Annotated in this window: 112 protein-coding genes and 8 pseudogenes; 79 read left to right on the top strand and 41 right to left on the bottom strand. The window is 59.9% G+C overall.

From position 1 onward, the window contains the following. Nucleotides 1-61 precede the first annotated feature (61 nt). Complete coding sequence (locus ASG57_RS15625; RefSeq protein WP_057196767.1) at nt 62-241, bottom strand: hypothetical protein; 180 nt, start codon at nt 239-241, stop codon at nt 62-64. A 441-nt stretch (nt 242-682) separates the two neighbouring features. Beyond that, nucleotides 683-2,150, bottom strand: a pseudogene (locus ASG57_RS15620) (replicative DNA helicase). Between the two features lie 429 nt (nt 2,151-2,579). On the opposite strand from ASG57_RS15620, the gene ASG57_RS15615 reads away from it, so the two are divergent. Then, on the top strand, nt 2,580-2,837 hold the full coding sequence (locus tag ASG57_RS15615) for a WGR domain-containing protein (RefSeq protein WP_057196766.1): 258 nt from the start codon (nt 2,580-2,582) through the stop codon (nt 2,835-2,837). Between the two features lie 78 nt (nt 2,838-2,915). Here ASG57_RS15615 and ASG57_RS15610 read toward each other — a convergent pair whose 3' ends face one another. After that, a complete protein-coding gene (locus tag ASG57_RS15610; RefSeq protein WP_057196765.1) occupies nt 2,916-3,647 on the bottom strand; it encodes an autoinducer binding domain-containing protein in 732 nt (243 codons plus the stop codon). A 204-nt stretch (nt 3,648-3,851) separates the two neighbouring features. Here ASG57_RS15610 and ASG57_RS15605 point away from each other — a divergent pair, with 204 nt between their 5' ends. The 15 genes from ASG57_RS15605 (at nt 3,852) to ASG57_RS15535 (ending at nt 18,274) form a co-directional block, all read left to right on the top strand. Then, nucleotides 3,852-4,487: an acyl-homoserine-lactone synthase gene (locus ASG57_RS15605; protein ID WP_057196764.1), complete on the top strand. Its 636-nt coding sequence runs from the start codon at nt 3,852-3,854 to the stop codon at nt 4,485-4,487. Between the two features lie 39 nt (nt 4,488-4,526). Then, the gene (locus ASG57_RS36765) at nt 4,527-5,096 is read left to right on the top strand and encodes a lysozyme family protein (protein ID WP_061028178.1); all 570 of its coding nucleotides are present in this window, start codon (nt 4,527-4,529) and stop codon (nt 5,094-5,096) included. 75 nt (nt 5,097-5,171) lie between these two features. After that, the gene (locus tag ASG57_RS15595; protein ID WP_036029551.1) at nt 5,172-5,468 is read left to right on the top strand and encodes a TrbC/VirB2 family protein; all 297 of its coding nucleotides are present in this window, start codon (nt 5,172-5,174) and stop codon (nt 5,466-5,468) included. After that, nucleotides 5,468-5,809, top strand: a complete 342-nt coding sequence (locus ASG57_RS15590) for a VirB3 family type IV secretion system protein (RefSeq protein ID WP_057196762.1) — start codon at nt 5,468-5,470, stop codon at nt 5,807-5,809. Before ASG57_RS15595 ends, ASG57_RS15590 begins: the two co-directional genes overlap by 1 nt. Continuing rightward, nucleotides 5,799-8,165: a VirB4 family type IV secretion/conjugal transfer ATPase gene (locus ASG57_RS15585; RefSeq protein WP_057196761.1), complete on the top strand. Its 2,367-nt coding sequence runs from the start codon at nt 5,799-5,801 to the stop codon at nt 8,163-8,165. The genes ASG57_RS15590 and ASG57_RS15585 overlap by 11 nt, the downstream gene beginning before the upstream one ends. After that, entirely contained in the window at nt 8,162-8,884 is a 723-nt protein-coding gene (virB5, locus tag ASG57_RS15580; protein WP_057196760.1) for a P-type DNA transfer protein VirB5, read from the top strand. The genes ASG57_RS15585 and virB5 overlap by 4 nt, the downstream gene beginning before the upstream one ends. Continuing rightward, the gene (locus ASG57_RS15575) at nt 8,881-9,126 is read left to right on the top strand and encodes an EexN family lipoprotein (protein WP_057196759.1); all 246 of its coding nucleotides are present in this window, start codon (nt 8,881-8,883) and stop codon (nt 9,124-9,126) included. Before virB5 ends, ASG57_RS15575 begins: the two co-directional genes overlap by 4 nt. Nucleotides 9,127-9,137: 11 nt before the next feature. Next, a complete protein-coding gene (locus ASG57_RS15570; RefSeq protein WP_057196758.1) occupies nt 9,138-10,124 on the top strand; it encodes a TrbL/VirB6 family protein in 987 nt (328 codons plus the stop codon). A gap of 346 nt (nt 10,125-10,470) precedes the next feature. Continuing rightward, a complete protein-coding gene (locus tag ASG57_RS15565; RefSeq protein WP_057196757.1) occupies nt 10,471-11,142 on the top strand; it encodes a VirB8 family type IV secretion system protein in 672 nt (223 codons plus the stop codon). After that, nucleotides 11,139-11,990 carry a P-type conjugative transfer protein VirB9 gene (virB9, locus tag ASG57_RS15560; RefSeq protein WP_057196756.1) on the top strand — a complete coding sequence of 284 codons (852 nt, stop codon included), beginning with the start codon at nt 11,139-11,141 and terminating at the stop codon, nt 11,988-11,990. Before ASG57_RS15565 ends, virB9 begins: the two co-directional genes overlap by 4 nt. Nucleotides 11,991-12,002: 12 nt before the next feature. Beyond that, a complete protein-coding gene (gene virB10 / locus ASG57_RS15555) occupies nt 12,003-13,148 on the top strand; it encodes a type IV secretion system protein VirB10 (protein WP_057196755.1) in 1,146 nt (381 codons plus the stop codon). Further along, complete coding sequence (gene virB11 / locus ASG57_RS15550) at nt 13,145-14,176, top strand: P-type DNA transfer ATPase VirB11 (protein ID WP_057196754.1); 1,032 nt, start codon at nt 13,145-13,147, stop codon at nt 14,174-14,176. The genes virB10 and virB11 overlap by 4 nt, the downstream gene beginning before the upstream one ends. Further along, nucleotides 14,142-16,088 (top strand): type IV secretory system conjugative DNA transfer family protein, encoded by a 1,947-nt coding sequence (locus tag ASG57_RS15545; RefSeq protein WP_057196753.1) that lies wholly within the window; start codon nt 14,142-14,144, stop codon nt 16,086-16,088. Before virB11 ends, ASG57_RS15545 begins: the two co-directional genes overlap by 35 nt. Continuing rightward, on the top strand, nt 16,072-17,232 hold the full coding sequence (locus tag ASG57_RS15540) for an LPD7 domain-containing protein (protein WP_057196752.1): 1,161 nt from the start codon (nt 16,072-16,074) through the stop codon (nt 17,230-17,232). Before ASG57_RS15545 ends, ASG57_RS15540 begins: the two co-directional genes overlap by 17 nt. A gap of 478 nt (nt 17,233-17,710) precedes the next feature. Beyond that, on the top strand, nt 17,711-18,274 hold the full coding sequence (locus tag ASG57_RS15535) for a LemA family protein (RefSeq protein ID WP_057196785.1): 564 nt from the start codon (nt 17,711-17,713) through the stop codon (nt 18,272-18,274). Between the two features lie 51 nt (nt 18,275-18,325). On the opposite strand, the gene ASG57_RS15530 is transcribed toward ASG57_RS15535, so the two are convergent. Both ASG57_RS15530 and ASG57_RS38710 read right to left on the bottom strand, forming a co-directional pair. Then, nucleotides 18,326-18,931, bottom strand: coding sequence for a class I SAM-dependent methyltransferase (locus ASG57_RS15530; RefSeq protein ID WP_057196751.1), 606 nt, complete (start codon nt 18,929-18,931; stop codon nt 18,326-18,328). A gap of 175 nt (nt 18,932-19,106) precedes the next feature. After that, complete coding sequence (locus tag ASG57_RS38710) at nt 19,107-19,325, bottom strand: hypothetical protein (RefSeq protein WP_200948563.1); 219 nt, start codon at nt 19,323-19,325, stop codon at nt 19,107-19,109. 390 nt (nt 19,326-19,715) lie between these two features. On the opposite strand from ASG57_RS38710, the gene ASG57_RS15520 reads away from it, so the two are divergent. Then, the gene (locus ASG57_RS15520; RefSeq protein WP_057196750.1) at nt 19,716-21,596 is read left to right on the top strand and encodes a cytochrome c/FTR1 family iron permease; all 1,881 of its coding nucleotides are present in this window, start codon (nt 19,716-19,718) and stop codon (nt 21,594-21,596) included. Nucleotides 21,597-21,775: 179 nt separating this feature from the next. On the opposite strand, the gene ASG57_RS15515 is transcribed toward ASG57_RS15520, so the two are convergent. From ASG57_RS15515 to ASG57_RS15500, 4 genes and pseudogenes are all read right to left on the bottom strand, one after another. Then, nucleotides 21,776-22,132: an SPW repeat protein gene (locus ASG57_RS15515; protein ID WP_230646668.1), complete on the bottom strand. Its 357-nt coding sequence runs from the start codon at nt 22,130-22,132 to the stop codon at nt 21,776-21,778. Between the two features lie 373 nt (nt 22,133-22,505). Continuing rightward, nucleotides 22,506-23,150 (bottom strand): NrsF family protein, encoded by a 645-nt coding sequence (locus ASG57_RS15510; RefSeq protein ID WP_057196749.1) that lies wholly within the window; start codon nt 23,148-23,150, stop codon nt 22,506-22,508. A 99-nt stretch (nt 23,151-23,249) separates the two neighbouring features. Then, a pseudogene (locus ASG57_RS15505) lies at nt 23,250-23,564 on the bottom strand (DUF1109 domain-containing protein); the annotation flags it as partial. Beyond that, entirely contained in the window at nt 23,518-24,330 is an 813-nt protein-coding gene (locus ASG57_RS15500) for an NAD-dependent epimerase/dehydratase family protein (protein ID WP_230646673.1), read from the bottom strand. The gene ASG57_RS15500 and the pseudogene ASG57_RS15505, both read right to left, overlap by 47 nt. A gap of 328 nt (nt 24,331-24,658) precedes the next feature. Between ASG57_RS15500 and ASG57_RS39155 the strand changes: the two genes are divergently transcribed. The 4 genes from ASG57_RS39155 to ASG57_RS15480 all read left to right on the top strand — a co-directional run bounded on the left by ASG57_RS39155 (nt 24,659) and on the right by ASG57_RS15480 (nt 28,502). Further along, nucleotides 24,659-24,922 carry a heavy-metal-associated domain-containing protein gene (locus tag ASG57_RS39155; RefSeq protein WP_057196747.1) on the top strand — a complete coding sequence of 88 codons (264 nt, stop codon included), beginning with the start codon at nt 24,659-24,661 and terminating at the stop codon, nt 24,920-24,922. Further along, nucleotides 24,919-27,114 carry a heavy metal translocating P-type ATPase gene (locus tag ASG57_RS15490; protein WP_230646667.1) on the top strand — a complete coding sequence of 732 codons (2,196 nt, stop codon included), beginning with the start codon at nt 24,919-24,921 and terminating at the stop codon, nt 27,112-27,114. The genes ASG57_RS39155 and ASG57_RS15490 overlap by 4 nt, the downstream gene beginning before the upstream one ends. A gap of 10 nt (nt 27,115-27,124) precedes the next feature. Further along, the gene (cueR, locus tag ASG57_RS15485; protein ID WP_082528977.1) at nt 27,125-27,598 is read left to right on the top strand and encodes a Cu(I)-responsive transcriptional regulator; all 474 of its coding nucleotides are present in this window, start codon (nt 27,125-27,127) and stop codon (nt 27,596-27,598) included. A 250-nt stretch (nt 27,599-27,848) separates the two neighbouring features. Then, a complete protein-coding gene (locus ASG57_RS15480) occupies nt 27,849-28,502 on the top strand; it encodes a methyltransferase family protein (protein ID WP_230646666.1) in 654 nt (217 codons plus the stop codon). Here the strand turns inward: ASG57_RS15480 and ASG57_RS37830 are convergent. Next, nucleotides 28,482-29,138: a hypothetical protein gene (locus ASG57_RS37830; protein WP_156402704.1), complete on the bottom strand. Its 657-nt coding sequence runs from the start codon at nt 29,136-29,138 to the stop codon at nt 28,482-28,484. The genes ASG57_RS15480 and ASG57_RS37830 overlap by 21 nt on opposite strands. Before the next feature lie 394 nt (nt 29,139-29,532). On the opposite strand from ASG57_RS37830, the pseudogene petA reads away from it, so the two are divergent. The 17 genes and pseudogenes from petA (at nt 29,533) to ASG57_RS15395 (ending at nt 42,136) form a co-directional block, all read left to right on the top strand. Continuing rightward, a pseudogene (petA, locus tag ASG57_RS15475) lies at nt 29,533-30,059 on the top strand (ubiquinol-cytochrome c reductase iron-sulfur subunit). A 597-nt stretch (nt 30,060-30,656) separates the two neighbouring features. Further along, nucleotides 30,657-32,069 carry a multicopper oxidase family protein gene (locus ASG57_RS15465; RefSeq protein ID WP_057196745.1) on the top strand — a complete coding sequence of 471 codons (1,413 nt, stop codon included), beginning with the start codon at nt 30,657-30,659 and terminating at the stop codon, nt 32,067-32,069. A 15-nt stretch (nt 32,070-32,084) separates the two neighbouring features. Beyond that, the gene (locus ASG57_RS15460; RefSeq protein WP_057196744.1) at nt 32,085-32,789 is read left to right on the top strand and encodes a c-type cytochrome; all 705 of its coding nucleotides are present in this window, start codon (nt 32,085-32,087) and stop codon (nt 32,787-32,789) included. 43 nt (nt 32,790-32,832) lie between these two features. After that, nucleotides 32,833-33,354, top strand: coding sequence for a DUF411 domain-containing protein (locus ASG57_RS15455; RefSeq protein WP_082528970.1), 522 nt, complete (start codon nt 32,833-32,835; stop codon nt 33,352-33,354). A gap of 41 nt (nt 33,355-33,395) precedes the next feature. Continuing rightward, the gene (locus tag ASG57_RS15450; protein WP_057196742.1) at nt 33,396-33,992 is read left to right on the top strand and encodes a DsbE family thiol:disulfide interchange protein; all 597 of its coding nucleotides are present in this window, start codon (nt 33,396-33,398) and stop codon (nt 33,990-33,992) included. Beyond that, nucleotides 33,989-34,594 carry a TlpA family protein disulfide reductase gene (locus ASG57_RS15445; protein WP_063817287.1) on the top strand — a complete coding sequence of 202 codons (606 nt, stop codon included), beginning with the start codon at nt 33,989-33,991 and terminating at the stop codon, nt 34,592-34,594. The genes ASG57_RS15450 and ASG57_RS15445 overlap by 4 nt, the downstream gene beginning before the upstream one ends. Nucleotides 34,595-34,652: 58 nt before the next feature. Continuing rightward, nucleotides 34,653-35,081, top strand: a complete 429-nt coding sequence (locus ASG57_RS15440) for a DUF3329 domain-containing protein (RefSeq protein ID WP_057196741.1) — start codon at nt 34,653-34,655, stop codon at nt 35,079-35,081. Further along, entirely contained in the window at nt 35,074-35,343 is a 270-nt protein-coding gene (locus ASG57_RS37825; RefSeq protein ID WP_061026833.1) for a hypothetical protein, read from the top strand. Before ASG57_RS15440 ends, ASG57_RS37825 begins: the two co-directional genes overlap by 8 nt. A gap of 13 nt (nt 35,344-35,356) precedes the next feature. Further along, complete coding sequence (locus tag ASG57_RS15435; RefSeq protein ID WP_156402703.1) at nt 35,357-36,265, top strand: WD40/YVTN/BNR-like repeat-containing protein; 909 nt, start codon at nt 35,357-35,359, stop codon at nt 36,263-36,265. A gap of 16 nt (nt 36,266-36,281) precedes the next feature. Next, nucleotides 36,282-36,683, top strand: a complete 402-nt coding sequence (locus tag ASG57_RS15430) for a c-type cytochrome (RefSeq protein ID WP_200948562.1) — start codon at nt 36,282-36,284, stop codon at nt 36,681-36,683. A 30-nt stretch (nt 36,684-36,713) separates the two neighbouring features. Beyond that, complete coding sequence (locus ASG57_RS15425) at nt 36,714-37,379, top strand: SCO family protein (RefSeq protein ID WP_057196738.1); 666 nt, start codon at nt 36,714-36,716, stop codon at nt 37,377-37,379. Then, on the top strand, nt 37,376-37,879 hold the full coding sequence (locus tag ASG57_RS15420) for a copper chaperone PCu(A)C (RefSeq protein ID WP_057196737.1): 504 nt from the start codon (nt 37,376-37,378) through the stop codon (nt 37,877-37,879). Before ASG57_RS15425 ends, ASG57_RS15420 begins: the two co-directional genes overlap by 4 nt. Nucleotides 37,880-37,887: 8 nt before the next feature. Next, nucleotides 37,888-38,844, top strand: a complete 957-nt coding sequence (locus ASG57_RS15415) for a cytochrome c oxidase assembly protein (RefSeq protein ID WP_057196736.1) — start codon at nt 37,888-37,890, stop codon at nt 38,842-38,844. Between the two features lie 17 nt (nt 38,845-38,861). Then, nucleotides 38,862-39,662 (top strand): DsbA family protein, encoded by an 801-nt coding sequence (locus ASG57_RS15410; RefSeq protein ID WP_230646665.1) that lies wholly within the window; start codon nt 38,862-38,864, stop codon nt 39,660-39,662. Nucleotides 39,663-39,686: 24 nt separating this feature from the next. Continuing rightward, complete coding sequence (locus tag ASG57_RS15405) at nt 39,687-40,424, top strand: cytochrome c biogenesis CcdA family protein (RefSeq protein WP_057196734.1); 738 nt, start codon at nt 39,687-39,689, stop codon at nt 40,422-40,424. A gap of 143 nt (nt 40,425-40,567) precedes the next feature. Beyond that, nucleotides 40,568-41,437 carry a sulfurtransferase gene (locus ASG57_RS15400; protein ID WP_057196733.1) on the top strand — a complete coding sequence of 290 codons (870 nt, stop codon included), beginning with the start codon at nt 40,568-40,570 and terminating at the stop codon, nt 41,435-41,437. A gap of 171 nt (nt 41,438-41,608) precedes the next feature. After that, nucleotides 41,609-42,136: a hypothetical protein gene (locus ASG57_RS15395; protein WP_057196732.1), complete on the top strand. Its 528-nt coding sequence runs from the start codon at nt 41,609-41,611 to the stop codon at nt 42,134-42,136. A gap of 169 nt (nt 42,137-42,305) precedes the next feature. Here ASG57_RS15395 and ASG57_RS37820 read toward each other — a convergent pair whose 3' ends face one another. The 12 genes and pseudogenes from ASG57_RS37820 to ASG57_RS15330 form a co-directional block, all read right to left on the bottom strand. Continuing rightward, entirely contained in the window at nt 42,306-42,683 is a 378-nt protein-coding gene (locus tag ASG57_RS37820; protein WP_156402702.1) for an anti-sigma factor family protein, read from the bottom strand. 1,057 nt (nt 42,684-43,740) lie between these two features. After that, nucleotides 43,741-44,697, bottom strand: coding sequence for a Vgb family protein (locus ASG57_RS15380; protein ID WP_502690793.1), 957 nt, complete (start codon nt 44,695-44,697; stop codon nt 43,741-43,743). A gap of 115 nt (nt 44,698-44,812) precedes the next feature. Further along, nucleotides 44,813-45,370, bottom strand: coding sequence for a peroxiredoxin-like family protein (locus ASG57_RS15375; protein WP_349510057.1), 558 nt, complete (start codon nt 45,368-45,370; stop codon nt 44,813-44,815). A gap of 131 nt (nt 45,371-45,501) precedes the next feature. Next, entirely contained in the window at nt 45,502-46,173 is a 672-nt protein-coding gene (locus tag ASG57_RS15370) for an NrsF family protein (RefSeq protein WP_057196729.1), read from the bottom strand. Then, entirely contained in the window at nt 46,170-46,796 is a 627-nt protein-coding gene (locus ASG57_RS15365; RefSeq protein WP_057196781.1) for a sigma-70 family RNA polymerase sigma factor, read from the bottom strand. The genes ASG57_RS15370 and ASG57_RS15365 overlap by 4 nt, the downstream gene beginning before the upstream one ends. Before the next feature lie 58 nt (nt 46,797-46,854). Next, nucleotides 46,855-47,356: pseudogene (locus ASG57_RS15360) on the bottom strand (DoxX family protein). Beyond that, nucleotides 47,353-48,138 carry an HvfC/BufC N-terminal domain-containing protein gene (locus ASG57_RS15355; protein WP_057196728.1) on the bottom strand — a complete coding sequence of 262 codons (786 nt, stop codon included), beginning with the start codon at nt 48,136-48,138 and terminating at the stop codon, nt 47,353-47,355. Before ASG57_RS15355 ends, ASG57_RS15360 begins: the two are co-directional and overlap by 4 nt. Beyond that, nucleotides 48,122-49,009 (bottom strand): MNIO family bufferin maturase, encoded by an 888-nt coding sequence (gene bufB, locus ASG57_RS15350; protein WP_057196727.1) that lies wholly within the window; start codon nt 49,007-49,009, stop codon nt 48,122-48,124. Before bufB ends, ASG57_RS15355 begins: the two co-directional genes overlap by 17 nt. 65 nt (nt 49,010-49,074) lie before the next feature. Beyond that, nucleotides 49,075-49,401: a BufA1 family periplasmic bufferin-type metallophore gene (gene bufA1 / locus ASG57_RS15345; protein ID WP_057196726.1), complete on the bottom strand. Its 327-nt coding sequence runs from the start codon at nt 49,399-49,401 to the stop codon at nt 49,075-49,077. 230 nt (nt 49,402-49,631) lie between these two features. After that, the gene (merBA, locus tag ASG57_RS15340) at nt 49,632-51,950 is read right to left on the bottom strand and encodes a bifunctional organomercurial lyase/mercury(II) reductase MerBA (protein WP_057196725.1); all 2,319 of its coding nucleotides are present in this window, start codon (nt 51,948-51,950) and stop codon (nt 49,632-49,634) included. 37 nt (nt 51,951-51,987) lie between these two features. Further along, nucleotides 51,988-52,251, bottom strand: a complete 264-nt coding sequence (locus ASG57_RS15335) for a heavy-metal-associated domain-containing protein (RefSeq protein WP_502690792.1) — start codon at nt 52,249-52,251, stop codon at nt 51,988-51,990. Between the two features lie 48 nt (nt 52,252-52,299). Further along, nucleotides 52,300-52,716: a mercuric transporter MerT family protein gene (locus ASG57_RS15330; RefSeq protein ID WP_057196723.1), complete on the bottom strand. Its 417-nt coding sequence runs from the start codon at nt 52,714-52,716 to the stop codon at nt 52,300-52,302. Between the two features lie 83 nt (nt 52,717-52,799). Here ASG57_RS15330 and ASG57_RS15325 point away from each other — a divergent pair, with 83 nt between their 5' ends. The 4 genes from ASG57_RS15325 (at nt 52,800) to ASG57_RS15315 (ending at nt 54,999) form a co-directional block, all read left to right on the top strand. Further along, nucleotides 52,800-53,228: a MerR family transcriptional regulator gene (locus tag ASG57_RS15325; protein WP_057196722.1), complete on the top strand. Its 429-nt coding sequence runs from the start codon at nt 52,800-52,802 to the stop codon at nt 53,226-53,228. A gap of 251 nt (nt 53,229-53,479) precedes the next feature. After that, nucleotides 53,480-54,211 (top strand): DUF3179 domain-containing protein, encoded by a 732-nt coding sequence (locus ASG57_RS15320; RefSeq protein ID WP_197433661.1) that lies wholly within the window; start codon nt 53,480-53,482, stop codon nt 54,209-54,211. Then, the gene (locus tag ASG57_RS39660) at nt 54,145-54,450 is read left to right on the top strand and encodes a DUF3179 domain-containing (seleno)protein (protein WP_197433662.1); all 306 of its coding nucleotides are present in this window, start codon (nt 54,145-54,147) and stop codon (nt 54,448-54,450) included. Before ASG57_RS15320 ends, ASG57_RS39660 begins: the two co-directional genes overlap by 67 nt. 315 nt (nt 54,451-54,765) lie before the next feature. Further along, the gene (locus tag ASG57_RS15315; protein WP_057196721.1) at nt 54,766-54,999 is read left to right on the top strand and encodes a hypothetical protein; all 234 of its coding nucleotides are present in this window, start codon (nt 54,766-54,768) and stop codon (nt 54,997-54,999) included. A 231-nt stretch (nt 55,000-55,230) separates the two neighbouring features. Here the strand turns inward: ASG57_RS15315 and ASG57_RS15310 are convergent, their stop codons facing one another. The 5 genes from ASG57_RS15310 to ASG57_RS15290 form a co-directional block, all read right to left on the bottom strand. Further along, complete coding sequence (locus ASG57_RS15310) at nt 55,231-55,926, bottom strand: cytochrome c biogenesis CcdA family protein (RefSeq protein WP_230646664.1); 696 nt, start codon at nt 55,924-55,926, stop codon at nt 55,231-55,233. Next, nucleotides 55,926-56,174, bottom strand: a complete 249-nt coding sequence (locus ASG57_RS15305) for a thioredoxin family protein (RefSeq protein ID WP_230646663.1) — start codon at nt 56,172-56,174, stop codon at nt 55,926-55,928. The genes ASG57_RS15310 and ASG57_RS15305 overlap by 1 nt, the downstream gene beginning before the upstream one ends. Before the next feature lie 15 nt (nt 56,175-56,189). Next, on the bottom strand, nt 56,190-56,609 hold the full coding sequence (locus ASG57_RS15300) for a heavy metal-responsive transcriptional regulator (protein WP_057196718.1): 420 nt from the start codon (nt 56,607-56,609) through the stop codon (nt 56,190-56,192). A gap of 70 nt (nt 56,610-56,679) precedes the next feature. After that, nucleotides 56,680-59,136 carry a heavy metal translocating P-type ATPase gene (locus tag ASG57_RS15295; RefSeq protein ID WP_057196717.1) on the bottom strand — a complete coding sequence of 819 codons (2,457 nt, stop codon included), beginning with the start codon at nt 59,134-59,136 and terminating at the stop codon, nt 56,680-56,682. 43 nt (nt 59,137-59,179) lie between these two features. After that, nucleotides 59,180-59,407 carry a heavy-metal-associated domain-containing protein gene (locus ASG57_RS15290; protein WP_057196716.1) on the bottom strand — a complete coding sequence of 76 codons (228 nt, stop codon included), beginning with the start codon at nt 59,405-59,407 and terminating at the stop codon, nt 59,180-59,182. A gap of 196 nt (nt 59,408-59,603) precedes the next feature. Here ASG57_RS15290 and ASG57_RS36755 point away from each other — a divergent pair. From ASG57_RS36755 to ASG57_RS15270, 5 genes and pseudogenes are all read left to right on the top strand, one after another. Further along, nucleotides 59,604-59,777, top strand: a pseudogene (locus ASG57_RS36755) (NrsF family protein); the annotation flags it as partial. A gap of 113 nt (nt 59,778-59,890) precedes the next feature. Further along, nucleotides 59,891-60,139: a hypothetical protein gene (locus tag ASG57_RS15285; protein WP_057196715.1), complete on the top strand. Its 249-nt coding sequence runs from the start codon at nt 59,891-59,893 to the stop codon at nt 60,137-60,139. Nucleotides 60,140-60,243: 104 nt separating this feature from the next. Continuing rightward, complete coding sequence (locus ASG57_RS15280; RefSeq protein ID WP_061026838.1) at nt 60,244-60,525, top strand: hypothetical protein; 282 nt, start codon at nt 60,244-60,246, stop codon at nt 60,523-60,525. A 252-nt stretch (nt 60,526-60,777) separates the two neighbouring features. Continuing rightward, nucleotides 60,778-61,302 carry a class I SAM-dependent methyltransferase gene (locus tag ASG57_RS15275; protein WP_057196713.1) on the top strand — a complete coding sequence of 175 codons (525 nt, stop codon included), beginning with the start codon at nt 60,778-60,780 and terminating at the stop codon, nt 61,300-61,302. A 68-nt stretch (nt 61,303-61,370) separates the two neighbouring features. Next, nucleotides 61,371-62,069 carry a c-type cytochrome gene (locus ASG57_RS15270; RefSeq protein WP_057196712.1) on the top strand — a complete coding sequence of 233 codons (699 nt, stop codon included), beginning with the start codon at nt 61,371-61,373 and terminating at the stop codon, nt 62,067-62,069. A gap of 486 nt (nt 62,070-62,555) precedes the next feature. Here the strand turns inward: ASG57_RS15270 and tnpC are convergent, their stop codons facing one another. Continuing rightward, on the bottom strand, nt 62,556-64,145 hold the full coding sequence (gene tnpC, locus ASG57_RS15265) for an IS66 family transposase (protein ID WP_057196711.1): 1,590 nt from the start codon (nt 64,143-64,145) through the stop codon (nt 62,556-62,558). A 542-nt stretch (nt 64,146-64,687) separates the two neighbouring features. Between tnpC and ASG57_RS15260 the strand changes: the two genes are divergently transcribed. Further along, entirely contained in the window at nt 64,688-66,208 is a 1,521-nt protein-coding gene (locus tag ASG57_RS15260; protein WP_230646662.1) for a recombinase family protein, read from the top strand. Between the two features lie 267 nt (nt 66,209-66,475). On the opposite strand, the gene tnpB (ASG57_RS15255) is transcribed toward ASG57_RS15260, so the two are convergent. From tnpB (ASG57_RS15255) to ASG57_RS37815, 3 genes are all read right to left on the bottom strand, one after another. Beyond that, nucleotides 66,476-66,781, bottom strand: a complete 306-nt coding sequence (gene tnpB, locus ASG57_RS15255) for an IS66 family insertion sequence element accessory protein TnpB (RefSeq protein WP_057196710.1) — start codon at nt 66,779-66,781, stop codon at nt 66,476-66,478. A 221-nt stretch (nt 66,782-67,002) separates the two neighbouring features. After that, nucleotides 67,003-67,200, bottom strand: coding sequence for a transposase (locus ASG57_RS39150; RefSeq protein WP_230646661.1), 198 nt, complete (start codon nt 67,198-67,200; stop codon nt 67,003-67,005). 75 nt (nt 67,201-67,275) lie between these two features. Then, on the bottom strand, nt 67,276-67,506 hold the full coding sequence (locus ASG57_RS37815) for a hypothetical protein (protein WP_057196708.1): 231 nt from the start codon (nt 67,504-67,506) through the stop codon (nt 67,276-67,278). Nucleotides 67,507-67,667: 161 nt separating this feature from the next. Here ASG57_RS37815 and ASG57_RS15240 point away from each other — a divergent pair, with 161 nt between their 5' ends. The 5 genes from ASG57_RS15240 to ASG57_RS15220 all read left to right on the top strand — a co-directional run bounded on the left by ASG57_RS15240 (nt 67,668) and on the right by ASG57_RS15220 (nt 75,129). Then, nucleotides 67,668-67,958 carry a hypothetical protein gene (locus ASG57_RS15240; RefSeq protein WP_057196707.1) on the top strand — a complete coding sequence of 97 codons (291 nt, stop codon included), beginning with the start codon at nt 67,668-67,670 and terminating at the stop codon, nt 67,956-67,958. A gap of 43 nt (nt 67,959-68,001) precedes the next feature. Next, nucleotides 68,002-70,656, top strand: coding sequence for an NAD-dependent epimerase/dehydratase family protein (locus ASG57_RS15235; protein WP_057196706.1), 2,655 nt, complete (start codon nt 68,002-68,004; stop codon nt 70,654-70,656). 967 nt (nt 70,657-71,623) lie between these two features. Beyond that, on the top strand, nt 71,624-71,827 hold the full coding sequence (locus tag ASG57_RS15230) for a hypothetical protein (RefSeq protein ID WP_057196705.1): 204 nt from the start codon (nt 71,624-71,626) through the stop codon (nt 71,825-71,827). Nucleotides 71,828-71,886: 59 nt separating this feature from the next. Next, nucleotides 71,887-72,264, top strand: a complete 378-nt coding sequence (locus ASG57_RS39985) for a DUF1236 domain-containing protein (RefSeq protein WP_057196704.1) — start codon at nt 71,887-71,889, stop codon at nt 72,262-72,264. A gap of 318 nt (nt 72,265-72,582) precedes the next feature. Further along, the gene (locus tag ASG57_RS15220; protein WP_057196703.1) at nt 72,583-75,129 is read left to right on the top strand and encodes a TonB-dependent receptor; all 2,547 of its coding nucleotides are present in this window, start codon (nt 72,583-72,585) and stop codon (nt 75,127-75,129) included. 781 nt (nt 75,130-75,910) lie between these two features. Here ASG57_RS15220 and ASG57_RS38925 read toward each other — a convergent pair. After that, nucleotides 75,911-76,255, bottom strand: a complete 345-nt coding sequence (locus tag ASG57_RS38925; protein WP_156456825.1) for a hypothetical protein — start codon at nt 76,253-76,255, stop codon at nt 75,911-75,913. Between the two features lie 706 nt (nt 76,256-76,961). Next, nucleotides 76,962-77,225, bottom strand: coding sequence for a flagellar biosynthetic protein FliQ (locus ASG57_RS15205; RefSeq protein WP_057196700.1), 264 nt, complete (start codon nt 77,223-77,225; stop codon nt 76,962-76,964). Nucleotides 77,226-77,456: 231 nt separating this feature from the next. On the opposite strand from ASG57_RS15205, the gene flgF reads away from it, so the two are divergent. Beyond that, entirely contained in the window at nt 77,457-78,197 is a 741-nt protein-coding gene (flgF, locus tag ASG57_RS15200; RefSeq protein WP_057196780.1) for a flagellar basal-body rod protein FlgF, read from the top strand. 99 nt (nt 78,198-78,296) lie between these two features. Here the strand turns inward: flgF and ASG57_RS37805 are convergent, their stop codons facing one another. Continuing rightward, complete coding sequence (locus ASG57_RS37805; protein ID WP_197433560.1) at nt 78,297-78,680, bottom strand: hypothetical protein; 384 nt, start codon at nt 78,678-78,680, stop codon at nt 78,297-78,299. A gap of 179 nt (nt 78,681-78,859) precedes the next feature. Here ASG57_RS37805 and ASG57_RS15195 point away from each other — a divergent pair, with 179 nt between their 5' ends. Further along, nucleotides 78,860-79,114, top strand: coding sequence for a PilZ domain-containing protein (locus ASG57_RS15195; RefSeq protein ID WP_057196699.1), 255 nt, complete (start codon nt 78,860-78,862; stop codon nt 79,112-79,114). Between the two features lie 45 nt (nt 79,115-79,159). Here the strand turns inward: ASG57_RS15195 and ASG57_RS39655 are convergent, their stop codons facing one another. Together ASG57_RS39655 and ASG57_RS15190 are read right to left on the bottom strand one after the other, a co-directional pair. Next, the gene (locus ASG57_RS39655) at nt 79,160-79,444 is read right to left on the bottom strand and encodes an NAD(P)/FAD-dependent oxidoreductase (RefSeq protein WP_283806190.1); all 285 of its coding nucleotides are present in this window, start codon (nt 79,442-79,444) and stop codon (nt 79,160-79,162) included. After that, nucleotides 79,441-80,061, bottom strand: coding sequence for an NAD(P)/FAD-dependent oxidoreductase (locus tag ASG57_RS15190; protein ID WP_283806189.1), 621 nt, complete (start codon nt 80,059-80,061; stop codon nt 79,441-79,443). The genes ASG57_RS39655 and ASG57_RS15190 overlap by 4 nt, the downstream gene beginning before the upstream one ends. A gap of 782 nt (nt 80,062-80,843) precedes the next feature. Here ASG57_RS15190 and ASG57_RS37800 point away from each other — a divergent pair. The 13 genes and pseudogenes from ASG57_RS37800 (at nt 80,844) to ASG57_RS15130 (ending at nt 92,654) form a co-directional block, all read left to right on the top strand. After that, nucleotides 80,844-81,317, top strand: coding sequence for a hypothetical protein (locus ASG57_RS37800; RefSeq protein ID WP_156402700.1), 474 nt, complete (start codon nt 80,844-80,846; stop codon nt 81,315-81,317). 77 nt (nt 81,318-81,394) lie between these two features. Beyond that, complete coding sequence (locus tag ASG57_RS37795; protein ID WP_156402699.1) at nt 81,395-81,682, top strand: hypothetical protein; 288 nt, start codon at nt 81,395-81,397, stop codon at nt 81,680-81,682. A 301-nt stretch (nt 81,683-81,983) separates the two neighbouring features. Next, entirely contained in the window at nt 81,984-83,408 is a 1,425-nt protein-coding gene (locus tag ASG57_RS15180) for a TolC family protein (protein ID WP_230646672.1), read from the top strand. A 14-nt stretch (nt 83,409-83,422) separates the two neighbouring features. Then, a complete protein-coding gene (locus ASG57_RS15175; RefSeq protein WP_057196696.1) occupies nt 83,423-84,796 on the top strand; it encodes a multicopper oxidase family protein in 1,374 nt (457 codons plus the stop codon). A 48-nt stretch (nt 84,797-84,844) separates the two neighbouring features. Beyond that, the gene (locus ASG57_RS15170) at nt 84,845-85,330 is read left to right on the top strand and encodes a cupredoxin domain-containing protein (protein WP_057196695.1); all 486 of its coding nucleotides are present in this window, start codon (nt 84,845-84,847) and stop codon (nt 85,328-85,330) included. Continuing rightward, nucleotides 85,330-85,644 carry a copper-binding protein gene (locus ASG57_RS15165; RefSeq protein WP_502690791.1) on the top strand — a complete coding sequence of 105 codons (315 nt, stop codon included), beginning with the start codon at nt 85,330-85,332 and terminating at the stop codon, nt 85,642-85,644. Before ASG57_RS15170 ends, ASG57_RS15165 begins: the two co-directional genes overlap by 1 nt. Nucleotides 85,645-85,725: 81 nt before the next feature. After that, complete coding sequence (locus ASG57_RS15160) at nt 85,726-86,031, top strand: copper-binding protein (RefSeq protein ID WP_057196694.1); 306 nt, start codon at nt 85,726-85,728, stop codon at nt 86,029-86,031. Nucleotides 86,032-86,118: 87 nt separating this feature from the next. Beyond that, entirely contained in the window at nt 86,119-87,108 is a 990-nt protein-coding gene (locus tag ASG57_RS15155; protein WP_057196693.1) for an FkbM family methyltransferase, read from the top strand. Beyond that, a complete protein-coding gene (locus ASG57_RS15150) occupies nt 87,105-87,791 on the top strand; it encodes a GNAT family N-acetyltransferase (RefSeq protein WP_057196692.1) in 687 nt (228 codons plus the stop codon). Before ASG57_RS15155 ends, ASG57_RS15150 begins: the two co-directional genes overlap by 4 nt. Beyond that, a pseudogene (locus tag ASG57_RS15145) lies at nt 87,788-89,652 on the top strand (multicopper oxidase domain-containing protein). The gene ASG57_RS15150 and the pseudogene ASG57_RS15145 overlap by 4 nt, the downstream one beginning before the upstream one ends. A gap of 464 nt (nt 89,653-90,116) precedes the next feature. Next, the gene (locus ASG57_RS15140; protein WP_082528976.1) at nt 90,117-91,304 is read left to right on the top strand and encodes an OpgC family protein; all 1,188 of its coding nucleotides are present in this window, start codon (nt 90,117-90,119) and stop codon (nt 91,302-91,304) included. After that, nucleotides 91,301-92,053 carry a class I SAM-dependent methyltransferase gene (locus ASG57_RS36735; RefSeq protein WP_162250058.1) on the top strand — a complete coding sequence of 251 codons (753 nt, stop codon included), beginning with the start codon at nt 91,301-91,303 and terminating at the stop codon, nt 92,051-92,053. The genes ASG57_RS15140 and ASG57_RS36735 overlap by 4 nt, the downstream gene beginning before the upstream one ends. Before the next feature lie 4 nt (nt 92,054-92,057). Further along, nucleotides 92,058-92,654, top strand: coding sequence for a c-type cytochrome (locus ASG57_RS15130; protein WP_063817233.1), 597 nt, complete (start codon nt 92,058-92,060; stop codon nt 92,652-92,654). Nucleotides 92,655-92,756: 102 nt separating this feature from the next. On the opposite strand, the gene ASG57_RS15125 is transcribed toward ASG57_RS15130, so the two are convergent. Further along, nucleotides 92,757-93,161, bottom strand: a complete 405-nt coding sequence (locus tag ASG57_RS15125; protein WP_057196690.1) for a DUF305 domain-containing protein — start codon at nt 93,159-93,161, stop codon at nt 92,757-92,759. 554 nt (nt 93,162-93,715) lie between these two features. On the opposite strand from ASG57_RS15125, the gene ASG57_RS15120 reads away from it, so the two are divergent. The 10 genes and pseudogenes from ASG57_RS15120 (at nt 93,716) to ASG57_RS15085 (ending at nt 105,855) form a co-directional block, all read left to right on the top strand. Beyond that, nucleotides 93,716-95,161: a calcium-binding protein gene (locus ASG57_RS15120; RefSeq protein ID WP_057196689.1), complete on the top strand. Its 1,446-nt coding sequence runs from the start codon at nt 93,716-93,718 to the stop codon at nt 95,159-95,161. 42 nt (nt 95,162-95,203) lie between these two features. Further along, nucleotides 95,204-97,036 carry a type I secretion system permease/ATPase gene (locus ASG57_RS15115; protein WP_063817232.1) on the top strand — a complete coding sequence of 611 codons (1,833 nt, stop codon included), beginning with the start codon at nt 95,204-95,206 and terminating at the stop codon, nt 97,034-97,036. Further along, nucleotides 97,033-98,340, top strand: a complete 1,308-nt coding sequence (locus ASG57_RS15110) for an HlyD family type I secretion periplasmic adaptor subunit (RefSeq protein WP_502686905.1) — start codon at nt 97,033-97,035, stop codon at nt 98,338-98,340. Before ASG57_RS15115 ends, ASG57_RS15110 begins: the two co-directional genes overlap by 4 nt. Before the next feature lie 1,062 nt (nt 98,341-99,402). Further along, nucleotides 99,403-101,319 carry a copper resistance system multicopper oxidase gene (locus ASG57_RS15105; protein WP_057196688.1) on the top strand — a complete coding sequence of 639 codons (1,917 nt, stop codon included), beginning with the start codon at nt 99,403-99,405 and terminating at the stop codon, nt 101,317-101,319. Nucleotides 101,320-101,405: 86 nt separating this feature from the next. Next, a complete protein-coding gene (locus ASG57_RS15100) occupies nt 101,406-102,326 on the top strand; it encodes a copper resistance protein B (protein WP_200948560.1) in 921 nt (306 codons plus the stop codon). A 192-nt stretch (nt 102,327-102,518) separates the two neighbouring features. Then, nucleotides 102,519-102,782, top strand: a pseudogene (locus ASG57_RS15095) (transposase); the annotation flags it as partial. 199 nt (nt 102,783-102,981) lie between these two features. Further along, complete coding sequence (gene tnpA, locus ASG57_RS39980; RefSeq protein ID WP_057196686.1) at nt 102,982-103,377, top strand: IS66-like element accessory protein TnpA; 396 nt, start codon at nt 102,982-102,984, stop codon at nt 103,375-103,377. After that, nucleotides 103,374-103,721 (top strand): IS66 family insertion sequence element accessory protein TnpB, encoded by a 348-nt coding sequence (gene tnpB / locus ASG57_RS36730; protein ID WP_082528963.1) that lies wholly within the window; start codon nt 103,374-103,376, stop codon nt 103,719-103,721. Before tnpA ends, tnpB (ASG57_RS36730) begins: the two co-directional genes overlap by 4 nt. A 45-nt stretch (nt 103,722-103,766) precedes the next feature. Further along, nucleotides 103,767-104,125, top strand: a pseudogene (locus ASG57_RS36725) (IS66 family transposase); the annotation flags it as partial. Between the two features lie 254 nt (nt 104,126-104,379). Further along, on the top strand, nt 104,380-105,855 hold the full coding sequence (locus tag ASG57_RS15085) for an IS4 family transposase (protein WP_082528962.1): 1,476 nt from the start codon (nt 104,380-104,382) through the stop codon (nt 105,853-105,855). A gap of 414 nt (nt 105,856-106,269) precedes the next feature. Here the strand turns inward: ASG57_RS15085 and qatD are convergent, their stop codons facing one another. Genes qatD through ASG57_RS15070 form a run of 4 tightly spaced genes read right to left on the bottom strand, consistent with a single transcriptional unit; the run spans nt 106,270 to nt 110,873 of the window. Further along, nucleotides 106,270-107,037: a Qat anti-phage system TatD family nuclease QatD gene (gene qatD / locus ASG57_RS36720; protein WP_082528961.1), complete on the bottom strand. Its 768-nt coding sequence runs from the start codon at nt 107,035-107,037 to the stop codon at nt 106,270-106,272. Continuing rightward, the gene (gene qatC / locus ASG57_RS15080) at nt 107,034-108,344 is read right to left on the bottom strand and encodes a Qat anti-phage system QueC-like protein QatC (RefSeq protein WP_057196685.1); all 1,311 of its coding nucleotides are present in this window, start codon (nt 108,342-108,344) and stop codon (nt 107,034-107,036) included. Before qatC ends, qatD begins: the two co-directional genes overlap by 4 nt. Further along, nucleotides 108,341-109,105, bottom strand: coding sequence for a Qat anti-phage system associated protein QatB (locus tag ASG57_RS39975; protein ID WP_082528960.1), 765 nt, complete (start codon nt 109,103-109,105; stop codon nt 108,341-108,343). Before ASG57_RS39975 ends, qatC begins: the two co-directional genes overlap by 4 nt. A 1-nt stretch (nt 109,106) precedes the next feature. Then, nucleotides 109,107-110,873: a KAP family P-loop NTPase fold protein gene (locus ASG57_RS15070; protein ID WP_057196683.1), complete on the bottom strand. Its 1,767-nt coding sequence runs from the start codon at nt 110,871-110,873 to the stop codon at nt 109,107-109,109. 257 nt (nt 110,874-111,130) lie between these two features. On the opposite strand from ASG57_RS15070, the gene ASG57_RS36710 reads away from it, so the two are divergent. Further along, nucleotides 111,131-111,934, top strand: coding sequence for a helix-turn-helix domain-containing protein (locus ASG57_RS36710; RefSeq protein ID WP_082528959.1), 804 nt, complete (start codon nt 111,131-111,133; stop codon nt 111,932-111,934). Nucleotides 111,935-112,000: the final 66 nt, after the last annotated feature.

Here is a 112,000-nt window from a genome sequence, read left to right as displayed (position 1 = left end):
CAATCGAAGATGCGCCGAACGATAGGCTCGGCACATCAAGGATTTGTCTCGGGCGACAGCCTTAGCTGTCCATAATCTCCCATGGATCATAATCATGGACGATGGCGTCCTGGTCGCCCTCGTATTCGCTGGAGACCATCACACCGAATTCGTTCTCAGCCTGGAAAAGGATGACCGGCACCATCAGCGTGCGGGCCAGATCGAAGGCGTGGTTCTGAGCGAGGGCGAGATTGTGCGACATCGAAAGGCTCCCGTCTTGCGGCGGGGACCATCCCCGCTCGACAGGCGCCGACGTGTTCGGGGGCGGTCGCGGTCACCTCGTAGGCGAAGCCGAAGAGGTCGCACGCTTGCGTAGCGAACCCCTTGCGGGTTGATCGTGGAAGGCCGCACCAGAACCAAGGAAAGCCCATTCGAGAGCGGGGCTGGTCCTTCTCCGAAAGCATCGTGTGCCGCACTGCACATCTTTCATCCGCGGGCCCTTGCCGACCAGATCGCGACGCGAGAACAAGTGTGATCCTTGTTGTTGAAGCAGCGAGGCGCGTTCGATGCCTACGAACGAGCGTGGGTCAGCTTGACAGGCGTGGGTTCGGAGTTAGCGCGGCGAGAATAGCGCTCGTTTGGTTTGCCCTACCGGATCGCTGCACCGGGCAGAGCGTGAATGAAGAGCCAGTATCGGCAAGACTTAGTCTGATCGGCGTGGCAAGCGATTGTGTTCGGCAAGATCGAAGAAGCGGGTGAACTCACCTTGAAAGGTCATAGCCACGGTCCCGGTGGGACCATGCCGCTGCTTAGCTATGATGATCTCTGCTTTGCCGCGCGCATCGCTCATTTCTGTTTCCCAAGCGAGGTACTCGTCGGTGCCGGGCTTCGGCTCCTTGTTTTTGAGATAATATTCTTCACGAAACTCTTGTTCAATCGAGCCAGACTCGCGGAGATCTGAGAGTTGCGGGCGTTTTTCATCGCGGTTCTCGACCAAGCGTGAAAGCTGGGATAGCGCAATGACTGGCACATTAAGTCCTTTGGCGAGCGCTTTTAGGCCGGTCGTAATCTCAGTGATCTCCTGCACGCGGTTCTGCGCCGCACGCGGTGACTTGCCCTGCATGAGCTGGATATAGGACAATAATGAGGTGCAGTCCTCGTTGTCGTTTCAAACGGCGCGCGCGGGCCGCGAGTTGAGCGATGGAGACGGCGCCAGTTTGATCGATGAGGAGCGGCAGACGCCGCATCCTTTGACGGCAATCGAGCAGCTTACCGAAAGCTGCCTCGTCGATGTCGCCACGCCTGATATTGGAGGACGGGATCTCCGTCTGCTCCGAGATTACGCGAGTGGCGAGTTGCTCCGACGACATCTCCAGAGAAAAGAAAGCAACGACGCCACCAGCCGCGGGTTTAGTCGAGACACCGACTTGCTGTGCCGCATCGTAGGCGCTGGCAACATTGAAAGCTATATTGGTGGCTAGAGACGTCTTTCCCATGCCGGGCCTACCAGCAATGATGATGAGGTCCGTTGGCTGAAGGCCTCCCATTTTTGCATCGAGGTCCTTGAGGCCGGTTGCGAGGCCAGAAAGCCTGCCATCGGACTGGTACGCTTGCACGGCCCGATCAATGGCGCTGTCGAGTGCGGTCTCGAACGTCTCGAAGCCTCCGCCATAGCGCCCCGTTTCGGCGATTTCGTATAGTAGCTGCTCGGCATGCTGAATCTGATCTGCTGGAGCGCAATCGATGGGTGCTTCAAATGCGCCATTGAGCATGTCCTCGGCGATCCTGATCAACTCACGTCGCACGGCTAGATCGTAGACCGTCCGGCCGTAATCGACCGCATTGATGATCGTCGTCGCCTCCGCGGCCAAGCGCGCGAGATACTGCGCCATCGATATTCCAGCCACATCAAGAGTGGCGGGAAAGAAGGTCTTCAGCGTGATCGGATTGGCCACCTTGTTCGAGCGGATCAGCTCGCTGATCACCTCAAAGATGCTCCCGTGCAGCGGCTCAAAGAAATGATTCGCCTTCAGGAAATCCGCAACACGATGAAAGGCGTCGTTGTTGATCAGCATAGCACCGAGCAGCGCTTGCTCGGCTTCGATATTGTGCGGCGGCTGGCGGTACGGAGGAGCCTCTGACGGCGTCAGTTTGAAAGCGGCTTCTGCCATGTTGGTCCCCCATCCACCCGATGTTGAAATGCAGGACCTACGACGAACAAGGGATCATGCAGGGGATAGGTAACGAATCGCCCCCCAGCGAGGAAGTGTACCGCCAATAGGGGTAAAACCAATCGATTCGCCCCTTCCAGATCGGGGCAGAGTTTGTTGGTTGGGCCGCTCGCCCGTTCGCGTCAGGGATGGCAGCCCGTAAGGGGGAAGACCCGCTCGCGGGGCTTCAGCGCAGCCTCCAGCCCGGCCCGCAGGGCGACGCCCGCTTTCTTCGCAGTCAGAGGCGCACAACAGCCGATATATTATCCGAGACCGGTCGTTGCGCACCCTCCATGCCTTTCATCACCGGTATTAAAATTCTGAATCGATAGGCCTGATCGATTCGATAACTTAATTGGACGGCGGTTTCGACAGTTGCGATTCTTGCGCATGTCCGAACTCACGGTGCCATACCTCGTGCTCCAACGGTGCGATCCGGCCCGCAATATGGCCAGATTCTATGTCCTCACGATCGAACCGACTCTGTTCGGTGATACGGCGTTGGTGCGCGAATGGGGGCGTCTCGGCAAACGCGGCCGCCGGCGGATGGATCTTTTTGCCGGGAAGGTCCAGGCCGTCGAAGCGCTCGAGGCTTGGCTGGTCCGCAAAAGACGCCGTGGTTATGTTCCAAAGAATCCCGCGCCTTGAATGCAACCACCCAACCTACCATCCTGATTGAACCGTCGATCTTGGAACTTCTTACAAGCGGGACAGCTATTTTGCGCATTACGGGAGCAATCCCTGCCGAAACGCGAGCGCCACAGCGTGGGGAAGGGTTGATGCAGCAAGATTTCCCCTTGCGTTGTCCAGATGGAACTTTACGCCGCGTGAAGAAACACCAAGAAGATCCGCGATGTCCTGCATCGTCTTGCCATCTGAGATCAAGGCGAGGCACTGCCGCTCGCGCTGAGTCAAGGGGCTTACCTGCTTCCCGTTTGGGGACGTGCGTTCAACTCTGGAGGCGCTCACATGCGCATGGTAGGTGAGACCCAGCCTTTCCAACATGTCCTGCGAGCTCTCGATGAAACGATCGAGTCCCAGGCTGCGCTCGTCAACCGCCAGCGTAAACGCCGCGAACTGGTTCTGACTCGAGGGAATGCGAACCGTCAGGCCAGTCCTGATCTTGAAGCTGAGCGCATCGTCAAACAGACGGCGCTCTTTCGCTGATTTTGCACTTCGCGCTTCACGTCCATCCCACAGGAACACCCGGCTCGTGTTTCGCGGTTCCTGAAGAACGGGGTCGATGTTGTGATACCCTTCCCGAAAATAGTGGCTGGTCCAGCTCTTCGGATAGGAAGAGATCAGATTGGGGCCATTGGCGCGCTGACCAAAATAAGCGAACCACCGGAATCCCAGGGCATGCGCAGCTCGTTCCGCGACACGCCGAAAATCATCTTCCGTATGGGCAGCGTGCAGACAATCGACAAATTCATCGCATGCTCTTTTGACATCTTTCATTGCGCCACTTCAGTCGCTTCTTAGTTCCCACAACGCGAACAATCTGACGATTCGCGTTTCACGTGCAGGCGTGTATTGCGACGTTGCGGCAGCTTTGCGGCAAGAACGATTCCAAACACCCCCTGTCAGAACTGACAGCGCAACGCCGTGACCGTGGCTGCTTTCTTGATCTCGAAGCTGTGATTCGTAAGTTTGAGGTTAAGAATGAAGGTCATTGTGCGTAGCCGTCCGGCACTCCTGCACGACTCCGAACTAACGCTGGGAATGCATCGCCTGCGAGGGCGCGTGTTCAAGGATCGGCTCGACTGGGACGTCTCTGTTTCCAACGGACTGGAGATCGATCAGTACGACACCTTCAAGCCGACATATCTGCTGGCACTCGAGCGGACCGAGGTCGTGGGTTGTGTTCGCCTGCTGCCGACCACTGGGCGCAACATGCTCGCCGATACGTTCCCGGTGTTGCTGGATGGCAACCCGGCGCCGAAGGCGACGACGGTTTGGGAGAGCTCGCGCTTTTGCGTTGACACAAAGACTGTTGCGGCAACAGCAGAGAATGGTCTGCGCAAAGCGACGTTCCTGCTGTTTGCAGCCATGATCGAATGGGGGCAGCAACGCGACCTTCAGGCCATCGCAACCGTCACTGATCTGCGCATGGAACGCATCCTGCGCCGGGCCGGATGGCATCTCGATCGCCTCGGCACGCCTCGTCAAATCGGGCCGACCAAAGCCGTCGCTGGATTGCTGCCCGTCACCGATAAGGCTCTCGACGCGATCCGAGCGGCCGGGCAGATCTCAGGGCACGCAATTGACGCGCCATCAAGCTTGGCGATCGCGGCCTAACATCGAACGTCCTCAGCTCCTGACAAAAAGGCTCTCGCCATGGATCCAGCAGCATTCGCGGCTCTGGTCGAACAATGCGCCCCGACGGCAATGGTCCGGCCGCTGACGGCCATCGTGCGGCAGGCGAGCTCGTTCGAGCCGCTGCTCATCACGAGCGAAGGGCGCAAACCAATTCCGATTCAAGCCACCGATCGTGACGAAGCCATCCAGCTCGCGACCGAGGCCATCGCCGCCGGCCAGCAGGTCCGAACCGGGCTCGCTCAACTTGATGCTGAGGAAACAAAGAAGGCCGGGCTGACGGCTACCACGACCTTCGATGCGTGCCAGCACATTGCTGGCCTTGGCAGATTGTTCGACGCGCGACTGCAAGCGGCGGGCATAAAAAGCGCAAACCGCGACGAGGCGATAGCGCACGTTGTCGCAAGTTTCTCGGCCAAGGCTCCCAGCCAAGCGCCCGAGCCTCGCACCCAACCGATGCCATCTGCCGATGGTGATCGCCCCACCGGCGATACGACAATCAATCGACCCGCAGCCTCTACCAGCGAGCGCCCACGTTGGGACGTCTATCGCTCCGGACTAGGCACGTCAGCCTTTGTTTACGAACGATGAGAACGCCGTCTTTTCCTCTCAACACCACAGGCGGTCCGGACCGGGGCCGGCTGCATTGCCAATCGGAGCGCTGCCATGACTTCTCCTCTTAAACACTCCGCTGCCCTGCTTTGCATGGGGGCCGTTCTCAGCATCGCGTTGGTTGAGCCGGCGCTGGCGCAGACCGCGAACATCGAAGGCGTGCTGCAGAACATCGTCAACATGCTGACCGGCAACGTCGCTCGGCTGCTGGCGACGCTGGCGGTCATCATCGTCGGTATCGCCTGGATGTTCGGCTATCTCGATCTGCGCAAGGCCGCCTATGTCGTGCTGGGCGTCGCCATCACGTTCGGCGCCTCCGAGGTGGTCTCGACCTTGACTGGGGGTCATTGATGGTCGAGGCCGCGCGTCTCACGGAGGACACCTTGTTCCTCGCCTGTACGCGTCCCGCCATGGTTGCCGGCGTCACGATGGAGGCCATGGCTCTCAACGTGATGTTCTCCTGCATCCTCTTCCTAGTGGCCGGGAGCATCGTCTACGGCTTCGTTGCGATTCCGATCCATGGTCTCTGTCGCATCATCTGCCGACACGACCCTAACATGTTCCGGATTCTAATCGCCTGGATCGAAACCCGTGGGCGCGCGCGCAACGCCGCCTTCTGGGGCGGCTCGTCCTGCACGCCACTCAAGCTCGTTCGGCGATATCGAACAAGGGACGTCGGTTATGCGCAATAGGGCGCTTAAAACCCGGGAGATCGAGCCCAACGTCTACCTGCCGTTCGGCCGGCATGTCACCGACACAGCGATCGGTCTTACAACCCGAGCCCTGCTGACTGTGATCCGGATTGACGGCACCTCGTTCGAGACTGCCGAGACGTCGGATCTGAACGATCTGCATGCTAAGCTGAATCTGACCCTGCGCAACGTTGCAGATCCGCAACTCGCCCTCTGGAGCCACCTGGTGCGCCGCCGGACATCGGTCTATCCCGACGGCGCCTTCCGGTCGACCTTTGCGACGGCACTTGACGCACAATATCGCCAACGACTTTGCAAGGAAGCGCTATTTCGCAACGATCTGTATCTGACCCTGGTTTGTCACCCCGGCCGCACGGCGACGGATACGGCGGCCGCGTTCTTTCGGCGGGTTGGCCGAAGCGTAGGGAACTCCGCCGAGGTCGACAGCGCGGCCCTGAAGCGGCTTGACGATGCTACGCGAGATATCGTTGCGGCACTCGATCGTTACGGAGCCCGCGCGGTCGGCTTGTTTGAGCGCGACGGCATCACCTTCTCAGAACCGATGGAGCTGCTCCACGCGCTCGCCTCCGGGGAATGGATGTCGATGCCATTGCCGCAAGGGCCGATCGGTCCTGCGCTCTATTCGAATCGCGTCATCTTCGGCCGCGAAGCCCTCGAGATCCGCGGGGCCGGTGGATCGCGATTCGCTGGCATGTTCGGCCTCAAGGAGTATCCGGCATCCACCCGGCCCGGCCTATTGAACGCGCTGCTGTCGGCGCCGTTTGAGCTCATCGTCACGCAATCATTCGCGTTTTTGGCGAAGGCGGACGCCAAGACGGTGCTGACGCGCAAGCAGAACCAGCTGGTCTCGGCCCAGGATCCGGCCGCCTCACAGATCGACGAGCTCTCTGACGCGCTCGACGATCTCGAATCCAACCGGTTCGTGCTTGGAGACCATCACCTCTCGCTCTTGGTCTACGCAGATACGCCGTTGCAGCTGCAGGATCATATGAGCGTGGCACGTCGCGCACTGGCCGATGCGGGTGCTGTGATCGCACGAGAAGATCTTGGACTTGAAGCCGCCTATTGGGCGCAGCTTCCTGGCCTATTCAAATACCGGGCACGCACTGGCGCGATCAACTCGCGGAATTTCGCGGCGTTCTCGCCGTTCCACACCTATCCGACCGGGCAGCCAGCGGGGAACCATTGGGGACCGGCGGTAGCGATGCTCAAGACCGCATCCGGCTCACCCTTTTACTTCTCCTTTCATTACGGCGACCTCGGCAACACCTTCATCTGCGGTCCCTCAGGATCCGGCAAAACCGTCGTGCAGAATTTTCTGCTGTCTCAGGCGGAGCGGTTAGGTGCGTCCTACGTTTTCTTCGACAAGGACCGTGGCGCCGAGATTTTCGTGCGCGCCGCCGGTGGCACCTATCTGACACTCCACAATGGTACCCCGACCGGTTGCGCGCCACTCAAGGCGCTGGAGCTGACGCCAGCGAATCTTTCCTTCCTGGGCGAACTGATCCGAAAACTCGTCACCCCGGACGATCGCCCGCTGACGGTGATCGAGGAGGAAAGGATCGATTCCGGACTGCGCGCGCTCGGTCAATTGCGCCAGTCGGAGCGATCGTTCGGGACACTGCGGGCTTTTCTCGGACAGCAGGACCGCGAGGGCATTGGTGCGCGGCTCGAGCGATGGTGCCGCGGCGCTCCCTTCGGCTGGGTGCTCGATGGCGATCACGACGCCATCGGCCTCGACGCCCGGTTCATTGGTTTCGACATGACCGATCTCCTGGATCATCCCACGGTGCGCACGCCGCTGATGATGTATCTGTTCCATCGCGTGGAGCGGCTGATCGACGGCCGGCGCCTGATCATCGACATCGACGAGTTCTGGAAGGCCCTTGGAGACGAGGCATTTCGTGATCTCGCCAACAACAAGCTGAAAACCATCCGCAAGCAGAACGGCGTCATGGTGTTCGGCACGCAGTCGCCACGCGACGCGCTCGCCTCGCCGATCGCGCATACCATTGTCGAACAATGCCCGACCCAGATCTTCCTGCCGAATGCGCGGGGAACACGCGCGGACTATGTCGACGGCTTCCATCTGACCGACACGGAATTCCGCCTGATCAAGGAGGAGCTCGCACCCGAAAGCCGGCGCTTTCTGGTCAAACAGGGGCACAACTCAGTGGTGGCGGAACTCGACCTCGGCGGCTTCGACGACGCGCTTGCCGTCTTGTCGGGGCGTACCGAAACGGTCGAGCTGCTTGATCGCATTCGCAAGCAGGTCGGCGACGACCCCGCGCGATGGCTGCCGGTATTTCACGGTGAGCGAAGGAAAACGCAATGATGGTCCAACGTAGGCCGACGGCTCTCGCCTGCCTGTCCGTTGTCACCCTGCTGACGGCCTCACCGGCCGGGGCGGAGATCGTGTTCGACCCAAGCGTCTATGCCCGGCAGTTTGAGCAACTGACGGAGCTGAAAAAGCAGGTCGATACCCTGACATCACAGCTCAAGGTCGCACAGGATCAATTGAGCCAAGCCAAGCAGCTTTATGACAGCTTCAACAAGCGAACCAACGCCAACGACATCGGCGCGCTCTTGAACACACCACAGTTTCGGAAGGTTCTGCCCCAGCAGTTCTCGGACATCGAACGGCTCGTCACGGGGCAGGGCGGCGGAAATTTTGCCGACGCCATCGACCACTATCTTTCGCAGAACCGCGCGTATGCCGGCAACAGCGGAAACTCGTACTACCAAAGCGAGCTCGACCGGATCGCCCGGCAGGCGGGCGCGAAGCACTCCATGGGCCAGGCGGTGTACGACACGGCCTCGCAGCGCATCGATGCGCTTGAGGAACTCAGGGCTCGCATCAGCTCGGCGAGCGACGCCAAGGAGATCCTCGATTTATCCGCGCGGCTGCAGGCCGAACAGGCGCTGCTGCAGAACGACGTGCTCCGAATGCAGGGTCTGGCGATGATCCAACAGGCCCGCATGGACATGGATGCTCAACGAGAGCGGGAGAGACGGCGACAACTGGTCGATGAAATGAGGGCGGCCCTGCAATGAAGACGAGCCTTGCCATTGTTCTCCTCACCGTCGCCGCGACCCTTGCGGGCTGCAACGACGTCAACAAAGGTCAAGAAGCAAAAACTGTCGGCTGGTTCTTGGATCATCGGGATGAGCTTGCGATAGCTCTCAAGGCGTGCCGCGATAATCCGGGCGAGCGCAGGAACACTCCCGACTGCATCAACGCCAATGAAGCCCGCAAGAAGGCCTTCGTCAAAGAGATGAAGGACGCCCTGAAGTAAGGACCGCCACGATGGCTGTAAACGTCTTCGACAGTTTCCTGAAGGAGTTTGAGCAACCGATCACGGCATTCGTGTCGACCTCGGTCTCGAACCTCGCCACCTACATCGACGGACCACTTCGCACCGCCGTAATGCTCTATGTTGTTCTCTATGGTTTTGCCGTGATGCGCGGCGCGATCTCCGAACCAATTATGGAATTCGCCTGGCGGGCGATGCGGATCGTGGTCGTCGTGCTGCTGGCAACGAATTCGAGCGCTTTTCAGCAATACGTCACCACCCTGTTCTTCGATTCCTTGCCAAAGGAGATCGGCAATGCGCTGGCGGGCTCCGGGCTGAATACCAGTTCCGGGGCTCCCTTCGATCAACTTCTCTCCAAAGGGATCGACGTCGCTAATAAGATCTACGATCAAGCAGGAATAACCGACGTGGCGCCGGCACTGATTGCGGGCATTCTTCTCGTTTTTGTAGCAGTCGGTTCTTTCTTGCAGTTTGCTATCCTGCTCTACGCCAAAGTAGGTCTTGGCGTCGTCATCGCGCTCGGCCCGCTCTTCATCGCACTGGGCCTATTTGAGGCAACCCGCCCGTTTACAGAAGCCTGGCTTCGGCAGCTCGCGAACTTCGTGATCCTGCTGGTCCTGGTGGTCGCTCTGGTCGGCTTGATGCTGACTACTGTCAGCGGCTTCATCGACAGGTTCGCGGCCAACGCCGGGACGGCGGGTGAGATGGTGGTGGCCGCGGTCGCCATCAGCGCAGTGCTGGGTCTGTCAGGATACATCTCACTTCAATTGCCGACCATCGCGGGCGGTCTTGCCGGGGGAGGGGCGTCTCTGGCAAGCCGACTGGTCACGAGCCCAATGATCGCCAATGCCACGGCCGCCGCCGGAGGTGCCTATGCCGGCGCCCGGTGGTCGGCCGGCCGCGGCCTCGCTGCACTCAGAGCCAGCCGTCAAGGCGGCAGCATGCGGCGCGCTCAATCGCGCGGCGCGACGGCGGCCTAAGCAAAAAAGGTCGCCAGAAGAGGCGACAGATAAAACAGGGGCATCAGAACGATGTGGCGTCGACTATTCATCATTTGCGTCATTGCATGGCAGCTTGGGGGCTGCGCGAACTGGTCAAAGGGGCCGCCCTCTTGTGATGGCCTGGCTCGGCGGCCGCTCAATCGCTCGCTGTGGGATTGGGAGGCCGGCGCACCACCGGCGACGCCGGAACCGCAAGCTTCGCCGTCCGCACCTATCATCCGGAAGGGCGAAGGCAGTCCGTCAGCACCTTCGACCCATCTCGCCGCGTCCAGCCATTCAGCCGATATTGCGGCCTCTTACCGCGCCTGTGGCAAGGAGGCGTGAGATGGTCGGGCATGATGACCTGAAAAGCTATTTCGACAATGCGCGGCGATGGGAACAGGACCTGTTACTCTCGGCCCATCGCTCGCGGCGAACAGCGTGGGTGGTTGCCGCTGGCGCCTGCGCCTTGGCGGTGGCCTCAGTGGGTGCGGTCGCAGCGCTAGCGCCGCTGAAAACGGTCGAGCCGTTCGTCATCCGGGTCGACAATGCGACCGGCATTGTCGACACCGTCTCCGCCCTTAACTCGAACCCGGCGCGCTACGACGAGGCCGTCACCAAATATTTCCTTGGGCGCTACGTTCGCGCTCGGGAAGGCTACAGCTATCCGGAGGCGGAAGCCAATTTTAGGACGATTTCGTTGCTTTCGGGGCAGGGCGAACAAGCCCGCTTCGCAGCCTGGTACCGCGGCTCCAATCCCGAAAGTCCGCAGGTCGTTCAGGGCCGCTTTGGCGTTGCCACGGTCCGGATCAAAGCGATCTCTCTCCTAGCCGACAATGTGGCGTCTGTTCGGTTCATGAAAGAGACCCGCAAGGGCGAGGAAACCCACATTACTCACTGGGTCTCGACCCTGACCTTCTCTTACGCCAACGCACCGATGTCGTCCGCCGACCGTCTGATCAATCCGCTCGGCTTTCTGGTTTCGGAGTATCGCGCCGATCCGGAGGTCGTGCCATGAAACGTTTCGCGATTTTGATGACTTTAGCTCTCGGACTTGCCGGACCCGTGCTGGCCCTGCAACAGCCGACGCCGGGCCAACACGATGCGCGCGTACGCACCGTGACCTATGATCCAGCCAATGTGGTCCGCCTCAACGGCGTCATTCGCGCCTCTACCCAGGTGGTCTTTGCCGATGACGAGGAGATTGCGCATGTTGCCATCGGCGACGCCATCGCATGGGAGGTCGCGCCCGCGGGTTCGATTCTCTTCCTCAAGCCGCGCGAAAAACATCCATCGACCAATCTGCAGGTCGTCACCACCCGGGCCGACGGGCGAAAGCGTTCCTATCAGTTCGAGTTGTCGATCGCCGAGACGACGCTCGCGGACAGCTACTTCGTCGTCCGCTTTGCCTATCCCGGCGACGAGATCGAGCGCCGGCGCGTCGAAGCGGCTGCCCGGGGCGCCGAGCGGGAAGGCGCACTGATCGATCAGACGTTTGACCTGCATCATGCCTATGGTGCGCGCAATTGGCGATTTTCGGCCCAGGGCTCGATCGACCTCGAACCCGAAGCCGTCTTCGACGACGGCAAAGAGACGACCTTCCGCTTCGCTGGCAATCGCGAGATCCCGGCGATCTACCTGATTAACTCGGACGGCTCTGAAAGTCTGGTGCCTAAGGATGTTCGCGGCGAGCTCGTGGTGGTCCACGCCACGGCTCGCGAGTTTCGGCTGCGCAAGGGCGAGACCGTGCTCTGCATCTTCAACGAAGCCTTCGATGCTGTCGGCGTCAATCCCGGCACCAACACCACGAGCCCCTCAGTCGAGCGGCGGGCGAAGAGGTCATCTCCAACCCTTAAGGCGCGATGAGGCGGGTGCAACATGACCGAGCTTGAACATGAGACGCTTGCCGGCGAACGCGGAATTACTCCGGTGGGAGGAGGGGACAATGGTCGAACGGCGATGCTCAAGCGCGGCTTCGGCGCGCTCGCGCTCACCGCATTCGCCTTCCTGATTATCTGGGGAACCTGGAAAAGCGATAAGCCGGTCAGCGAGTCCGCCCGCAAGCTCATGATCCGCCAGGCGGCGGCGTTCGAGCCGGCCGCGGAAGCGCCTGCCGCGCCCATCACCACGGCATCCATTCCGGTCGCACCTATCTCAGCCACGCCGGCGGCCCCGGCGCCGGCTCCCGACCAGATGCTCGAAAGCGCGCGGCGCGCGCCGGTGCTGGCCTACAATCGGCCGGTCGCATCGGGACGTTCGGCCCGTGACGTCCCGAGTGCAGGTGTCCCCGTTGATCCCTATGATTTTGGACGGGCCGAGCCACGCAATGAGCTTGCAGACAAGCTGAAACCTACTCCGATCGAAGGCGTCCGTGCAGCGCGGCTTCCCAATCGCAATCTTCTGGTCACCCAGGGCACGTCGATCCCTTGCGTGCTGGAGACCGCGATGTCGTCGGATGTGGCCGGCTTCGTCTCCTGTGTCGTGCTGCGCGACGTGATGTCCGATTCGGGCAACGTTGTGCTCATGGAAAAGGGCACACAAGTGGTCGGCGAATATCGGGGCAATGTCCGGCGCGGCTCCAAGCGGATGTTCGTGCTATGGGCTCGCGCCAAGACGCCGACGGGTGTCATCGTGGCGCTGGCCTCACCCGCCACAGATGCGCTCGGCCGCGCGGGGTTCGACGGCGACATCGACACGCACTTCTGGGAGCGCTTCGGCTCGGCGCTGTTGTTGTCAATCGTCGGCGATGCCTCTTCGATCGGACGCCAGCAGCTGCAAGACGGCTCGATCCAGATCAACAACACGGCTGGCGCGACCAACACGGCCGCCGGCATCGCCGTCGAGCAGTCCATCAACATCCCGCCAACGCTGAGTAAGAATCAGGGCGAGCTGGTCAATATCTTTGTCGCGCGCGACCTCGATTTCTCGTCGGTCTACCAACTCAAGCGGATCGAAAGCCGCACCCAGATTCTCGACCGCACCCTCCCCGGAGGCATCGTCGGGCCGGCTACGGTGACAAAATGAGTCAGGTCGCATCCATCGGACATGATGGCGGGCGTCTGGTGCTGGCGCGCTATCTCGAGCCGCTGGCTCCTTACCTCACGGACGACACCCTGACCGAAATTGTCGTCAACCGTCCCGGCGAGATCTTCGTGGAAGGGCCTGACGGTTGGACCCGGCATCAATCGGAAGCCCTTACGCAAACTTACCTCTCTCATCTTGCAACCGCAGCCGCAAGTCACACCCGCCAGGACATCGGGCCGGAATATCCGGTGCTCTCGACCAGCCTAATCGGCGAGGAGCGCTGTCAGATCGTTGTGCCACCCGCCGTCCCTGGTGGCATGATCAGCCTCACGATCCGCAAACCGTCAACGCTGACGATGAACCTGGACGCTCTGGAGCGGGTAAGACTGTTCGATGAGGTCCGCTCCGCCAGTGACGAGCTGGACGCTGACGAGCATCGACTGCTCGCCCTGAAAGAGGCCGGCCAATGGCGGGAGTTCCTTGAGCTTGCGGTTCGCACCCGCCGCAATATCCTGATCTCGGGGGCGACGGGTTCCGGCAAGACCACTCTGTCCAAGGCACTGATTGCCGCGATCCCGGCGCATGAGCGGCTGATCACCATCGAAGACACCGCCGAGTTGGTTATCCCGCATCAGAATTGCGTCCGGCTGCTCTATGCTAAGGATGGGCAGGGAGTAGCCAAGATCGGCCCGCGCGAACTGCTGGAATCGTCCTTGCGGATGCGGCCCGACCGCATCTTGCTGCAAGAGCTGCGCGACGGCACCGCCTTCTTCTATCTCAGGAACGTGAATTCGGGGCACCCGGGATCGATCACGACCGTTCACGCGGACAGCGCCCGCCTTGCCTTCGAACAGATGACACTGCTGGTCAAAGAGAGCGCGGAGGGACGGGACCTCCACCGCGACGATATCCGCTCCCTCTTGCTGCACCTGGTCGATGTCGTCGTCCAGATGCAGAAGCGGAACGGACGTTATCGTATATCGGAAATCTACTATGACCCCGTTCGCAAACGCGACCACGCCCGTTAAGGCGGCCCAGGGCACGGCGCTCGCGCTCGGGGCCGCCGCAGTCTTTCTGTTGGTCGCCTCGAACGTTCTGCTGCTTGGGCTTAGACTTCACGATGGCGGCTTTCACTGGTCGGAGATCGCCACAGGCTGGCCCCGTTACGGGGAGGACCCGCGCTTCGACCGTTGGCTGACGCTGTCGACCCTCGCCGGCCTGATCGTGGTCTTTGGCCTGCTCGGCGCCGTCCTCCGGCACCGGCCGCCTCCACTTCACGGCAAGGCCCGTTTCGCCTCCGAGCGCGAGATCGGGGCCGCCGGCCTGCGATCCAAAGAAGGCCTACTGCTCGGCCGAAAAGATGGAAAAATGCTTTGTTTCGGCGGATCGGAACACGTCCTCCTTTATGCCCCGACGCGCGCCGGGAAGGGTGTCGGCTATGTTATTCCAAACCTGCTCAATTGGCCGGATTCGGTTGTTGCCCTCGACGTCAAGAAAGAGAACTGGGATCGTTCGGCAGGCTTTCGCGCCGCCCACGGGCAGGAAGTCCATCTGTTCGACCCACTCGACGAGACCGGTCGCACCGCACGTTACAATCCCCTGGGCTATGTGCGCAGCGACCCCGCCGATCTCTACGACGATCTGCAGCGCATTGCAGTGATGCTGTTTCCAGCTGAAAGCCGCGGTGATCCCTTCTGGTTCGAGGCAGCTCGTTCATCCTTTGTGGCGATCGGCGGCTACGTCGCGGAAACGCCGGGCTTACCATTGACGATCGGCGAGATCCTGCGCCAGCTCTCGGCAACCCAGAATCTCAAAGCCCACTTCGACAAGATCATCGCCGACCGCAAGGCCGGTCCTTCCCCGCTGTCCCGGCACTGCATCACGGCGCTGAACGACTTCCTCGCAGCCTCCGAGAACACGTTGAACTCGGTCCGCAAGACCGTAACGGCACGGCTCGGCCTCTGGCTCAATCCTCGCATCGATGCCGCAACCTCGAGCAATGATTTCGATCTGCGGCAGCTGAGGCAGCAGCCCATGTCGATCTATCTCGGGGTCACGCCTGATAATCTTGACCGCATGGCGCCGCTATTGAACCTGTTTTTCCAGCAGGTGGTCGATCTCAACACCCGGGAGTTACCCGAACAAAACCCCAAACTGGCTCGCAAACTCCTGCTCTTGCTCGACGAATTTCCGGCGTTGGGCAATGTGAATGTATTGGCAAAATCGGTTGCCTTCGTCGCCGGGTACGGCATCCGTCTTCTCACGGTGGTCCAGAGCCCGGCGCAGCTCCGCGCGATCTACGGGGTCGATGCTGCGCGCAACTTCATGACCAACCACGCCGTGGAGGTCGTGTTTGCCCCGAAGGAGCAGGACGTAGCGAATGAGCTCTCGGAGCGCATCGGCTACGAGACTGTGAACGCCCGCAGCCGCAGCGGACCAAAAGGGCTGGCGATGCGCGCGATCAGCGAGACCGTTTCCGAGCATCGTCGCGCCCTGATGCTGCCGCAAGAGCTCAAGCTTCTTCCGAAATCCAAGGCCTTCATTCTCGGCACCGGCATTCCGCCAATCATCGCCGACAAGATCATCTATTACGAAGACAAGTCTTTTCTGGAGCGATTGCTGCCGGCGCCCGTCCCAGAACTGCCCAAGGGGCGTTCAAATGCGCTGCTGGACGCTGAACTCAAGGAGCTGCGCTCTGAGATTGCCGAGCTACGAGCAGTATTCCGAAAACGGCCAATGACCGACGAGGAGGTGGCTGATCCCTCCACGATTCCTGCCGAGGCTAGTTTCGATTTCGGGGACGTGGATGTCGATCTCGAAGGCCTATCCGAAGACGACCTCAAAGCCTGGACCCTGAAATACATCGACGCTCAGGTCATTCCGCCGGCGCGGCGGACAGGCCGCAAGCAGACGAGTGAGCAGCATGAACGACAGGCATGACGCGAGCGAGGAATTCAGCCTGGAGCGGCAACGTCGCGCGGGGCGCGTTTCCGCCCGAGAAAAGGGGGAAGACGAGATAGCAACAGCCCCCAAGAAGCCTTCATCCCCGGAGGTAACAGATAGTGCATTTCCGGACCGTATCCGGCGGAAATATTACGTAGTGGCCAGTGAATCCGAAAAGGATGGTTCTGATGCGCGGCTCTATGCCGATGAGCGGAAAGAGTACCTCGCGTTCAAGGCCACTGATGATCGCTTGGTTACCCGCATAGCAGCCGCGGAAGTGATCCGGGACATGGTCAGCGTGGCACAGCATCGCCAGTGGGAGGCAGTTCACGTCCGTGGCTCAGTAGAGTTCCGGCGGGAGGCGTGGCTCGAGGCTAGCGCGCGCGGAATAGAGGTGCAGGGCTATCAGCCAAACGAGCTTGATCGTCAGGCGCTTGCTGACCGACGAACGGCATGGGATCGAGCCCACGCCCGGACCAACGACGTAAAGACTCGCTCGGACTCCGGCAAGTCATCTCTAGGGGATAGGCTCGATTACGACAAGGGCGTTTCCGGGCGTCTGATGGAGGTCGGTTTTGGCCCGTATCGCAACCGCGCCGACGCGGAGCCGTCCACCTATGTAGCCATCGAACTGGATGATGGTCGGCGACATCAGGTGTGGGGCGTCGGCGTTGTAACTGATGTCGCAGACAGTGGCGCCAGGCCTGGCGACCGCATCTCTCTGCGAAGGGATGGCGTCGCACCCATCATCAGGTCGATCAAGTCCATAGACGCCGCCACAGGAGCCGCTGGCATTGAACGGCGCCAGATGTGGCGCAACATGTGGAAGGTGACGGTGGAGGAACGCCGTGCAGACCGAACGGCGGCCGCGCATGATTCTGACCTGCTCGCGGCCCAATCCCAGATTGTCGTCATCAACAAGCTTGTCGAACGCGCTCTGCCGAACGACGAGAATGCTCGCCAGAGCATTATGGCCTTCGCCAAGGAGCGCATCGCTCAGCACCTCGAGAAGGGGCATTCGTTTGCGCGGGCGACAGTCATGGAGCCTGTTCGAGAGCGTCATCAAGCAGGCCGCGGCGGGGAAATGGTCGCTGAAAGTCAGAGTGGCGAACGCATGAGAATGCAAGAGCGTGAGCGTTGAATGCGCGGGCTCACACATTCGATCATCTTCTACTCGGCATCAAGTCATAGCGCCGCGAGCGGTCAATCCGTCATTTAGGCAGAATCATCGGCTCGCGCTTTCTCAGCAACTATAGGCCCGCAGAGCTCATACGGCCGTCGCGACGAATCGCTCGAAGCACTGGAATCAAACTCCTAAGGTGGGGGTTCGAGCCCCCCGCTACGCCGCGCCACGATTTCCCCCGCCAAACTACGACTTTCTACGATTTCGTACTCCTGATGGTTAGGCGGTTTACGCCCGCGGGCGCAAACTGAGCTAGTTGCCGAGCGGTGATCAGGCAATCACGTTGAACGCCCTGATCGTCGCTATCCTCGTCCTGTGCATCGCAGGGTGGGGAGCTATACACGCTTTCTATGTCACCAAGAACTCAGCAGTGAGGATAGACTCCCGCCGCGTCCGCGCTACGCTACGGAACGACACCAGCTCGGGAGCCGTACGCATGTCCATTTCCGCATGGATTATTCTCGCCGTCGTCGTGGTCATCGTGCTGTTCGGGTTTGTGAGCTACAATCGGCTCGTTGCGATGCGACAGCAGTGCAATCAGGCTTTCGCCGACATCGATGTGCAGCTCAGGCAACGCCACGACCTTATCCCGAATCTCGTTGAGACCGTGAAGGGCTATGCCAGCCATGAGCGTGACACGCTCGACGCGGTGGTGCAGGCGAGGAACGCCGCGGTGGCGGCACAGGACTCAGCGACAGGGGCAGAGGCCGAATCCATGTTGGGCGGTGCGTTGCGCCAATTGTTCGCGTTGGCGGAGGCTTATCCGAGCCTCAAGGCGAACAGCAATTTCCAGCAACTCCAGAGCGACCTGACCAAAATAGAAAACAGGCTTGCCGCAGCGCGCCGCTCATTCAATGCCATGGTGCAGAGATATAACAGTATGATCCAGCAATTTCCGGTCGTGCTGTTCGCGCGCGCTCTCGGCTTTGCACCGCACGAGTTCTTTGGCCTTGGCGATCAACGCCGAGCGGTCGACGAGGCGGCACAAGTGAAGCCTTGACTGACAAGCAGACAACCCCATCTGGTCAACTCGCGGTGACGAACTCGCGGACTAATCCTTTACAGCCTCGATGCTTCTCACGATGTCGGGGTAAATGTTTTCAACGCGACGCAGTCGGAAGCCTGCCCTTTGCACATTCGCGACGGTATCCCGATTGAGCTCCGGCCCGAACCGTCGCGTCAGTTGCGACATGAGGTCCATCATGATGCCGAGCGGGCCAATGGCCGTGCTGCGGACGTGTTCGAGCATCAAAATTCGCCCGCCCGATTTCAGAACGCGGTAAAGCTCCCGCAAACCCGTGATCGGCTGAGGTACTGAACAGAACGTAAAAACTGTGGCGACGGTGTCGAAAGTCGAGTCCGGATAATCGAGGCTGTGAACGTCAGCTTCACGAAGCTCGATTGTCCCGTTGTAGGTCGCAGCTTTGATTTTGGCCCGCGCTAGCATCTTGGGGCTGATGTCGATCGAGACGATGTGCATGCCAGGCGGAAAGAACTTGAAATCGTTGCCGGTTCCGGCCGCGACATGCAGCGTCTTGCCCTGCGCCTTGGCAAGCAGCCTTTGCTTTTCCAACCCGAGACGCTTGTTGTCGACCGCGCCAAAGAAGTCGTAGGTCCGGCTGGCGCGATCCCATTTCTCCTGCGTTTGAACATCCATGGCAGGTTCCGTCAGTCCCTGGCCTCCATCACTGTTCCTCGCAACGCATAACTATAGAGCTTTATGGCGGCGGTCACTACAATTCCAAAAAATGCTCCGACGACGATTGCGGCGCTTGTCGTGCGCGAGCCAGCGGCCATCGAGTCGCGCATTGCGAATAACATGCCACCATACATCACATCCCTGTCAGTGATCCCGGCACCATAGTCTCAACAATACCAAGCATCGGCGCGAGCAAGTAGCTCAGGAGCAGCGAGACGATCGTGCCAAGGCCCATCCCGAGCAGCATTGCGACCACCATGTCCGTTCCAGGCCAGATCACAAGGCGAACGAGCAGCGCGGTTGCCATGCCGATCACCGCGCCCGCCACATAGTCACCTATTTGGAACAGCATTGTTCTCTCCTTAAGGACAGAGCACAAAGCATGTCCACTCTGCACGCGAACCATGTGCGTGCGTCGCTGACGGACGTCATCATCGCGCAGATCGACCGCCTAATCGGGAGGGAAGATAGTCGAACAAAGCGACCATCCCAAGTATAGTTATAGTGGTGTGAGACTGGCTGTCGTCGCCGCCACGGCTCGCGCCTGGTGCCGTTGGCGGCGAGCGCGTTACCGCTTGAGAAAGCGGGCGGACTAGCCTCAAAAGAAGTTGACCTAGAGCGGAATTAGAACGCCTCAAATTGCGCCGACCCGAAACAGGCGGTAGACCATCGTCGGATCCAACCTTCAACTTGGCATTCCGTGAGTCTGCTATCTTTACTGTCGCGTCTCGCAGTGATTGCCATGCTGGTCGCTCTGGTGTTCTGCGGCGCAGCGAGGGCCACGACGAGCGATGTCGAAACCACGTGGCGACTGTTGGATTACATCGCGGTGGATTACGCCGGCGCCGTGTCGCATGGGTCGGTCTCAAGTCCTTCCGAATATGCCGAGCAGAACGAGTTCGCGGCGACGATTGCCGCAAAGGTCCGTGCGCTCCCGCCGAAGCCGGAACGGCAAGCGCTTGCGACGGAGGCCGCCCGCCTGCAGCGCGCCATCGCAGACAAGGCTGATGCCGAGCAAGTCGCAGGTATAGCGCGCGGCCTGGCGGCGGCGTTGCTGGCGGCCTACCCAGTGCCGCTGGCGCCGAACAAGGTTCCGGACTTCACACGCGGTGCGACGTTATTCGGCCAGAACTGCGCCGCCTGCCATGGCGAGGCCGGGGACGGCCATGGACCAGATGCCGTCAAGCTTGATACGCCGCCCATCGCGTTCACGGACGCCGAGCGCGCTCGCCAGCGCAGCGTGTTCGCGCTCTACCAGGTGATTACCCAAGGTCTCGACGGAGCCGCGATGCCGAGCTTCGAGGGTCTTCCGACCGATGATCGTTGGGCTTTGGCGTTCTACGCCGGTCATTTCGCCTTCCCCGATCCCGCTGTGGCCGAAGGCGAGCGGCTGTGGAAGCAGGACGCCTCGCTTCGCCGGCTCGTTCCCGATCTGAAGACGCTTGTCGGCACGACGCCCGCAGCGCTCGCGAGCAAGATCGGACAGGACAAGGCCGACGCTCTCATGGTTTATTTGCGTCGTCATCCCGAGGCGATCACGCAGCAGCAGGCCGGATCGCTGTCCCTGGTGCGCAGCCGCCTGACCGAGAGCCTTGCCGCCTATCGTGCGGGAGACCGCCAGCATGCGGGCGAACTGGCCTTGTCTGCCTATCTCGATGGATTCGAGACGGTCGAACCGACGCTGGGCGCGCGTGATCGTACGCTTATGGAGCGGATCGAGGGCGCGATGGGCGACTACCGCGCCGCTATCCAGAGCGGAGAAAATGCCGATGCGCTCGCCGATCGCGTGCAGGTCCTCGACGAACTTTTTGACGATGCGGAGGCATCGCTTTCCCCGGACGCCGCGAGCGGCCTGTCAACGTTTCTCGGGGCGGCGACGATCCTGCTGCGCGAGGGACTGGAAGCGCTGCTGATCGTGGTTGCGATGATCGCCTTCCTCCGCAAGGCCGAACGGACGGAGGTCATGCCCTACGTCCATGCGGGTTGGGTGGGTGCGCTCGTCGCCGGCTTCGTGACCTGGGTCGTCGCGACCTGGGTGATCGGGATCAGCGGCGCGAGCCGGGAGCTGACGGAGGGGTTCGGGTCGGTCTTCGCCGCTGTCGTCCTGCTCTCGGTTGGCATCTGGATGCACGGCAAGGCACAAGCCGACCAATGGCAGCGCTACATTCGCGAAAAGATGGCGAAGGCGTTGTCCGGCAGTTCGGCCTGGTTGCTGTTTGGGCTTGCTTTCATCGTCGTCTATCGAGAAGTGTTCGAGACGATCCTCTTCTACGCGGCGCTGTGGAGCCAGGGAAACGGCGCTACGGTACTCGCCGGAGCACTGAGCGCGTGCGCGGCGCTGGCGGTCATCGCGTGGGCCATGCTGCGCTATAGCCGCCGGCTGCCAGTCGGCAAGTTCTTCAGTTACAGTTCGTGGCTCATGGCGGTTCTGACGGTCGTGCTGGCCGGCAAGGGTATCGCCGCCCTGCAGGAGGCCGGCATCGTCAGCATCGCGCCGCTACGCTCGGTGCCACGCATCTCGTTGGTTGGTCTATTCCCAACCATGCAAACGATCGCGGCGCAGGTACTCATGACGGCGGCTGTAGCTATTGGCTTCGCCCTCAATCGGCGAAGGGCCGCATAGGATGGAGCCTTGGGAGTGGCAGTGGGCAGGATGACAAAGCTGCCTGAATTGTGGACCGGCCGGCCCGTTGACACGTCAGGCCGCGCGGTGCCTTCAGGCTAAAGATAACAGACAGATGCAGCACCCGCCGCTTTAAGCCATGCATATGAGGTGGCCGAGCCGGTCGAACCGTTGGAGGTTCACACCTTTGAATGCGGGGTGTGGCGCAGCGACCATAGCTCCACAGCCGCGAGGCCAGCAATGATTAGCCCAATGGCAAAGTGCACATTACTCGCGCTGACGTCCCCATGGAAGCCGAGGATCCACGGGCAGATCGCGATCCACAGGCCAATAGTCAGGATGATCCATTCTTCCTCTTCAAAGATTTCGGGCATGGGAACGGCTTCGAAGAGATCGGCGATTGAAAACATCGCTAGAATAGTTATCGCGGCACCCGCCATCCAGGACGTGTGCCAGCCGAAAGCCGAGCTGAACCCAAATAGCCACGGTGACGTGAAGAGCAAAACACCCATCGTGAGGTTGATCAAATCAACCACAGCTTCGGTAAACTAGCTCGGTTGCCGCACGCGGGCCATCTTGGCACGCCACAATCTGTTATTTGATGCCACAATACTCCTGCGACCCACTAAGTAAATACATTCTGACTGCACCGCCTCGACCTGATCTAGGTTCCAATGCTGGAACCGCCGGAGCTGAAGGGATGACGACCGCAATCGGAATTAACCCGGCAGTACCACGATCGGTCGCCGTGCCTGTTTTCCAGCAGGGAAGCAGTGATCGGCGCTCCAAGACAGACTGCGATGGTGACCGCTTAGAAGCCGGGCGTGAGCGGACTGGACTTGCCGCAAAGGACTCGTGAGGACTACGCAGGCTGCCGAAGCGAACAACCAAACCGAGACAGGAAGCAGTTTACCATCGCAGCATCTTCGGCCCGAGGACTGCGCCGGCGAGGGCGCATAGCGCCAGCGTTCCACTGTACCAAAGCGCAATGTAAGGAAACTGGTCGCCGGTGCCATGAAGCGCATACGCGGTAGCACCCATCCCCCCGGCAACCAGGCCCGCCACAGCGCCGGACCGCTTCAAATCGGTAGGAGCTCCTCTGCGCAGAGCCCAGACAAGCGCCGCGAATGGCGCCGTCGCGAGGATTGGGATGGAGAAAAGGCACTTCCGCCACTCGTGCCCCATCAGCATTGCTTCCCAATCGGCCGGGGGAACGAGAAGGAGATTGATAACTGCGAGCGTGCAGAGAGTGGCAAAAGGCAAGGTCGCGAGCGCGAGGTATTTCGATCCGTGCTCAGCACCGGGGCGGGCTAACCGCAACAGCCAAGCCAATCCGACCAGCACGACCGTTGACGCGAAGGCGAGTTTAAACAGCAAGAAAAGAACCGATCTTGTGCGATCAAGATCGGTGCGGAAGCCATACAGCAGGGCTGTCGCGATGATCGCTGCAGCAAAACCGAAGCCCACCGAAAGAGCAACGCTGCGCGTCAATTGGCGCCTGTCAACCGGCTGCAAGCGAGCACTAAGCAGTTCAATAAGCTCGGCAGTACGCATGACACGTCACCGATCTGCTTTCGTATGTGCCAGTTATTTCGTCGCAGATCGCCTCGCGGTTACACACTCACACCGTTTTGATCGCTTCCGAAGCATTGCCTACCAACGCAATATCCGAGGTCCAAGCGCGCCGCCGGCCAGGGTGCAGAGTATGATTGTTCGCCCGTACCAGAGGGCAACAAAGGGAAAACTGTCGTCGGTGCAGTGCAGCGCGTACGCGACGGCACTGATGCTACCCGCCACCAGACCGGCCAAAGCGCCGGTCCTCGTCAGATTGGTCGGCGCGGCCATTCGAACCGCCCACATTACAATCGCGAAGGGCACGACCGCGATGATCGGAATGGATACGAGGCATTCGAGCCAGCCGTTACCCATCATCATTTCGTCCCAATGGGAGGGGGGCGCCGACATCAGGGTGACGCCAGCGGAGGAGGCGCCCAACGAGGCGCTGCACTTCGTCGTAGCTCAGCGTCTCTGGCTCGCCGACCAGCAGGGTCGATTCCTTTGGCAGTTCGCCTCGCTTGGCGATCAATGCAGCAAGCGCGTCCGTGACGTCATCCAAATGGACGGAAGCTTGACCACGGCGGATGTCACCTGGAAACAGGTGGCTGAGCCATTGCCGCTCGTAGATGCGCGCAATCTGTTGCGACAGGAACGCCGAGTGGCAGCGGTCGTCGTAGACCCCAGCGAGCCGCAGCAGGACAACAGGAATGTTGCCGTGCTGCTCTCGGATGAGAGCCTCGGTTTCGACCTTCGACTGCGGATATGGCCAGCGCGGATCGATCGGGGATTCCTCGCTGATCCGCTGGCCAGGATCGGTCGGCGCGTGCACGAGCATCGTGCTCGAAAAGACGAACTGTTCGACCTGAAAATTCTTGAGCTGCTCCAGAAGTCGTTCAGTGCCCCGTACGGTGATCTGCTCATATAACGGACTGTGCTCGCCGGAGAGGTCGTAGTACGCGGCCAGATGGATCACGGAGCAGATTCGATCGCCGTAGGCGATGCGCACGCGCTCGAATGCGGCCTCAATTGCATCCTTATTCGTCAGATCGATGCAGACACACTCGGCAGCAGGCGGTGGTGTTCGACTTGCGATCTTGTCGAATCCGACGAGTCTGAAACGCCCCGCAAGCTTGTTTACGAGGGCTGACCCGATGAAGCCGCTGCTTCCCGTGATCATCACCGTGTCCAGGGGCGGCATGCCAATCTCCTTTGGAGCCGATGCGTAGTGGTGTGCTCAGCCTCCAATCCGTCGCCCTGATCAGGTGGATCAAAGCGAGCGCTCTCCGAAAACCCCGCCAAGCAGTGCCGGGGCTTGCTCGGAGCAGTCACAATCGCGTGACGGGTTGGGCGATGAACAAGCAATCTGCCGGGTCGTTCCGTTGAGCCTAGCGTTTGAGCCCGTGAGGTGAGCTCCGGCCGATATGACCATTCTGCCGGCCCTGCCAAATTGTCGTCGGGTTTGTGCGCCTCGGTCACAGAGGCGAGCGCAACGAATGGGCAAACCAATGAGCATCGCTGAAGCGGCTGCTGCTGATCGCACGCACGTCACTCTTCCGATCGAGGGAATGAGCTGTGCAACCTGCGTGGGGCGCGTCGAAAAGGCCCTTTCGGCGCTCCCGGGTGTGCAGGCCACCGTCAATATTTCGACCGAGCGTGCCGACATTGAGTTCGATCGCAGGCAATTGACGCCGGTTGCCCTTGCCCAAGCGGTCGAGCAGGCGGGCTACGAGTTCCCCGCGAGACGCGCGAACTCGCCATTTCCGGGATGACCTGCGCCACCTGCGCCGGCCGAGTCGAAGCGGCGCTAAAGCGCGTATCCGGAATCACCCGGGCCGAGGTCAACCTGGCGAGCGAGAAAGCGTCGGTCGAGGGGATCGCCGGGCTGTCGCGGCCCTCCGATCTGGTCGCCGCGGTCCGGCAGGCCGGATACGACGCCGAGCTTCTGACAGGCAACCGAGGACGCGACCGGGCGATCGTTGCCGCCCACGAGTGGCGGCTGCGGCGCGAGACGCGGCGGATCGTCGCCGCAGTTGTGTTGAGCGCGCCGTTGCTGCTGCCGATGCTCGGGATCATGCTGCCGGGCTGGCTGCAACTTCTGCTCGCAACGCCAGTTCAGTTCGTTATCGGCTGGCGCTTCTATGTGGGCGCTTGGAAGGCGTTGCGCGCCCGCACCGGCAACATGGATCTGCTGGTCTCGCTCGGCACGTCGGCCGCCTACTTCGACAGCCTTTACCTGATGCTCGCCGGGCCTGCCGGCACACACCTCTACTTCGAAGCCGCAGCGGCGGTTATCGCCCTGATCATGGTGGGACGCTGGCTGGAAGCGCGCGCCAAGCGCTCCACAACCGCCGCCATCCAGGCGCTGATGTCGCTGCGGCCCGAGCGGGCGCGCATCGAACGCGAGGGCGGCGACATCGAAATGCCGGTTGCGGACGTGGCAGTCGGCGACGTCATCATCGTGCGTCCCGGCGAACGCATCCCGGTCGATGCGGTTGTGCTGTCCGGGCGGAGCGAAGTCGACGAGAGCTTGTTGGCTGGAGAAAGCCTGCCGGTGGCGAAGCAGACTGACGACAAGATCACCGGCGGCTCGATCAACGGCAGCGGGTTGTTGCGGGCGGAGACGAAGGCCGTCGGTGAACAATCGATGCTGTCGCGTATCATCGCCCTGGTCGAGCATGCCCAGGCGAAGAAGCCGCCAATCCAACGTCTGGTCGACCGCGTCTCCGCGGTGTTCGTTCCGATCGTGCTTGCCGTCGCGCTTACGTCCTTCCTCGGCTGGTGGCTGATAGCCGGCGACGTGACCGCTGGGGTCGTCGCGGCGGTATCGGTCATGGTGATCGCCTGTCCATGCTCGCTTGGCCTTGCCACTCCGACGGCGCTGATGGTCGGCACTGGCGCAGCCGCCAGAGCTGGCATCCTGATTCGGGATGCCGAGGCGCTCGAACGAGCGTACAGGCTCGAAACCATTATTCTCGACAAGACGGGAACGGTGACCGAAGGCAGGCCTGCCGTGACCGAGATGGTCGCCTGCGACGGAGACGAGGACCAGTTGCTCGGGCTCGCCGCCGCCGCGCAGACCGGCAGCGAGCACCCGCTGGCCAAGGCGGTGCTGACGAAGGCAAAAGATCGCGAGCTGCCGAAGCTGATCGATTTCCAGAGCCACGCCGGCCTGGGGCTGACGGCCAACGTTGATGGTCGGGTGATTGTCATCGGCAATCGCCGGCTCATGGCCAATCACCATGTGAGCCTTGAGCCGCTCGCAACGCGGGCTGTCGAGCTCGAGGAGCGCGGTCGCACCGTGATGTGGGTTGCCGAGCTTGCGCCGGCAGTGCGGCTGCGCGGAATCATCGCCGTTGCCGACCCCGTGAAGCCGACCGCGCGCGAGGCGGTGCGCCATCTGCGCGAAATCGGCGTCGACACCCTGCTGCTGACCGGCGACAACGAACGGACGGCTGCGGCGGTAGCCGCTCAGCTTGGGATCGACCGCGTGCTCGCCGGCGTGCTGCCGTCAGAAAAGGCCGCCGAAGTGCAGCGCCAGCAAGCGCAAGGCAAGCGCGTCGGCATGGCCGGCGACGGCGTCAACGATGCGCCGGCGCTCGCCGCCGCCGATGTCGGGATCGCAATGGGCACCGGCGCCGATGTCGCGATGGAGACCGCGGGCATCACGCTGATGCGCGGCGATCCGCTGCTGATCGGTGATGCCATCGCGGTAAGCCGCGCCACCTATAACAAAATCCGGCAAGGCCTGTTTTGGGCGTTCATCTACAATGTCATCGGCCTGCCGCTTGCTGCCTTCGGGCTCCTGAGCCCGGTCGTTGCCGGCGCGGCGATGGCGCTCTCGTCGGTTAGCGTGGTCACAGATGCCTTGTTGCTAAGACGCTGGCGACCGGCTGCGACCGGTCGACATGCAATGCGCTCGGATCAATCGCTCGCACCAGCCCCGCAAATTGGAGGATCGTGAGATGGAGCCGATGACGATCGGGCAGGCCGCCCAGCGTTCCGGGGTGCCGCCAAAGACCATCCGCTATTATGAGAGCGTCGGCTTGGTCGGCCCGGCGGCTCGGGGAGAGAACAAGTACCGCGCATACAGCGACAAGGAAGTCGAGGTCCTGCGCTTCATCAACCGGGCGCGAGGCCTGGGTTTTTCCCTTAGCGAGATCGAGCAGCTGCTTGCTCTCTATCGCGATCGCAATCGACCGAGCCGCGAGGTAAAGCGCCTCGCGCTGCTCCACATCGACGATCTCGACCGCAAGATTGTCGAGCTCGAGACCATCAAGCAGGCGTTGCAGCACCTGGCGGAGAAATGCCGCGGCGATGACAGGCCTGACTGTCCGATTCTTGATGATCTTGGGTCAGGAACTTCGGCACCAGTCACGGCATCGGCACGAGACCGCCTTCTATCTTCGCACAGTGCAACCATCAGACGCCCAGGGAAGAGACCATAGGAGGTCGACAAGAAATGGCGGCCATGCACTGCAGGTCATTGCTTTGCAGCCGCGCTCGCAGCGATGCCATCCTCAACTGTTTGATTCGAAATCAACCTTCCCGCGCGGGAACGGCGATATGCCGCACAGGCAAAAGATTGAATGCTTGGTTGTTCTTTATGTTGCGGGCGAGGTGTTGGCGAACGACCAGCTAGGAAGCACATGACAGACCGGGATGTGCGGCGCGCCGGGAAGACGGAGTCCGGCAACTGTGAGCGACGAGGTTATGAGTCAATATCGCGACTTTGTGCAATACTGGCCGTATGCAGTGCTCATGATCTTGTTGGTGTCGTGGGCTCTCTACCATTTCGTTGCCCCGGCCGATCGACGCGAATGGGTGGGTGCAGGTCTGCTGCAGGCCTTCATTATTGCACTCTACGGCGAAATGTACGGCTTTCCTCTGACAATCTACCTGCTTACGGGTTTTTTCGGTTTGGACATTCCGCTGGCCCACGTTAGCGGGCATCTCTGGGCAACGCTACTCGGCTACGGGAGCGTTGGCGCACTGGTGGAAATGGCGCTTGGCGTCAGTGTGATGCTGGTGGGCGCGCTTTTGATTGTGAAGGGATGGGTGAAGATCTACTTCGCCGCTGGTCGCCTTGTCACCGATGGCGTTTACGGGCTGATGCGGCATCCGCAGTACACGGGCATCTTCCTGGTCATCCTTGGGCAGCTCATTCACTGGCCAACCATTGTGACGCTGCTGCTCTCGCCGGCCATCCTCGCCGTTTATGTACGTTTGGCGCACCGGGAAGAAGAACAGCTCGTTGAACGGCTCGGCAATGCATACCGGCAGTATCGCCAAAGCGTGCCAATGTTCGTACCGAGAGGTGTTGCGCTCAAGTCAATGTTCACCGCCGGCTAAGATGCCGCGCGGCGTTTGCAATGAACTGATGCGGCACGAAAGCCGACTGTTCGGTGGACAATGGCCGACATGTATGCGGAGAAAACCGAGCCAGCCGTTGCGACTTCCACGTGTCGATGGCTGCCGTTGGCACCGAGAAGCGGCCCGCACTGCTTCACCGTTGCCCAACAAGCGAGTCTGATCCCTTCCAACATCGCCGTTGATCGGCGAAATCAATTTTGGGTGGAGTGATCGCCTTTTCACATTCGTTAATTGCTTGCTCCAGGATGCCGACGACATCGGAAAAACGATGCAACCTTCTTCGAACGAATCGCCCCACATCGCGAATTCGATGTCGATCTGAAAGCCTCCTTGTCCCGTGGCGCAGAAAAGTGTCGGGAAAGGACCAATGATGAATCCGATGTGCGTATCGCGGCGACCGGCGCGCCTGAGGCCTGCGCGCAGCTGCTGAATCAGCCGTGCGACCGCTTTCGGCTGACAATTCTGATCCAATCTTCGGTACATCAACATCAGCCGCCCTCCCACCCAGCCCGACTTAACCGGAAATGCGCTGTTTTTCGACCGGTAGAGCGTTTGCGTCAGTCCACAATCCGTGGTCTCAAACAGGGCGTTTGGCCTGTTGACGTGGCGCAGCAAGGCAAAAACCTTTGCACCCCTGCCTCGCCAGAGTGGGGAGCGAAGTCCTCGAGAACGGTTGCAATCAGATCGGGTTGCAGCTTGAAATCATAATATCGGCCTGGAGCGCCATCACCGACGCCGGCATACGGATGCGTTCGTGGCGGGCGCCGCAGCAGGAGACTCGTCCGATCTTGAATGACGACCGGCATCGATTTGCTCGCAACTAACCGGTCCCAACAGCCCGGCTTTGCCTGAGCATGATGCTGGTTCCATCGCGCTCATCGTAGTGATCGACAGACGGCCGGTCGAATCTTTGCGAGGCGATTCCAGCGCTGGAACGACAAGTTGCCGCACGGGCCCAATGCTGCAACGGCATTACACTTATAAAGGCGCGTGGATGAGAGACTGACACATGAGCGCGATTTCGCCAGCCGAGCCCTCTCGACGCGATTTTCTCTACGTCGCGACAGCGGCGGCAGGAAGCGTCGGCGCGGCTGTCACGCTGGTTCCGCTGATCTCGCAAATGAACCCGGACGCCTCGACGGTCGCGGCCGGCGCACCGATCGAGGTTGACCTGTCGCCCATCGCGGAGGGCCAGATCATCAAGGTGTTCTGGCGCAGCAAGCCGATCTTCATCTTTCATCGCGGCCAGAAAGACATAGACGGGGCTCGTCGCGTCGACTGGCATAACCTGATCGATCCTGCGCCGGATACGGAGCGCGTGAAGCCGGGGCATGATGCCTAGGTCGTTGTCATCGGCATTTGCACCCATCTCGGCTGCATCCCGCTGCCCAATCAGGGCGATTACGATGGTTGGTTCTGCCCCTGCCACGGCTCGCAGTACGATGCCGCCGGGCGAGTCCGCCGTGGACCGGCGCCCAAGAATCTCTATCTGCCTCCCTACGAATTCTGTCAGATACCCAAATCCGGATTGGCTGAACCAAGGTTCCCCCTCGGATCGAGGTGCCTCAACCCGAATTGACCATCAGGCTCTGAGAGGCACGATGCGAGACTGGCAATTCGCCAAGCGAGCTGTTATCTATCTATCCATGCTCGACATGGGCCGTCGAATTGCTGCGATCCTGTTGACCTTGGCCCTCACGCTGGGACCGGGCACCGGCCGTATGTTCGCTTCGCCTGACCAGGGCAAAGCGGCGGTCGTGATGTCGAGCGATATGCATTCCTCCGGCAAATGCGGCGACTGCGAGGGCAGCAAGGCGGGGATGCCGGCTGCCACGTGTTCGATCAGTTGCAGTGGCATAGTGGCCGTTTTGCCCGGAACCGTGGCTGCTGATCGGTCGCCCGAAACGGTGCAGGGATCTATCGCCGTGTCCCATAGGGTGGGGCGGACCATTCCTCCCGATCCTTATCCTCCTAGACCTACCATCCTGAGCTGAGGCGCGTCGCCAGCGAGCGACGTAGCCCACGAGCATGCGTGCGGTGCAATGACACATCGTGTGCGTGCTCGCACCGGAGATGCATGCCGCTCCTCAAGAGCTGCACGCAGTCACGCTCCAATGCACAGGATGGCGACAGATGTCCTTCCTTCGTGACCTGAAAATTGACCGCCGGACGTTTCTTGTTGGCAGCTCGGCTCTTGCCGCCGTCGCATTTTCGGGCGGCAGCCGAGGCGCTGCCATGCCCGGTCGGGAACTCGCGCTTGCGGCCAGGCCGAAACGACTGCAGCTCGTTGGCGCTCCTTACAATGACACCGATGTTTGGTCTTACAACGCCAGCGTTCCGGGCCCCGAGATTCGCATTCGGCAGGGCGAGCGCTTGCGCGTCGTTCTCGATAATCAGCTGCCCCAGGCGACGACGATCCATTGGCATGGAGTGCGGGTCCCCAACGGCATGGATGGGGTTCCATTCTTGACCCAGAAGCCGATCGGGCCTGGTGAAACATTCGCCTACGAATTCGAATGTCCAGATGCGGGGACCTATTGGTACCACCCGCATCACCATAGCGCAGAGCAGGTCGGCCGAGGGCTTGCGGGCGTGTTGATCATTGAGGAAGCCGAACCGGTAGAGGTCGACCGTGATGTGGTCTGGGTCCTCGGTGACTGGCGACTGAACCGCGATGCGTCAATCGTCGACGACTTCGGCAACCGTATGGAAGCGACGATGGCGGGTCGGATCGGCAACACCGTCACCATCAACGGCCGCGTCCCCGAGACATTTCAGGTCCGCGCCGGCGAGCGACTGCGCCTTCGGCTCATCAATGCCTCACCCGCACGGATTTTCGGACTCGAGTTTCGGAAACATCGACCGGTGATCATTGCGCTCGACGGTCAGCCGATCGAGCCGCACGAACCTCCGAAAGGTCAGATTGTGTTGGGACCTGCCATGCGGGCGGACATTGTGCTGGAGATGAACGGCGAGCCCGACAGTAAAGCCTTCGTGCGCGATACCTTCTACGAAGGGCGCGCGTACAGGCTGGTCGACCTCGTCTACAGCGGAGAGCCGCGCCTGCGAGAGCGCCCGCTCGATCCGCCGGCTCGCATGCGCGCGAACACGATGCCGGAGCCGGACCTCGTCAATGCCGAAAGGCACAGCGCGGTCCTGCAAGGCGGGATGATGGGTGGCCGCGGCATGATGATGGGCATGAGCGGCGGCATGGGCGGGATGGGATGGTCGATCAACGGCGTCGCCGCGACCGGCCACAATCTGGCGCCGATGCTTACGCTGTCGCGCGGCCGCTCATACGTTCTCGCCGTGCGCAACGACACCGCTTGGTATCATCCCGTCCACCTCCACGGTCACTCGTTCCGCGTCATCGCCCGCAACGGCAGGCCGACGCGCTACCGCGAGTGGCTGGATACCGTCCTGATCCCGCCGCGGGAGCAAGCCGACATCGCGTTCGTTGCCGACAACCCGGGCGACTGGATGTTTCACTGCCACATCCTCGACCACCAGGAGGGGGGAATGATGGCCGTTATTCGCGTGGCCTAGGTGCGGAGAGATTCGATGAAGGCACCATATGCCCTTACCATCATCGCAGTCCTTACTTCGGCCGCGCTCGAACGCGCGCATGCAGACGGCAATCCGCAACGGGGCGCGATGATCTACGGCGCATGCGCGGCCTGCCACTCCCTCGAGCCCAATCTGCATCTGACGGGGCCAAGTCTTGCTGGCCTCTGGGGCAAGAAACCGGCTTCGGTAGCAGATTTCGCGCGATATTCGAACGCGCTCAAAACGAGGCAGGATTTCGTCTGGGAGGAAGCGTCGCTCTACGCCTGGCTTGCCGATCCGAAGGCGTTCGTTCCTGGCACGTACATGACGTTTCGTGGGATTCAGGACGATAAGCAGCGGAACGATCTGATCGCCTTCCTCAAGCTTGCGATGGCGCCGAACGGTGCGAAGTCCGTCGTTGCACAAGGACTGATTCCGGCCGAAGAGGCGCGTGGACAGGCCCCCGAACCGCTTGAGAACGCCGGTCCTGAAGCGCGGGTTACCGCGGTTCGGCATTGCCACGGCACATTCTTCGTGAGCACGGCAGACGGCAAGGAGCGTCCGTTCTGGGAGCTTAATCTGCGCCTCAAGGTCGACTCCGGACCAACCGGCCCGAAGGGAAAACCGGTGTTGCTCCCAGCCGGCATGCAAGGCGACCGAGGATCGCTGGTGTTCTCCGATCCGGCCGAGATTGGACGATCGATCGAGGAAAAGTGCTGAGGCCAAGACCGACTCGAACTCACTCAATCATGGAGACTACAGGATGAACCGCAGAACGATGATGATCATAACAGCGTTGCTGGCGCTTTCCGGTCTCGGCGCGGCAGCAGGAATTTATACGGGGCAAACAAGAACGCCCGGCGGCGCATCGACGGATCAGCAACCGGTAACTGGACCGGTGCTCGCCGCGAACAGGCCCAGCGCCACTCTCTACCGGAATCCGAACTGCGATTGCTGTCTGGAATACGCCAAGTATCTGCATAGCAACGGGTTCGACATCGCGGTGGATGCAAAGCAGGATCTTTCGGCGATCAGAAAGCAATTGCGCGTTCCGCAGCGTCTCGAAGGCTGTCACGTGATGGTCATCGACCAGTATGCGGTCGAAGGCCACGTTCCAGTGAAGACGCTCAATAAACTGCTTTCCGAGCATCCCGACATCATCGGCGTTTCGCTTCCGGGCATGCCGACGGGCACACCAGGCATGACTGGCCCGAAGAGAGGACCTTTCACCGTATACGAAATTCCCAAAGACAGCGCGCCCGCAAAGGTCTTCTCGGTTGAGTAGATCAGAATGATGCGTCGGCTGCTCTGACGATCGAGGAAGCCATGGCCATCGAAGAGATACTGACGACGACAGCCAATTCTGACCTGCGGAGCAGACCACTGCAACGATGGCGGCTGGTCTTTTGGCTTCCGCTCGGGGTGTTTTTGATTTTGGTCGTTGCGCTTGCCTGGGGCATGACCCGCAATCCAGGCACCATCCCTTCGGTGTTGATAGGAAAACCCGTCCCGCAATTCCGCTTGCCACCAGTCAAGGGGCGTACCCTCGGCCTATCGAGCGAGGATCTGCGGGGTGAGGTTTCGCTCGTCAACGTCTTTGCATCGTGGTGTGTCGCGTGCCGCGAAGAGCATCCGATCTTCATGCAAGTGAAGGCCGATGGCATCGTTCCCATCCATGGTCTCAACTGCAAGGACCAGCCGGACAACGCAGCCAGATGGCTCAATACCATGGGCGATCCTTACACGCACACCGGTGCCGATATCAGTGGGCGCGTCGCCATCGATTGGGGCGTCTACGGTGTCCCCGAAACGTTCGTCATTACCAAGGACGGCCACATTGCCTACAAGCACATCGGCGCGGTGACGCCGCACGTCTTGGAGGAGAAACTTCTCCCTCTTATCCGAAGGCTTCAACAGCAATGATCCGCACAAAGAAAACGATCTTGCAACTTGTTCGAGTCCGCCTCGCGGCAGCGTTGGTCGCTGCAGCCTGGACAACGGTAGCGATGGCACAGGACGGCAAGACGTTTGTCATGCATGCGGCCCCCAAGCCGATCGCTTCGATCCAGTTCGAGGACGCGCAAGGCAAGGTACGCAGCCTGGCTGATTTCCATGGCAAGGTTGTCCTCCTCAACGTTTGGGCGACGTGGTGCATCCCCTGCCGCAAAGAAATGCCGGCGCTCGATCGATTGCAGGCCCTGTTCGAACCCCGCGATTTCGAAGTGGTGCCGCTGTCCATAGATCGCGGCATGGACGTAGTGCGCAAGTTCTATGCCGAGGTCGGAATCCAAAAGCTCGGCCTCTATCGAGACACTTCGGGTAATGCCACACGAGAACTCGGCACGGTTGGTATTCCGACGACACTGCTGATCGACCGCGAAGGCCACGAGATCGGCCGTTTGATCGGGCCTGCCGAGTGGGATGCACCTCAGATGGTTGCATTTATCAGGTGCGTGACTTCTGGGGGCGCTGCGACGCTGTCCCAGGCGGAAGCGAAGCCAACCACCTCGACGTGCCAGACGTGAGATCGACATTTCGGAAGGTGAAACCACTAACGACAGTAAATCACATGGAGAAACGCTGATGACTGCACCTCATTCCACCACCACCGCGACCGACGCATCACTCGCGCGCGATCCGCTTTACGCGGCTCGTCACTATCTGCGAAATCGCTGGACCCTCGTCGCCCTGGCGGTTGTGGCCGTTGGTCTCGGCCTTTACTTCGGCGGCTGGGGGTGGCTGGTCGCAGCCGGTCTTGCGCCGATCATCTTGAGCACGCTCCCTTGCCTCATCATGTGCGGCCTCGGCTACTGCATGATGTGCCGCGGCCAAAAGCAGTCGGCAGCCTCTCGCGATGAGGCGGACGCGACGACATCAGCCTCCCCACTGACTTCCGCCACGAACAATGCGTCGGTTGCTGGGGCAAGCTGCTGCCGTGGCACGGCTATTGAGGAGCCAACGGCAGAAGTGAAACAGGTTCAGTCGAGAGAGAGGAGCAACTCCCATGCGTAAATCCACACTAGCGCTCGCATTCGCGTCCGTTCTCGCTGGGGGCGTCATCGCTGGTCCTGCCCTCTATGCGGACGACAATCACCGCTCATCCGGCTCGATGATGGGTCGTGGGATGATGGGAGACAGCGACGGGGGCGGCATGATGGGTATGATGAAGCAGATGAGCCAAATGATGGATCACTGCAATGGCATGACGGGCAACAGTCGCCCCAACGAGCAGTGGCGGAGGAACGAACCGTCGCAGCCCGATCATAAGGAATGACGGAGATTGCGCAGTGGCGAACCAAGATTGCGCCCGCCAGATCGAACCAAATGGAGAAGAAATGACAGGCTTGCGTAGCGTAGGCGCGGTGGCGCTGCTGATCGGGCTGCTGGTCCTCACCGGACTTTCCCAGAGCGTTTGGGCGGATCAACATGATGGCAACATTGTAGCATTGGCCTATGATGTTGCGGCCCAATCCCTTTGGAAGGCCGGCGGGCGAGCGCTTTATCGCAGCGCCGACGGCGGCGGGAGCTGGCAGAAAGTCAGGGTTGCACCGGCTGAGAGCGGCCGGATTTCGAGTCTGGCGGCCTCTCCGGTAGCGAAAGGCGTTCTCTATCTTGCTGGACCGGGAGTGGGCCTGCTGCGGACCGACGATGACGGCGCAACCTGGATCGAACGCAACGAGGGCCTGCCCAGTCGAGATGTCATCGCAGTTGCCGCGCATACCACGCAGGCAGAGACAGTGTATGCCGTCCTCAGGGATCAAGGCGTTTACCGCAGTCAGGACGCCGGGAAATCGTGGCGCCTGATGGAGCGCGCGTCGCAACAGGGTCTACGGCACCTGATCCACTCCAACATGGAGGGCAGCATGCAAACGGGCTGGCTGTTTGCGGCAACCGCGAACGGCGTCCGTCGCGTCATGGATTGTTTCTGTCTCTGGCAGGACGCAGGAAAGCTCGGCGGACAAGCATACAGCGTTGGTTACGATCCGAAACAGCCCGATCATGTTTATGCAGCGACCGTGCAAGGACTGTTTCGCAGTGGTGACGGCGGAGAGGACTGGGACGAACTGAAGTCGCCGAGCGCCGACGTTATCGGAATTGTCGTCACACCTTCCGGCGATCTGTTCGTCATCAACGCGAAGGGACGTCTGTACAAGAGCGAAGATCAGGGCGGCACATGGACGCAGGTGAATGCATAGAATTGTGGTGGCGGTAATGTTCGGGTTGGCAAGCCAAGCGGGTGCTCGCGGGACAGAGCTGACAGACGGGCATGCGCTCTATCAGCAATATTGCGCGTCGTGCCACGGCGCCAATGCCGAGGGTGCACCGAATTGGCAGAAGCGTGACGCGCAGGGAGAGCTCCCGGCGCCGCCGCACAATGCGGAAGGGCACACATGGCGGCATTCCGATGCAGAGCTGTACGAGATGGTGAGCAAGGGCTGGCGAGATCCATTCAATAAGACCAAAAAACTGACTATGCCCGACTTCGGTAGCGAACTGTCGCCAGAGCAGATTCGTGCGGTGATCACGTATCTGAAGACATTTTGGACACCGGAGCAAACTCAATTTCAGTTGGAAGAGAGCCAAGGCCACCCTTTTCCGTCTGACGAGCCATAGCGCCACGTCAACGGCTCTAGAGAGCTGACGATGAAGTCGACATACACACTACTGATTTCAATTCTTGCACTCGCGGCTACTGGAGGTCTCGCGCTCGTTGGGGCTCTGCTCGTCACGAGTCCCGTGCCGAGGGCACCCACGTCGGGGCAGGCGATCGTTGGCAAGGCGGTCAGAACCGGAACCCCCGCCATTGGCGGGCCCTTTACGCTGGTGTCCACCAAAGGCGAGAGCGTCACCGATCAAAGCTTCCGCGGAAAGTGGCTCCTCATATTCTTTGGCTACACGTTTTGCCCCGACCTGTGCCCGACAGCGCTTGCTAACGTCAGCGTCGCTCTTGAGAAATTCGGCACGGATACAAGTCGGCTTCAACCATTGTTCATCACGGTGGATCCGCAGCGCGACACACGTGACGTCATGGCCGACTATCTGCAGTCTTTTGATCCACGGATCCTTGGGCTGACTGGAACCCAGGCGCAGATCGACAGCGTGACCAAGGAGTACCGCGTGTACGTTGCTCTGGATAAGACAGAACGCAGCGGCAATGACTATCTCGTCTCGCATAGCGCATACCTCTACCTGATGGATCCTCAGGGAAAATTCGTCAACGTCATCGAGGGCAACGAGGGCGGGGATGCGATCGCAGCCTGGCTGCGCAAGGAAATGAGTGGCTCGGTGCGAGGATGGAGATTCGAATGAAGTACACCCGTCTGATTCCGATCCTGCTGCTGCAATTATTGTTTGGCGGCCAGGCGTATGCGCAAACGTCAGGTCAAAACACGATCGTCGTTGAGCGTCCGTGGGCGCGCGCGACACCCACCGGGGCGAAAAGCGGCGTTGTCTATCTGACCCTGATTAACAATGGCGGCTCTGGCGATAACCTGCTTAGCGCGACGACGCCGGTCGCGGACCAGATCCAATTTCACAGCGCCAGCGAGGAAAACGGCGTGTCCCGCATGCGTGAGATGCGCACGGTTGAAGTCGCGCCTCGAGCCAGGGTCACTTTCAGTCCGGGAGGCCTGCACATCATGGTGGTCGGACTAAAGCAGCCGCTCAAGGAGGGGCAAACCTTTCCGTTGACGTTGAATTTCGAAAAGGCGGGCACGCGAGAGGTGACCGTCCCCATCGCCAAGGTCGGCGCCATGCAAGCTGAAGATACGCCCGGAATGACGCACCGCCACGGCGACATGGCCAAATAGTTGATCCCATGCTCAAGCGCTTTCGAATTTCACTCAATCCACGGCAGCGCACTCATCTGAGGATCGTTGTGCCGTGCCTCTTGGCGATCAGCGTCATGCTCGTCCTTGTTGCCTATTCGCCGACATTTTACCGTTGGTTCTGCGCGGCGACCGGGTTTGGCGGAACAACACAGAGAGCGGAAACGGATTCCGGAAAAGTGTCAAATCGCGTGATTACCGTTCGGTTCGACAGCAATGTTGCGCTGGGGCTGCCTTGGCGGTTCGAGCCGCTTCAGCAGGAGGTGAAGGTCCATCTCGGAGAGCAACAGCTGGTATTCTTTACGGCCGAGAATCTGACCGACCAGGCAATCGTCGGACACGCAACCTTCAACGTGACGCCGCCGACGACCGGAATCTACTTCAACAAGATCCAATGCTTTTGCTTCGACGAAGAGCGGCTCAATGCTCACCAGAAGGTCGACATGCCCGTCGTCTTCTTTGTCGATCCCGACATGGCATCTGACTCGGAGACGCGCAACATCGACACGATCACGCTCTCCTACACGTTCTTTCGCTCTGTAAATCCCGATAGCGCCAAAGACCTCTCCCGGTTTGCCGTCGCCGCCGAACCCGACCCGGTTCGAGGGCAACGACTCTTCGGCGAGCGATGTGCCGCCTGTCATGCGATCGACAGCAACAAGGCAGGTCCGATGCTCGGCGGCGTTCTTGATCGAAAGGCCGGAGCGGCAACCGGATACAAGTACTCGCCCGCCCTTGCTGGCGCAGGGCTGACATGGTCCGCAGCCAACCTCGATCGCTGGCTCGCCGATCCCCGCAAGTTCATTGCCGGCGCTAGAATGCCTGTTCGCGTGCCGGATGCCAGCGCCCGGCGGGATATCATTGGATACCTTCAGAAGGTTAAGGCGGATGTGAGCGCGCGCGCCTCATTCACATCGCCGGAAGACCGCTCAAATGGTCACCCTTGAGACGCGGGGGTATGGACATGGATAGCAAACCTCGAATCTCCCGCACCACCGGACGGATGCTGCTGGTGCTCCTCGTCCTCGGTGTCTTCGGCGCCTGGTTTGCATTCGATCCCGGCTTCCGATCGCTAAGATCGTCTCTCTTCGGCAACGGAGCGGAGATGCTGCAGGACGAATTTGATCGGCGGGTGCATGACTATGTCATGGCGCACCCTGAGATCATAGTGCAGTCGGTGAATCAACTGGAAGCGCGGGCTCGGGCAGCGGAGCAGACGGAGGCCCAGAAAGTTCTGCAGGCTCGAGCGGATGAAGTGTTCCGCGATCCCGACAGTCCGGTTGGCGGCAATCCCAATGGCGATGTCACCGTTGTCGAGTTCTTCGACTACAACTGTCCCTACTGCCGCCAAGTGGCGCCAGTGGTCACGAAGGCTGAGGAGAACGATCCTCAGCTGAGGATCGTCTACAAGGAGTTCCCCATTCTTGGGCCAAACTCGACCTTTGCAGCCAAGGCTGCACTCGCGGCCGATAGGCAGGGCAAGTACGTTGCCTTTCACCGTGCCCTCTATCAGGTGCGCGGCACGGTTGATCAAGGCAAGACCCTGGACGTGGCTGCCTCGGTCGGCTTGGACTTGGGCCGTCTCAAGGCCGACATGGATGACCCGAAGATCCGGGCCTCCATTGAGAAAAATCTCGGACTTGCCCAAGCGCTGCGTATCAACGGGACGCCAGGATTTGTAATTGGCACTCAGATTCTTCGCGGCGCAACGGACCTCAACACGCTGCAGACATGGATTCGCGAGGTGCGAGATCATCGACAATAGCCGGAATCTTGCAAGAGTTCAGCTATGACAGAATTAACGGCCAACGCAATCGCCGCCGCATTTGCCGCAGGACTCGTTTCGTTCCTGTCTCCATGCGTACTGCCGCTCGTTCCCGGCTATGTATCCTATATTGCGGGTCAATCCGTCTCACAATCAAAACCCAACTCGTTGGTCGCGCGCGCTCAAGCTATTACTCTCAGTGCCTTTTTCGTTCTGGGGTTTGCGACCGTCTTCGTCATTCTCGGCGCGAGTGCTACTGCTCTTGGCCAGGCGCTCAATTCCTATCGCTATGAGCTGAACCTGGCTGGCGGCGCAATCGTCATTGCGTTTGGACTATTCACAGTCGGACTTGTGCGCCCTTCTTGGCTGCAACGAGACCTCCGGATCGATGTGAGCCTTCCTCGCGGGCGGCCGCTTGCCACCTATGTCCTGGGCGCAGCGTTTGCCTTCGGTTGGACGCCGTGCATCGGTCCGATGCTTGGAACGATCCTCACGGTCAGCGCTGCGTCGGCCACGATCGGCAAGGGCATCGCCTTCCTCGCCATTTATTCATTTGGGCTGGGAGTGCCGTTTTTGCTTGCAGCCGCCTTTACCGACGGCCTCTTGGCACGGCTCAGGTCAATCGGCCGAATTGGTTACATTCTTCAGCTGTTTGCGGGCGGCGTGATGATCGTCATGGGCGTCGCCATGATCACTGGATATTTGTCAAACTTTTCCATCTGGCTGCTGGAGGCCTTTCCAGCGCTGTCGACAATCGGATGAAAAGTTGGCTGAGCAACATATCGAGGAGATCAGACAGGTGCATAGCTTTTGGGGCAGGGGGACACGTCAAGGTGATGGCGCGGCCTGCGGTGGAGGCGCGGCTATCGCCGTGATGCCAATGCAAGCACAACAGGAGAATACTCATGGCTCAATATGCACATCCGGAAATGCTCGTCGAAACTGCGTGGGTCGCGGAACACGGCACCGATCCCGGCGTCCGCCTGGTCGAGGTGGATGTGGACACCGCAGCCTATGATCAAGGGCACATAAAAGACGCCTTAGCCTGGAATTGGACGACGCAACTGTGTGACACGTTGGAGCGCGACATCATACCAAAGGATGCCTTCGAGACGCTCATGGCCGATTCCGGTATCGGCAACGACACATCGGTGATCCTCTACGGTGACAACAATAACTGGTTTGCCGCGTGGGCACTCTGGCAGATGAAGATCTATGGCCATCAGGACGTGCGGCTGATGAACGGCGGACGCAAGAAATGGTTGGCCGAAGGACGCGAAATCACGATGCAGGCGCCTACAGTTGCGAGGGCAAGCTATCGTGCCACAGAACCCAACAACTCGCTCAGAGCGCTTCTGCCCGAGGTTCAACAGGCCTTCGAGAACAATAGTCACACGCTTGTCGATGTGCGAAGCACTGACGAGTTCACAGGCAAGATCCTATCACCGCCCGGTTTGCCCGAGACCTGTCAACGCGGCGGGCACATCCCGGGTGCGAAAAGCATTCCGTGGGGAATGGCTTGCAACGATGACGGTACCTTCAAGTCGCCGGACGAACTCGCAGCACTATATGAAGGAAAGGGAGTAAGTGTGGGCAGGCCCACGATCGCGTACTGCCGCATCGGCGAACGCTCCAGCCACACTTGGTTCGCGCTGAAGTACCTGCTGGGCTACGACGACGTGAAGAACTACGACGGTTCGTGGACCGAGTGGGGCAACAGGGTCCGCGCTCCCGTTGCGAGAGGTCCCGAGGAGGGAAGCCAGAAAGCTGCCTGACATGTGGAGTGGCCCAGCCCATCCGCTGCGCAGACGAGCGCGCGTCGGCGAGAATATATACGAGGCTCTGAAGGAAGTGGCGATATCGCCCGATCTCTATCACTGGGTTAGGAGTTGAACCGAGGCTTGAAGCCAAGTGGTTCCGAGTGGAACCGACAGGAGGACAAACAAATGCGCAGGATCAGCATTCTTTTCGCAGCCGCGGCTGGGCTCACGCTGGCCATGACCGCAGCGGGCACAGTGCACGCTCAGGGCATGGAGAGCAGTATGGAACGGGGCATGATGCACGGGGCGTCGGACCACGCACAGTGCATGAGTATGATGCGTGACCGCATGGGCAACATGGGTTCCGGTATGATGGATCAGCGCATGGGCGGCGGAATGATGGGTGGTGGCATGATGGGCTCGAGCGCCGGTGGCATGATGATGGACCGAGACATGATGGGAGGAGGCGGAGCGAGATCTGGTATGGGCGCACTATTCGGCTCCCGCGTCACGCCCGTCATGAACTTGTCGATCGATGACGTGCGCGGCTACCTCGACATGCAGCTCAATCGCCTCGACAACAAGCGCCTCAAAATCGGAGACGTCAAAAGCGACGACGCCAACATCACCGCTGACATCGTCACCCTCGACAACTCGCTTGTGCAAAGACTGAAGGTCGACCGCCACACCGGTGCGATCGAATACGAGAGCTAAGCGGCGTATTGAGCATATCAGGTCTCATATCGCCGCCGTCGCACAGTCTAGGCTAAGGCGTGGCGGAAAGCAGTTGGCGAATCGCAAGGTCCGAGTGCGTGAGAAACTCGGGGGTGCTGACGTGCACGCTTCGCTGCTCGTCGCACAGAGCGACGACCGCTCAGACGCATCACGTTCTCATTGCCGACAGCGGGAGTCCCTCGATAGAGCTTACCTCGACCGCACACGCCTGATGAATTGCCCATCCTGCGCTGGTGCCGATAATGAACGCCAGCAGTGCAGCCGCGACCGGGCCGATACGACTGTGCAGGCGAGGCTCCACCAGATGGTCCAGAGCGAGCCGATGTGGCACGGGCTCGCTTGCAACGCCGCCATAGCGCCGATGCAACTCGGCGCCTAACGCACGCCATGCGCAAACACGCTCGGCATCACAGGGATGCGAAGCGAGCCATGCACGCACCGCCTCGCGGCGTTTTGCAGATAGTTCATTGTCTACATAGGCATGCAGTTCGTCTTCCGTGACAGGGATGTTGCGCTCAGTCATCATCGTGGTCCCCGATTCCGTTGAACGTCGGCAGCGCACCTCTGGGAATTGGCCCCGACAAACAGTCGTCCGGAGCGCGCCGCCAACTCAAGGCTGTCCAGAACGAAACCATTTGCGATCTCACCGTGCGAGTCAGCGCTGGAGAGTAGCGGCCGACTGCCGGGATAAGAGGTTCGAGGTTGCGGCGGAAGGCATTCATTGGACGATCCCGCCGAGGTCGTTGTCGGAGCATAAGGATCAACACCGGAAGGGTGCGACTATTCCGCCCGCTCAGCCATTTCCTTTGGTGGCAGAACGCTGCGGTCGGGAGCGGGAGGAAGAGCCGCAGAGTTAGTGGCTACCTCAAGATGCCCTCGCGACTGGCAGCATGTGCCGCCTGTTGCGCAAGCGAGGGTGAGAATCTGCTGGTTCGCGTCGCTGGCTGCGGTAGCGCAGCTACAGTCGCAAGCAAAAAGATGGAGTGACTAGCTCAAGTTGCCTCGCATGTTGGGCGGTTCGATAATCGATCAACGTTCACGAGTGTGGCGAAGCTGACCGCCTGGACTACGACCCAAGGTTTTGAAATCCGGCCATTGTAACCTGACGCGGGGCCGTATCGCGATCATGGCTGTCGCGATCGTTGGGAATCTGCCGCTGCTGATTGTTTACGCTGACGACAGAGTGGGATCCGCGATCATCGCGGCGACTACGATCAGCGGCACCATGGTGATGGGGCTGGCGCCCGTATCCTGCTGTCTGGGATTCCGTCTGCAGGATCCACGAGCTTTCGTCTTGCGTTTTGGCCCGGTCTCATCATCGCCGTACTAGGGTCGATCGAAACGTTCGCTCATCTGAGCATTTTTCCAGCGAATCTCGCTCTCGGTCAAGGCAAACACGCCCGGACCTTCGTCTCAATGCATGTGGGCTATTGGCACGTGCGGCTTTCTTGCAGGCGCATTGCTGCGGCGCACGACCCGCGGCCGGGTAGGCGCAGTACAGCTCAGCTCTAGTGGCTGAGCCCGCCGCAGACCGCAAACGGGCTCGCAGCGAGAGTTCACGACATTGCACGCCGTTGTGACGATCAGGGAAGCACCAGGCGTCCGACTCTGCTCCCGTAGTACTCTGTGAACCATAGAGCGCCGTCTGGTCCAGCCGTGATGCTGTGGGGTCCGCTACCGTCCGAGGGGACCGCAAATTCGCTGACCAGGCCGGTCGTCGTGATCCGGCCGATCTTGTTGCCGATCACACAGCGCGAACCTCGCTTGCGAACGCAACTGGCCTCAGTAAACCACAAGGCGCCGTCCGGTCCCGTTGTGATCCCGAACGGCTGCGCATTGGGATCGGGAAGCGCGAATTCGGTGATTTTGCCGTCGGTGGTAATTCGTCCGATCTTGCCGCTGAGGGATTCGGTGAACCACACCGCGCCATCTGGCCCCCTCGTTATGCCTTCGGGGCCACTGTTCTCCGTCGGGATCGTGAACTCGGTGACCGTGCCTTCCGTCGTCATCCGCCCGATTTTGTCACGAGCATCCGTGAACCACAGTGCGCCGTCTGGTCCGGCCGTGATCGCGCGAGCCTTCATCGGGATGACGGCGAATTCGGTGACCTCGCCGGTCGTCGTGATCCGTCCGATCTTGCCGCCAGCTCCATCGGTGAACCACAAGGCGCCGTCTTTCCCGCTCGTGATGCCAAGCGGTCCAGCCGGCCCGGGGACCGCGAATTCGACGACCAGCAGATTTTCAGCCGTGGCCGTCGCCGGAATGCGCCCGATCTTCTTCGAGGTAAAGTTAGTGAACCACAGCGCGCCGTCTGGTCCCGTTGTAATGGCATTCACGACGCCGCCCCCCTTGATCGGAAACTCGGTGAGCTCGCCATCGGTGGTAATTCGCCCGATCCGGCCCGCCGCCTCGGTGAACCACAGCGCACCGTCCGGTCCTCTCGTAATTGCGGAGGGACGGCTGGCGGCAGTAGCTAGAACGAACTCGGTGATCGTGTGGGCAGCAGCAGGAATCGGTCCCGCAGCCAACTGGAGGGCCACCGTCGGCAAGAACCAAGCGAAAGCAATTCTCATGGCCTTCTCCGTCTAGGAGGGCCTCGCGCCGAGGCGCGATCTCACGAGGCCGCCCTGCCGGGTCGGCGTGAAATCAGCTTCTCTACACGTCCGTGGCTTCACCGCGGGCCGGGTAGTTGTTCTTGAGGACATAGTCGATGGCCGCCAGAATATCGGAGAAATGCGGGCGCGCGAATGGCATGGTCTGGACACTGCCGAAGTAGAGCGTGCCATCCGGCCGTATCAAATAAAGCGCCGGTTCAGAGAAGCGCGCGGGCTCTTCGACACCGGTGGACGTCATTCCGCGCCCGGACGAAATGAACAATCCCCAGCGGCGCGCAAGAGCGAGGTCGAGGCCGTACCCGATGCGCAGCCGCGTCAATCCCCAGGTTTCTCTGGTCTGCAATGCCCGTTCTTTCGTGTCGGATGAGATCGCCGCCACGGCGACCCGGCGCCTGTCGAACTCGTCAAGCTTTGATTCCAGTTCCCGCAGCTGGGTCTTGCAAATTGGGCAATGCAAGCCGCGGTAGAACACGACAAGCGTGAACTGCGCCGGCTTCTCGCCTGCAAGGTCAAAGGAGCCGGCGGAGGCAATCTCGACGTGGAGCGGCGGTACAGGCTGCCGTGGAAACAGTGGCACGGGACTTGTCATGTTGGTCATCCTTTTCAAGGTGTTCAAGGCCGCGAGGGCAGAGCCTTGCGGCTTGTGAGCCCGCTTGGGTTCTTGCGTGACTATTTACTCGGCGAAGGGCTGCAGCTCGCGGAGCTCGCGCGATTGCGGCGCCAATGAGCTTAGTCCTTTGCATAAAGCGTTCGCGGCGCCACCCATCGGAACATTTTCCGGCCGAACACGCCCGCGAGCCCAACAAACAGCACCGCCGTGCCGAAGTTCCACAACAGGATCATCACGGTCGCATCGATGACGTGGAATAGCGACAGCGCCGTCGCCGTGATCGCGGCGACGGCCAGGCTGCCCATGAAGGCGACGGCGGTGGGGCGGAGCGGCGCGGCGTAGCGCAGCATCACCAGCATCGCGAGCGATAAGGGCAGGCTGGTGAGCACGAGCGTGGCGAAGCAACGCGCGGCTTCGCCAAGGCTTATGCCGTCAGGTCCGATCGCAACCCATTGCGTTAGGCACTGATAGCCGACGTTCGAAAGCCACAGGATCAGCGCGGGGATCGGCAGCAGGAGCCAGAGCCGTGACCGGTCGGGGAGGCTGACCAGGAAGGCCGCGATGGCGGCGAGTACGCCTGTCAGAGCCGCGGCCGCCATGCCGACGACAAAGGCTGGCTCCTGCAGCCGCTGGACCAGGTCGGGGCGAATCCCCTGGTTGACGGCCAGCAGCGTCAGGACGACCGCTGCAAGCAGGAGCCAGCATGCCGCCCGCATGACCGGCGGTCGCAACCGCCGCACCGGCGTGGCATTTGCCGCTAGGGAAGCAATGAGATCGGGTGTCTTGATCACGGTTCGCTCCGATCGAGCAGCTTTCTCCGCAGGCTCTTCAGCGCGCGATGGGCGTTCACCTTGAGGGACGTGACGGACATGCCGCTCAATGCTGCCGCCTCCTTTAATGACAACTCCTTGAGCTTGAGCAACCGGAGCGCATTCTGCTGGGCAGGAGGGAGGTGATCGACCATGCCCTCGAGCGCTCGCTCGTCCGGTCTCTCTTCGAAGTTCGCTGCAGGCTCGCAAAAGGTTTCATGCTCGGCGGTCAAAGGTATTTCTCTGCTGCGGCCCTGACGGCGCAGCCGATCAATGAAACGCCGGTTGGCGATTGCGACCAGCCACGGCGCGAAGGGCCGGGCTGGATCGTAGGTCTGCCGGATCGAATGGACGGTCAAAAGAACGTCCTGAACCGAATCCTCGACATCGCTGGGGTCATGGTGCCGCCGCGCCGCAAGAGAACGCAAATACGGCGTGATTTCCTGCAGCAGCCGGTGATAGGCGGCTCGATCCCCTTCCTGGGCACGGGCCATCAGGATGGACCAGTCGACATCCCTGGCGACCGAGCCTGTTGGGTGCGGGCCGCTGTCGTCCTTTCCGACGAGCCTGAGCGACGGTCCAGGGTTGCGAGAGTCGTGCGTCATGGCCCAGCACTCCGGTGGGCCCGGCGCAGACATGACGCTGACCAACGCCTCGCCGGCATCAGGTTCCTCCGTGCACCCAGGGTCGAGGCAGCCGCTCAAGCAAATGGTCGAGGGAGAGCGCTCCGGGGCCGAGCGCAATAATGGCCAGCGCCAGGCCCGCCCAGGGAAGGTGAAAATTCGCCCACCCCTCTGGCACCACGAGCTGGATCACTCCGGTCATGACCAGGAGAGCCAGCGCCGAAAAGCGGGTCGCAAGACCGATAACAAGCAGAACGGGCAGCACGATCTCTGCGACCGTCGAGGTAGGCGACTGCAGTCGGGAAGGGCAAGTCGTAAGCCTGGCCAAGAATATGCAGCTTGAATTCGTCCTCGAACAGAAACTCGGCAGCCGGTGAAAGCGAGAGAAATCCGTCCCACTTTGTCAATCCGGATTTGAAGAAGGGCACGGCGAGTGCGATCCTCAGCATCGGCGGAGCCGCCACCTGAGCGGCGCGAGCGAGCCAGTCCGCAAGCTCGCGGACGGCGTTCTCGATCGTTGCGATGGTCGCGTGCGGGATCATGTTGGGTTCTCTTGCGCAAGGCTGTAGCTGACGATGGCGCCCGCGCGCATAAGATCGGAGAGGTTTGCCGAGAGATCGAAGCGGGGATTTGCGATCAACGCTGCCCCCAGTGCGGCGAGCACGGGTCTTCCGCCGCTCAGTGCCCGGATGAATTCCAGGCTGCCCTTGGGGATCAGGCGAACCTCAACGACGGCCGCGGGGCGAACGATCAGCGCATCCTCGCCGCCGGCGGCCAGATCGACCGGAGCCGGGACGCCGTCGGCAACGTTCATCTGCCAGATCGTCAGCGCCGGAAATTGCGAGCGGACCACGCGAAGCGAAGGGTGACGCTCAAGCTGGATCGCGGGCAGCTGGTCGGGGGCGACGGCGTTGAACACACTGGGGTCGATCGGCGAAGCCTCGGGCGCGTGATAAGCCTCCGTCCAGGCGCGCTCGATGCGTGCAACGTCTTCCAGGTAGGGCAGCACGGCAGCCGGCTCGAAGCTCCGGATGAAATCCGGCAATCCTGCGCCATAATCCAGCATGATTGGCGAGCGCGGCGGCTGGACCCTGACATACACTCGTGCCATGGCGCGAAAGAACTCGGCGCCGACTATGCGGTGCACAGCCGGGAATGCGTCTGCCAGCGCCTCGATCAGGCTGACCACGACATTGTTGCGATAGATGGCGAACCGCTTCGGATCCGGTTCACCGTCTGGATCGACAAGACCATGGGGCGTCGGAAGCCCTGGATCCAGCAGAGCCGCCGCGAAATCGCGTTGTCTCTCAGCGAGCTGCCGCACGACGCACGGCCTCCGATTTGGTTGCGAGCATGATCGCCTCGGCGCGCTCGGCCTCTTGCTGGAGCACGGGCCAAGCCGGCACGTCCGCGTCCCATTCGATCAACGTGGGAAGGGGACCCGTAAGCCGGACCGTATGGTCATAGAGATCCCACACGATCTCGTCGACAGGGCGATTATGGGTGTCAATCAGGAGTGGCCGGCCCTTGCCGTCGGCGTCTTTTGTGTGGCCGGCGAGGTGAATTTCCCGAATCTGCGTGAGCGGATACGCGTCGACATAGGCGTACGGATCCCATTGCTGGTTGGTCGAGGCGACGTAGACGTTGTTGACGTCGAGCAGCAGGCCGCAGCCAGTGCGCCGGACCACCTCGGCGATGAAGTCGATTTCAGAGTAGGTGCTTTCGGCAAAGGCGATATACGTCGATGGATTCTCCAGCAGCATCTGCCGTCCAAGGCAGTCCTGCACCTGTTCGACATGTTCGACGACGCGCGCGAGCGTCTCGGCGGTGTACGGCACAGGCAGCAAATCGTTGAAAAACCCGACATCATGGGATGACCAGGCCAGATGCTCTGAGAACAGGCCTGGTTCGTAACGTTCGATGAGTTGCTTGAGGCGTTGAAGGTGGTCCTTATCAAGCGGTCGATCGGCACCGATCGACAATCCGACACCGTGGAGCGAGAGCGGATAGTGTTCCCGAATAGCAGACAAATAGCGGTGCGGCGGGCCGCCCGCCCCCATGTAATTTTCTGCATGAACCTCGAAGAAGCCGATGTCCGGCCAGGTCTCGACGATCGTGCGGCAGTGCTCGGCCTTGAGTCCCACGCCTCCGCGCGGCGGAATGCGGTCCTTTGCGGGAGAAGATGAAAGCAGCACGGTAACCTCCGGACAAAGGGAGATGCGGGCAGGCGGCTGTGCAGCCTTCCCGATTTGACCTGCGATCAAGCCTTCGGCGTCAGGCTCCCTGGGCCCTTTGGCGTCTGCATGGTCGTGCACGTGCCCTTGGCTACGAGCTTGAACGCGTTGCCCTGATAATCCACCGTGCCGGTCGCGGCGCAGGTGGTGCCCGCCCCTGCTGCACAGTCGTTCTGAGCTTTGAGCGCGACGCCGTAGCACTTCTCCATCTTGCCGGCCTTAATTGACGCATCGGCATCCTTCATCATCTTTTCCATTTTTGGATCGGCCGCGGGCGCGGGCGTTGCCGCGAGCGATCCTACGGCTGCGGCAAAGGCTCCGGCGACGAGTGCGGATAGGGTGCGATTGGACATATCCATTCCTCCGAATGCGAGTTGGTGTGCGACCGCGCGCAGTCGCTATTGCGGCGCGCCAAGCTGGCCCGCCTATTCCTAAAATTCGTCAACGGACAAGAAAGGTTACGTCGGCCGGGAAACACATCGTCGAGAATGGATCGCAATCTCGAGGCCGGGATTGGAACCCGTTGGGTATGGGTAAGGTATACAGACGTTCTTCCGGACGACTCGAACGAATTCCTTCGGCGTTACGTGGCGCAGCAAGACAATTTGGAAACTTCCTTGGTGAACGACAGCGCTGCCAGTTTGAGACCTTCGACGGTCGTCAGGTAAGGAAAGATGGTGTCAACGAGATCTGCGACGGTGAGACCCTGGCGGATTGCCAGCGTAGCGGTCTGAATGCTGTCGGCGCCCTCCGGCGCCAGGATATGTGCGCCTATTAGTCGGTCGGTCCTTGCATCCGATACCAACTTGAATAGCCCGCGGGTGTCGCGGGCGGCCAGTGCGCGCGGCACCTGGTCAAGACCGATCGTGGCAACGCGCACATCGTACCCTGCATCACGCGCCGCTTTTTCGGTGAGACCAACGCTTGCCACCTGCGGGTCGGTGAACACGATGGCCGGCATCGCGCGACTGTCGTAGCTCAGGCGATCGCCTCTTAGAGCATTGATTGCAGCAAGCCTGGCGCCATAGGCGGCCATGTAGACGAACTGGTCGCGACCAGTCACGTCACCGGCGGCGTAGACGCCGGCCCGGGTCGTGCGCATGTGCTCATCAACGGCGATTCCTCCCTTTGGGGCGGTAGCGATCCCGCACTCAGGCAACCCGAGCCCTTCGATATTGGGGGTGCGACCGGTCGCAATCAGCACCTGGTCGGCTTCAATTGTCATGTCTCGCCCGTCGCGCGTGGCCTTGAGAGAAATGCCTTCTCCGATGTTCCGGATCTCGCGGTAACCGACGCCGGCGATCACGCTAATTCCCTCAACCTCGAAATAGCGCGAGAGCGCAGCGCCTATCTCGGGCTCTGCTTCCGGGAGCAGGTGGGATCGGCACACCAGTGTCACTTTCACGCCGGCACGCGCGAACATCTGGGCGAGCTCGGCCCCGACATAACCGCCGCCGACCACGAGCAGCGAGCGCGGCAAGCTTTCGAGATCGAGTGCCGTCGTACTGGTCAGGTATGGCACGGCCTCAAGGCCGGAGATTGCGGGGATCGCCGGACGCGCGCCGGTTGCAATGATGATCTTGCTGGCAGGAAGATGCATTCCGTCGACCTCCACCCCATCCTCCACGAGGCGTGCCCGACCCTGGCGAAAGTCGATGTTGGGGTAAGCCGGAAGCAGGTCCACGTATTTGGCCTGACGCAATTCGGCGACGAGCGTGTCCTTCTGGTGAACCGTTGCCCGCCAATCGATCACGGCGGCTTGTGCACTGATCCCGGCAAAGCGGGCGGCCGCGCGTGTATTGTGTAGCTGCTCCGCCGCACGGATCAGTGTCTTCGACGGGACGCAGCCCACATTGACACAGGTGCCGCCGATCGTTCCGCTACCGACAAGAGCAACGCGTGCGCCCTGTTCGGCGGCGGTGATCGCGGCTGAAAATCCGGCCGAACCGGCGCCGACCGCGACGAGATCATAGCCGCCGTCGATGCGCCCCAGGGGGCGGTCATAGCGATGCGTTTCGGGAGCGGCTTTCGAGAACGGTGGGATCGAATGCGGCTTGTCGCGCGATACGCTTTCGCGGTCGGCGCTGGATTCAGCATCGAGATTGGCGAGAATCGGATCAAACAGTGCTCGCGCCATCTGTAACGCTTCGTCCATCCGAAGCTGAATTCCGGGCTCGTCGGCGCAGCGCTCACGCCGCCACTTCGCGAGGTGGTCCACGGAACAGAAGAACGAGGTGTCGCGGCACAGAGACTCCGCCGCACATGCGCCGTGATACCGGACGCTTTGCCACACGACGGCTATCTCTGGGTCGACACGGGCGAGCTCCCGTCCGAGACCGCGCGTCGTGATCCGGATCGGCGCACTGCAATAACTGCAGCTTGAAGCGACGGTGACATCGCGCCTCGTCATCGCGCCAACGCCGAGCGCGTCAATCGCACACATCGCGTTAATGGTGCCACTGCTTAGGGTGACATGATGGCCGGTGTTCCGGTCAGTGAATGGGTACGCGCCGACGATTTTCCCGTTCTCGAGCACAACCAGATCGCGCTCACGAAGCTGTTCAAGCAGCCGGCGGACGGTTGACTCGCTTAGCGCCGCGCGCTCCGCGAGCTCGCACACCATGGGAGCCCGGCGCTGCTCCATGTAGAACTGGATCAGTATCACGCGGATACGGTCGATCAGGCGATCGCTCTCGCTCCAATCATCAAGCGCGTTCTTCGATCCCGCCATGACTTGAAGAACATCCTTGATGGCCAGCAGCGCATCTCTGGCTGCCTGCGACGTAACCAGCGACCAATCGGGAAATGTCACGCCGGGTCGCAGTGAGAACTGCGGCAGTGTGGCAGGACCGGAAAGCGTTTCTTGATCCCGAACCGAAGCAGATTTGCAGCATTCGCTCATGAGTTCGCCCCATCCTCCGAAATCCGCCCAAGGCAGCTCAGCTGCCTTGCTTTAGATGCGCCGGATACCCCGCATTCGAGCTTGCGGCCGCGATCGCTTCCGGAGTTGTCTGCACATCGTCGAAAGTCACGGTTGCGGTTTTGGCTTCGAACGACACCGTGACATTGGCGACGCCGCGAACCGCGGCCATCGATTTCTTCGCGATGTAGGGGCAAGAGGCGCAGGCCATATTGTCAACGGCGAACGTGACCGTTCGCTCGCCGGCAACGGCGGCCGTGGCCGACATGACCAAGGCGATCAACGCAATAACGGATGAGCTTCTCTTCATGGGAAAGCTCCTTTCCTTCTATCAGGTGCCGAGCAATAATGGGGCGACATAGTCGAAGCCAAAGGCGGCCAAGACGATGAGCGTCGCCATCCAGAGCGACAAACGGACGATGCGGGTGGATACCGGGCGCGTGCAGGCCGTGCCGTCCGCGCAGGCCTGGCCGGATTTCCAGTAAACCACGTAGAAGCCGTACCCGAGCATGCCGGCTGTTGCTGCGATGAACAGTGGCTTATAGGGAGCAAGCACCGTCAGCCTGCTGATCCAGGCGCCGCCAATGCCCAGGCTGAACAGGACGAGCGGCACGATGCAGCAGGAGGAGGCGGCCAACGCGCCGATTATCCCGCCGAATGCTACAAGACGCTGCCGTCCCAATTCGTGCTCCACTCTGCCAGATGCAGTCGGCACAGCCTCTTTTGTTCCAGCTCGTGAAGGAACCATTTCTACCTCTTTGCTTGGCAAAGCTTCGGGAACGGCGTAAGCATCCGCCCTGTAGCGACTACAGGGTCAACGGGCTTGGTCCAATGCGCGATCACACCAGGGTGAAGAGTATGCAGCGGGCGGAACTCGCTCAAAGAACCGGCTGCAACCTTGAGACGGTTCGCTATTACGAGAAGGTGGGCCTTCTGCCGGCGCCGCCGCGTACGCCCGCCGGGTATCGGAGCTACGACGCGACGCACGAACGTCGCGTGCGGTTCATTTTGCGGGCGCGCGAACTAGGGTTCGCCCTCGATGAAATCCGTGAGCTGTTGCATCTTGCCGACGAGCGCGACCAGCCCTGCGCCGATGTCCGCGCTGTCGCCGCGGCACATCTTAATGACGTGCGGGCCAAGCTCGCCGACCTGAGGCGGATGGAGCGGGTGTTGAAAGACGTTATTGCGCAATGCGGCAATGGTACCCAACCGGAATGCCCCCTGATGGAGACGTTATTCCGGGAACGGGCGAGCCGTTGATTTCAACAGGCAACGATCACCTCGGCCAGCTGAGCAACCGACCGGTCACACCTGACCTGACCTTTCACGACGGAAGAGGTCAGGGCACCCGGTAACCTCCTCAGGGGATCGAGCGAACATTTTGGTGACGAGGTTGCGGCGCGCTCGGCTAAACCATGAGAGTCCTTGGCGGCGTGTCATCAGGTTTCCATACTTACGCCGTGCTGGCGGTGGCGACGCTTGCGGCCTCGTTTGCTACAGCGAACAGATCCATGGCCGAGCCAGCAAGCTGGCGGGCTGAGTGGCCTCGCACTGATTTTTCGCGACACACTGTTCCTCTGCAAGAGATCAAGTCGGGCGGGCCACCGAAGGACGGTATTCCGCCGATCGATGCCCCCCGTTTCGAGCGGCTTAGCAATGGTGCCGCATCCGGGTGGGCCGCGCGCATTGTGGACACCGAGCCGGTGATTTCGCTTGCTATCCGCGACGATGCGCGAGCCTATCCGCTGAGCGTTCTGATCTGGCACGAAATCGTGAACGATCTCATCGGCGGCACGCCGGTCGCCGTGACCTATTGCCCGCTCTGCAACGCCTCGCTCGTTTTTGACCGCGCGCTGGAGAATCGCGTCCTCGATTTCGGCACAACAGGAAAACTCCGAAACTCGGATCTTGTGATGTACGACCGTCAGACCGAGAGCTGGTGGCAACAATTCGCGGGCGATGCAATTGTGGGCGTCTTGAGCGGAAAACACCTTCGTTTGATTGCGTCGCGTGTAGAAGCCTTCAGTCGTTTTCGCCAGCGTTTCCCCAATGGGCAAGTGCTGATCCCAAACGATCCCCGCGCGCGCAACTACGGCAGGAATCCCTATGTTGGATACGACGCAAACGGCCAAAAGCCGTTCCTCTATGACGGCTCGTTGCCCGACGCATCGATCCGATGGAACGCGTCATCGCCGTCGAAACCAGGCCGGGGCATCGCGAGGCCTGGTCGCTTTCGCTGCTGAGAGAGCGCGGCACGATCGAAGCCGGCGATATCGTTCTGAAGTGGGAGGCCGGACAAACCTCTGCCCTAGACAAGGAGACCGTCGCGGGTGGCCGCGACGTCGGCAACGTAATCGTGCAGCGGCACGAGGGTGGCCGCTTCTCCGACATTCCCTACGACGTCACGTTTGCGTTTGCATTCTACGCCTTCAGGCCTGACAGCCCAATTCACAAGCGGACAATGGCTGGCCCAGGCAATTGAAGGCTAGCGATGAGGCTGGGCGTCGACGCCCGTACCGTTGTATGGTTTAGCCAAGTGCGCCGTGTCTATTGCGTAGGTAAGCGGCTTCACATCGCCGCGAGGAGCGTAACCTTTGCAGAAGCCGCTCCGAACTGATCAATAGAAGTGCATCACGCACTTCAAACGGTTCTCGACCCACTCTCGCTTAGAGCTTCTTGAGCGTTGAGGAGCGCAGACATGAGAGTCCGCGCGTCATCACCGATCGGACGGACCTGCCCGAGCTGTTCTTCGAGGATTTGCGAATTTTCGCCACTGATCGATGCATGGAGAAGAGCCATGCCCAAACTCACAATTCTCAGTGCGGCGACCATTCTGTTGATGATGGCGGCAACGCCGGTATTCGCACAGTCCTCGCAGTTCGCCCAACAGGAGCCGGGTGCATTCGCAGCGATGTATCCGAATGCAGGTATCCGGCATGCAGTCGTGCGCGCGCCGGCACACAGCCTGGCCGCGCTCGCGTACCTGCCGCCCGGCAAGAGCCACGCAAAGGGTCATGTAACGCGGCGCTAACGTCGTTTCACCAGCAACGGTGCCGGCCTCAGCTCCTGCAGCAAGGCCAACGAAGAGCATGCAGATCGAGGGATAGGCAATGGATCGGCCGCGTGCGCACTGCTAGATCATAGCCAGGGCACACGCTCGCAACGCGAAACTGGCTGGAGAAGTCGCGCGAAGAAGCAAGCTAGAATTTTTGCTCGGCATTGCACTTGGCGTCACATAGACGACTCAACGGCCATTATCGGCTCATACCGCTAGTTCCGGTATCCAGACGTAAACCGCGTTCAGCATGTAGAGTCCCATCACGATTAGCGTGACCCCGCCGGCAATTTCGAAGCCGCGTCGATATCGCGAAAGGATCTTCAGGTTTTCAAGCCAGCCTACGGCGAACGCGCCAAGCGCGATGGGGATAGCTCGGCCAACAGCGAACGCCAATAGCAGGACGCTGCCTAGCACGGCCGAGCCGACCCCGGCTGTAACTCCAAGCAGCACGACCAGCGCGGGAGTGCATGCCGGACAAACGGCGAGCGCGAACGGGATCCCGAGAAGAAAGGCGCCCCATGCGGCAGTCGGACGGGTCGCCCGGAAGCCGAACGAAGGCAGCGGAATGCGGAGCCAACCAGCCCACATGAGGCCGAGCACAATCAAGAGAGGCCCCAGAACGAGACCCCATTCCCTTCCGGTGAGGTCGGCGGCCCACTTTCCTCCCAGGCCGGCCACGAAGCCGAGAAAGACATGGGTCACGACCATGCCAAGGATGAACAGCGATCCGAAGACAAAAGCTTGGCGCTTGTCCCGGCCCTTGGTCACGTATGCAAGTGAGACGGGAATGGAAGCCAGCGCAACGGGATTGAAGCTGAACAAGAACCCGGCAGCGAAAGCCACCCCGGCCGCCGCGAAGCCGGCATGTTCCACAGCTGTCCGCAATGATTCTGCGTCCATCACTTCCTCGATCCTCTTCGCTCGATGAGCTCTTTGCAAAGCTGGGCTTTGGTCGGCAGGGAGGTAAAGGCTACCTCGCCGTCGATCACGATTGATGGCAGCGTGATCACTCCCAAGGCGACGGCGGCATCCATGTTCTCGAGCACATTGACGTCACACCATTCGACGCCGCTCACAGTGTCCCGTGCCGCCGCGCGAAGCTCGGCCTGCCGATCCTCGCAGGCGGCGCAGCCGGGGCTATAGAACATCTCCACCTTCATAGCTCATTGCACCTTCTTAGAACCGTTGGCCCGCTCCAGTGCGGCGATGATCGTGCACTCCTGGACGGGTTGTTCTTCCTTTGCGCACTCGGCAATCAATTGATCGAGCGCCTTGGACATCGCTTTCATCGCCCGGATCTTGCTTTCGATCTGCAGCTTCTTCTCGATGGCTCGTGCGCGAACGTCCCCACAACAGGCCTTGTCACGGCTGCGCAACTCGAGAAGATCGCGGATCTCGGCCAGCGTGAAGCCGCACTGCTGGGCATGTTTGATAAAGTGGATGCGCCGGGCGGAATCGCGGTCGTACAGCCGGTAGCCCGCAGGACTTTTCCCCGCCGGGCTGATCAGGCCTTCCTGCTCGTAATAGCGAAGGGTGTCGTTGCTGACGCTGGTCAGGCCAGCCAATTTGCCGATCGTGATCATGCCGTGTCTCTCTGGAGGCCGTTTCTGAACCCTGGAGTATACTCCAGGGTCAAGCCCGTCGGGCGCGGCTTTAGGCCGATTGGCGTGCCGGAGCGTTCACGATCGGCTGACCGACGCTGCGGATTGCATCGAAGAACAGGCGCGGCGTTCCCCAAAGCGAATTGAAGAAGATCGCCGTGACGCTGACCGCCATCGCCACCATGGCCCACACGGGGTAGATCAGTCCGGTCGCCGCGATCGGGATCCCAATGCCATTGAACAGGAACGCGAGCGTGACGTTCTGGACCATCTTGCGGTAACTGCGGCTGCTGATCTCGCGGGCCTCCGGGAGCGCATTCAAGCGATTAGACAGGATGATGATGTCGGCCGACTCGATTGCGATGTCGGTTCCGCCGCCCATGGCGATGCCGACGTCGGCCTGCATGAGCGCCGGAGCATCGTTAATGCCGTCGCCGACCATCGCGACCCGGCCTGCGGCTTGAAGCCCGCGCACGATCGCGGCCTTGTCCTGCGGCAATATGCCGGCATGGACTTCGTCGATGCCGACCTCACGAGCGACCCATTGAGCCGCGCGCTCATTGTCGCCGGTCACGAGCGCGGTCCTGAGGCCCGCACGATGCAGGTTGCGGACTGCCTCGGCGGCATCGGTTCGGAGCGTGTCACCGAGCGCAATGATGCCCAAGGCGCGCCCGTCTCGCGCTACGCCAATAACCGTCAGCCCGTTCGTCTCAAGAGCCTCGACCTTTACAGTGACCGGTCTGAGGTCGATGGTCTGCCCCGCTAGAAAAAGCGGGTTGCCCACCACAACCTCGCGACCGCTGATTCGGGCGGTGATGCCTTTACCCGGCAAGGCCTCGAAGCTTTCAACGTCCGGGGGCGTCACGCCCCGCTCAAAAGCAGCCGTTACGATCGCCTGCGCTAGCGGATGCTCTGAAGAGGCTTCGGCAGCAGCCGCCAGGGCGAGCAGCTCGGATTCGGTCGTGCCAAGGGGCATGATCTCCCGCACGACCGGGCGTCCTTCCGTCAATGTGCCAGTCTTGTCGAGGACGATCTGCTCCACGAGACGGAAGCCCTGAAACGCTTCGCCTGTGCGCATCAGGATGCCGCGTTCCGCAGCCTGGCCCGCGCCGCGCACGATCGAGAGCGGGGCGGAAATGCCGACCGCGCAGGGATAGCCCATCACCAGCACGCTCAGACCGGCGAAGACCGCCCGCTCGATGTCAGGCTGGCCGCTGCTCAGCGAGGAGCCCACAAGCCAGCCGATCACCGCGAGCGCCGCTACCACGAGAACCGTGGGCGTATAGACGCGCAGCACCCGGTCGACGAGATGCAGGATGCCAGGTTTGAGCGCTCGCGCGTCCTCGACCTGCCGGATCACTTGACTGAGAAAACTGCCTTCGCCGAGCGCCGTGATCCTCACCAGCAGCGTCCCCGTGCCGTTGATGGAGCCGCCGACGACGGTAGCGCCTTCCGTTTTTTCGATCGGAATCGACTCGCCGGTCACAAGCGACTGGTCGACCCCGGAATGCCCGCTGACCACAACGCCGTCGGCGGGGATACGATCGCCAGGGCGGACCCGGACGAGATCACCGATCCTGACCGCTTCGAGGGGTAATTCCAACTCGGTGCCGCCACGCACCACTCGGGCAGTCTCAGGCTGCAGGTCCAATAGCCGTTTCACCGCCTGTGAGCTGCGGGTCTTCACGATCAGCGACAGCCATTCGGAAAAGATATGGTAGGTGCCGACCATCACCGAGACGGCAAAGAATGGTGCGGTGGGATAGTCAGGCCGGCCGAGGACGAGCCCGATGATGCCGCCCGCAATCCCTGCGAATGCTCCGATTTCCAGCAGGACATGCTGGTTGAGGATGCCCCTCCGTAAGGCCTGGATGGCCATGTGTAGGATATGCCGGCCGACGCCAAAGACGAGCAACAATGCCAACGCGCCGGTCAGCCATGGAGCAGCCTTCGTCAGGTAGCCCTGCAAATTCAGAAACAGCAGCGTCAGCGACATCGCCGCAAGCCCGGTGGCACTCGCGACCGCGATCCAGAATCCGGTCGACCGCAGCACCAGGAATACGAATGCCCCAAAGCTGAGACAAACAAGGGCCGGCAGAAATCCAATCCAGCCCACGCCCGGATCGGCGATGATCGGGATGGCTGCAACGCTCAGCACCACGGCAACGACGAAGCGCCGTGCCTCGTTCACAAGATCACGCTCTTCCTCCTCGTACGGCCTGAGCTTGCTGGGATCAGAGATGGTATACCCGATGTCGCGCAGCGTTTGCAGGAACAGCTCAGGGCGGGCAATAGAGGGATCGTATTCGACCAGGGCCTGCTCATGGGTCAAGCTCACGGCCACCTTATCAACGCCGGGCAGTCGCCCGAGCGCCTTCTCAATGGTGCCGGTGCAGAGGGAGCAATGCAGGCCGCCGATACGCGCGCGAATCTTGCGGCGATTGGGTCTCGCCGAGGGCTCCTCGCTCCATGGCGTGAAGGTGGAAGCAGTTCCTGTCGCGATAGTCATTGCGTTCTCTCCATTCCGCTCCGGCAACAGCATGGCTTAGCGGTCAGCTACCTGCCGTTTCGCGGGCCACGACGCGAAATCCGGGCTTTTGGATCAAGTTCACAAGGCGGTCTTCCCGAATGGATTGCGGATCGAACAGCACGCGCGCCCGCTGGTCAGCAAACGAGACGGACGCCATACGCACGCCAGGTTCCTTCTCGATTAGGCTTTGGATCGTCTCCGCGCATCCGTCGCAATTCATACCGTCAATTTTGAAGATCGTCGTTTTCATCACTGTTCCTCTTGCGGCGCCTGTCTCCAATGATCCGAGACTAACCCTTGGACCTAACTCCAAGGTCAAGCCCGCGAACGACTCGCTCGCGCTTCGAAAATCCACTCTCGCGTTCGTGCCCGCTCACATGGCTACGGTGATCTTCGCGACGGCTAGGCGATGCGGCGCGCTAGGCGTCCATATCGGAAGTCGGGGCCTTGTTCGCGCGGGCGCATTCAGCGGTCTCGTCGCAGGCGGCGTGAGCGCAATTGCTTACTCCCTTCACTGCACCGATGACTCGCTGCCCTTTGTCGCCCTCTGGTACGGGGGCACGATTGTGCTGTGCACACCGACAGGCGCGCTGCTTGGGCCGCGATTGCTGCGTTGGTGACAGGCACGGCTATGTGTTTCACGTCGGCGTGAGCTTGTAACCGCTGGGCGCCGGGCTCCGAACTCCTCATCAGAAGCGCAATAGCGCTTTTGAAACATGATGGAGCCGGAACAATGTTGAAGAAAACCCTTCTTGCGATCGGGCTTTTGGCGGGCCTGTCGGCAACCGCCCAGGCAGCCTCGACGATTTCAGACAAGAGCTATTGGCCGAGCGAGGCCACGCAAAGCGCGCAGAGCGGAGCGGTTGTCTCGCAGCACGATCTGAATTCTGCATTCGCCTACGATCACTCTGCGCCAGCACAGCCCACTGTGACCGCTGGTGGACCCACGTGGCGCTACCAGGGCGGTCCCAAATCCCGTTAGCTCTCGGGCAGGGGCTAATCTCCGTTGATTGGCCCCAACGCCCGAAGAATCGCCGGCCGCCACCTTTCCCTGCAAACGGATTTCGCTGCGAAGGAACAATCTTCATGGCCATAGCTATTATGAGAGCCGGGAATGCCCTGAATACATTGCGCGATGCCTTGAGCGACTATCTCGCTCGACATCGTCTGATTCTCTACCATTCGCTGGCTGGTGTTGTTGCCGGAGGTATCGCTTTCAACTGGCACTGGCTCACGGTCTCCGAGACTATTCGCCTGCTGACGGCGCTGCCCTGCATGCTGATGATGTTCAAATGCTTCAATTGCGGTACCCACCGATCAACGGACGAGGCGGTGTCGGCGGAAAGCCGCACAGCCCAGACAGGCTGATGACCAGGTCTGAACGAGCCGAAACGTTCTGGATCCAAATAGCCATCAGTACTGAACAGAGATGATAACCGGCCGCCTTCGGCCGGAAGGAGCAACGCATATGATGATGGATATGAGCGGCATGTCGACAGCGATGATGCTTGGGATGGGAGTGATCTGGCTCCTGATCCTTGCGTTCCTGGTGCTCGGGATCGCTGCATTCGTCAAGTACCTCCGTTCCTGACAAAGCGATCGAAGCAAGGAAGAATAGCAATGGGCTTTTATTCGCAATGGCTCTTCCCCCGCATCCTCGACCTCGCGATGAAGCAGAAGCAGATAGTGCGATTTCGCGAGCGGATCGGAGAAACCGCCGAGGGCAGCGTGCTCGATCTCGGCATCGGGTCGGGCGTGAACTTGCCATTCTACGGTTCTCGGGTCAGACGCGTGTACGGCATCGATCCCTCGCCAGAGCTCTTGAAGTTCGCGCGCGAACGGGCCCGCGATGCTGAGGCTCCCGTCGAGCTCGTGTGCGGCAGCGGCGAGGCTATGCCGCTTGAAAGCAAGAGCATCGATACCGTTGCCGTGACGTTCACGCTGTGCAGCGTCAGCGATCCCATCACGACGTTGGCCGAGGCGCGGCGTGTGCTGAAACCGGCGGCCGTTTGCTCTTCGCTGATCGCAAGCCCGACGATCTCTTGCGATCCGCCGGCTTCGTCATCGATACCGCTGGAAACCGGCTATTTGAGGGGGCCGCGTCCCATGGTCTTCGTCTACTCCGGCAGCGCGCGTCCCCTGTGAGATGGTACTTCTGGGTCGGCGCGCCTTAATCCGCCGAACGATGGGACTGGAAACCAGGGAGGTAATCCATGAAGGGCCACGCAATGGTGGCGTTCGCGGCAATTGTTCTTGGGTCACCTGCGATCGCGCAAACGGCCGATATGTCCCAAGGCCAGCAATTGTTCAGGGCGTGTGCGCCATGTCACTCGCTAGAATCCGACCGCAACATGACCGGGCCGAGCCTCGCTAGCCTCTGGGGCCGCAAGGCCGGCAGCTTGCCGAGCTTCGAGCGCTACTCCGATGCACTCAAATCCTCCGGTACCATCTGGGACGACCGCTCGCTCGACGGCTGGCTTACCGACCCGGACCGGATGGTGCCGGACAATGACATGCCGTTCAATGGAATCAAGGACGAGCGCGCTCGCGCGGATTTGCTGGCCTTCCTGAAGGAGGCAACCCGGCCGGGCGCGCCAAAGCAGCCGTGCAGGCTCCGCCCGGTGGCATGGGCGGGATGCGGTATCGCGCTCCTCCTTGTCTCGCAACGGCGAACGTATGTGCCAAAGCAGCTTCGGCCCTGCGTCTACAGCCTTGTTTGGTGTAGGAATCAAATTGGTATTCGTCCGCCGGCTGCAATTCGATCATCGTCCATAGAACAGAACAAATATGAGTGCCCTGGCGACCAAGCTGGTCCAGACCACCGATATCCGAAACAGCCAATCGTTTCGCGTTTTAAAATTCATCTGGGGAAGCTTGAATTTCAAGAGGCCGCACCGCTCGCTGACTGCTGAAGCCCAAGGCTTCCACCGGCGTACTGTAACACACATAACGAAGCGCAGCGACACAACGATCGTGGCAAGAGCTCGTGTTCTTTAACGCTTCAGTTTCGGTATTTCTGGCGGCCCTAAAAGCTCTTGGTCTCGAATGTCCGTCCTCAGGTGCGCTCGCAGGAGGCAGCAATCCGTCAGTCTGGACTTCATGTCTGCGCCTACGAACAAACTATATGAGCGACGACGAGTTCGCCGCGGCAAACAGGATGGAAAGGCTTCCACCCAGATTGCCACGCTAGACGACGAGCCGGTACTGCAGGTCCGTGCTCTCCAGGTGCTGGCGCATCTGGTGCATGAAGGGGTCGGCCTTCAGCGAGGGACCGGCCAGCTACCGCCGCGTAGAGCCTGAGCTGCTGCCGCTCGTTGAACCACTTGATCGCGGGGAATTACCTCCCGAGGCCTTTCCTGTCGCTCCCTGTGCCTCGCCGTAAGCGCTAAGCCGCCACCCTATGGACGCAGGCTTGACGCTTTGCGGAATCGCCACGGCATGAGGTCTTCGATTCTGCGATGGGGATGGCCGTCGATAATGGCCTCGAGTGTTTCGGCGATGTAGGCGGCCGGGTTGACGTCGCTGAGCTTGCAGGTGGCAACGATCGACGCAAGCAAGGCCCAATTTTCAGCCCCGACCTCATGCCCGGCGAAGAGCGCATTTTTTCTGGTCAAGCAGACTGGCCGGATGGCGTTCTCGACCGGATTGGTGTCGAGCTCGAGACGCCCATCATCGAGGAAGCGGGTCAGCCCTTGCCAATGATTGAGCGCGTGGCGGATGTCATCGGCGAGCGTCGAGCCGCTGGAGATCATCGACAGCTGTTTCTCGAACCACGGCTTCAACGCCTCGACGATGGGCAGCGAGTGCTCCTTGCGCGCGGCCAGCCTGATGTCCGGCGATGAACCGCGTACCATGGCTTCGATGGCGTAAAGCTGTGCGATCTGCCGGACGGCGGCCTCGGCGATCGGCGATTTGCTGTTGCGGGCCAATTTGACGAAGCGCCGGCGCAAATGGCTCCAACAATGCACGAGCGTCCACGGCCCTTGCCGTCGAGCGACTTCGCTGAGCCGGTCATAACCGTCATAGGCATCGCATTGCAGGAAGCGTCCGTTAAAGCCGTCCAGGAACTGTTCAGCGAAGGCGCCGCTGCGACCGGGGGCATATCGGAACAGCACGATCGGCGGACTTGGGCCGCTATGGCCGCGGTCGTCGGAGACGATCGCCCAGAAGTAGCCCTTCTTCGTTTGACCACGCCCGGGATCGAGCACCGGCGCCGTGGTTTCGTCCATGAACAGGCGATCCGCCGCTGCCAGATGGCGGCGCATGTGGTCGGCAACGGGTTGGAGATGGAAGCAGGCGCGGCCGGACCAATTGCCCAGGGTCGCCCGATCAAGCCGGATCCCCTGGCGCGCATAGATCTCGGCCTGACGGTAAAACGGCGTATGGTCGCCAAACTTGGAGACGATCACGTGCGCAATCGCCGCTTCGGTCGGTAGTCCACCAGGCACGACATGCTCCGGTGCGTGCGCCTGCACGACAGGGCCCGAGCAGCGGCGGCAGATGTATTTCGGGCGGCGTGTGACCAGCACGCGCCATTGCGCCGGGATCACGTCGAGCCGTTTGCTAACGTCCTCGCCGATCTTCGTCATGGCCCCGCAACCGCACGGACAAAGCGTGCTCGCAGGCTCGAGGATCCGCTCCACCTGCGGCAAATGGGCAGGCAAGCAGCCCCGATTACGATGACGGTCCTGATCCGATCCGGTGCGAGATCGGCCCCTGATGACCGCCGCAGCCTTCTCCTGTGCCGCATCCAGGACGCCTTGCGCGATCTCCACGTCTTCGAGTGGCAAATGATATTGATCTGGCCGCAGCTTCTCGGACTTCGCGCCGAACTTCTCGCGTCGCAATTCGCCGAGGATGATCTCCAGCCGACGCCGCGCTTCTTCCGAGGCCGCCAGCGCCCCCTGATGCTCGCTCAACGCCGCCTGGGTTTGCGCCAAAAGCGCTTTCAGTTGTTCATTTTCGTCGCGCAGCGCCGCGATGCTCATGCGCTATTTCGAGCACATCGCCGCCGCGTGTGCCACGATCAAAATAGCTGCCGAGTCATTCTGACGCAGTTATCCCGCCGCCTGCGGGCGCCGTGCTTCTTCCGGGCGGACCAGTCTCCAATCCAGACCTTCGAGCGAGGGCATCGGGAGATACCCATAAGAGTCACGATGACGTAGCCGCCGGCGAAGAGGTGGAAGTCGTTGATCCGCGTCATCCGCTTTATGGTCGGCGCTATCGATTGATCTCGATCGGCAAGGAGACGACCACACGTGGAGCGTGCAAGGAATCCTTTGCGCGTGTACATTACCGATTCGGTCTCACGCTTCTTCTGCCGCTCGGGGTGACGTGTCTTGAGCGGAACGGCTTGCTGCGCGCCGCGCCGACCAAGCTGAGCCTCGACGCGCTGCAGGACTTAATCGCGTTGGCCGAAGAGAGCGGGGGCACATGCCCATCGAACCTCGAGAGGTCTGGCGCAGTTTGCCGGAAATGCTCCGGCAGGCGATCGCAGAAGATCTCGGCCAAGTCCTGCGGGAGATGAGCGATGGGCTCAGAACTCGTCAAACCGGATCACCTGGACCGCAAAGCGGTGGTGTATGTCCGGCAGTCGACGCCACACCAAGTGATCACCAATCAAGAAAGCCTGAAGCTCCAGTACGCCCTCTCGCAGCGCGCTCGCGATCTCGGATGGCGCGAGGCGGACATCGATGTGATTGACAGCGATCTTGGGCAGAGTGGTGCTGCCGCAGCCCACAGGAAAGGGTTTAAGGACTTGGTTGCGCGCGTCACTCTTGGCGAGATTGGCCTTATCTTGTCGATGGACGTGACGCGCCTGGCGCGCAATTGTTCGGATTGGTACCCGCTGCTTGATGTCTGCGGGCACCGCCGTTGTTTGATCGCCGACCGTGATGGCATCTACGATCCCGGAACGCCCAATGGCCGCCTGCTCCTCGGTTTGAAGGGAACGATCTCAGAGCTAGAATTGCACACGATTAAAAGCCGGATGACCACTGGGCTTATGGCAAAAGCCGAACGCGGTGACTTGGCCTTGCAACTGCCGGCGGGCCTTGTCCGCGATCCTTCTGGGGTGGTCACCAAGGACCCCAATCTCGAGGTGCAGGGGCGCCTGTTGCTGCTCTTCGAGACCTTCCTGAAGGTGCGGACCGCCGCGCAAGTGATGCGGGCCTTTGTTGCACGCGGCTTGGCACTGCCTCGCCGCGACCGCCATGGCGATTTGCGCTGGCAACCGGCCACTGTCTCGGCCGTGACGGCGATCCTCAAGAATCCGGCCTATGCAGGCGCCTTTGTCTATGGAAGGACTTGGCAGAAGCCATCCCAAAGACCGGGAGAGCGTCCACAAAAATCTCCGCGTCGTGGAACGGACTGGAGGATCGTGGTGAGGGAAAAGTACCCGACCTATATCGATTGGGAGACCTTCGAGAAGATCCAGGCGATGCTGCGCGACAATCGGGCAGAGTACCAGCACATCGAGAGCCGTGGCATCCCTCGTGATGGAGCAGCATTGCTCCACGGCATCACCTATTGCGGCGAATGCGGACACAAGATGGCTGTGCGTTACAAGGGCGGCAGTCAATATGTCTGCAATCATCTCAAAATCCAGCGCGGCGCTCCGGAATGTCAGAACCTGCGGGCCGCACCGATCGACGCACAGGTTACAGCGGCATTCTTGGAGGCGGTGGCGCCGGCGGAAATCGATGCGTTGTCCAAAGCGCGCAAGACCCATCTGCAGTCCGAAAGAGCCCTACGGCACGCCGAGGAGCAGCAGATTGAGAGGCTTCGCTATCAAGCAGCCCTTGCTGAGCGCCAGTTCAATCGCGCTGACCCTGACAACCGGTTGGTCACCGGCGAGCTGGAGCGGCGCTGGGAAGCGGCCCTGTTGGAGCTGCGTCGAGCCGAGGAGGCGTTGGCCCAGCGCAAGGTGCCCAAGGCAAACGACCCCATAGGCGTTGCTCATGATCTGCGTGCCAAGGTGATCGGAAGGGCATCACTCGCAATGGGAAGCGGACAAAGTCCTGCCGGTCACGGTCCAGCGCATTCGGCTTAAACGCCGCCTAAAGGTGCAACATCGGCAAACACGATGGCCGGCGATCGCTGACCATTCGACAGTAACCCAACTGGCAAACCGTCTCAGCATTCCCACCAAGTGGATCTATGTTCAGCTCAAACGAGAGAGCATCCTGACCACCCGAGAGCCTTCGGGCCGCTTCCTGTTCCCCGACAAAACAGCCGCCCTGCAAGCCATTCGCAGCTTGAGAAATCACCGTGTCGCGAAGATCGATCTGAGGGAGGATCAACATGAAAAGTAAGGGCATCAACAAGCGCCCTCGAGCAAGGCAGCGAACATCGCGGGCGACATTCGCATCACGCCGTCCGCGATCCTTGGCCAAACAAACTTGCAACCTTCGAGGCGCTTGTGCACCAACACCGGGCCCGTTCGATCCCAGACCAAAATCTTGATCCGGTCCGCTCGTTTCGATCGGAACACGAAGGCTGCGCCGCTGAACGGATCGAGACGGAGCATCTCCTGCACCTTTGCCGCAAGCCCATCCTGGCCACAGCGGAAGTCGATCGGCCGCATTGCAACGTAAATCTTCAGATCAGCACCGGCCGCGATCATCGTGACGCTCGCACCGCACGGATCACCCGGGACAGCTGCTCACCATCAATGGCCGTGTCCGTCCGCAGCACGACATCACCGATCGCGATCTCAAGCTTGATCGCCGGAGTCTGACGCTCCTCCAACGCATGTTCCACGACCAGCGGCGCGAATGTCGGCGGGGACGCCTCGCACGGCGGCAACATGCCTCGCTGTCGAAACCGCCGTCGCCAGTCGTAGATCTACCAGCGCGTCGCTCCGTGCTTGCGCGCAACCTCGGACACCTGGGCACCGGGCAACAGACTCTCGGCGACGATCCGAGCTCTCTCAGCTTCCGAACGCACGCGGCGCCCCGACGGTCCTTCAAGAACTTCCCGCCGGCTCACCGACCCCGCCGATGGGCCGTCCAAATGGACGTCCTTTTTGCTGTCCAATCCCATCCTAAACCTCCGTCCAAGCCGGAGGCTTCTTCGCACATTCATTCTAACTCTGAAGCAAGGGTATCGGCTTCGCGCTTACGCCTCGCCCGTGCCTGCCGATGCTGCGCCTGCACCGGAGGCCGCCCCCATCCCGCCGGCGCCGGCCGAACCCGCGCCGCTCGACGCGCCAGCGGCCCCGGCTCCGCCAGCGCCAGCCCCGCCGCCCCCAGCTCCGCCGCCGCCTCCGCCGCCCTGCGCCAACGCCGAGCTCATATTGCCAACCACCATAGTTGCGGCAAGAACTGCCGCGATTGCGCGCTTGTTCATAGGTGCTCTCCTTATCTGGAGTGCGGAGAACTTGGGCTCACGTAGGACGTTCCAATGTCGGCCGGGCCCCTGGGGCCACCAAGGAACTGGTCAACTAGCCAGGGATTAGCCCGGGTGCATTGGTCCGTTGGCAGGACTTAGGTGAACGAATGCGAGGATAAATGCAGCGCAAAAATTCAGATGCGATCACGCCCCGATTTGAGAGACCGGCCGACGGCTACGAAATCCTCGTAACCTGGCCGGATTTCCGCGAGGGCCACCATGACCAGGAGATCTGGTACGCCAATGTGAGCGATCAGGCGGAGGCCGTTCGCCTCGTGCAGCAAGCCTGTGGCGCGTTAAACGATGCCAAGATCGAGATCCTTGCGCCCGCGGCTGAAGCCTTCCTTGCCAACCACGGGGTCCGTGCCGGCGAGGTTAAGCGCGCAACTTCGCGGTTTAGCGGCGCCTGACCCGAGAAGAAGGGCTCAAGATTTTTAAGCATGCGAGATTGAGATGCCATCTGCCCCCCAGCGCGAAAAAGGACAGTCGAAGCCGCTCGTCCTGATCACAGGAGCAAGCGGCTTCATTGGAAAGGCGGTGGTCCGCCGCCTTGCGGACGACTATCGCCTGATCGGTCTCGACCGGGCTGGACCGCCCGATCCGCCGTGCCCGGCTCACGCCATCGATTTTGATGTTAGCTCGAGCGAACAGGTCAAAACCGCGCTTGCAAGTGTAAGGTCTCGCTTCGGTAGACAGATCGCTTCCGTTCTGCACCTGGCTGCCTATTTCGACCTGTCGGGCGAGCCGAGCCCATTGTATGACCGAATCACGGTTGAGGGCACGCGACGGCTGATCGAGGCCCTGCAGGAGTTCGAAGTTGGGCAATTCATTTTTGCGAGCTCGATGCTCGTGCACGAGGCGACCGATAGTCCTGAGAAAACGATCAACGAGGATTCGCCAATTAAGCCGTCATGGGCTTACCCGGAATCGAAGGTGCGCACCGAGGATCTGCTCCGAAAAGAGCATGGAAAGATCCCAGTCGTGCTGCTCAGGATTGCCGGTGTCTATGACGACTTGGCCCATAATCCTTTCCTTGCCGAACAGATTTCGCGCATCTACGAGCACAGGCTGAGCGCGCATGTCTACCCCGGAATGTTGTGCGCCGGCCAATCGTTCGTGCACGTCGATGATTTGACAGAAGCCGTGGCGCGGCTGATTGCCCATCGCAACCGATTGCCACGAGAGCTACCGCTCCTCGTCGGCGAGACCGAGGCGTTAGGCTATGCCGAGGTGCAGAACATCGTGGGGCAGGTGTTGCACAAGGAACACTGGACCACGTTGCGAATGCCCCAGGAAATGGCCAGCATCGGCGCATGGCTTGCGGACAACGTCCTCGGCGAAAAAGAGTTTATAAGACCTTGGATGATTGCGCAGGCAAACGCGCATTATCCGCTCGATACCACGCGAGCTCGCAAATTGCTCGAATGGGAGCCACACCATTCTTTGCGGCGTACGCTGCCAAAAATCGTCGCTTCACTCAAGAGCAATCCGACTTCCTGGTACAAGAGCAACAAGCTCGATGCTGCGCGGGTTGCCTGGTACGGTAGTGGGACCGGCTCGCCTGCTGAGGACATCTCCGGCCCCGCCGAGCCGCAGCAGACTTCGTCACCATCACGGCGCCAGGGCCACGTTGGTCATTGCACACAAAACGGCTCGCGGACGACTGAGGCCTCCCGTGGGCACCATGCTGATCATATGCAGATGATGGAAGAAGACGCCAGACGCACGCGCTGGGCGCACTTCGCCAATGTCGGTCTTGGCTTTTGGTTGGCTGCGAGCCCCGCGGTCTATGATGCCCTCGCCAACAACTCCGTCGGTCCAAGGGTGTTTGAGGTCACATTGGAGCGTCGCTTGCCGCCGGTCGAATGGCGCGCAGACATGCTCATGACAAGCGACGTCGTGAGCGGACTTCTGATTGCAATCTTCGGCGCGCTGTCGCTTTCGCGGAAAACGGCCTGGTTTGCGCAATGGGCCAACACGCTCGTTGGCATCTGGCTTCTGTTTGCTCCGCTGTTGTTCTGGAGCCCTAGCGCGGCGCAATATAACAACGATATGCTCGTGGGCACCCTGGTCATCGCGTTTGCAGTGCTGGTGCCTATGATGCCCGGGATGAGCATGGCAGCGATGATGGATCGCAAGGTCGTGCCGCCCGGCTGGACTTACTGCCCGTCGACCGGCGCACAGCGCCTGCCGATTGCCGCGATGGGCCTGACTGGCCTCTTGATTGCGCGTATGCTCACCGCCTACCAGCTTGGTCATGTTGACCACGTCTGGGAGCCGTTCTTTAGCGGCGACTTGGCCGATCCGCGGAACGGGACTGAGGAGATCATCACATCTTCTGTCTCAAAGGCCTGGCCGATACCCGATGCGGGACTTGGGGCTGTAAGCTACACCTTGGAGATTGTGATGGCCGTCATGGGTGGCCGCGACCGCTGGCGCACCATGCCATGGATGGTGACGTTCTTTGGAATCCTGGTGATCCCGCTGGGCGTCATCAGTATCTACTTCATCATCATCCAGCCAATCGTCATCGGAACCTGGAGCACGCCGGCCCTGATTGCTGCTTTGGCCATGCTCATCATGATCCCGTTCGCGCTCGATGAAGTGATCGCGATGGGCCAGTTCCTCTACTGGGCGTTCTGCCAGGGCAAACCGGTCTTGCGTACGTTTCTTCAGGGCGACGCGATCGAGCGCGGCGCCGAGGATGACCACGACACTTTGTCCAGCGTGAGAGCATTCTGGAGCGATACCATCAAAGGCACAACAGCGCCCTGGAATCTGGTTTGCGCAATGGGAATAGGAGGCCTGTTGATGCTGAGCAGGTTGTTGTTTGGCGCCAGCGGCTCGGCGGCCAACAGCGACCATCTGATCGGCGCTCTTGTTTTGACCATAGCGATCATTGCAACGGCCGAAGTGGCGCGTCCGCTGCGCTTCGTCAACATCCTGTTCGGCTGTTGGCTGATCGCTGCGCCTTGGCTGCTTCGCGGCGCGACATGGCACAGCGCTATCGTGGACGTGGCTTTTGGTATTGCGCTGATAATGACAAGCCTGCCGCGTGGAGTGAGGAGCCGCGAGCATTACGCATCTTGGGACAGGTATATCGTCTGAGCTTCGGGAACCAGGCGCCGGTTAGCCCGAAGGACTTGGCATGTCGCGGTCGCACGAGCTCTGAAACGGATAACGTGTGTGCCTGACGAGCGGCAAACGGAGACAAAAGATGGACCCTCACAGCCTGATCCGTCACGCAATCGCATCGGCCTCTGATCGACCCCGCGGAGGTTTGCAGCCTGTTGTCACAGCTATTGTCAGCTTGTTTCTTTTGTTGGCCGTCGTAGACGCTGCCCCGGCAGGCCCGTGCACGAGAGAAATCCTGAAGATGCAAGCCGCTCTTGACGCCCTCGCCGCCAGCAGCCCTGAGAAGACCGCGCACCAGAGCATTGCGGCCCAGCGACATCGCCAACCTACACCACGTTCCGTGTCAAGGGGATGGCGGCAGGCGAGGGCGGACGAGCGCCATGACCGCTTGGCACTCTCGCGCGCTCGGTCGGCGGATACAAGGGGCGACGCCACGGCGTGCAAGCGCGCGCTTGCCGAAGCCCGCATGTCCTCTTCTAACCAGCGAGTGCGTCCACGAGCACGCCCCTAGGTAAGCGCTCCGGTAACCTTGCTGTGAAAGCCAGTCCGGAAAAATGGAGCCGTGGCTTGACGCTCAATCAGATGATTTGGACGACAATTGCACTTCTGATACAGAGAGAAGCCGTATCGGATGTGCGCAGTCTACGAGTTAGTTCTCTCCTATCGATTTGCTCTGGGATCGCTGACTGGCGCCTGCAAATATTTGATGCCTTATTGAAGCTACTATCTGGTCCTACCTGGCCGAGAGGCCGCGGAACTCCAGTAAAGCGGGCAGGAACGACGCTGCGGGCGGCTCCGCGGAACAAGCGGCGATGTACCTCGTTGAGGGCGGTATGCTTGTTAAGGAGGACAAATATGAAAACTATGACAGCCATTCTGTGCGCCGCCGTTCTGGCGCTCGGGTCCGTTGCATATGCAGAGGATCATCCCGTGCGTATAGATGAACATCATGATGACGGCCACGGTACGCACGCGAACGGGCCAGACATCCACGTCAACACCGACCACTCAACTGTCGGAGCCCATGTTGACAACCACGGTGCCGGGGTCGATACCCACGCTGCAGCGCCCCACGATCAAGCGGGCCACGGTGATCATCGCGACAATCCTGCGCCGCGGGATCATTGAGCCGCTGCTGATGTAGCGCTCGGTGCGCAAAGCTTGGGACGCGCTTGATAAAAGACACATTGACTGAGAGTTGGCATGCAATCTTTGAAACCTAAACTCTTGGCAGCGGCTGCCGGACTGCTCTCGCTGAGCTTGGCCGGGAGCGTTGCGGCCCAAGACGTACATGGGGCGCCATCGCACGACCGCGCCACACACGGGACCTTGAGCTTTGCCCCTGAGCACGGGGCCATTCTGCACGAGCACGCCAGCAGCCAGCACTTTGATTCCGTGCATGAGCCGGGCTTCCACGCCGAGGCGGGGGGACACTTGCCGGGCTCGGTTAGTCTCCACCCGCTGCCGGATCGATTTGTGACCCAAGTACCAGGCGCGCACGCTTATCAGTATGGTATTGTCAACGATCGACGCGTCATCGTTGACCCACGCAGCCGGCGGATCCTGCACGTTTATGAGTAAACCGTTTTGGCCGGCGCAGATGTGTGCTCACTGAGTTCACATTTGCGGCACGCAGTATCGTCCGGCTCGCCAAGATGAGGCGACCCGGCGAGGGAAGATGACGCGATTAGCAAAGCCGTTGAGCTTTTTTGTTGAATTGAAATAGGCCAGAGCCAGGATTTGATCACTCCGCACCAAAAAGTTTAGAATTGTTTTGATCTAGACCGATTCAAAAATCGCTTCGCGCTATTCGCATTGACCCGCAATTTTGTCGCCGATACCAACGCCGGCATCGTTCATCGCAATTGATGCGCATGAGCGATCTGTGGGGGACGAAGTATGGGCGGGACAAAGGCACCGAGGTCATTGCGCGCGATCGCGGCGGTGCATCCGATCGATGGGCCAAGCGACAACAATTCCGGCAAAAGGGTCTCCGCAGTCGCCGGTTTGATCGCAGTGGCCTCCTTCTCAGGCAGCGCGGAAGCGCAGCAAACCAGCCTTCCGCCAGTCACGGTGGACGCACCTGTCGAGCGGCCACGAGCGCTCGCGTCCAAGCCCTCGCCCGAGCAGGTCCGCGCCCGCAATGCCTTACGGCGCGCCGCGCAGCGCAACCAGCCCGCGGCCGCTCCGCTGCCCTTCCCGAACGCCGGCGGTTTGGCACCGGACCGCAACCCCTATGCCGACCCGATCGCACCCTACAAGGTCGATCGGCTGCAGGCGTCCGGCAAGTTTCCAGAGCCGCTGCTCAATACGCCGAAGACCGTCACCGTGCTCAGCAAGGAGGTGCTCGAGGACAAGAACGCGACCACCTTGAAGCAGGCAATCCTGAGCACGGCTGGCGTGACCCTCGGTACGGGCGAGGGCGGCAATGCCTTCGGCGATCGCTTCTTCATCCGCGGTTTTGATGCGCGCAACGACATCTTCATCGACGGCGTGCGCGATCCCGGCGTGAGCGTGCGCGAGAATTTCTTCACCGAGCAGGTCGAGATCCTGCGTGGTCCCGGCTCGTCCTTTGCCGGCCGCGGCACCACGGGCGGCGCCATCAACATCGTGACCAAGCAGGCCACCACCGAGAAGAGCTTCTACAACATGGACACCACGTTTGGCACCGACAAGACCAAGCGTGTGGTGCTCGACGTCAACCAGGTAATCAGCCCGAGCTTTGCGGTGCGCGCAGGCGGCTTGTTCCAGGACGCGGGCGTTGCGGGGCGCGATTTCGTCAGTGATGACAGGGGCGGCGGCTTTGTCGCCGCCAAATGGACGCCGACTGATGCCGTGAAGGTCACTGCCGGCTATATCCACACCGACCTGCACGGGTTGCCCGACTTCGGCGTGCCCTATTATCGGCCGAGCACGGCGAGTACCGCCGGCGGACCGTTCCCTGATTTTGGCTCCAATCGCAACAACTGGTACGGGTTCGTCAACCGCGACTTCTTCCAGGTCAAGCAGGACATCGCCAGCATCAACACGGAGGTGCAGGTCGCGCCGGATCTGCTGGTCAGCAACAAGACGAGGGCGTCGCAGTCGCTGCTCAATTACATCGGCACCCTGCCGGAGGCCCCGGTGATCGCGAATCCGCTGTCAGCCTCGACGCTGACGGCAAATCCGCAGAGCCGCTATCAGGTCACCAACGTTCTGGTCAATCAGACCGAGGCCACCTACAAGTTTGCAACCGAGGGCTGGCATCACACGGCGCTGGCGGGTGTGGAGGTGTCGCAGGAAACAGCCAAGATCGACAAGTATACAGGATTGAGCTCTGAAGCGCTGGGCGGTGCGCCCGCGAGCGGTTCGGTCCCGGGTGTCAGCGTCTTCAATCCGCAATACACCTTCTTGCCGTTTGGTACGCCGTCATTGGCCGGATTCCCAACCAGGCTGGGAATCGACACGACGAGCGCGTATCTGCTCGACACCGCGAACTTCAACGACCTTGTCATTCTCAACGGCGGCGTTCGCTACGATGATTACAATATCAAGGTGAACGGCTACGGCACTGTCAACGGCGTTGCCAACGTCTTCGGGCAACAGGAGCAGCGCTACGGTCTGCCGAACTTCAACCTTGGCATGGTGCTCAAACCCATGCCGATCGCGAGCGTCTACGCCGCCTATGCGACCTCGTCGAACCCGGTCGGCTCAGAGTTCGATGGGACGAGCGCTCAGTATGGTGGCCTGGCGCCGACCCTGAACGGCAACGCCAACCAGATCTTCGGACCCGAGAAAAACAGGGCGATCGAGATCGGCACGAAGTGGGAGCTGTTCGACCGCCACCTGCTGCTGACCGCTGCGGTGTTCCAGACCGAGAAGGAAAACGCGCGCGAGTCGCGCAACATCACGCCTGCGACTGCGACTACAAGCTGTCCGTACCCAACCGGTTCGACCGGCGCCGTGTCGTGCATCAGCGCCGGCGCGGCCTACCGCATCCGCGGCATCGATCTGGAAGCAGGCGGCAAGATCACGGACAAATGGAGCGTGTTCGGTGGTCTCGTGCTGATGCAGTCGGAGGTGACGAAATCATTGATCCCGCCAGGCAACACGATTCTCTACGCGAGCAATGTCGGGTTGCCGCTGGCCAATGTCGCGCATCAGTCCTTCAGCCTGCTGACCAAATACCAGCTGACGGATGTATGGGAGCTCGGCGGGCAGGCGGTGTACCGCTCCAAGATCTACGGCGGCACATTCCTCGCCGCGAACCAGGGCACGTCGCTGCCGAGCTATTGGCGGTTCGACGCCTTCGCGGAAGCCAAGGTGAACAAGAACTGGACCGTGAAGCTGTTCGTGAACAACATCTTCGATAAGCGCTACTACGACGCCCTGTACCAAAGCGCTGCACCTTTCGCGCTGCAAGCTCCAGGGCGCGCGGCTTATCTCGTTGTTTCAGCGCGCTACTGACAGGCAAAGACGGTCAAAAATGCACGGTTGTCAATGAAAGCTCGCGCTGAATCGCTTTGCGCAGGAGCCTGTCTGACTACAGGGCGTTCTTCCGTGGTATGGTGACTGGTTCGGAAAACATGGGCTGTCTCGGCTGCAGATTTCGCCACAGGAGGCCTCTTAGGGGATTGACTACGTCGGAGGGTTATCTCTCCGTCGCATTGACGGCATCGACGCGGGACTGGGTACGCCTTGATCCACCGGTCATTAGCGGAGCCGAAACAAACTTGCGGGCGAGCGCGCCGATCATACCGAATTCCTTTCCAAATTCCTGTGTTCGCGATGACCGGCCCAGCTGATTTATGGCATTCAACCTCCTTTCCCTCCTGAACGCGCCATCTATCAGCACCATTGCTCACGTAAGGAGCGCCTCATGGTCCATGCCGCCGGATGGCGGGCTGGAGCCGCTGATTTGGCAGCCTTATGATGAGGCGGCTGATTCTCGTCGGGCCACGAAAGCAATTGCCGCGTCCGACAGGCAAACTGCTGATAGAGCCAACGCGATGCGGAGCGAAGACGGTCTTGGTTTGATCTCGCGCCCTCTGACATCTCAAGGCGCATATGTTCTTTTTGCGAGCAGGTTCGCGCGCAATTTCTACGCCATCGTCGCAACGCATCAGCCGATTCCGAGCCTGCTCATGGGCCCTGCTTGGCGCTTCCTTTGCGTCCTGAAGGGCAGAAGCGCGCGTCAGGAGGCTTTGCGCAGTAAAGATGCTCTCCGTGCGATGCAGCGAGATGGCTGTTATTTGTTTTGTGCACCGCCAGATGCTTTTTGCCTTCGCAACAGGCGTTCAAAAACCGATGCGCGTTGAGCTTGGGTGTCCACTCCCGGCCGTCGTCCTAGAGGAGATCTGTCGGCGCGGCGGCCTAAACGAGCAACGCTGTGGAACCAAAATTTTTCAGGGATGTTTGCCTCTTGGAATAAAAGGTCAACAAATCGGAGTTTGACAATGAAGCGAGTAGCAATCGCGACCGCGGCTATGTTCTTGGCCTCCGTCGTCTCGACGCAAGCGATGACGCCGGCGCCCGCCCGAGTTCTCAAAAGCGGAGCAGAGGTCACGCAGATCAAAAAAAAAAGAAAATGCATCACATGTCCGGAATGAAGGGACATAAGATGACGGGACATAAGATGTCCGGGATGTCAGAGCACAAGAGCGGCATGAGCGGTATGGGTGATAACGACAAGATGCCCGGGATGAGCGGCGACCATGGCAAGATGAAGGGCATGAAGGGGATGTAATCCCGGTTAGAAGACCGATCGATCTTCTTCTTCAGTGTTCCTGCTGTGTCGGCCCGCATCTCGCGCAACCTGAACGTATAAGGATGACCTATGGCTAAAACAAACCGCTTCCTGACGCCTCTTGCTTTCGCAGCGCTATTGTCATTTTCTCCTACAAGTTCCTTTGCCCAGGTAGAGGTGGGGCCTGGCGGAATCACGGTGGGTCCTCACCACGACAACGACGGGCATGGACATGGCGCGGCCGTTGTCCATGGGGATAACGACCACGGCGTTCAAACCCATGGTCAAGGTCATGACGGCGCGGCTGTTGTAATCCAAGGCGACCACGGCGGCCGGGGCAGCGATCACCGCTCCGACCACAATCCAGATCGGCCGGACACTCGCCATTAAGCCGTGGCGGTTTACGTCGGGGTATCGACGGACCTTGAGAAGGACACTTGAGGTTGCGCGCCCCTTGTGTCCTTCGCTCCTCGTTCTGTCGCGGAAAAAGGAGGGACAGAAGCGGTCAGGATGGCTCGTCTCCCGAGTTTCGCTCGAGGGACCCGGTCAGATGTTACGGAGCCAAGATGCGGGCTGTCATGCGCAGAAAGTGCTGATGCGACAGATCGGCCATAAACGGCAGCGCGACGACCAGCGTGAGAAAGGTTGCAACAATCTTCGGGACGTAAATGAGCGTCTGCTCCTGTATCTGTGTCAAGGCTTGGAGCAGCGACACGAGGACACCGGTGATGGTTCCCACAACCATCAGGGGCGCAGATACCAGGACGACGGTGAAGAGGGCTTCCTCGGCCGAGGCCATCACTTCCGGGCCCGTCATTCGAACTCCCAAAAAAGGGTTAAGCTGCGCCAGTTTCGTATGAAATGGTTAACGAAATGTTAATGTCTTCCATTTTGAAGGCTGATCAGGCTCTTGAACCTGTATGAGAGCTGAGCTCGTGACACGGTCCTGCAAGCTGCAGCGACCGCTGCGCGGGGCAATTTCGATCCGCGAGGCGTCACACTGTTGTAGGATCGAGCGCTTGCGGTGATTCGTAGTGGGGCGATGAACATGGGCGAAACTACGCTAATTCACCTTTCACGTCTGATCGCGCTCGAACGCAAGCTTGACGTCGTGGCCCACAACGTCGCCAATTCAAGCAGCACAGGATTTCGTGCGCGCGACCTGTCTTTCCAGGAATATCTCAAGCCAGAGAAAGGGTTGGATGAAGCGGGGAAGAAGGAGCGCCCCCTCTCCCTGGTCGATCCGCGATTCCAATTCAGTAACGAAAGTCAGGGGGCGCTCCAATCGACCGGCAATCCGCTCGATTTGGCCATTCAGGGCGAAGGATATTTTGTTGTTCGAACCGGCCAGGGAGATCGCTACACCCGAGCCGGCGCATTGACGATTAGCGCTTCAGGCCAGATCGTGACCCTTTCTGGCGAACCGATTTTGGGCAGGAATGGTCCTCTCCAGGTTCCTGCTGACGATCGCGATATCAGTGTCGCGAGCGACGGAACTGTGAGCACCAAACGCGCCATTCTCGGACAGCTCCGTTTGGTTGGATTTTCAGATCGAGCGCGCCTGCGACCCGCCGGCGAAAGTTTGCTTGAGACTGACCAACCGCCCATCGATCTTGGCCGTGGTCAGGTTAGCCTCGCCAGCGGATACCTTGAGAAGTCTAACGTAGAAACCACGCGGGAAATGATCCGATTGGCTGAAATTACCCGTTCCTATGAGATGGTGGGAAGACTGTTGAAAGATTCCCAGGACGCTAACGATCTGAACAAGCTCGGGAACGTGCCGGAGTGAGCAGCACCTTGCGGCCTTGAGATCCCTGATCGTGCTACCGCGCTTGTTCCTTCACTTTCTCTGCGCTGCACTCCGGGTGAGTTCACCTCGCTTGTATCATCATTCGTGGTGACCGCCGCCGTGTCCTCCAAACCCATGCCCGCCGAAACCATGCCCGCCAAATCCATGCCCACCGAACCCGTGCCCACCGTCATAATGGTGTCCTCCGAAACCGAAGACGACGCTAGGTCCATAACCATAGCTACCAGGATAGTAACCGTTGTCATAATAGGGGGCACGAACAACGCGGCGTGAGCGATAGCATCTGCCGTAATTGTCGCAGACAAGATGGACAGTCTGCTTATATTCGTTCGCGGCAGGACTTACAGGATGAGCGGCCAGTGGATTCGCCACTAAAGGAGCTGCTGATGCCGAGGTAGCCATCGTCGTGGCGAAAAGGCCGGCAATAACCATAAGCTGCGATGATTTGCGAAACACGGACATGATCAGGATCTCCTCAACGACGACGATTGAACTGTAAGCAATGGAGGCCGCCCCGGGTTCCTTTGCTACAGGAAAGAAACATCGATCAGGAAGCTGGCCTCATAGATTTTGCACCGCAACATGAAGTTTGCTTCTAGCTAGTCCAGGAAACGACTTTCAATCAAGACAGGCGTCAACAGATGGACGAAAAGCGCGACGAATTCAGATCCCGCGTTTTGAAGGCCGCAACCATCAGTTTTGGCAACGGCGGGGTCATCAGTTGTGTCATTCGCAACTTGTCCCCGCGAGGGGCTGCGCTTGACGTCGAAAGTTCGCTCGACATACCCGACGAGTTCAAGCTGATCCTGGATCGGGAGGAAGAGCATTATCATTGCCGCTTGATCTGGCGTAAAGCAAAGCGCATCGGCGTTCGCTTTCGTTCTGGACCGGAGTGATGGACCCTAAATTAGAAGCGCGAAGAACCACAAATCTCCAAGATCCTAAGGATCGCCCAAGCCATCAAGTTTGCGCAGCCTATTATGGATGGCGGTCGCGGCGATCGCAGCCTGCCCGCAAGCGACGCTGATCTGATCAAGCCCCTGTACGACGTCTCCAGCCGCATAGAGGCCGCTCACATCAGTCATTTGATGCGAATCGACGAGGATGCATCCCTGACTGGAGAGCGAAGCTCCCAAAGATCGCAGCAAATCCGTGTTGCTGCTGGAGCCCAAGGCCGGATAGAGAGTGTCGAATGAAAGGCGCGCAGCTGAGGCGGTTTCGATCAAAATTTTCCTTGGTCGATTGTCAAGCGGGCGATCGGCTGTTCGATCAGCGAGACGCCCGCGGCTGCAAGCTGTCTTGAACTGCATTCATTCATCGCTGAAGCAGATATAAGGGTCACATCCTGGCTGTACGTGCGCAGAAACACAGCCTCGCGTACGCCATGAGGACCCTTGCCCAAGACGACAATCTTTTGGCCTTTGGCTTCAAAGCCGTCGCAAACGGGACAATAGCGGATAAGGCCGGCTGCGACGGCATCACGGTGGACCTGTGCACTCATGTCGGGCCGGTGATTGACAACGCCCGTCGCCAGAAGAAGCGTTCGCGCGGCTGCCGTTTCTTCGGCGAAGTCGACCAGAAATCCCTCGTGGATCCGCGCAACAGCGATCGCCTTTTCGGTGAGAATTTCAGTGGCCAACTTGGTGAGGTGCTGTCGCATGCGCCCCAGGATCTCTGTGCCGGTTATGCCGGCGGGGAAAAGCGGTTGGTTGTGCGAAACCGGTATCCAGGCAGCTCGGCTTTCGCCGGCGTCAATCACGCAGACCTTACGCCGAAATCGGGCCAGATAGAGTGCAGCAGTCAGCCCCGCAGGACCACCACCGATGATGATGCAATCAAGCACGGGGCCCGTCATATTGCGCGAGGACTTTTTGAGACTGTCCGTGACAATCTCGGCCGCGCCAGGCCGAAGTATCGCGGCCGATCAGCGCAGACATACGAAGACATCGCCGTTACGTGAAATCTCCGCCTTGCATTGCAGTGATCATCACCAAGCGCTCGATCTTGCTCTTCTTTCAGTGCGACCACGCGGCATCCAATCAGCAAGAAGGATTCTCGAACTCGATCATGGTGGGCGCGGCCACGACTTCGGGCGGTCCTGTGCCGTCACCCACCATGATCCGGGGTTGGGACCCCCGCTTCAGCAGGAGGCGTTTCTGCTGAAGTTCGCCGAACCGACCATCTCACCTTTTCCCAGCTTGAACGCCTTTCGAGGCGCTCAGCTTTGCCCCCCTGTACCCCAGAAGGGTATAATCCTTGCCCCCTCTCTTCAAGAGCTTCCCGATGCGAACGAGAGGCGCACGCTCCTAAAAGGCCACGGTTGGGAGGGATCACGATCAAGCGCCGTCGAGGCGAGGAGCAGAAGACGTTTTGCGGACAATTGGTCCCCTCAACGGTTGTAGATACGCAAAAACCTCAAAAGCCTTGACTGGCAGGACGCCTCGCGCCCGGAACAATTGAGAGAAGCCGTCCGCAGACGTGCCGCCAGGCGGTTTAAACCAATAAGCCACACCGAGGCTAAACTTCGCGTTTTCCAATTCGTCCGGCTTGGCATGAACTATAATTTGGTGCAAATATCCCCGCTGGGTAGTCTCAGAGAACCGTCTTGCAGACGAATCGGCCTTAATGCTGACGCTTGTGACCAAATCTTTTCGCGCAAGAGCAGCTTGGCTGCTCGCGATTTTCTATGTGATTTGCGTCCTGTCGCCAGCTCTTGCGGTCGCTATGGACGCAGGACGAAACATCGCTTGCCTCGTCGACGAAGATCAGCATTCTGGCGCCTCTCACATCCATTCCGTTCAATCCGCAAGTGTGCATCACGTTGATGCGGAGAGCGATATTGCGCAGCGGGCCGGCGTTGGGTTGAAAGCTGCTTCGTCGGAGGTGGCGGGCGAAGCATCGGGGGCCGCGCACGGCTCGGGTGATACCCACAAACATCACAGCAATCAGTGCTGTGGCGTGTCATGCGTGAGTGCCCTGCCTGCGGCCTTGGCCGAAATCGGTCAGCCCGCTATTCCCCCTGCGCAGCATCAATCTCTGCTTGTGCAAGTTTTGGGAACTGCGGCTTCCAAGCCGCTCTACCGCCCGCCAATCGCCTGAACTGAAGGTCCGAAACTCGCGAAGCGAGCCCATAGGGCTCGCGCCGCAGTCGCGCATCATCAGTTCAGGAGAATCATATGGCCGCCGGATCAGGTGCGCCGTTCGCCGGAATGGCGAATGCGGCTCGCTTACGTAAATTCGTGCTCATGTCTGCGCAAATGATGCTGATCGGTGCTGGCCTTTCCGGGTGCGCCGTTCCGTTGCGCGAAGGGTTTGGTTCGCAGGAGGGGCTGATATCGCCCGATCACCGAGCCATGCTGGCTTCAGCACAGGACGCAGCCGTTCAAAGGCAAAGCCAGAGCACAACATGCATGGTGGAATTCAAGCGAGGCAACGAGGGAAAAAGATGCGTAATGGGGGGATAGGCCGCGCCGCCTGGCCAAGCAGGAGCGCGAGCAAAGTGACGGGCAATCGAATCGCGGCCGCAAGCCTGGTTCTAAGCCTTGCTGTTCTGGGGGGATGTACGCCACCGCCTTATTTGCTCGCCGGTTCTGACCCGGCCGATCCTGCTGTTCCAGTGGCTGGGACGGGCTACCGCTCGACGGTCGCGCCTTACACGCACCTTCGGCCGGCCGCTCCAAAGGGCTGGCAGGAGCAGAACCAACAAGTCGCGCCAACGCCGAAGCGGGCTCAATAGGAGAAGCGATGTTGACCCGATCAAATCCGATGCATGTTCGTCGTGCGATGCCGATCCTTTCCGCGGTTGCCGGCGCGCTGCTGCTTTCCGGATGTGCCGCCTTTTCGCCGGATGCCGGCATGTCCGTCGTCGCAGATGTGGCGCAGCAGACCATCAAGAAAGACGTCGTTGCGATCCGCTCGGCGGAAGACGCAGAATGGGCAAATAACGCCGTCCGCCGGCTGTTGCGGCGCGGCCTCACCGTGGACAGCGCCGTTCAAATCGCCTTGTTGAACAATCGTGGATTGCAGGCGGCCTATAATGAGCTCGCGATCGCAGAGGCGGATCTTGTTCAGGACAGCCTGCCTCCTAATCCCACGTTCTCGATTAGCCGGATCGCTGGCGATGGAGCAGTCGAAATCGAGCGACAAATCGTCGGCGACATTTTAGCGCTTGCGACATTGCCGTTCCGCTCCGAAATCGCACGCCAACGTTTTCAGGCTGCACAACTGCGAGCCGCCGAAGAAACGCTGCGGCTCGCGGCGGAAGTCAGACGGGCCTATTATCGGGCGCTCGCTGCAAACGAGCTTGTCGGTTTGTTCACCGATGCAAAATCCACGGCTGAAGCAACCGCACAGCTCGCGCTTAAGCTTGGCGAGACAGGGGCGATGAACAAGCTCGACCAGGCCCGCGAACAGGCGTTCTATGCCGAAACTGCGGCAGAGCTGGCAACCCTTCGCCAAGAGGCGATATCATCGCGCGAACGCTTGGCGCGGCTATTAGGATTGTGGAACGGCGATCTGGGCTTTCACTTGCCGGGTAAGCTGCCTATCTTACCAGCGCGACCCTTCTCCCTGCCGTTTATCGAAGTTGATGCCGTCACGCATCGCCTCGATCTTCAGATTGCACGGATTGAACTGGCGGCTTTGGCAAAATCTCTTGCGCTGACGAATGCGTCACGTTTCATCACGGTTCTTGATGCTGCAGGCATCGACCGTAAGACGCGTGATCCCGAGGGAACTCCGTTCCGGGAACGTGGCTTTGACGTTCAGTTCCAAATTCCGATCTTCGACGGCGGCGAGGTGCGTGTTCGACGTGCGCTCGCGACGTACAATGAAGCGTTCAATCTGTTGACGGAAAGAGCCGTCAATGTCCGCTCCGAAGCACGAGAAGCCTATCGTATCTACCGGTCGAGCTACGATATCGCCGGCCATTATCAGCGCGAGGTCTTGCCGCTCCGGAACATCATCTCAGATGAGATGCAGCTCCGCTTCTCGAGCATGCAAGTCGATATTTTCACGGTTCTGCAAGAGGCGCGCCAGCGCCTGGTCGCAATGCGGGCCGCGATCGAAGCCAAACGCGAGTTTTGGCTGGCAAAGGCCGAACTACAGACGGTCGTCAATGGTGGGGGCGGTGGAGAGGCGCGTCGGCAGACTCGTCCTTCCATCACGCAAGCGAACGCAGCTACCAACTGAGTGGAGACAAGGTCATGCTATCCCGAAGAGGTCTTTTGACGGCGAGCGCCGCGATCAGCGCCAGCGCTATCAGCGGGCGAGTTCAAGCCGCGAGCATCCCCGAGGCGCCGATCATGGACAAGGCGGTGATGCAGCCGCCGCTGCGTCCCTCGACTGGGCCCGACTATAATCCCGTCGTCACTCTCAACGGCTGGACTTTGCCTTGGCGCATGAACGGCGACTGGAAGGAATTTCATCTGGTCGCCGAGCCGGTCGTCCGTGAATTTGCCGAGGGAATGAAGGTCCACTTATGGGGCTATAACGGTCAATCGCCGGGCCCCACCATTGAGGCCGTCGAAGGCGACAAGCTGCGCATTTTCGTCACGAACAAACTGCCGGAACAGACGACCATCCATTGGCACGGTGTGCTTCTGCCCAACGGCATGGACGGCGTTGGTGGACTCAATCAGCCCCACATTCCCCCGGGCAAGACCTTCGTGTACGAGTTCCAGATGAAGCACAGCGGGACGTTCATGTATCATCCGCATTCGGACGAAATGGTCCAGATGGCGATGGGCATGATGGGAATGATCGTGGTGCATCCGCGCGATCTCAGCTTCCGTCCCGTCGACCGCGACTTTGTGTTCATCATGAGCACCTATCTCGTCGATCCCGGCACCTACCTGCCGAAGATCACGGAAATGACCGACTTCAATATGTGGACATGGAACAGTCGGGTGTTTCCGGGCATCGATCCGCTGGCCGTGCGGCTCAACGACAAGGTGCGGGTTCGAATCGGCAACCTCACCATGACGAACCATCCCATTCACCTTCACGGGCATAGTTTCTCCGTGAGCTGCACGGATGGCGGCTGGGTGCCCGAAAGCGCGCAGTGGCCTGAAACCACCATCGATGTACCGGTCGGTGCCATCCGCGCGTTCGATGTTGTCGCTGACAATCCTGGCGACTGGGCATTTCACTGCCACAAATCGCATCACACCATGAACGCGATGGGGCACGATGTGCGCAATTTGATCGGCGTATCGAAAAAGGAACTCGCAAGAGCCGTCGGAAAGCTCGCTCCCGATGCAATGGTGATGGGATCGACCGGCATGGCAATGGGCGAAATGGAGATGCCTATGCCCGATAATACCCTGATGATGATGACCGGCTCTGGCCAATTCGGCCCGATCGAGATGGGCGGCATGTTCACTGTCATGAAGATCCGCGAAGACCTGGCGCGAGATGATTACGCCGACCCGGGCCCCTACAAATATCCTGCGGGCACCGTTTCCTATGAGGTCGACGCACCATCGCAGCAACCTGTGCGCAGGGACAAACCGGCGGGGGCTGCGAAGGAGGGCGACATGAAGGCAATGAAAGGCATGAAGGGAATGAAAGGCATGTAGTCTTCAGGAAACGACGGCCGCTTCGACCCACACTAGAGGAACAAGATCATGAAACACACCACGCTCTCTCTGATCGCTTTTGCTGCATTGACATCCATCTCCACCATCGCTTGGGCCGGCGCAGGCCCCAAGGGCCACAGCCACGACGATTCGTTTTCGGCCGGCGAACCGGGCGACCCCCAGAAGCCGGCGCGCGTCGTGCAGATCACGATGGGTGAAACGGACGGGAAAATGATGTTCATGCCGATGAAGATCGAAGTCAAGAAAGGCGAACAACTCAAGTTCGTCCTGCGCAATAACGGAGAGCTGGACCACGAACTCGTGCTTGCGACGACGGCCGAAAACCTCAAGCACGCCGAAGCCATGAAAAAGACTCCCGACATGGAGCACGACGATCCGAACGCGAAGCGGCTCGCGCCGAAGAAGGCCGACGAGATGGTTTGGAAGTTCACCAAATCGGGCGAGTTCGAATATTCCTGCCTGATTCCTGGGCATCGGGAGTCCGGCATGGTCGGCACTGTGACCGTGAAGTAATGGACCTCATCAAAGTCGAAAAAATGAAACTTTTGCAAATCGCCGTCATCTTCGCCTCGATTGTCGCGTCCAAGGCTGCATTCGCCCAGAACGCGATGGTCAAGGGCGAGGTGAAAAATATCGATGAAGCCGCGGGAAAGATCACGCTCAAGCACGGGGCGATCAAGAACCTCGAAATGGACGCAATGACGATGGTGCTGCGCGTCAGCGATCCCGGCATGTTGAAGAATTTGAAGATTGGCGACAAAGTCAAATTCGAAGCCGAACGTGGCCAGCAGGGAGTGACGATCACGAAGATGCACAAGTCGAAATAGGCAACTCTGGCGCTGAGGAGACGTGAAACGACCGGACGCGTCAAACGTGAATGCAGAGCAAACCGAACGAAGGAGTTGAAAATGAAGCCAAACAAGTTCGCAATCACCGCCCTTGCACTGTCACTCGCATGGTCGTCAACTGGCGCGCTTGCGCAGACCGCGATGGTCAACGGCGAAGTCAAGAAGATTGATGAGGCCGCGGGGAAGATCACTCTCAAGCATGGTCCAATCAAGAACCTCGATATGGACGATGACGGGATGACGATGGTCTTCCGTGTCAAGGATTCATCGATGCTCAAGCAGGTGAAGGTCGGTGACAAGGTCCAGTTTGAAGCTGAACGGGCGTCAGGTGGCATTACCATCACCAAGATGCAGAAAGCTAAATGAACGTCTGCCGGTGCCGCGCCTAAACGGATGCGGCACCGGTATCGGTTGCACGCATGCGCGACTATCTCCCTCTCGCAAGGAGCAACTGTGCCGCCTCCGTCCAACGGTTTAGCAAAGCTTGCGCAACAGGCGCCGCCACTCGTATTTGATCGTGCCAGCGGCCAACTGACGGGCGCAAGCCCGCTTGTTCGTGCTGCGGTCAGCGCGTTGCAGGCCGGATCGGCTGCGACGAAGGCGATGGGGCACCGCGGGTATGGCGTCGGGTGCCGAGTTGTCGGATCGGTCATGGCACCCCGCGAACTCCTCGTGCGATTGAACGAGGATGCGCTTTTTGCAATGCCTTTCTGCGACGCATACTGGAGCAGACTGCTCAATTGCAGCTACGATTATGAACGAGAGATCGAGGCGTTTCTGAGTGCCGCTTGTCAGGATCACTACACCTTGCTGGATTGCGGCGCCAATTTTGGTTACTGGTCCGTTCTTGCCACGAGCCGCCCGTTCGGCGCTCAGCAGGCGATTGCCATCGAGGCATCCAGCTCGAATGCCGAGCGTTTGAAACGCAACGCCGAGCTCAATGGGAATCGCTTTCGCTATCTGCATGCCGCCCTCGGCGGCCGAAGCGGCGAGATTGTGCGTGTCGCGGGCGCCAAGCACGAAAAGTTTGCAACCGTTCCGCTCACGCAATCAGAGCCAGGGTGCGTTGAGACTGTGTCGCTCGATGGGTTAGCCGAGGCAGGGCTGATCGATGCCTCAGGGCCGCTTGTCATCAAGCTGGACGTCGAAGGCGTCGAGATCGAGGCTTTGCGCGGCGGGCAAGGTCTGCTCAAAACTGATTGTGTCGTGATTTGCGAAGAGCATGGCTCCGATCGGACGCATGCGGTTTCGCGCTATCTCGCAGAAGAGACCTCGCTCAAGCGCTACATATTCGATGAGGAGAATGGCGTTTTCATGCAGCTTGAAGAGCTCGACGGTCTCGCACGAATCAAGAAGCATCCTTGGGTCGGATACAACGTCTTCGCCACGGCCAGCAAACGCTGGCGCGAAAGGCTGCTATCGGCGAGGTGGACATCCAAATGACCAAGCCGGACGACACCCGTTCGCAGCCACAATGCGCCGGTATTGCAGGGCCAGGCAGCGCTATTTTCGTGCGGAGGGCGCATATTTCTGACTGTTCAGCCATCGCGCAGCTGGCTCATGCGGCCAGCGGGGACGTGATTGAATTCATTCTGGGAGGCTTGGGTCAGAGATCGGCCGCGCTGAATGTTTACCGCCAGATGGTGTGCGAGCCCGGCGGCATCTTCTCGTTCGAACGATGCGTGGTCGCACTCTCCGGAAGCACCGTTGTGGGAATGGCGAACGCGTTTCCGGCGAGTCTGCTTCGTAACGAATACCCCGTTCCTAATCCGACCAGCCGCGACTTGCTGCTCCAACCCCGGTTCGAACTGAACGATTGGTCGAGCTATCTCCTCAACAACATCAGCGTTCTGAGGGATTGTCGACGAGCGGGCGTGGGAACCGCCTTGCTGAACGCGGTCGTTCGCGATGCGAGACGTGAGAAGCACGCCTCTTTGACGCTTCACGTCTGGGCGGACAACGAAGGTGCCGTCGCATTCTACCGCAGGTTTGGCTTTCGCCAACGTGGCCGCGCGCCGATTCCGTGGCATGTCGATTTGCCCCACGAGGGCGGAAGTTTGCTCATGAAGCTACCGCTACGCGCTCTCCCTAATGTGCCCTTTTTCCAAAACGAGGATCACGCGTGATCGCTCTTCCCTACGACTACTTCCTGATCGCTTGGTTCGCGCTCTCGTTTGCGTCCACCGCGTTCGTCGCCTTCGATCAATTCAACGGCAATCCCGAGCCGACGGTGATGAAGTGGGGTTTCATCCTGGTCACGCTCTATATGGGTCCGTTTGGACTGGTGCTCTACGTGCTTGCGGACAAGGAGCCGCGTCCGGGCGAGCACGAGCACTTCACTTCGCCGCTGTGGAAGCAAGGCGTCGGCAGTACGATCCACTGCGTAGCTGGCGATGCGACCGGTATCATTCTGGCGGCCGCCATCACGGCATCTATGGGACTGCCGATGTGGATCGACCTGATCGTCGAGTACCTCGCCGGCTTCTCCTTCGGCCTGTTCATTTTCCAATCGCTCTTCATGAAGAAAATGATGGGGGGCACCTACTGGGACAACGTCCGCAAGAGTTTCATGCCCGAATTCATCAGCATGAACGCCATGATGGCCGGCATGGCGCCGACGATGAGCCTGCTGATGATGGGCCGGGACATGCGCGCGATGGACCCCCTCGAATTGATCTTCTGGGCCGTGATGTCGCTTGGCGTCATGGTCGGATTTGCGACGGCCTATCCTTTCAACGTCTGGATGGTAAAGAAAAAGATCAAGCACGGCCTGATGACCGAGCGGGATGACGGCCGGCAGGGCAGCGGTCAGCGTCATGAAGGGCACGGAGGGGCAGCGGCGCCATCGGCCGGACATGGGCAGCAAGGCGCTGGACACCAGATGGCCAGCGAGGCCACGACACCTCAACTGGCAGCGCTCGCAGGCGTCACAGCGTTCTTATTTCAGGAATGGTTATCCCCGGTTTCTCGGTCAATCTTCGGCTCAGCGCGCGCGACGTCAACGGCTCCATCATGCCTCCCGGTATGATCGACACGTTCGATCTTTCCGGGGAAGCAATGAGAGAAATGGCTGCCGTCAAGCCTTCGCAAGTGACCTACGTCGCCTCGAAGGACGCCAAAGGAGATCAACTCCTTCAGCCGCGTGTGGAAAATGGCATCAAGGTCTTCGACATCGAAGCATCCGTCATTCGCTGGAATATTCTTCCCGAGGTTGCGGCTGAGGCCTACGCGTATAACCGGCAGGTCCCGGGACCGCGCCTGCAGTTGACTGAGGGCGACCACGTGCGGATCAATGTCCGCAACTTGCTTCCGGAGGGCACGACGATCCATTGTCACGGGCTGATCGTCCCGAACGAAATGGACGGGCCGGCAAAAATCACTCAAGATCCGGTGCCGCCTGGCTGCTCGTTCACCTACGAGTTCGAGGTTGGGCAGAGCGGTACATATTTCTACCATAGCCACGATCATCCGGACCGGCAACAGGCGTTGGGCCTCTACGGTGCGCTACTCATCTCGCCAAAAGATCCTTCGATGGAAGTGGAAGCTGACCAAGATTACACCATACAGCTGCAAGAATGGCTGAAGCGGGAATGGCTGACCTATCCGGCCATGCTGATGGAGGGAGCGCTACCGAATTACTTCACGATCAACGGCAAGGCTTATCCCTCCACTGACACGATCACCATGAAAGTGGGTGAGACGATCAAGCTTCGCTTCATCGGTACGAACAACAACTTCGTGCATCCGATGCATGTCCACGGCGGACCGTTCGAAGTCGTGGCGGTCGACGGCGTCAACCTCAAAGATAGCGCTCGCTATCAGGCCGACACGGTGAATGTTGGTCCGGGTCAACGTTACGACGTGGTCTGGACGGCAAGGCGGCCGGGCAAATGGCTCGTTCATTGTCATATCCCGCATCATACCGCCAACAACAATGTGGAACAGCATGGCGGCGGCGGATCGACGCTGGTTCTCGACGTGCGATAGGCCAATGACTAACCGTCAAATCAAGTCGACGGAACAGGACATGCCGACGTGCATCGGCGATGGCCTGCGCTGTTATCGGAGGTACCCGAACAGTATCGCAGCCTGGCCTGGCTCCAAAGGTGAGCGCAGGCAAGGCGACGCAAGTTCACCTCTTGATGGCTTGCGCGCAGATGTGCCGCATCGCCGCACGCTCATGCGCCATAGATCGCCTTATCCCCGCGCGCGTTCCCGAAGAGTGCGCTGCGACTTTGCTCCGAGCAGCGGAAAGGAATTGCAATGCGCCAGCAAAATGGAGGAATGCGTCGAAGCTGGTCGGTTTTGCTCAGGACGCTGTCAGGTGATCGCGATCCAATGCGGGGAGCCAACGATCAATCCGCTCACGGCAATGCGACCGAAGTCATGAACGCCTGCTGCGGACGTCGCCCCGGGACCTGGTCCGGATTCCACGCGCCACGATGAATTACATGACGAAGATCACGACACCGGAGGACCATGGGCCTGCTACCAAGACGCCCGCGAGGGACGGCCGTGACTTGAGGCTCGACCTTTTTCGAGGGCTTGCCAACTGGGCGATCTTTCTCGATCACATCCCGAACAATGCAGTGGCATGGCTGACGACCAGGAATTACGGCTTTAGCGATGCTGCCGACCTGTTTGTCTTCATCTCCGGCTACACGGCAGCCCTGGCTTACTCCAAACCCATGCGCCGCGATGGCTTTTGGGCAGGTGCAGTCAAGTTAATGCGGCGCGTCTGGCAAATCTATGTGGCGCACATTCTCCTGTTCGTTGTCTACGTCGCGGCGATCGGCTGGGTCGCGCAAACCTATCGTCACTCGCACCTTTTGGACGAATTCAATGTTGCCGGGCTCATCGCCAACCCGATTGGGTATCTCACCGCGGGGCTGCTGCTCAAGTTCAAGCCGTTGAACATGGACGTGTTGCCGCTCTATATCGTCTTGATGGCATTTTTTCCCGTAGTGCTGCGCGCGATATTGGCGTTGCCCAACGCCACGCTCCTCTGCTCGCTTGGCCTGTATTTTCTTGCACCCTTGCTTGGCTGGAATCTGCCCGCTTGGCCCGAGGGCGTCTGGTATTTCAATCCTTTCGCCTGGCAGCTCCTGTTCGTGCTTGGCGCGTGGAGCGCTCTTGGGGGAGCGACGCAAGCGGGCTGGTTGTTAACCTCTCCGGCGGCGCTGGGCGTCTGTATCCTTTACCTGGTCTTCGCACTGATCGTGGCGCTGCCGCAAAATTTGGGGATGCAATCATCCGCGCTCGCCTCGGTGTCGAATGGCTTGGCCATAGACGACAAAACCAATCTTGCTCCCTCACGTCTTCTGCATTTTATGGCCTTGGCCATCCTGACTGTTCACCTCGTACCTCGCCGCAGCCGCTGGCTTGGCAGTCCAGTCCTGCGTCCCATGCTGCTCTGCGGGCGCCATTCGCTCGAGGTCTTCTGTGTCGGTATCTTCCTGTCGTTCGTCGGCCATTTCCTGCTCGAACTGATCTCCGATTCTTTGCCTATGCAGCTCGCTGTGAGCATCGGCGGTATCGCGATTCTCATTGCAGTCGCCTGGCTGAGATCATGGTCGCCCAAGGATTCGCGGAACCCTTCAGGTCCGGATCCTTCCAGCGCCGACGCAAGACGACAATGACGGAACATGCCGCAGGAAGGCGGACAATCGGAGCCTCGATCTCAGGATGGCTGAAGAGCGCAGTTTTTCGGGTGCGCGTCGGCGCCGCGCGCTTGATATACAACCGCATACTTCTGTCCATGGTGACCGATGTTGAGTGGTGCTCTCGCCTATACCCCTTGCTTGATTCCGATTTTGGCGAGCAGGTGCTGATCGTCGGGCCGCAGAGCTTTGCGGCGGCATTGTCCTTCGCAAGGCGCCACCCAGATGTCTGCTTTGTTGCAGTCGAGCCGCACGAAAGTCGACGGTACGCGCGCTCTGCGCGGCGCCGAGACCTCAACAATGTCAACCTTATTGAAGTGCCCGCGAACGCGGAGCTTCCATTCACGGACGAGGCATTCGATACGATCGTCTGCAATTTCGCCCTGCATAGCCTGGTGCCGGTAAATAAAATTGCGCTGCTGCGGGGCCTTACACCTCTTTTGCGCCAGGGCGGTCGTCTCCACGTCGTCGAGTTGGTCCGGCCAGCTGCGAGCCGAGAAGCCAAGATGCTCGGCTTTGCGGCGGTGCTCTGGGGAACTGAAGCTGTTGCACCGCATTTTGATGACACCTGGCGCAGCTGCCTGTCGCTGGCCGGGTTGCGAGCACTGGCGCCGGACCGGTCGTTTTCGATCGTCGCGGGCAGGATTTCGGTCGTGGTGGCCAGTCGCAAGCGTCCTGGCTCTAAATCAATAAGAGACCCCAAAAGAGAACCCAAAGATAAGGATTGATATAGTGAGAAAACTCTTACTCGCGGCGGCTCTGCTTGTCAGCGGCATTGCAATAGGAGCGATCGTGTTCATCACGTCAGGGACATATGACATCGGAGCCGACACACCTCACTGGGCGCTGACGCGGCAGATCATGGAGCTCACGCGCGAGCGCTCCATCGCGGCTCGCACCGCCTCTCTGACCTCACCTGATCTTTCCGACGAGCAAGGAATACTCAAGGGTGCCGGACAGTATGCCGCAATGTGCGCGAACTGTCATTCGGAGCCCGGCAAGCCTGATACAGAGTTAGGAGAAGGGCTCTATCCTAAACCGCCCAGCCTGTCCGAAACGAGTCTGGATGCAAAAGCGATATTTTGGGTGACAAAACATGGAATCAAGATGACGGGGATGCCTGCCTGGGGACGCTCCCATGATGACGCCACGATCTGGAACATCGTCGCCTTCGTGGTTAAACTGAAGGGCATGTCCAGCGCTCAATACCAGGAGATCATCGCGAAAGCTCCGCCCGACGATGACATGGAGAACATGCCCAACATGCGTCAGCAAAACACGCCCAAATCATCTTCCGAGGCAAACAAGCCGGCTGGGCACCAACACTGACTACGCAGCGGTGCAAGCGAGGCTAGTCGCTTGCACCGCGTTTCAGCCCATGGCCAAGGCTCTCGTTCGAACCAAGAGTCATTCGAGCTGAGATCCTACTGCCTAGCCTTTTTTGTCCTCTTTTTTGTCTTCCTTTTTCATTTTCGCCTGAAGCTCTTTCAGATCCTTCTCATTCTGCTGGATTGTCTTGCGCGCCTCTTTGGCGGTTTCACCGTCCTTTGTGTTCTTGAGAAGGGCCTCAGACATGTCAATCGCGCCCTGATGATGCGCGGCCATGCCCTTCATCCATGCCATCTCAGGGTCGGCGTCCATCATCCCCTGCATCATGGACTTGTTCATCTTGTCCATTGCAGACATAGCGTCTTTCTGAAATGGGTTCATATTCTTGTCCGACATGCCCTGCATGGATCCGCCGGACGGCGTGGTTTGCGCCTGCTGTGCGACCGCCGGGAGGCTCCCCACGACCAGCAATGTCGCGGCAAATGCAAACTGACCAAGCTTTTTCATCCTAAGTTCCTCGTTTTGGTGTTTAGATTTCGACACCCGCGTGAACGATCCTATATGGCCCTGGTTCCTGACCAAGCGAGCCACGCCAGTTACAGGCCAGACGACCTCCCAGCTACGGTCACCCAGCGGTGGCCGCATCGAGCAAGGCCGGACGCAGCGACAATCAGGACGCTGGCGCTCATTAGCCTTTGGGGGAAGAATTCCGGGCCGTCATTGCCTGGTGAACTGCGCGCGAAGGCGCCCGTTACTGGAAAGCCAATCGCGGCGCTCGACGGCTGCGCAGCCAGCGGCAATCCTCTCGGTAACTCCGGGGTTACCCTATCCCGTCCCTGTTCGCCGCTCTTTCTGCTCCAGGCGGCTCGGCAGCCCGGTCGACCAGCCACCAGGAGAGGGGAGCAGGTTAGGGGCTTCGGAATTGCTCTACTCTCCCAACAAAGTCTCTACCCATGCCGTCCGCCGTTTGGAACGTTTGAAGATAACCGCCGTTTGCAGGCTCGGAGCAGAGGATGCGGCGGTGCGCCGCAAGCTCCAGGGGCGTCAATTGGAGTACCGGCATGAGCAGAGTGGACCATAAACACGAGCACCGCGGCGATGACGATGCGCTGAATCGGAGCATCGATGACTATCAGCTCTATATCGGGGATGGCGGTTCCAACCGTTACTCCGGTTCGAGCAGTGATATGAACGTCGCGTTTGGGCGGGGTGGCAACGATCAATTGTCGGGCTCTTCGAAGGACGACGACCTGATCGGGGGAGCCGGCAACGATTTCCTCACGGGAGGCATGGGCGCCGATCACCTCGTCGGCGGCGCAGGCAACGACCGATTGATGGGTGGGGACCAAGCTGACATGCTGATGGGCGGTCCGGGCAACGATATCCTGAACGAAGGGCCCGGTCACGGCGATTTGGAAGGGGGGCCGGGCAACGACATCCTGACGGGCGGCTTGGGTGCCGATGCTTTCGTCATTTCGCCAGACAGCGGCAATGATATCATAAAGGATTTTCGCGCTGGCCCTGGAATGTTCGATCATATCGCAGTCATGAATCTCGAACCCGAGCAACTGCGTTTCGAAGACACCAAGGGGGGCGTGCTGATCAGTTGGGATACCAGCAAAGGAGACGGCTCTGTTCTGCTCGAAGGCGTCTACAAAAATGACCTGGCCCAAGATGACTTCATGTTTACCGACGAGCGTCACCTGCTCAATCCGGTTGACGAAAACGCACATCGTGTCACTGCTGAACATCTGGGAACGACGGGTGGTAATGAAGCTGGCCCCGGTCCGACAGGTGCTACAACCAGTCCATCATTCAACAGCGCTTTCGATGACAACAATGTAAAATTCGGAAGCGATGCTCAAAATGACACGCTTCTAGGCACCGCCAAGAACGACTTCTACTTTGGCTTGGCCGGCAACGATTATCTTTCCGGCGGAGCCGGCGACAATCACCTCGACGGCGGAGCCGGCAATGATTCCCTTGTCGGAGGACCTGGACAAGACGACCTGCGTGGCGGTGATGGGAATGACAAGCTTTACGGCGGCGCCATGGGCGACAGCTTGATGGGCGGGGCAGGCAACGATTACCTGAGCGGAGGTGCAGGGCACGACATGCTCGATGGGGGCATGGGCAACGACATCTACAATGGCGGTGCCGGCGCTGACGCGTTCATTGTCGCGCACGGCAGCGGCAACGATGTGGTCATCGGGGGCTTCGATCCAGGTCCCGGGGCGTTCGATCACATCGCATTCACTGACATCATGCCGAACGAAGTCACCGTGGCGGATTCCGCTTCGAACCACGGGGATGCCCATACAGGCGTGCTGGTTGCTTGGGGCGATGGGTCGATATTCCTGGAGGGGCTCGCCAAGAGCCAGATGGCTCAGGATGACTTCATGTTCAACGCCGTGGAAGGCGGGGCCTTCGTGCCCGATTCCCAAATCAGCACCGAGGGAAGCCGAATGCTGTTTCAGAACGGGCATCCCGATTGGCCCATGGCGTGAGGCTGTTCTCCTCCCCTCACGTCTCTCGTGGTGCGAGCCATCATGGCTCTGCATCACGAGGGTTTTTTTGAGAGACAGATGAGTGCGCAGGATTCTTCTTTGGCCTCAGGGCGCAGCGACGACAAGGAGACAAGCCGGCCACAGCTCGGGCCTGCGCTTGTCGGGATCGCCTTTCTAAGCGCGCTTGTTAGCGTCCTTTACCTGACCGGCTCGCTCTATATGCTCGAAGTCTATGATCGAGTCTTGCCGAGCCGTAGCATTCCCACCTTGATTGGCTTGAGCGCTATTGTTGCGGGGCTCTATATATTTCAGGGATTTTTCGACTTGATGCGTTCTCGGCTTCTTGTCCGACTGGCCGCGGTTGTGGACCTGGCTCTTCGCCGAAAGGTCTATGAAGCGGTGGTGCAGGCGCCTTTGAGACGGGCTTCGCGGGGCGAAGGGCTTCAGCCCTTGCGGGATCTCGATCAGATTCGATCCTTCTTGTCGAGCCCCGGACCGGCCACTCTGTTTGATCTCCCGTGGGTGCCAGTCTATGTCCTGCTATGCTTCGCCTTCCACTTCTGGATCGGGATGGTCGCCTCGATTGGCGCTATCTTGCTCCTTGCCTTGACACTGGCGACCGAGCTGTTGTCACGGCGACCAACACAGCGTTCGGCGAGCGCTGCAGCAGCAGCCATGGACTTGGCGGGAGCCACGCTAAGAAATGCTGAAGTGCTCCGAGCCCTTGGTATGGTGCCGCGCATGGCCGATCTTTGGGAGCAACGGCGCGATGCTCACGGCGGCAATTACGCGCGCGTGGCCGACGTGGCCGGCGGATTAGGAGCCATCACCAAGGTCATCCGTTTAGGCCTCCAGTCGGGCGTACTGGCTACAGGGGCCTGGCTGGTGGTCCAAGGCGAAGCAACCGGCGGCATCATGATTGCGAGCTCCATCCTGTTGGCCCGCGCACTCGCGCCGGTTGAGCTTGCGATCGCCAATTGGAAGGGCTTTGTTGCGGCACGCCAAAGCTGGAGCCGCTTGCGTGCCTTCCTGCTGCGCTCGCCTCAGAAACATCCGACCGTCATGCTGCCCCCGCCATCTCGCCAGATCAGTGTCGAATCGGTCAGCTTGGCGGCTCCCGGGGGGGAGCGCTTGTTGCTACGCGACGTTAATTTCTCCCTCTCTGCCGGACAGGTCTTGGCGGTCGTGGGACCATCGGGCGCGGGCAAGTCGTCACTCGCGCGCGCGCTTGTGGGAGTTTGGGAGGCAATAAGGGGCAGGATCAGGCTCGATGGCGCACCGCTGGATCAATGGTTGCCCGAGCAGCTCGGCCGTCACATAGGTTACCTGCCTCAGGACGTTGAGCTGTTCGAAGGCAGCGTTGCCCAGAATATCTCACGCTTTTTGCCTGATGCGCCCTCAGGGTCGGTGATCTCGGCTGCTGCGGCTGCCGGCGTCCACGACTTGATATGCTCTCTGCCTGATGGATACGATACCGAGATCGGACCGCGTGGGACGTCATTGTCGGCCGGCCAACGCCAGCGCATCGCACTGGCGCGCGCGCTTTTCGGCGATCCTTTTCTGGTCGTGTTGGATGAACCAAATTCCAGTTTGGACGCGGACGGCGAGGCTGCGCTGCTGGAGGCAATCCGGCGCGGGCGCGAAAAAGGGATCGCGTTCGTCATTATGGCCCATCGACAAACCGTCCTCGCGGTCGTGGATCTCATCCTTGTTCTCGGAGCCGGCCAAATGCGGGCGTTCGGCGCAAGAGACGAGGTGCTGAAGGCTTTGAGACAGGCAGATCCTTCTGACAAAGCTGAGCATCTGCCCCAAGGCACGCGAGCCCTTACCCCGCAATCGGGTGCATCGTTGCGGATCACTCGAGTGGGCACATGATGACCGGCTCCGCAGACCTCCATCGGTCGGTTCGTCGCCACTTGCTATTGAGCTTGGTGGGAGCTGCGCTGCTGCTGGGCGGCTTTGGTGGCTGGGCTACAACCGCCGAGCTCGCCGGCGCGGTCGTCGCATCAGGATCCTTGGTCGTCCGCTCCAGTGTCAAGAAAGTCCAGCATCCGACGGGCGGCGTCGTCGGAGAGCTACGTGCTCATGAAGGAGACGTCGTAAGCGCGGGAGACGTCCTGATCCGGCTTGACGAAACCGTAACGCGCGCAAATCTGGCCGCGGTCGAAAATAGCCTGATTGAACTTTACGTGCGGCAGGCGAGGCTAATTGCCGAACGCGATGCTGCCGACACAGTCGAGCAACCGTCCTCCTTGCGTGACTTTTCGGATGAGGCCAGAGCCGCCAAGGTGCTCGCTGGCGAGCGAAGATTGTTCGAGCTGCGGCAAGCCTCGCGCGCGGGACAAAAAGCCCAGCTTCGCGAGAAGATCGGACAAATCACAGAGCAGATCCAGGGCTTGAACGAGCAAATTGCCGGCAAAAAGCAAGAGGTCGAGCTGATCAACCGGGAGCTCGTCGGCGTGCGCGAGCTCTGGGCCAAAAGCCTCATTCCGATCCAGCGCATGACCGCGCTGGAACGTGACGCAGCACGCATCAAGGGAGAGCACGGCCAGCTGATGGCTTCGACCGCGGAAGCCAAGGGAAAGGTTTCCGAAATCCAGTTGCAGATCATCCAAGTCGACCAAGATCTTAGAAGTGAGGTTGCAAAGGAGCTTCGTGAAACGGAAGGCAAGATCGGAGAACTCGTTGAGAAACGCGTTGCAGCTCAGGATCAGCTAAATCGAATAGACATTCGATCGCCGCAAAGCGGCATTGTTCATCAGCTCTCGGTGCACACGATCGGAGGAGTTATCAGCCCAGGCGAGCAGCTGATGCTCATCGTGCCTCAAGCCGATGTTCTTGTAGTCGAGGCGAGAATTGCGCCAAAGGACATTGACGAGATCAGACTGCGACAGCCAGCGATCCTCCGCTTCACGGCCTTTAATCAGCGCACGACGCCCGAAGTCGGGGGCACTGTGACGCTGGTGGGCGCCGATGAAATCAATGATGAGAAGAGCGGCAAGTCGTACTTCAAGGTTCAAATCACACCGTCGCCAGAAGATTTGGACCGACTGAAACACGAGAAGCTCGTGCCCGGAATGCCCGTTGAAGCCTTCGTCCAAACGGCTTCCAGGACAGCCCTTTCGTATTTCGCAAAACCTATCAGCGATCAGCTTACTCGCGCCTTTCGCGAGCAATAAGCGCGAGGGTCGGATTGACGCGCTTCTTACAGAAAGACATCTTCGCTCTGCCCGAGGCACAACCGCTGCCTTGGACATCAGGCGCAGAGATTTCAATCGCCTTTCGGGTAGTCCTTGGTGACGGAGCGATCCCAGCCAGGGTAATGTTCACGGGTTCGCTTGCCAAGCGGCGGACTGAGAATGGTCAATCCGAGACCTGAGACCACGCTGCTCCAGGAACGCCGCTACCGTTGCCGCTCGACGCCCACGACGCTTGCAATGAGCCACACGCCGAAGATGACGACCACTAGCTGCAGCATCCGCGTCACGTCAGCGGTCGCGACAATTGCAACTGAGAGCGTCAGTGCTGGTCATTGTTGGCCATCGCATTCCTCATCCCGAAGGCGAGCCATATGAACATCAGAAACACGCCGATGCGGCATGCAGGAAGCGGGATTTCGGGGCAAAGAGATGCCTCGTGTTGAATCAGTCCAGAACGCGCTCCAGCTCGAGAGCCCATCCGATTGATCGTCTGCCCCCCATCGACTGCATCACCTCGAAAGAACGTGCGAATGAGGGGCTTTCCGCGGCAGCGGGTCAGTACAAGAACTGGCATCGCGGCGACTTCTTCCAGTCTGAGCGGGATGATCATGAGCCTGCAAGCGCCGCAACGAGTGCAGACCTGCTCCAAGACCGATCACGATAGGGTGGATGATGACGAACTGATGCTGATCTGATGGCCCCCTAGGGAATGACGAGGATGCCGAAGAAGATCACCGTCCAGGGCATCGTCTGCGCACAGTTATGGGGCCCATCGTCGCCATCAAAATATCAAGTATCTAGCAATAGCGCCAAGAGTGGACCGGAAGGGCTTGCGAGCACAACTCCGAAGGTTCCGCGGTTCCTTGAATGCCAAAAGCCGCCAGTTAGTGTGGCCAGGCGGTCACATTCAGACAGAATATCTTTGCCGAGGCGCCGCTCTTACGCTTCTTGCTGCATGTTATTGAGACTGCAGCTCCCCGTGCGGGTACTCTCGATCGCCTCTGCCGAACTTCGGCGCCGAACCGTGTAGGAGATTGGACATTGAACGAGCTCAGCCGCCGCCAATTGCTCCGTCTCGCCTCCCTGTCCGGTGCTGCTGGCTTGGCCTCGTCAGCACTCCCGAGCTGGGCGCAAAGCAGCCCTTTACATCCACCAAGCCGGCTTTCGGAAGTTTCCGGGAGTAACATTGAGCTGACGCTCGACAGAGCGGTTTGGCCGGTCGATGGAAAGGCAGGCTCGGCGATAACAATCAACGGCACGGTTCCAGGTCCGATACTGCACCTGAAAGAGGGACAAAGGGTACGGATAGCTGTCACGAACCGTATGGACGAGACCGCCTCCATACATTGGCACGGCATGCTGGTCCCGTTTCGCATGGACGGCGTGCCCGGCGTGACATTTCCGGGGATCCCTGCGCGCAGCACGTTCGTCTACGAGTTTCCTGTCATTCAAAACGGAACGTATTGGTACCACAGCCACTCTGGCTTTCAGGAGCAGGTCGGGCTGTACGGGCCCATTATCATCGATCCAAAAGGCGCTGATCCTGTTCGCTATGATCGGGAGTATGTGGTGATGCTCTCGGACTTCAGTTTCCTGTCTCCGGAGCTGATCATCCAACGATTGAAGCAGGAAGGCGGCGTGTTTAACTATCAACGGCAAACTGTCGCCAGTCTGCTCGCCGGCCGCGACCAAACACTGGCCGAGAGGCTGCAGTGGGCCAAGATGCTGATGGACCCGACCGATATTTCCGATGTCACAGGTGCGGTATATACATTCCTGATCAACGGGCATGGACCGGAAGATAACTGGACGGGTCTGTTCAAGCCAGGCGAGCGCATCCGCTTAAGATTCATCAACGCGGGCGCGCAGATGGTGTTCAACGTGCGGATACCCGGTCTGCATATGACTGTCGTTGCCGCGGACGGACAGATGGTGCGGCCGGTCCAGGTGGATGAATTCCAAATCGGCAACGCCGAAACCTATGATGTCATCGTTCAGCCTCGGGAAGATAAAGCCTATACGATCGTGTCCGAAGCCGTCGACCGTTCCGGCATGGGGCGAGCTACGCTCGCTCCACGGATGGGAATGACGGCGCCGGTGCCGCCACTCCGCGAGCGGCCGCTGGCGACGATGAAAGACATGGGCATGGACATGTCCGCCATGAAGATGAGCGACATGAAGCCATCGGCAGCATCCAACAACGGAATGTCGGGTATGTCGAGCATGCCTGGTGGCGCCCAGATTTCCGGTCGAGCTCGAAAAGGGATGCAGCAGTCAGCCGGCATGCAAGGAATGCCCGGGATGTCCGGCAAGCCGGGCATGAGTTCGATGTCATCATCCACGCCGCCCGGAATGGCTCCTCCCAAGCCGCGCGGTTCTGACGTGATGAGCGGACCGGAAATGGACATGCGTGATCCAAAAAATGCTCCGGGCGTAAAGATGGGACCGGGTGTCCAGACGATCGCGCCCATGCCGCAGGATCGAACAGGCGATCCGGGGATGGGGCTTGAAAGCGTAGGGCATCGAGTGCTGACATACAGAGATTTGATCGCCTTGGAGCGCAATCCCGACGCTCGCACCCCCACCCGTGCCCTTGACATTCATCTCACGGGCAACATGGAAAGGTTCATGTGGGGCTTTGATGGAGAGAAATTCAGCGAAACCACAAAGCCCTACACGTTCAGAAAACGCGAGCGTGTGCGTGTGACGCTGATCAACGACTCCATGATGCTCCATCCCATCCACCTGCATGGCCATTTTTTCGAGGTGGTGAATGGAGCTCCCGAAAGCCACAAACCACGTAAGCATACGGTCAACGTCTTGCCCGGTGGAAAGGTGAGCTTCGACATCACTGCCGAACCCGGAGACTGGGCCTTTCATTGTCACATGCTCTACCACATGCACGCCGGCATGTTTCAGGTGTTCAGTGTGCGGCCACTCTCAGGTGACAACGCATGAACAGGTCTGTGCTGATCCTAGCGGCAGCCGGCATCGGGACTTGCAGCGTTCCGGCGGCAGCTCAAATGAGTGGGAATATGCCTGGCATGAACATGCCGGCGAGCCAGCCGAATGCGGCTAAGCCGCAGAAAAAGCCTGGGGATCGAAGGGCACCGGCAGCTGCAAAGAAGTCGCCGGCTTCGCAATCCGCTCAGGATATGTCGATGCCGGGCATGCAAATGCCAGGAATGAAGCCGGCAGGAGGAAAAACCGCTCCCGCCGCGGCCCCCATTCCATACTCACCGCCTCCTCCGCCTCCGGCATATCACGCTGCCGACTATTATTACGATCCAGCGCAGATGGCCGAGGCGCGCCGCGAACTTCGCCAAGAGCAAGGCGGAGGGATCTATTCGAAGGTATTTTTCAATATAGCTGAATTCCAATTGGGCCAGCCGGGCGGCTACCGCTGGGACGGGCAGGCTTGGCTCGGCGGCGACATCAACCGGTTCGTTGTCAAGAGCCAGGGCGATGGGAGCCGTCGCGAGGGTCTCGACAGCGCTGAAGTCCAGTTGCTCTATTCGCGAGCCGTGGCTCCCTATACAGACCTCCAGGCAGGTATTCGCTACGACTTCAAGCCGGATCCGACGCGGGCCTATCTCACGTTCGGCGTGCAGCAACTGTTTCCCTATTGGTTCGAGTTCGACGGAGCTCTCTTTGTTTCGAACAGAGGAGAACTGCTCGGCCGGCTCGAAGGCTCTTACGATCTGCTCTTAACTCAGCAGTTGGTCCTGCAACCCCGCGCCGAACTGAATTTCGCTGCTCAGAATTCGCAGGACATTGGAGTTGGAGCCGGCCTCTCCAACTCCGAGTTGGGACTGCGCCTGCGATATGAATTCCGCCGGGAATTTGCTCCCTATATTGGCATTTCGTACGATCAGAAACTAGGGAATACGGCTGAGTACGCAAAGGCTTCGGGCAAGGACAGCGGCTCAACGAAGTTCGTTGTGGGGCTTCGCTCCTGGTTTTAGTCGCAGCCGAGCGCATCGTCCCCTTTCGGCTTCGAAGCCGTGATGATCTTGGCTGTTTCGCCTCAGAGCGGCTCGCGGACGACAAGATTGGATTGGAGCAGAAAACCACTCAGGATCGCTTGCGCACGTGACCTTGCCCCACGGACTTAATCCAGTTTGAAGTTCGCTCTGGCCCACGACAAGGACCAGAGCATGAAGCGCAGCCGCTTTTCGGAAGAACAGATCATCGGGATTTTGAAGGAGCATGAGGCCGGCGTGTCGGTCGCCGATCTGTGCCGCAAGCATGGCGTTAGCGACGCCAGCATCTACAAATGGAAAGCCAAGTTCGCTGGGATGGAGGTCTCGGAGGCCAAGCGGCTGAAGACGCTGGAGGACGAGAACACGCGGCTGAAACGGCTGCTGGCCGACGCCATGCTGGACAACGCGGCCTTGAAGAACCTCTTGGGAAAGAATGTATGGTCCGCCCCGTCCGTGCAAGGGTTCGCGACATCGCCGACGACGATTCCAGTTGCATAAATGTATCCGGCCTCTCGCGAGTGGACTGCTGTTGCAGCCAGGCCATGATGAGAGTATCCCTCCGGCGGCGGCCGTCTTGTGAAGTTTGGGCGTCTTTCTGAGGATGTGACCTTAAGTCTAGCCTTAAGGTCATGCCGCTATGCAGGTGAAGGTATTGGGCGCCGAGCGCCGGCGCCGATGGCGTTACGACGAGAAGGTCCGACTTGTTGAGGAGACCTTGCAAGCTTGTGAGACGGTCTGCGGGATCGCGCGCCGGCATGGGGTGGCTCCGAGCCTGCTGTTCACCTGGCGTCGGCAGGCGCGACAGGGCCGCCTGGGCGGTGACGCGGTGTCAGTTCTCGTTCCTGTCGAAATCACTCCGGCGCCGGCTCCGATATCGATCAGCGCGCCGCAACCGGCGTCTTCGCCGCCTGCGCAGCGTGCGAGGACTGGAATCATCGAGATCGAACTTGGCGGAGGCTGTCGCGTTCGGGTTGACCGGGACGTCGACGGTGAAGCGCTGCAGCGCGTCCTTGAGCTTCTGAGGCGGCGATGATCCCGATTCCAAGCGGCGTCAGGGTCTGGATTGCCACGGGCCACACGGACATGCGGTGCGGCTTTCCGAGCCTGGCTCTCCGCGTACAGGAAGTGCTCAAGCACAACCCCATGGGCGGTGGTCTTTTCTGCTTCAGGGGAAAACGCGGCGATCTTTTGAAGGTGATTTGGCATGATGGTCAGGGGGCATGCCTGTTTACAAAAAGACTTGAGAGAGGAAGATTCATCTGGCCTTCGGTTGCGGGCGAAGCAGTGACGATCTCTCCGGCGCAGTTGAGTTATCTCTTATCTGGAATCGACTGGCGCAACCCTCAAGAAACACGGCGTCCAACGCGAGTTGGATAGCCTTTTTACGATTGAATCTGCAGCCTGATCTGATTCAATGGCTTCATGACATCGAAGCCGGGCGCTCTTCCTTCGGACCTCGCGAGTGCCTACATGGCGCTGCTGGCCGAGCGTGAGGCGTTGCAGGCTGAACGCGATGTGGCCGTCGCAGATGCCGCCAACGCGCGGGCGGAGCTGTCGGACAACGAGGCGCTGATCGCGCATCTCGAGCTGCGGATCGAGAAGCTCAAACACGAACTGTACGGGCAGCGCTCCGAGCGCACGGTGCGGCTGATCGAGAGTTGGAATTGGAGCTCGAAGAACTCGTCACCACCGCGAGCGAGGATGAGCTTGCCGCGCAGGCCGCGGCGGCGAAGGCCCAGACCGTGCGCGCCTTCACGCGCAAGCGACCGGTGCGTAGGCCGTAACCCTCCGGTGAAGCTTTCAATTACCCACAAATGCTTGATTCTATTGCGATAGCCCCGATCGAAAAATCTTGAATCGGATGAATCGCTTGTGATTCATTGTCGAGCACCTGNGGCAAGGCGGCCTTCACCGGCTTTCAATTACCCACAAATGCTTGATTCTATTGCGATAGCCCCGATCGAAAAATCTTGAATCGGATGAATCGCTTGTGATTCATTGTCGAGCACCTGAATCGCGGCGGCGAGGTGCCTTGATGCGTTCAAGCGGAACGACGTGTCGTTGGTCGGCCAGCCCGGATGATGGTGCTGAAAGCGCCGTCGAACATTGGACGGAGCGGGAGATCGACAAAGCAGCTTTCAAAGATGCCCGTCTGGGTCAGCGATTTGGGGAGCTGTTGAAGCAAATTGGTGACGGCATGGGCGGAAGCATACCGCTCGCATGCCAGGACTGGGCGAGCACGAAGGCGGCCTACCGCTTCTTCGCCAACGAACGCGTGGAGGAAGCTGACATCCTCAGCGGCCACTTCGCCGCCACACGCACGCGCTACGACGATTGTACGGGCCCAATTCTCCTCATTCAGGACACGACGGAATTCTCCTACCAACGTGCGAATACGAGCGCCATCGGCCTGACCAAGAGCGTCAATAGCGGCCGGGACAAGGATGGCCGTTGGCGTCATCACACGGTCTGCGGAATGCTGATGCATTCCAGTCTCGCCGTAACTGTCGAGGGCCTACCGCTGGGATTGGCGGCGGTGAAGTTCTGGACACGGAAAAAGTTCAAAGACACCGCGCAGCTCAAGAAGAAGATCAACCCGACCCGCGTTCCCATCGAGAAGAAGGAAAGCGTTCGCTGGCTCGACAATCTCAGGCAATCGATCGAGCGGCTCGGACAGCCGGCGCGTTGCATTCATATTGGCGACCGCGAAAGCGACATCTACGAATTGTATTGCCTGACGCAAGAGCTTGGCGCTCACTTCCTTGTCCGCGCCTGCGTCGATCGGCTGGCAGGCGACGGCGGTCATACGATTGCAACCGAGATGGAAGAGACCAGCGTCAAAGGCTTGCATTACATAGACGTGCGCAACGACAAGGGTGAGACGACGAAGGCCGCGCTGGAAATCAAGTTCAAGCGGATCGCAGTCTTGCCTCCCATCGGGAAGCAGAAACGTTATCCAGCCCTCGACCTGACGATAATCCATGCCACCGAGCGCGGTACGCCAAAGGGCCGTAAACCAATTGAATGGAAGCTCATCACGGACCTAGCCGTCCGCAGTCGCTCCGAAGCAATCGAGAAGATCAACTGGTACGCCATGCGATGGAAAATCGAGGTGTTCCATAAGATCCTGAAATCGGGTTGCAAGGCGGAAGACTCAAAACTCCGGACGGCGGAGCGACTTGCCAATCTAATGGCGGTCTTCTGCATTCTTAGCTGGCGCGTCCTCTGGCTCACCATGCTCAATCGCATCGCCCCAGACGCGTCACCGAAACTCGCGTTGACGGACACCGAGATCGCGTTGCTCGATCGACTCATCAGCGGCGCCAGCCATCGACGATGTCGCCCTGGAACCCTTGCATTCTACTTGACCAAACTTGCACGATTGGGTGGCTACCTGGCCAGGGCCGCCGATCCGCCACCCGGAAATGTTGTCATCTGGCGCGGACTCTCCAGACTCACTGATATCGAACTCGGCGCCGAAATCGGAGCGGCCGGAAATGTGGGTAATTGAAAGCNCACCCGGAAATGTTGTCATCTGGCGCGGACTCTCCAGACTCACTGATATCGAACTCGGCGCCGAAATCGGAGCGGCCGGAAATGTGGGTAATTGAAAGCTTCACCGGACGGATACCTATCTCTACTGGGATACGGAGCTGGACCCGTAAGGGGCGGCGCATCTGCTGTTGTGCTGGGACTCATAAGAGTGTCAAAGGACACATAAGAGTGTCACGTTTCGAATCCTGTAGTGGGACTCATAAACGCGTCAAAAGACACATAAGTGTGTCGCGTTTCTCACGTTCCCAAGAGCGCGCTGACTACAACCTAGGATGAGCATGCGGCGCAAATATGCCGCAAAACAGCTAATTCGATGCCGAATCTCTCAGCTAACCAATCGAAGCTACAAAAGGGCCGTTTACCAATATGCCTAGCTGCCGAGGGCCAGCTCGCGCGACCCGCCTTTCGCCGCGATCTTCCCAATCTCCCTGAGGTTGGACGCCAGCCCGTCCTGAACCTCTTCGGTAGTCATGTCCCAAATTCCGGCAAGACCTGAGACAACTAGGGGGATATCTGAAGGTGTAAAAGGGCGGCTGCCAATTTGCACAAAAGGACCGTCGCTCTCGGTAAGAACGCGGTCACGCGGCAGGGCCGCCAATATGGCTCGTCCACGTTCAGAACGGGTCATAGGCAATCCGACAGAAAACCAGCACCCCTGATCTGCCGCGCGCCGCATCTGAGAGGCGGAACCGGTAAACCAATGAAGGACAGGGATCCCAGCATCGGGCTTCCGTGCAAGGCTCTCAAGAAGAGGCTCGACTGCTGCTCGGCTGTGGAGCGATAGCACTCTTCCGCCAGCCCGGGCTGACATAGAGAGCACGCTTTCAAAAACACGCTTCTGCACGGCAGAATGCATTTTGAATTCAGCACTTCCGTCTAGACCTACTTCGCCGACGTAATCCGTTTCCGGCAAAAGGGCCTCGAAAAGCGCCAACTCGCGATGCCGTTCGTGAGCGACCTGCGGATGGAGTCCGAGCGCTGTACGAATTCGGGAAGCTCCCTTAGCCAGACGCAACGTGTTTCGCCAGGCTTTTGGAGTTGTCGTGACGGATAAGACGTATGCGCGGCACAGCGAGGCCTCCCGAGTGACCGCGACTGGGTCAGGATAGAGGTCGAGGTGACAATGAAAATCGATCAAGGGAAGCCACTCGCCCGCAGAAAGTTGCCAAGCTCGCTGATACCACGCTTGAATACGTCGACGCACGCGGAACGTTCTTGCTCGTCTTCAGGCAGTGGTCCTGCTTGCATTACCCAAGGTTCTATCCGGAAGGTGCGCGAACGAGAGACTGCCGTCAAGACAGAGATAAGGTCGTCACGAATCTGCGGATCGTTTGCGATCTTTAAGAGATTTGGCTCGCGATATTCCGTGTCATCAGCGATAGCGGCGGCGTGAAAGGCAGCCCGACGGATTAGGCACGGTACGCAGTGACCACACTGCTTGTTCTTCCGCTTCCATTTTCCGCACGAGACCGTGCCGGCGGCGGCCAGCTCGAAGTCAGCCGTCGTTGTTGCATGCCGTGCCATTATTTCTCCCTTCGTCTGATGCCGCAGCGGATTGCTGATGACGACGGGAAGACCGACCCCTTCCAAAATGTGCTGGATCGCATTCAGGAAGAACGGGTGGGTAGTTCTCGTACTATGCGACCCAATGCGACGTGGTGTCAGAGGGGGATTTAGTGCGATGTGTCCATTTTCAGGAACAATGAGGTCTACACGCGAGAGTCCTCTAAATTCTGCAATGGCCGTAGCTGTCAACACTCCAAAGGTCAGAAAATTGAGGCTTCTGCTACGCATGCTGATCTCGGTTGCACCGGTCCAAGTCGGATGCGCGTTCGCCGCGAACCGAGGACACAAAGTCGGGAGGAAGGTTGCGACGTTGGCTTGGTATTTCCGGTCACCCCTATAGGCATGGCTAACAAGAATTGGGCGACGGCCTTCGGAGAGCAGGTCGAGAACTCCAACGTAGCTGTCGAGGCCGCCAGAAAAGAGGCAGGCGCATTCTGCTTTCGAAAGGTCGATAAAGATCCTTCGACGATCTCGAACAGCCTTGCTGGGCGGACGAGGGCCACCGCGTTTGAACCGTAGCGTCCAGTGGTCTCCGCTCAAGAAATTGAGAGCACTCTCGAGCATTGAGCGTACGGCGTTCCATGGCCTGGGATCGATCAGGGGAACCGTCAGCTCTAGGCGTCGGCACCATCTATCATCGGCATCGCTTCGGAGTACGAACGTGTCAGCGGCGGTTACCGCGAGCCCGATGGTCAGGAAGTCAAACGCGTCGCTCCTGATACCGAGTTTCAGTCGACTAACCGGATCGAGCAACATGGAGCCGATACGAGCGACCTTGGGCGGCATAGCTCCTTTCCCGTACAGGATGACGTGAACGTCTGAAGCTTTGCGAGTAACCGGTAGACCCGCTGCGTCGGCATGGCAGATCACCTTCGTCATTCGAAAGTCTCCCATTCTCGCCAGACTTCCTGCATAGCATTGAGCTGCGCGGGCTCGACGTCTAGCTTCGAGATCCTTCCGACGCCGTTTGCCAGTTTTGGACCCAATTGCCGATCCATTGCGATTTTGATCAGATCGAAGAGTTCATTCTCTGCTTCAATGGTCCGAGCTTCGGATGGAGACCTATTCCAAGCCGACCCGGCATCTTCCGTCACTTGGTGAAAGAGAATTCGTGCGAGGTAATCGACAATGACTTCTACGATTTGATCCGCGGATAAGGTACTCGGGTCGAAGATCTCTTCGTCCACTAGAACTTCGGTCATCGCCTCATTGATCGCAACCGCAACCCGGTCTGCATCGATCCCCGCCGGCGCCAGAGCCCGTGCAATTTCCTGAACTGCGATCGTTAAAGAACGTCCGACAAGGCCGGAGAGGTCCACTCCAACTGAGACGGAGCCAGTTCCCCCGCCCTGCATCTCACCGAGGAGCGCAAACAGACTACCGCCGGACGAGTAAGCTGGACCGAAGCGTCTCGGACCAACCCGAGCGCCGCCAGTTGCTGTCCTAGCGTAGCGGCCTAGTGCAGATTTTAGAAACGAGCCTTTTCCGATTCCTCTGGCATGGTGGCCAAACGCGATCCGAAAGGGCTGAAACCGATTAGTCGCTGGCGTTGGTATTGGCGCGCCAGGCGTGGCATCCGTACCGGCTGGAATGAGTGGTGACTTCCCGCCAGCTCCCGCACTAGACGAAGAGGTCCCCACGTCACACCTCTTTCGCTTTGCCGCTCATCATCATCGTCATCCATCGTGGTGCCTTCTCGCCAAGCGAATTCACAAACGACGCGAGCATCTTGCCCGCATCCTCGTTCGCTCTCGCCAGCAGCACAGCGCCGCGGAAGTCGTCCCGGGAGCGCGACCACTCCGGATTCAACCTCATTCGCCTGATTAGCTCTTCCATAACGGCCGGCTGTTCCGTCGTGATCGACTCGATGGCAGCTTTCGCGGTCGGAGATGCTTCAGTTCGAACTTGTCGCAACACATCGACCGCTTTTATCGCGGCCTCTGACAATTTCGTTGCTGTAGCCCGGAGCGGGACAGTTTCGCGTGCCAGATAAACAGCAGGCCTCAAATCTACTTCGCTCAGCTTCGGCTCAAGCGCGGCCCAATCACGGACAAAGTCAACGTGCTTCAAGATTTCCGGAGGGCATCCTTCGATCGCCTGATCGCCATCGGTGCCCCCGGATTCAAGAGTGGCAAGAAAGTGAGGTTTTCCTGCGGAGGCGTTGATTGCGGTGTGCAAAGCGTCAACAGCCTTTGCATCGGTGCATCGCTCAAAGAGTGCCAACTTAGCGATGACGGATTCATCGAGCTCCATCTTTCGCTTCCGAGCAACGGACGCCCGCATGCGAACAACGTTCAGCATCCGTTTAATAATACGAGGATTGCCGTTGACGTTAGCGGAATACGCGAGAAGAGGAGCCATTCGGTCGGCGAGATCGAGCGTCGAGCGGAGCGTCCTTGGATCGTCCGGCTTGAGGATGGAGAGCACTTCATCGACACCAAACTTGGCATCTGGCTTCCAGGCTTGTCGCAGCTGATCAACGAGAAAAGCTCGGAGCTGCTCCAGACTGTCCCCATTCGCTCCGGAAGCCTCAGCGAACAGCAGCAGCATGTAGGCTCTCACGTCTTGGACGCCGAGCTTCGGGACCCTGATCGGCACCTGGATCAACTTATCGAGGTAGTCCTCAACCAGACGAAGCGAGGGGTTCCTGAAATGCGTGGCAACGGCATGACGGACCATGTCCTCATCTGCCGCGATAACGAAGGCGGTGCGCGGCAAGAAAAGGAAGAGACGTATGGCCTCTAGCGTGTGAATGGTATTCGGAGGCGTGCAGCGATCGATATTGTCGATCAAGACGACTAGGGTCTTGCCGAGACCCGACAGGACCTCGCTGAATTCCTGCCTAAAGGCTACGATCTCTTCGGGTGGACTTTTCTTGGGCTCCGGAGCGATCAAGCCTTCTGACTTGGTCTTTGCGTCTTTAGCGCCTTCTTCGATAGCTTTGACGTCATCTTCGTTGGCATCACCGGACAGAATGTCTCCGAGTCCCTCGACTCCCTTCCGGATCAAACCGAAGGTCGGGACACCCCAAAAAGCGGCTGCACCTTCAGCAGCGTACCCGAGAACTCGGAGTTTGTTGGTCCGCTTGAGTAGGCTCAATGCCTTTTCACGTAAGCCCTCAGGAGCTTCATCGAGCAACGCTTTTGCGATCACTGACATGAGCGCGGCTCGAGCGTCGTCGTAGTCTTGGTGTAACCAGGCATCAAACTCTACGAAGAGGAATTTGTGCTTGTGCTGGGATAGCTCTCCCCTCATGAGGTTGAGCACAGTGGATTTTCCCGTCCCCCAAGTGCCAAAAATTCCGAGGGAGAGAGGAAGCAAGCGCTCTGTTCCCACCATCTCGGCGGCGAGTTCAGCAACCTCAGAAAAGTTCAAGTAGTCAACTTTGGCGTCTGCGTCGGCCCACATAGTCCCCTCGATGGGGACGATGTTCTTGATCGGACCCGATACATTGGTCCGCCGCCCGGTGCCCCCTTCGCGACGAAACTAGAAGCCCAAGAGGCGCCCGGCAATCATTGGTTGTACCGACTAGAACCAAAGTCTTGTTCAAAGCCGATCAGTTCACGCAAGGGTCCAAAGGACCGCAAAAACGTTAGTGCCCGCCTCTTGCAATCACTCTTTTAGAGTAATATTATATAGTCATAAGTTACCTTTTTGGAGCAATAATGATTACTCCTTCGCAATGCCGGGCGGCGCGAGCCCTCCTCGGTTGGTCTCAAGAAGAACTAGAGACAGCCGCGAAAGTGTCGAAAAAGACGATTGCCGACTTTGAGCGCGATCAACGCAATCAGCAGGTGCGAACAATCGATGCGATCGAAGCAGCCTTGAACTCGGCTGGCATCATTTTCATACCGCAGAATGGCGGCGGCGAAGGTGTACGAAAGAGAGGAGCAATACCTCGTCTTTTTCGACGCGATGACGTTGAGCATCGCGAATGGGTCGCTTTTGCATTCGACTACAAACAGCAACGCTTTACCGGATTTGTAAGCTATCAGGCGTTGGCAGGCATTGCGCTGTCCAACATCGCGCCGATCGCAGCCTTTGACCGGGACGTGGCGCGAATCCTGATAACGGCAGCCGACAAAGTGGATAAATCTGACTTCGATCCCGAGGGTCGTGTGCTGTTAACTCGCAACGATCTGCCGCCGATAGAGTTCGACCCGAATGTCGTTGGAAAGACAATCGGCAGAACGAGGCTTCATCTTATTGGACGTCGGAGGTTCACGGCGATTACCGGCGCGGTGGTGGAACCTATCGACTATAATGGCTTTCGCGTTCGGCTCGACGACGGTAGCACTAGGACATACCTTAAGCTCCGCGCCGGCGATGGGGATCATGACGCATTAGATGTTAGCGCCGAGATCGCTGCGGGCTTTTTCATTGTCAGCGAGCGCAACGACTGCCCCTTCTCAGTTGGAGACCAAGTCCGACTGATCCGTGATCTTCCCCCGATAAAGTGGACGGGTTAAGCGGCTTTTAGCTCCATCTCGATCGGGGGGATATATCCGAGTGCGGAATGGAGCCTTGTCCGGTTA

It is taken from the genome of Bradyrhizobium sp. Leaf396 (assembly GCF_001424605.1).
Classification (GTDB): Bacteria; Pseudomonadota; Alphaproteobacteria; order Rhizobiales; family Xanthobacteraceae; genus Bradyrhizobium; species Bradyrhizobium japonicum_C.
Note: the sequence above shows the minus strand (reverse complement) of the source record. Positions and strands in the feature narration are given on the sequence as shown.

Excerpts from the sequence above, each read along its gene's own strand:
- ASG57_RS15510 (WP_057196749.1), bottom strand. The coding sequence starts at position 23,150 with ATGCGTACTGCCGAGCTTATTGAACTGCTTAGTGCTCGCTTGCAGCCG.
- ASG57_RS15575 (WP_057196759.1), top strand. The coding sequence starts at position 8,881 with ATGAAGACGAGCCTTGCCATTGTTCTCCTCACCGTCGCCGCGACCCTT.
- ASG57_RS15450 (WP_057196742.1), top strand. The coding sequence starts at position 33,396 with ATGGCCATCGAAGAGATACTGACGACGACAGCCAATTCTGACCTGCGG.
- ASG57_RS15085 (WP_082528962.1), top strand. The coding sequence starts at position 104,380 with ATGCGTTCAAGCGGAACGACGTGTCGTTGGTCGGCCAGCCCGGATGAT.
- ASG57_RS15175 (WP_057196696.1), top strand. The coding sequence starts at position 83,423 with ATGCTATCCCGAAGAGGTCTTTTGACGGCGAGCGCCGCGATCAGCGCC.
- ASG57_RS39660 (WP_197433662.1), top strand. The coding sequence starts at position 54,145 with ATGGAACGCGTCATCGCCGTCGAAACCAGGCCGGGGCATCGCGAGGCC.
- ASG57_RS15375 (WP_349510057.1), bottom strand. The coding sequence starts at position 45,370 with ATGACCAACATGACAAGTCCCGTGCCACTGTTTCCACGGCAGCCTGTA.
- ASG57_RS15605 (WP_057196764.1), top strand. The coding sequence starts at position 3,852 with ATGAAGGTCATTGTGCGTAGCCGTCCGGCACTCCTGCACGACTCCGAA.
- ASG57_RS15290 (WP_057196716.1), bottom strand. The coding sequence starts at position 59,407 with ATGAAAACGACGATCTTCAAAATTGACGGTATGAATTGCGACGGATGC.
- ASG57_RS15275 (WP_057196713.1), top strand. The coding sequence starts at position 60,778 with ATGGGCTTTTATTCGCAATGGCTCTTCCCCCGCATCCTCGACCTCGCG.
- virB11 (WP_057196754.1), top strand. The coding sequence starts at position 13,145 with ATGAGTCAGGTCGCATCCATCGGACATGATGGCGGGCGTCTGGTGCTG.
- ASG57_RS37805 (WP_197433560.1), bottom strand. The coding sequence starts at position 78,680 with ATGTCCGTGTTTCGCAAATCATCGCAGCTTATGGTTATTGCCGGCCTT.
- ASG57_RS37815 (WP_057196708.1), bottom strand. The coding sequence starts at position 67,506 with ATGAACAAGCGCGCAATCGCGGCAGTTCTTGCCGCAACTATGGTGGTT.
- tnpB (WP_057196710.1), bottom strand. The coding sequence starts at position 66,781 with ATGATCGCGGCCGGTGCTGATCTGAAGATTTACGTTGCAATGCGGCCG.
- ASG57_RS15270 (WP_057196712.1), top strand. The coding sequence starts at position 61,371 with ATGAAGGGCCACGCAATGGTGGCGTTCGCGGCAATTGTTCTTGGGTCA.
- ASG57_RS15400 (WP_057196733.1), top strand. The coding sequence starts at position 40,568 with ATGGCTCAATATGCACATCCGGAAATGCTCGTCGAAACTGCGTGGGTC.
- ASG57_RS15440 (WP_057196741.1), top strand. The coding sequence starts at position 34,653 with ATGACTGCACCTCATTCCACCACCACCGCGACCGACGCATCACTCGCG.
- ASG57_RS15415 (WP_057196736.1), top strand. The coding sequence starts at position 37,888 with ATGCTCAAGCGCTTTCGAATTTCACTCAATCCACGGCAGCGCACTCAT.
- ASG57_RS37825 (WP_061026833.1), top strand. The coding sequence starts at position 35,074 with ATGCGTAAATCCACACTAGCGCTCGCATTCGCGTCCGTTCTCGCTGGG.
- ASG57_RS36735 (WP_162250058.1), top strand. The coding sequence starts at position 91,301 with ATGACGGAACATGCCGCAGGAAGGCGGACAATCGGAGCCTCGATCTCA.
- ASG57_RS15615 (WP_057196766.1), top strand. The coding sequence starts at position 2,580 with ATGTCCGAACTCACGGTGCCATACCTCGTGCTCCAACGGTGCGATCCG.
- ASG57_RS15535 (WP_057196785.1), top strand. The coding sequence starts at position 17,711 with ATGTCCATTTCCGCATGGATTATTCTCGCCGTCGTCGTGGTCATCGTG.
- tnpB (WP_082528963.1), top strand. The coding sequence starts at position 103,374 with ATGATCCCGATTCCAAGCGGCGTCAGGGTCTGGATTGCCACGGGCCAC.
- ASG57_RS15300 (WP_057196718.1), bottom strand. The coding sequence starts at position 56,609 with ATGATCACGATCGGCAAATTGGCTGGCCTGACCAGCGTCAGCAACGAC.
- ASG57_RS15395 (WP_057196732.1), top strand. The coding sequence starts at position 41,609 with ATGCGCAGGATCAGCATTCTTTTCGCAGCCGCGGCTGGGCTCACGCTG.
- ASG57_RS15430 (WP_200948562.1), top strand. The coding sequence starts at position 36,282 with ATGTTCGGGTTGGCAAGCCAAGCGGGTGCTCGCGGGACAGAGCTGACA.
- ASG57_RS15280 (WP_061026838.1), top strand. The coding sequence starts at position 60,244 with ATGGCCATAGCTATTATGAGAGCCGGGAATGCCCTGAATACATTGCGC.
- ASG57_RS38710 (WP_200948563.1), bottom strand. The coding sequence starts at position 19,325 with ATGCTGTTCCAAATAGGTGACTATGTGGCGGGCGCGGTGATCGGCATG.
- ASG57_RS15445 (WP_063817287.1), top strand. The coding sequence starts at position 33,989 with ATGATCCGCACAAAGAAAACGATCTTGCAACTTGTTCGAGTCCGCCTC.
- ASG57_RS15540 (WP_057196752.1), top strand. The coding sequence starts at position 16,072 with ATGAACGACAGGCATGACGCGAGCGAGGAATTCAGCCTGGAGCGGCAA.
- ASG57_RS15150 (WP_057196692.1), top strand. The coding sequence starts at position 87,105 with ATGACCAAGCCGGACGACACCCGTTCGCAGCCACAATGCGCCGGTATT.
- ASG57_RS15410 (WP_230646665.1), top strand. The coding sequence starts at position 38,862 with ATGGATAGCAAACCTCGAATCTCCCGCACCACCGGACGGATGCTGCTG.
- ASG57_RS15305 (WP_230646663.1), bottom strand. The coding sequence starts at position 56,174 with ATGTTCTATAGCCCCGGCTGCGCCGCCTGCGAGGATCGGCAGGCCGAG.
- ASG57_RS15455 (WP_082528970.1), top strand. The coding sequence starts at position 32,833 with ATGAACCGCAGAACGATGATGATCATAACAGCGTTGCTGGCGCTTTCC.
- ASG57_RS15325 (WP_057196722.1), top strand. The coding sequence starts at position 52,800 with ATGCGCGATCACACCAGGGTGAAGAGTATGCAGCGGGCGGAACTCGCT.
- ASG57_RS37795 (WP_156402699.1), top strand. The coding sequence starts at position 81,395 with ATGGCCGCCGGATCAGGTGCGCCGTTCGCCGGAATGGCGAATGCGGCT.
- tnpA (WP_057196686.1), top strand. The coding sequence starts at position 102,982 with ATGCAGGTGAAGGTATTGGGCGCCGAGCGCCGGCGCCGATGGCGTTAC.
- cueR (WP_082528977.1), top strand. The coding sequence starts at position 27,125 with ATGACGATCGGGCAGGCCGCCCAGCGTTCCGGGGTGCCGCCAAAGACC.
- ASG57_RS15585 (WP_057196761.1), top strand. The coding sequence starts at position 5,799 with ATGCGCAATAGGGCGCTTAAAACCCGGGAGATCGAGCCCAACGTCTAC.
- ASG57_RS15180 (WP_230646672.1), top strand. The coding sequence starts at position 81,984 with ATGCATGTTCGTCGTGCGATGCCGATCCTTTCCGCGGTTGCCGGCGCG.
- ASG57_RS15405 (WP_057196734.1), top strand. The coding sequence starts at position 39,687 with ATGACAGAATTAACGGCCAACGCAATCGCCGCCGCATTTGCCGCAGGA.
- ASG57_RS15230 (WP_057196705.1), top strand. The coding sequence starts at position 71,624 with ATGAACATCATGATGACGGCCACGGTACGCACGCGAACGGGCCAGACA.
- virB10 (WP_057196755.1), top strand. The coding sequence starts at position 12,003 with ATGACCGAGCTTGAACATGAGACGCTTGCCGGCGAACGCGGAATTACT.
- ASG57_RS15195 (WP_057196699.1), top strand. The coding sequence starts at position 78,860 with ATGGACGAAAAGCGCGACGAATTCAGATCCCGCGTTTTGAAGGCCGCA.
- ASG57_RS15165 (WP_502690791.1), top strand. The coding sequence starts at position 85,330 with ATGGACCTCATCAAAGTCGAAAAAATGAAACTTTTGCAAATCGCCGTC.
- ASG57_RS15295 (WP_057196717.1), bottom strand. The coding sequence starts at position 59,136 with ATGACTATCGCGACAGGAACTGCTTCCACCTTCACGCCATGGAGCGAG.
- ASG57_RS39155 (WP_057196747.1), top strand. The coding sequence starts at position 24,659 with ATGAGCATCGCTGAAGCGGCTGCTGCTGATCGCACGCACGTCACTCTT.
- ASG57_RS37820 (WP_156402702.1), bottom strand. The coding sequence starts at position 42,683 with ATGATGACTGAGCGCAACATCCCTGTCACGGAAGACGAACTGCATGCC.
- ASG57_RS15420 (WP_057196737.1), top strand. The coding sequence starts at position 37,376 with ATGAAGTACACCCGTCTGATTCCGATCCTGCTGCTGCAATTATTGTTT.
- ASG57_RS15625 (WP_057196767.1), bottom strand. The coding sequence starts at position 241 with ATGTCGCACAATCTCGCCCTCGCTCAGAACCACGCCTTCGATCTGGCC.
- ASG57_RS15610 (WP_057196765.1), bottom strand. The coding sequence starts at position 3,647 with ATGAAAGATGTCAAAAGAGCATGCGATGAATTTGTCGATTGTCTGCAC.
- bufA1 (WP_057196726.1), bottom strand. The coding sequence starts at position 49,401 with ATGTCCAATCGCACCCTATCCGCACTCGTCGCCGGAGCCTTTGCCGCA.
- merBA (WP_057196725.1), bottom strand. The coding sequence starts at position 51,950 with ATGAGCGAATGCTGCAAATCTGCTTCGGTTCGGGATCAAGAAACGCTT.
- ASG57_RS15070 (WP_057196683.1), bottom strand. The coding sequence starts at position 110,873 with ATGTGGGCCGACGCAGACGCCAAAGTTGACTACTTGAACTTTTCTGAG.
- ASG57_RS15110 (WP_502686905.1), top strand. The coding sequence starts at position 97,033 with ATGATGACCGGCTCCGCAGACCTCCATCGGTCGGTTCGTCGCCACTTG.
- flgF (WP_057196780.1), top strand. The coding sequence starts at position 77,457 with ATGGGCGAAACTACGCTAATTCACCTTTCACGTCTGATCGCGCTCGAA.
- ASG57_RS15285 (WP_057196715.1), top strand. The coding sequence starts at position 59,891 with ATGTTGAAGAAAACCCTTCTTGCGATCGGGCTTTTGGCGGGCCTGTCG.
- ASG57_RS36765 (WP_061028178.1), top strand. The coding sequence starts at position 4,527 with ATGGATCCAGCAGCATTCGCGGCTCTGGTCGAACAATGCGCCCCGACG.
- ASG57_RS15425 (WP_057196738.1), top strand. The coding sequence starts at position 36,714 with ATGAAGTCGACATACACACTACTGATTTCAATTCTTGCACTCGCGGCT.
- ASG57_RS15530 (WP_057196751.1), bottom strand. The coding sequence starts at position 18,931 with ATGGATGTTCAAACGCAGGAGAAATGGGATCGCGCCAGCCGGACCTAC.
- ASG57_RS15115 (WP_063817232.1), top strand. The coding sequence starts at position 95,204 with ATGGCTCTGCATCACGAGGGTTTTTTTGAGAGACAGATGAGTGCGCAG.
- ASG57_RS15330 (WP_057196723.1), bottom strand. The coding sequence starts at position 52,716 with ATGGTTCCTTCACGAGCTGGAACAAAAGAGGCTGTGCCGACTGCATCT.
- ASG57_RS15565 (WP_057196757.1), top strand. The coding sequence starts at position 10,471 with ATGGTCGGGCATGATGACCTGAAAAGCTATTTCGACAATGCGCGGCGA.
- ASG57_RS39150 (WP_230646661.1), bottom strand. The coding sequence starts at position 67,200 with ATGGGATTGGACAGCAAAAAGGACGTCCATTTGGACGGCCCATCGGCG.
- ASG57_RS15465 (WP_057196745.1), top strand. The coding sequence starts at position 30,657 with ATGTCCTTCCTTCGTGACCTGAAAATTGACCGCCGGACGTTTCTTGTT.
- ASG57_RS15500 (WP_230646673.1), bottom strand. The coding sequence starts at position 24,330 with ATGATCACGGGAAGCAGCGGCTTCATCGGGTCAGCCCTCGTAAACAAG.
- ASG57_RS15260 (WP_230646662.1), top strand. The coding sequence starts at position 64,688 with ATGGGCTCAGAACTCGTCAAACCGGATCACCTGGACCGCAAAGCGGTG.
- ASG57_RS15240 (WP_057196707.1), top strand. The coding sequence starts at position 67,668 with ATGCAGCGCAAAAATTCAGATGCGATCACGCCCCGATTTGAGAGACCG.
- virB9 (WP_057196756.1), top strand. The coding sequence starts at position 11,139 with ATGAAACGTTTCGCGATTTTGATGACTTTAGCTCTCGGACTTGCCGGA.
- ASG57_RS15120 (WP_057196689.1), top strand. The coding sequence starts at position 93,716 with ATGAGCAGAGTGGACCATAAACACGAGCACCGCGGCGATGACGATGCG.
- virB5 (WP_057196760.1), top strand. The coding sequence starts at position 8,162 with ATGATGGTCCAACGTAGGCCGACGGCTCTCGCCTGCCTGTCCGTTGTC.
- ASG57_RS15170 (WP_057196695.1), top strand. The coding sequence starts at position 84,845 with ATGAAACACACCACGCTCTCTCTGATCGCTTTTGCTGCATTGACATCC.
- ASG57_RS15320 (WP_197433661.1), top strand. The coding sequence starts at position 53,480 with ATGGCCGAGCCAGCAAGCTGGCGGGCTGAGTGGCCTCGCACTGATTTT.
- qatC (WP_057196685.1), bottom strand. The coding sequence starts at position 108,344 with ATGACGAAGGTGATCTGCCATGCCGACGCAGCGGGTCTACCGGTTACT.
- ASG57_RS15220 (WP_057196703.1), top strand. The coding sequence starts at position 72,583 with ATGGGCGGGACAAAGGCACCGAGGTCATTGCGCGCGATCGCGGCGGTG.
- ASG57_RS15570 (WP_057196758.1), top strand. The coding sequence starts at position 9,138 with ATGGCTGTAAACGTCTTCGACAGTTTCCTGAAGGAGTTTGAGCAACCG.
- ASG57_RS15205 (WP_057196700.1), bottom strand. The coding sequence starts at position 77,225 with ATGACGGGCCCGGAAGTGATGGCCTCGGCCGAGGAAGCCCTCTTCACC.
- ASG57_RS15235 (WP_057196706.1), top strand. The coding sequence starts at position 68,002 with ATGCCATCTGCCCCCCAGCGCGAAAAAGGACAGTCGAAGCCGCTCGTC.
- ASG57_RS15590 (WP_057196762.1), top strand. The coding sequence starts at position 5,468 with ATGGTCGAGGCCGCGCGTCTCACGGAGGACACCTTGTTCCTCGCCTGT.
- ASG57_RS15595 (WP_036029551.1), top strand. The coding sequence starts at position 5,172 with ATGACTTCTCCTCTTAAACACTCCGCTGCCCTGCTTTGCATGGGGGCC.
- ASG57_RS15365 (WP_057196781.1), bottom strand. The coding sequence starts at position 46,796 with ATGACGCACGACTCTCGCAACCCTGGACCGTCGCTCAGGCTCGTCGGA.
- ASG57_RS15140 (WP_082528976.1), top strand. The coding sequence starts at position 90,117 with ATGACGAAGATCACGACACCGGAGGACCATGGGCCTGCTACCAAGACG.
- ASG57_RS15545 (WP_057196753.1), top strand. The coding sequence starts at position 14,142 with ATGACCCCGTTCGCAAACGCGACCACGCCCGTTAAGGCGGCCCAGGGC.
- ASG57_RS36710 (WP_082528959.1), top strand. The coding sequence starts at position 111,131 with ATGATTACTCCTTCGCAATGCCGGGCGGCGCGAGCCCTCCTCGGTTGG.
- ASG57_RS15460 (WP_057196744.1), top strand. The coding sequence starts at position 32,085 with ATGAAGGCACCATATGCCCTTACCATCATCGCAGTCCTTACTTCGGCC.
- ASG57_RS38925 (WP_156456825.1), bottom strand. The coding sequence starts at position 76,255 with ATGCATTTTCTTTTTTTTTTGATCTGCGTGACCTCTGCTCCGCTTTTG.
- ASG57_RS15310 (WP_230646664.1), bottom strand. The coding sequence starts at position 55,926 with ATGGACGCAGAATCATTGCGGACAGCTGTGGAACATGCCGGCTTCGCG.
- ASG57_RS15160 (WP_057196694.1), top strand. The coding sequence starts at position 85,726 with ATGAAGCCAAACAAGTTCGCAATCACCGCCCTTGCACTGTCACTCGCA.
- ASG57_RS15315 (WP_057196721.1), top strand. The coding sequence starts at position 54,766 with ATGCCCAAACTCACAATTCTCAGTGCGGCGACCATTCTGTTGATGATG.
- tnpC (WP_057196711.1), bottom strand. The coding sequence starts at position 64,145 with ATGAGCATCGCGGCGCTGCGCGACGAAAATGAACAACTGAAAGCGCTT.
- ASG57_RS15125 (WP_057196690.1), bottom strand. The coding sequence starts at position 93,161 with ATGAAAAAGCTTGGTCAGTTTGCATTTGCCGCGACATTGCTGGTCGTG.
- ASG57_RS15490 (WP_230646667.1), top strand. The coding sequence starts at position 24,919 with ATGACCTGCGCCACCTGCGCCGGCCGAGTCGAAGCGGCGCTAAAGCGC.
- ASG57_RS15100 (WP_200948560.1), top strand. The coding sequence starts at position 101,406 with ATGAACATGCCGGCGAGCCAGCCGAATGCGGCTAAGCCGCAGAAAAAG.
- ASG57_RS15520 (WP_057196750.1), top strand. The coding sequence starts at position 19,716 with ATGCTGGTCGCTCTGGTGTTCTGCGGCGCAGCGAGGGCCACGACGAGC.
- ASG57_RS37800 (WP_156402700.1), top strand. The coding sequence starts at position 80,844 with ATGCTGACGCTTGTGACCAAATCTTTTCGCGCAAGAGCAGCTTGGCTG.
- ASG57_RS39985 (WP_057196704.1), top strand. The coding sequence starts at position 71,887 with ATGCAATCTTTGAAACCTAAACTCTTGGCAGCGGCTGCCGGACTGCTC.